This is a genomic window from Idiomarina loihiensis L2TR (assembly GCF_000008465.1).
GTDB classification, from domain to species: Bacteria; Pseudomonadota; Gammaproteobacteria; order Enterobacterales; family Alteromonadaceae; genus Idiomarina; species Idiomarina loihiensis.
On the sequence record NC_006512.1, the window covers coordinates 2361833 to 2477175 of the forward strand.

102 protein-coding genes, 4 tRNA genes and 3 rRNA genes (2 of these 109 running past the window's edge) are annotated in these 115343 nt (G+C 48.0%); 58 read left to right on the top strand and 51 right to left on the bottom strand.

Features of this window, described 5'->3' with window-relative positions:
* From IL_RS11335 to metK, 7 genes are all read right to left on the bottom strand, one after another.
* A protein-coding gene (locus tag IL_RS11335; RefSeq protein WP_016341398.1) for a methyl-accepting chemotaxis protein crosses the window boundary here: on the bottom strand, positions 1 to 683 show its beginning. Its footprint begins 1240 nt before the window's first position; the window shows 683 of its 1923 coding nt (coding positions 1-683); its start codon is at positions 681 to 683; the stop codon falls past the left edge of the window.
* A gap of 118 nt (positions 684 to 801) precedes the next feature.
* Positions 802 to 1524, bottom strand: coding sequence for a DUF481 domain-containing protein (locus tag IL_RS11340; protein WP_011235437.1), 723 nt, complete (start codon positions 1522 to 1524; stop codon positions 802 to 804).
* 100 nt (positions 1525 to 1624) lie between these two features.
* Entirely contained in the window at positions 1625 to 2689 is a 1065-nt protein-coding gene (gene fba / locus IL_RS11345; protein WP_011235438.1) for a class II fructose-bisphosphate aldolase, read from the bottom strand.
* Positions 2690 to 2719: 30 nt separating this feature from the next.
* Positions 2720 to 3901 (bottom strand): phosphoglycerate kinase, encoded by a 1182-nt coding sequence (locus IL_RS11350; RefSeq protein ID WP_011235439.1) that lies wholly within the window; start codon positions 3899 to 3901, stop codon positions 2720 to 2722.
* Between the two features lie 18 nt (positions 3902 to 3919).
* On the bottom strand, positions 3920 to 4945 hold the full coding sequence (epd, locus tag IL_RS11355) for an erythrose-4-phosphate dehydrogenase (RefSeq protein WP_011235440.1): 1026 nt from the start codon (positions 4943 to 4945) through the stop codon (positions 3920 to 3922).
* On the bottom strand, positions 4946 to 6946 hold the full coding sequence (gene tkt / locus IL_RS11360; protein ID WP_011235441.1) for a transketolase: 2001 nt from the start codon (positions 6944 to 6946) through the stop codon (positions 4946 to 4948). It lies immediately after the preceding gene.
* A gap of 91 nt (positions 6947 to 7037) precedes the next feature.
* Positions 7038 to 8183: a methionine adenosyltransferase gene (gene metK / locus IL_RS11365; RefSeq protein WP_011235442.1), complete on the bottom strand. Its 1146-nt coding sequence runs from the start codon at positions 8181 to 8183 to the stop codon at positions 7038 to 7040.
* Between the two features lie 115 nt (positions 8184 to 8298).
* On the opposite strand from metK, the gene IL_RS11370 reads away from it, so the two are divergent.
* From IL_RS11370 to IL_RS11395, 6 genes are read left to right on the top strand one after another with little or no spacing between them, the layout of a single operon-like run.
* Positions 8299 to 9030 (top strand): 16S rRNA (uracil(1498)-N(3))-methyltransferase, encoded by a 732-nt coding sequence (locus IL_RS11370; RefSeq protein WP_011235443.1) that lies wholly within the window; start codon positions 8299 to 8301, stop codon positions 9028 to 9030.
* 10 nt (positions 9031 to 9040) lie between these two features.
* Positions 9041 to 9985: a glutathione synthase gene (gene gshB, locus IL_RS11375; RefSeq protein WP_011235444.1), complete on the top strand. Its 945-nt coding sequence runs from the start codon at positions 9041 to 9043 to the stop codon at positions 9983 to 9985.
* Positions 9986 to 10045: 60 nt separating this feature from the next.
* Complete coding sequence (locus IL_RS11380) at positions 10046 to 10603, top strand: YqgE/AlgH family protein (protein WP_011235445.1); 558 nt, start codon at positions 10046 to 10048, stop codon at positions 10601 to 10603.
* Positions 10600 to 11034 carry a Holliday junction resolvase RuvX gene (ruvX, locus tag IL_RS11385; RefSeq protein WP_011235446.1) on the top strand — a complete coding sequence of 145 codons (435 nt, stop codon included), beginning with the start codon at positions 10600 to 10602 and terminating at the stop codon, positions 11032 to 11034. Before IL_RS11380 ends, ruvX begins: the two co-directional genes overlap by 4 nt.
* A gap of 37 nt (positions 11035 to 11071) precedes the next feature.
* A complete protein-coding gene (locus IL_RS11390) occupies positions 11072 to 11362 on the top strand; it encodes a hypothetical protein (RefSeq protein WP_011235447.1) in 291 nt (96 codons plus the stop codon).
* Between the two features lie 21 nt (positions 11363 to 11383).
* The gene (locus IL_RS11395) at positions 11384 to 12343 is read left to right on the top strand and encodes a hypothetical protein (RefSeq protein ID WP_011235448.1); all 960 of its coding nucleotides are present in this window, start codon (positions 11384 to 11386) and stop codon (positions 12341 to 12343) included.
* On the opposite strand, the gene IL_RS11400 is transcribed toward IL_RS11395, so the two are convergent.
* Positions 12344 to 13729 carry a PhoH family protein gene (locus IL_RS11400; RefSeq protein ID WP_011235449.1) on the bottom strand — a complete coding sequence of 462 codons (1386 nt, stop codon included), beginning with the start codon at positions 13727 to 13729 and terminating at the stop codon, positions 12344 to 12346.
* 149 nt (positions 13730 to 13878) lie between these two features.
* Here IL_RS11400 and rapA point away from each other — a divergent pair, with 149 nt between their 5' ends.
* Genes rapA through IL_RS11415 form a run of 3 tightly spaced genes read left to right on the top strand, consistent with a single transcriptional unit; the run spans position 13879 to position 18025 of the window.
* The gene (rapA, locus tag IL_RS11405) at positions 13879 to 16539 is read left to right on the top strand and encodes an RNA polymerase-associated protein RapA (RefSeq protein WP_011235450.1); all 2661 of its coding nucleotides are present in this window, start codon (positions 13879 to 13881) and stop codon (positions 16537 to 16539) included.
* Positions 16539 to 17195 carry a pseudouridine synthase gene (locus tag IL_RS11410; RefSeq protein ID WP_011235451.1) on the top strand — a complete coding sequence of 219 codons (657 nt, stop codon included), beginning with the start codon at positions 16539 to 16541 and terminating at the stop codon, positions 17193 to 17195. Before rapA ends, IL_RS11410 begins: the two co-directional genes overlap by 1 nt.
* A gap of 44 nt (positions 17196 to 17239) precedes the next feature.
* Positions 17240 to 18025, top strand: coding sequence for a DUF3530 family protein (locus IL_RS11415; RefSeq protein ID WP_011235452.1), 786 nt, complete (start codon positions 17240 to 17242; stop codon positions 18023 to 18025).
* A gap of 39 nt (positions 18026 to 18064) precedes the next feature.
* On the opposite strand, the gene djlA is transcribed toward IL_RS11415, so the two are convergent.
* The 3 genes from djlA to IL_RS11430 are packed head-to-tail and all read right to left on the bottom strand — an operon-like array spanning position 18065 to position 20575.
* Positions 18065 to 18895: a co-chaperone DjlA gene (djlA, locus tag IL_RS11420; protein ID WP_011235453.1), complete on the bottom strand. Its 831-nt coding sequence runs from the start codon at positions 18893 to 18895 to the stop codon at positions 18065 to 18067.
* 1 nt (position 18896) lies between these two features.
* Positions 18897 to 19574 (bottom strand): N-acetylmuramate alpha-1-phosphate uridylyltransferase MurU, encoded by a 678-nt coding sequence (gene murU, locus IL_RS11425; RefSeq protein WP_011235454.1) that lies wholly within the window; start codon positions 19572 to 19574, stop codon positions 18897 to 18899.
* Positions 19571 to 20575, bottom strand: coding sequence for an aminoglycoside phosphotransferase family protein (locus tag IL_RS11430; RefSeq protein ID WP_011235455.1), 1005 nt, complete (start codon positions 20573 to 20575; stop codon positions 19571 to 19573). Before IL_RS11430 ends, murU begins: the two co-directional genes overlap by 4 nt.
* Before the next feature lie 137 nt (positions 20576 to 20712).
* Here IL_RS11430 and IL_RS11435 point away from each other — a divergent pair, with 137 nt between their 5' ends.
* From IL_RS11435 to IL_RS11465, 7 genes are read left to right on the top strand one after another with little or no spacing between them, the layout of a single operon-like run.
* Positions 20713 to 22986: an LPS-assembly protein LptD gene (locus tag IL_RS11435; protein WP_011235456.1), complete on the top strand. Its 2274-nt coding sequence runs from the start codon at positions 20713 to 20715 to the stop codon at positions 22984 to 22986.
* Between the two features lie 11 nt (positions 22987 to 22997).
* Positions 22998 to 24296, top strand: coding sequence for a peptidylprolyl isomerase SurA (gene surA, locus IL_RS11440; RefSeq protein ID WP_011235457.1), 1299 nt, complete (start codon positions 22998 to 23000; stop codon positions 24294 to 24296).
* Positions 24293 to 25285 (top strand): 4-hydroxythreonine-4-phosphate dehydrogenase PdxA, encoded by a 993-nt coding sequence (gene pdxA, locus IL_RS11445; RefSeq protein WP_011235458.1) that lies wholly within the window; start codon positions 24293 to 24295, stop codon positions 25283 to 25285. The genes surA and pdxA overlap by 4 nt, the downstream gene beginning before the upstream one ends.
* Positions 25278 to 26144, top strand: a complete 867-nt coding sequence (rsmA, locus tag IL_RS11450; protein WP_011235459.1) for a 16S rRNA (adenine(1518)-N(6)/adenine(1519)-N(6))-dimethyltransferase RsmA — start codon at positions 25278 to 25280, stop codon at positions 26142 to 26144. Before pdxA ends, rsmA begins: the two co-directional genes overlap by 8 nt.
* Positions 26131 to 26505 carry a Co2+/Mg2+ efflux protein ApaG gene (gene apaG / locus IL_RS11455; RefSeq protein WP_011235460.1) on the top strand — a complete coding sequence of 125 codons (375 nt, stop codon included), beginning with the start codon at positions 26131 to 26133 and terminating at the stop codon, positions 26503 to 26505. The genes rsmA and apaG overlap by 14 nt, the downstream gene beginning before the upstream one ends.
* A gap of 2 nt (positions 26506 to 26507) precedes the next feature.
* Positions 26508 to 27326 (top strand): symmetrical bis(5'-nucleosyl)-tetraphosphatase, encoded by an 819-nt coding sequence (locus IL_RS11460; RefSeq protein ID WP_011235461.1) that lies wholly within the window; start codon positions 26508 to 26510, stop codon positions 27324 to 27326.
* 33 nt (positions 27327 to 27359) lie between these two features.
* Positions 27360 to 29360, top strand: a complete 2001-nt coding sequence (locus IL_RS11465) for a methyl-accepting chemotaxis protein (protein ID WP_011235462.1) — start codon at positions 27360 to 27362, stop codon at positions 29358 to 29360.
* Positions 29361 to 29453: 93 nt separating this feature from the next.
* Here the strand turns inward: IL_RS11465 and tyrS are convergent, their stop codons facing one another.
* Entirely contained in the window at positions 29454 to 30659 is a 1206-nt protein-coding gene (tyrS, locus tag IL_RS11470; protein ID WP_011235463.1) for a tyrosine--tRNA ligase, read from the bottom strand.
* Positions 30660 to 30904: 245 nt separating this feature from the next.
* On the opposite strand from tyrS, the gene IL_RS11475 reads away from it, so the two are divergent.
* Both IL_RS11475 and IL_RS11480 read left to right on the top strand, forming a co-directional pair.
* Positions 30905 to 32188, top strand: coding sequence for an OapA family protein (locus IL_RS11475; RefSeq protein ID WP_370543306.1), 1284 nt, complete (start codon positions 30905 to 30907; stop codon positions 32186 to 32188).
* Positions 32188 to 33297, top strand: a complete 1110-nt coding sequence (locus IL_RS11480; protein ID WP_011235465.1) for an anhydro-N-acetylmuramic acid kinase — start codon at positions 32188 to 32190, stop codon at positions 33295 to 33297. Before IL_RS11475 ends, IL_RS11480 begins: the two co-directional genes overlap by 1 nt.
* A gap of 5 nt (positions 33298 to 33302) precedes the next feature.
* On the opposite strand, the gene pepQ is transcribed toward IL_RS11480, so the two are convergent.
* The 3 genes from pepQ to IL_RS11495 all read right to left on the bottom strand — a co-directional run bounded on the left by pepQ (position 33303) and on the right by IL_RS11495 (position 35857).
* Positions 33303 to 34619 (bottom strand): Xaa-Pro dipeptidase, encoded by a 1317-nt coding sequence (gene pepQ / locus IL_RS11485; RefSeq protein ID WP_011235466.1) that lies wholly within the window; start codon positions 34617 to 34619, stop codon positions 33303 to 33305.
* A gap of 84 nt (positions 34620 to 34703) precedes the next feature.
* Entirely contained in the window at positions 34704 to 35054 is a 351-nt protein-coding gene (gene erpA, locus IL_RS11490; protein ID WP_011235467.1) for an iron-sulfur cluster insertion protein ErpA, read from the bottom strand.
* A 56-nt stretch (positions 35055 to 35110) separates the two neighbouring features.
* Complete coding sequence (locus tag IL_RS11495) at positions 35111 to 35857, bottom strand: DUF6776 family protein (protein WP_011235468.1); 747 nt, start codon at positions 35855 to 35857, stop codon at positions 35111 to 35113.
* Positions 35858 to 35952: 95 nt separating this feature from the next.
* On the opposite strand from IL_RS11495, the gene IL_RS11500 reads away from it, so the two are divergent.
* The 4 genes from IL_RS11500 to hemL all read left to right on the top strand — a co-directional run bounded on the left by IL_RS11500 (position 35953) and on the right by hemL (position 40458).
* Positions 35953 to 37647 (top strand): chloride channel protein, encoded by a 1695-nt coding sequence (locus IL_RS11500; protein WP_011235469.1) that lies wholly within the window; start codon positions 35953 to 35955, stop codon positions 37645 to 37647.
* On the top strand, positions 37644 to 38075 hold the full coding sequence (gene hemJ, locus IL_RS11505) for a protoporphyrinogen oxidase HemJ (RefSeq protein WP_011235470.1): 432 nt from the start codon (positions 37644 to 37646) through the stop codon (positions 38073 to 38075). Before IL_RS11500 ends, hemJ begins: the two co-directional genes overlap by 4 nt.
* 70 nt (positions 38076 to 38145) lie before the next feature.
* Positions 38146 to 39159: an aspartate carbamoyltransferase gene (locus IL_RS11510; RefSeq protein WP_011235471.1), complete on the top strand. Its 1014-nt coding sequence runs from the start codon at positions 38146 to 38148 to the stop codon at positions 39157 to 39159.
* 15 nt (positions 39160 to 39174) lie between these two features.
* A complete protein-coding gene (hemL, locus tag IL_RS11515; protein ID WP_011235472.1) occupies positions 39175 to 40458 on the top strand; it encodes a glutamate-1-semialdehyde 2,1-aminomutase in 1284 nt (427 codons plus the stop codon).
* A gap of 38 nt (positions 40459 to 40496) precedes the next feature.
* Here the strand turns inward: hemL and mrcB are convergent, their stop codons facing one another.
* The 3 genes from mrcB to pepB are packed head-to-tail and all read right to left on the bottom strand — an operon-like array spanning position 40497 to position 46531.
* A complete protein-coding gene (mrcB, locus tag IL_RS11520; RefSeq protein WP_011235473.1) occupies positions 40497 to 42764 on the bottom strand; it encodes a penicillin-binding protein 1B in 2268 nt (755 codons plus the stop codon).
* Positions 42764 to 45226 (bottom strand): ATP-dependent helicase HrpB, encoded by a 2463-nt coding sequence (gene hrpB / locus IL_RS11525; RefSeq protein WP_011235474.1) that lies wholly within the window; start codon positions 45224 to 45226, stop codon positions 42764 to 42766. Before hrpB ends, mrcB begins: the two co-directional genes overlap by 1 nt.
* A gap of 6 nt (positions 45227 to 45232) precedes the next feature.
* On the bottom strand, positions 45233 to 46531 hold the full coding sequence (gene pepB, locus IL_RS11530) for an aminopeptidase PepB (protein ID WP_011235475.1): 1299 nt from the start codon (positions 46529 to 46531) through the stop codon (positions 45233 to 45235).
* 56 nt (positions 46532 to 46587) lie between these two features.
* On the opposite strand from pepB, the gene sfsA reads away from it, so the two are divergent.
* The 7 genes from sfsA (at position 46588) to panC (ending at position 52369) form a co-directional block, all read left to right on the top strand.
* Positions 46588 to 47292: a DNA/RNA nuclease SfsA gene (gene sfsA / locus IL_RS11535; RefSeq protein ID WP_011235476.1), complete on the top strand. Its 705-nt coding sequence runs from the start codon at positions 46588 to 46590 to the stop codon at positions 47290 to 47292.
* A gap of 142 nt (positions 47293 to 47434) precedes the next feature.
* The gene (gene dksA / locus IL_RS11540; protein ID WP_011235477.1) at positions 47435 to 47887 is read left to right on the top strand and encodes an RNA polymerase-binding protein DksA; all 453 of its coding nucleotides are present in this window, start codon (positions 47435 to 47437) and stop codon (positions 47885 to 47887) included.
* A 6-nt stretch (positions 47888 to 47893) separates the two neighbouring features.
* The gene (gene gluQRS, locus IL_RS11545) at positions 47894 to 48745 is read left to right on the top strand and encodes a tRNA glutamyl-Q(34) synthetase GluQRS (protein ID WP_011235478.1); all 852 of its coding nucleotides are present in this window, start codon (positions 47894 to 47896) and stop codon (positions 48743 to 48745) included.
* 150 nt (positions 48746 to 48895) lie between these two features.
* Positions 48896 to 50215: a polynucleotide adenylyltransferase PcnB gene (gene pcnB, locus IL_RS11550; RefSeq protein ID WP_041291761.1), complete on the top strand. Its 1320-nt coding sequence runs from the start codon at positions 48896 to 48898 to the stop codon at positions 50213 to 50215.
* Positions 50202 to 50708, top strand: a complete 507-nt coding sequence (gene folK, locus IL_RS11555; RefSeq protein WP_011235480.1) for a 2-amino-4-hydroxy-6-hydroxymethyldihydropteridine diphosphokinase — start codon at positions 50202 to 50204, stop codon at positions 50706 to 50708. The genes pcnB and folK overlap by 14 nt, the downstream gene beginning before the upstream one ends.
* 18 nt (positions 50709 to 50726) lie before the next feature.
* Positions 50727 to 51527 (top strand): 3-methyl-2-oxobutanoate hydroxymethyltransferase, encoded by an 801-nt coding sequence (panB, locus tag IL_RS11560; protein ID WP_011235481.1) that lies wholly within the window; start codon positions 50727 to 50729, stop codon positions 51525 to 51527.
* Entirely contained in the window at positions 51524 to 52369 is an 846-nt protein-coding gene (panC, locus tag IL_RS11565) for a pantoate--beta-alanine ligase (RefSeq protein ID WP_011235482.1), read from the top strand. Before panB ends, panC begins: the two co-directional genes overlap by 4 nt.
* On the opposite strand, the gene panP is transcribed toward panC, so the two are convergent.
* The 6 genes from panP to mpl are packed head-to-tail and all read right to left on the bottom strand — an operon-like array spanning position 52362 to position 58381.
* Positions 52362 to 54011 carry a pyridoxal-dependent aspartate 1-decarboxylase PanP gene (gene panP / locus IL_RS11570; protein WP_011235483.1) on the bottom strand — a complete coding sequence of 550 codons (1650 nt, stop codon included), beginning with the start codon at positions 54009 to 54011 and terminating at the stop codon, positions 52362 to 52364. The two genes, panC and panP, sit on opposite strands and share 8 nt — an antisense overlap.
* Positions 54012 to 54686, bottom strand: a complete 675-nt coding sequence (gene trmB / locus IL_RS11575; protein WP_011235484.1) for a tRNA (guanine(46)-N(7))-methyltransferase TrmB — start codon at positions 54684 to 54686, stop codon at positions 54012 to 54014.
* A complete protein-coding gene (locus IL_RS11580; RefSeq protein WP_011235485.1) occupies positions 54686 to 55465 on the bottom strand; it encodes an ABC transporter permease in 780 nt (259 codons plus the stop codon). Before IL_RS11580 ends, trmB begins: the two co-directional genes overlap by 1 nt.
* Positions 55462 to 56391: an ABC transporter ATP-binding protein gene (locus IL_RS11585; RefSeq protein ID WP_011235486.1), complete on the bottom strand. Its 930-nt coding sequence runs from the start codon at positions 56389 to 56391 to the stop codon at positions 55462 to 55464. The genes IL_RS11580 and IL_RS11585 overlap by 4 nt, the downstream gene beginning before the upstream one ends.
* Before the next feature lie 8 nt (positions 56392 to 56399).
* Entirely contained in the window at positions 56400 to 57020 is a 621-nt protein-coding gene (locus IL_RS11590) for a flavin prenyltransferase UbiX (RefSeq protein ID WP_011235487.1), read from the bottom strand.
* 23 nt (positions 57021 to 57043) lie between these two features.
* A complete protein-coding gene (mpl, locus tag IL_RS11595) occupies positions 57044 to 58381 on the bottom strand; it encodes a UDP-N-acetylmuramate:L-alanyl-gamma-D-glutamyl-meso-diaminopimelate ligase (protein ID WP_081423228.1) in 1338 nt (445 codons plus the stop codon).
* Between the two features lie 150 nt (positions 58382 to 58531).
* Here mpl and IL_RS11600 point away from each other — a divergent pair, with 150 nt between their 5' ends.
* From IL_RS11600 to IL_RS11620, 5 genes are all read left to right on the top strand, one after another.
* Entirely contained in the window at positions 58532 to 59515 is a 984-nt protein-coding gene (locus IL_RS11600; protein ID WP_011235489.1) for a class 1 fructose-bisphosphatase, read from the top strand.
* A gap of 96 nt (positions 59516 to 59611) precedes the next feature.
* The gene (gene ppa, locus IL_RS11605; protein WP_011235490.1) at positions 59612 to 60142 is read left to right on the top strand and encodes an inorganic diphosphatase; all 531 of its coding nucleotides are present in this window, start codon (positions 59612 to 59614) and stop codon (positions 60140 to 60142) included.
* 27 nt (positions 60143 to 60169) lie between these two features.
* Positions 60170 to 60865: an ABC transporter ATP-binding protein gene (locus IL_RS11610; protein ID WP_011235491.1), complete on the top strand. Its 696-nt coding sequence runs from the start codon at positions 60170 to 60172 to the stop codon at positions 60863 to 60865.
* Complete coding sequence (locus tag IL_RS11615) at positions 60862 to 62139, top strand: ABC transporter permease (protein WP_011235492.1); 1278 nt, start codon at positions 60862 to 60864, stop codon at positions 62137 to 62139. The genes IL_RS11610 and IL_RS11615 overlap by 4 nt, the downstream gene beginning before the upstream one ends.
* The gene (locus IL_RS11620; protein ID WP_011235493.1) at positions 62136 to 62609 is read left to right on the top strand and encodes a DUF3299 domain-containing protein; all 474 of its coding nucleotides are present in this window, start codon (positions 62136 to 62138) and stop codon (positions 62607 to 62609) included. Before IL_RS11615 ends, IL_RS11620 begins: the two co-directional genes overlap by 4 nt.
* Here the strand turns inward: IL_RS11620 and IL_RS11625 are convergent.
* The 11 genes from IL_RS11625 to IL_RS11675 all read right to left on the bottom strand — a co-directional run bounded on the left by IL_RS11625 (position 62606) and on the right by IL_RS11675 (position 76042).
* Entirely contained in the window at positions 62606 to 64819 is a 2214-nt protein-coding gene (locus IL_RS11625) for a bifunctional diguanylate cyclase/phosphodiesterase (protein WP_011235494.1), read from the bottom strand. The genes IL_RS11620 and IL_RS11625 overlap by 4 nt on opposite strands.
* 96 nt (positions 64820 to 64915) lie before the next feature.
* The gene (locus IL_RS11630; RefSeq protein WP_011235495.1) at positions 64916 to 65605 is read right to left on the bottom strand and encodes a TIGR04219 family outer membrane beta-barrel protein; all 690 of its coding nucleotides are present in this window, start codon (positions 65603 to 65605) and stop codon (positions 64916 to 64918) included.
* 27 nt (positions 65606 to 65632) lie between these two features.
* Positions 65633 to 66046 (bottom strand): copper chaperone PCu(A)C, encoded by a 414-nt coding sequence (locus IL_RS11635; protein WP_011235496.1) that lies wholly within the window; start codon positions 66044 to 66046, stop codon positions 65633 to 65635.
* A gap of 46 nt (positions 66047 to 66092) precedes the next feature.
* Positions 66093 to 66410 (bottom strand): hypothetical protein, encoded by a 318-nt coding sequence (locus IL_RS11640; protein ID WP_011235497.1) that lies wholly within the window; start codon positions 66408 to 66410, stop codon positions 66093 to 66095.
* A gap of 171 nt (positions 66411 to 66581) precedes the next feature.
* Positions 66582 to 68981: a TonB-dependent receptor plug domain-containing protein gene (locus IL_RS11645; RefSeq protein WP_011235498.1), complete on the bottom strand. Its 2400-nt coding sequence runs from the start codon at positions 68979 to 68981 to the stop codon at positions 66582 to 66584.
* 429 nt (positions 68982 to 69410) lie between these two features.
* Positions 69411 to 70442 carry an IS110 family transposase gene (locus IL_RS11650; RefSeq protein WP_011233734.1) on the bottom strand — a complete coding sequence of 344 codons (1032 nt, stop codon included), beginning with the start codon at positions 70440 to 70442 and terminating at the stop codon, positions 69411 to 69413.
* Between the two features lie 146 nt (positions 70443 to 70588).
* Positions 70589 to 70704: ribosomal RNA gene (gene rrf / locus IL_RS11655) — 5S ribosomal RNA — on the bottom strand.
* Positions 70705 to 70854: 150 nt separating this feature from the next.
* A 23S ribosomal RNA gene (locus IL_RS11660) occupies positions 70855 to 73744 on the bottom strand.
* Positions 73745 to 73967: 223 nt separating this feature from the next.
* Positions 73968 to 74043 (bottom strand) — tRNA-Ala (locus tag IL_RS11665).
* 259 nt (positions 74044 to 74302) lie between these two features.
* Positions 74303 to 74379: transfer RNA gene (locus IL_RS11670), tRNA-Ile, on the bottom strand.
* 120 nt (positions 74380 to 74499) lie between these two features.
* Positions 74500 to 76042: ribosomal RNA gene (locus IL_RS11675) — 16S ribosomal RNA — on the bottom strand.
* The 16S, 23S and 5S rRNA genes sit together here with 2 tRNA genes alongside, the layout of an rRNA operon.
* A gap of 482 nt (positions 76043 to 76524) precedes the next feature.
* Here IL_RS11675 and trmA point away from each other — a divergent pair.
* Positions 76525 to 77625 carry a tRNA (uridine(54)-C5)-methyltransferase TrmA gene (gene trmA, locus IL_RS11680; protein WP_016341401.1) on the top strand — a complete coding sequence of 367 codons (1101 nt, stop codon included), beginning with the start codon at positions 76525 to 76527 and terminating at the stop codon, positions 77623 to 77625.
* On the opposite strand, the gene IL_RS11685 is transcribed toward trmA, so the two are convergent.
* The 3 genes from IL_RS11685 to efp form a co-directional block, all read right to left on the bottom strand.
* On the bottom strand, positions 77622 to 78026 hold the full coding sequence (locus IL_RS11685) for a MerC domain-containing protein (protein ID WP_011235500.1): 405 nt from the start codon (positions 78024 to 78026) through the stop codon (positions 77622 to 77624). The genes trmA and IL_RS11685 overlap by 4 nt on opposite strands.
* 102 nt (positions 78027 to 78128) lie before the next feature.
* Positions 78129 to 79106, bottom strand: coding sequence for an EF-P lysine aminoacylase EpmA (epmA, locus tag IL_RS11690; RefSeq protein ID WP_011235501.1), 978 nt, complete (start codon positions 79104 to 79106; stop codon positions 78129 to 78131).
* 6 nt (positions 79107 to 79112) lie between these two features.
* Positions 79113 to 79682: an elongation factor P gene (efp, locus tag IL_RS11695; RefSeq protein WP_011235502.1), complete on the bottom strand. Its 570-nt coding sequence runs from the start codon at positions 79680 to 79682 to the stop codon at positions 79113 to 79115.
* A gap of 108 nt (positions 79683 to 79790) precedes the next feature.
* Between efp and epmB the strand changes: the two genes are divergently transcribed.
* Both epmB and priC read left to right on the top strand, forming a co-directional pair.
* Complete coding sequence (gene epmB, locus IL_RS11700) at positions 79791 to 80837, top strand: EF-P beta-lysylation protein EpmB (protein ID WP_011235503.1); 1047 nt, start codon at positions 79791 to 79793, stop codon at positions 80835 to 80837.
* Entirely contained in the window at positions 80834 to 81154 is a 321-nt protein-coding gene (gene priC, locus IL_RS11705) for a primosomal replication protein PriC (RefSeq protein ID WP_011235504.1), read from the top strand. The genes epmB and priC overlap by 4 nt, the downstream gene beginning before the upstream one ends.
* Here the strand turns inward: priC and IL_RS11710 are convergent.
* From IL_RS11710 to IL_RS11720, 3 genes are all read right to left on the bottom strand, one after another.
* On the bottom strand, positions 81135 to 81641 hold the full coding sequence (locus tag IL_RS11710) for a DUF3016 domain-containing protein (protein WP_011235505.1): 507 nt from the start codon (positions 81639 to 81641) through the stop codon (positions 81135 to 81137). The genes priC and IL_RS11710 overlap by 20 nt on opposite strands.
* A 124-nt stretch (positions 81642 to 81765) precedes the next feature.
* Positions 81766 to 83412 (bottom strand): chaperonin GroEL, encoded by a 1647-nt coding sequence (gene groL / locus IL_RS11715; RefSeq protein WP_011235506.1) that lies wholly within the window; start codon positions 83410 to 83412, stop codon positions 81766 to 81768.
* A gap of 57 nt (positions 83413 to 83469) precedes the next feature.
* Positions 83470 to 83760 (bottom strand): co-chaperone GroES, encoded by a 291-nt coding sequence (locus tag IL_RS11720; RefSeq protein WP_011235507.1) that lies wholly within the window; start codon positions 83758 to 83760, stop codon positions 83470 to 83472.
* A gap of 164 nt (positions 83761 to 83924) precedes the next feature.
* Here IL_RS11720 and cutA point away from each other — a divergent pair, with 164 nt between their 5' ends.
* The 12 genes from cutA to IL_RS11780 all read left to right on the top strand — a co-directional run bounded on the left by cutA (position 83925) and on the right by IL_RS11780 (position 96376).
* Complete coding sequence (cutA, locus tag IL_RS11725) at positions 83925 to 84245, top strand: divalent-cation tolerance protein CutA (protein WP_011235508.1); 321 nt, start codon at positions 83925 to 83927, stop codon at positions 84243 to 84245.
* Positions 84242 to 85948, top strand: a complete 1707-nt coding sequence (locus IL_RS11730) for a protein-disulfide reductase DsbD (RefSeq protein WP_011235509.1) — start codon at positions 84242 to 84244, stop codon at positions 85946 to 85948. The genes cutA and IL_RS11730 overlap by 4 nt, the downstream gene beginning before the upstream one ends.
* Before the next feature lie 144 nt (positions 85949 to 86092).
* A complete protein-coding gene (aroQ, locus tag IL_RS11735; RefSeq protein ID WP_011235510.1) occupies positions 86093 to 86551 on the top strand; it encodes a type II 3-dehydroquinate dehydratase in 459 nt (152 codons plus the stop codon).
* 14 nt (positions 86552 to 86565) lie between these two features.
* Entirely contained in the window at positions 86566 to 87021 is a 456-nt protein-coding gene (accB, locus tag IL_RS11740; protein ID WP_011235511.1) for an acetyl-CoA carboxylase biotin carboxyl carrier protein, read from the top strand.
* Between the two features lie 20 nt (positions 87022 to 87041).
* Positions 87042 to 88391: an acetyl-CoA carboxylase biotin carboxylase subunit gene (gene accC, locus IL_RS11745; RefSeq protein WP_011235512.1), complete on the top strand. Its 1350-nt coding sequence runs from the start codon at positions 87042 to 87044 to the stop codon at positions 88389 to 88391.
* A 3-nt stretch (positions 88392 to 88394) separates the two neighbouring features.
* Complete coding sequence (prmA, locus tag IL_RS11750; protein WP_011235513.1) at positions 88395 to 89276, top strand: 50S ribosomal protein L11 methyltransferase; 882 nt, start codon at positions 88395 to 88397, stop codon at positions 89274 to 89276.
* A 124-nt stretch (positions 89277 to 89400) separates the two neighbouring features.
* Positions 89401 to 90372 (top strand): tRNA dihydrouridine synthase DusB, encoded by a 972-nt coding sequence (gene dusB / locus IL_RS11755; protein ID WP_011235514.1) that lies wholly within the window; start codon positions 89401 to 89403, stop codon positions 90370 to 90372.
* Between the two features lie 7 nt (positions 90373 to 90379).
* On the top strand, positions 90380 to 90673 hold the full coding sequence (fis, locus tag IL_RS11760; protein ID WP_011235515.1) for a DNA-binding transcriptional regulator Fis: 294 nt from the start codon (positions 90380 to 90382) through the stop codon (positions 90671 to 90673).
* 78 nt (positions 90674 to 90751) lie between these two features.
* The gene (gene purH, locus IL_RS11765; RefSeq protein WP_011235516.1) at positions 90752 to 92308 is read left to right on the top strand and encodes a bifunctional phosphoribosylaminoimidazolecarboxamide formyltransferase/IMP cyclohydrolase; all 1557 of its coding nucleotides are present in this window, start codon (positions 90752 to 90754) and stop codon (positions 92306 to 92308) included.
* Positions 92309 to 92394: 86 nt separating this feature from the next.
* Complete coding sequence (locus IL_RS11770; RefSeq protein WP_011235517.1) at positions 92395 to 93222, top strand: class I SAM-dependent methyltransferase; 828 nt, start codon at positions 92395 to 92397, stop codon at positions 93220 to 93222.
* An 18-nt stretch (positions 93223 to 93240) separates the two neighbouring features.
* Positions 93241 to 94524, top strand: a complete 1284-nt coding sequence (purD, locus tag IL_RS11775; protein ID WP_011235518.1) for a phosphoribosylamine--glycine ligase — start codon at positions 93241 to 93243, stop codon at positions 94522 to 94524.
* Between the two features lie 73 nt (positions 94525 to 94597).
* On the top strand, positions 94598 to 96376 hold the full coding sequence (locus IL_RS11780) for a bifunctional diguanylate cyclase/phosphodiesterase (RefSeq protein ID WP_011235519.1): 1779 nt from the start codon (positions 94598 to 94600) through the stop codon (positions 96374 to 96376).
* Here the strand turns inward: IL_RS11780 and maoP are convergent.
* Positions 96360 to 96725, bottom strand: a complete 366-nt coding sequence (maoP, locus tag IL_RS11785) for a DUF413 domain-containing protein (protein ID WP_011235520.1) — start codon at positions 96723 to 96725, stop codon at positions 96360 to 96362. The genes IL_RS11780 and maoP overlap by 17 nt on opposite strands.
* 207 nt (positions 96726 to 96932) lie before the next feature.
* Here maoP and IL_RS11790 point away from each other — a divergent pair, with 207 nt between their 5' ends.
* Positions 96933 to 97928, top strand: a complete 996-nt coding sequence (locus IL_RS11790; RefSeq protein WP_011235521.1) for a DUF4382 domain-containing protein — start codon at positions 96933 to 96935, stop codon at positions 97926 to 97928.
* 39 nt (positions 97929 to 97967) lie between these two features.
* On the opposite strand, the gene IL_RS11795 is transcribed toward IL_RS11790, so the two are convergent.
* Entirely contained in the window at positions 97968 to 99191 is a 1224-nt protein-coding gene (locus IL_RS11795) for an Nramp family divalent metal transporter (protein WP_011235522.1), read from the bottom strand.
* 166 nt (positions 99192 to 99357) lie between these two features.
* Here IL_RS11795 and IL_RS11800 point away from each other — a divergent pair, with 166 nt between their 5' ends.
* The 3 genes from IL_RS11800 to IL_RS11810 all read left to right on the top strand — a co-directional run bounded on the left by IL_RS11800 (position 99358) and on the right by IL_RS11810 (position 103340).
* Positions 99358 to 101199, top strand: coding sequence for a GNAT family N-acetyltransferase (locus IL_RS11800; protein WP_011235523.1), 1842 nt, complete (start codon positions 99358 to 99360; stop codon positions 101197 to 101199).
* A 2-nt stretch (positions 101200 to 101201) separates the two neighbouring features.
* A complete protein-coding gene (locus tag IL_RS11805; protein ID WP_011235524.1) occupies positions 101202 to 102119 on the top strand; it encodes a histone deacetylase family protein in 918 nt (305 codons plus the stop codon).
* A 75-nt stretch (positions 102120 to 102194) separates the two neighbouring features.
* Positions 102195 to 103340 carry a dicarboxylate/amino acid:cation symporter gene (locus IL_RS11810; protein WP_011235525.1) on the top strand — a complete coding sequence of 382 codons (1146 nt, stop codon included), beginning with the start codon at positions 102195 to 102197 and terminating at the stop codon, positions 103338 to 103340.
* A 72-nt stretch (positions 103341 to 103412) separates the two neighbouring features.
* On the opposite strand, the gene IL_RS11815 is transcribed toward IL_RS11810, so the two are convergent.
* The 3 genes from IL_RS11815 to orn all read right to left on the bottom strand — a co-directional run bounded on the left by IL_RS11815 (position 103413) and on the right by orn (position 104215).
* A tRNA-Gly gene (locus tag IL_RS11815) sits at positions 103413 to 103488 on the bottom strand.
* Between the two features lie 31 nt (positions 103489 to 103519).
* A tRNA-Gly gene (locus tag IL_RS11820) sits at positions 103520 to 103595 on the bottom strand.
* Between the two features lie 68 nt (positions 103596 to 103663).
* Complete coding sequence (orn, locus tag IL_RS11825; RefSeq protein WP_011235526.1) at positions 103664 to 104215, bottom strand: oligoribonuclease; 552 nt, start codon at positions 104213 to 104215, stop codon at positions 103664 to 103666.
* 69 nt (positions 104216 to 104284) lie between these two features.
* Here orn and rsgA point away from each other — a divergent pair, with 69 nt between their 5' ends.
* From rsgA to IL_RS11840, 3 genes are read left to right on the top strand one after another with little or no spacing between them, the layout of a single operon-like run.
* Positions 104285 to 105328: a small ribosomal subunit biogenesis GTPase RsgA gene (gene rsgA / locus IL_RS11830; protein WP_011235527.1), complete on the top strand. Its 1044-nt coding sequence runs from the start codon at positions 104285 to 104287 to the stop codon at positions 105326 to 105328.
* A gap of 2 nt (positions 105329 to 105330) precedes the next feature.
* Entirely contained in the window at positions 105331 to 106209 is an 879-nt protein-coding gene (gene asd, locus IL_RS11835; protein WP_011235528.1) for an archaetidylserine decarboxylase, read from the top strand.
* Complete coding sequence (locus IL_RS11840; RefSeq protein ID WP_011235529.1) at positions 106206 to 106934, top strand: glycerophosphodiester phosphodiesterase; 729 nt, start codon at positions 106206 to 106208, stop codon at positions 106932 to 106934. Before asd ends, IL_RS11840 begins: the two co-directional genes overlap by 4 nt.
* Before the next feature lie 12 nt (positions 106935 to 106946).
* Here IL_RS11840 and IL_RS11845 read toward each other — a convergent pair whose 3' ends face one another.
* The 4 genes from IL_RS11845 to nudC form a co-directional block, all read right to left on the bottom strand.
* Positions 106947 to 110045, bottom strand: coding sequence for an efflux RND transporter permease subunit (locus tag IL_RS11845; protein WP_011235530.1), 3099 nt, complete (start codon positions 110043 to 110045; stop codon positions 106947 to 106949).
* Positions 110046 to 110048: 3 nt separating this feature from the next.
* Positions 110049 to 111104 carry an efflux RND transporter periplasmic adaptor subunit gene (locus IL_RS11850; RefSeq protein ID WP_011235531.1) on the bottom strand — a complete coding sequence of 352 codons (1056 nt, stop codon included), beginning with the start codon at positions 111102 to 111104 and terminating at the stop codon, positions 110049 to 110051.
* A gap of 108 nt (positions 111105 to 111212) precedes the next feature.
* Positions 111213 to 112289: a uroporphyrinogen decarboxylase gene (gene hemE / locus IL_RS11855; RefSeq protein ID WP_011235532.1), complete on the bottom strand. Its 1077-nt coding sequence runs from the start codon at positions 112287 to 112289 to the stop codon at positions 111213 to 111215.
* A 78-nt stretch (positions 112290 to 112367) separates the two neighbouring features.
* Positions 112368 to 113165, bottom strand: a complete 798-nt coding sequence (gene nudC / locus IL_RS11860) for an NAD(+) diphosphatase (RefSeq protein WP_011235533.1) — start codon at positions 113163 to 113165, stop codon at positions 112368 to 112370.
* A 102-nt stretch (positions 113166 to 113267) separates the two neighbouring features.
* On the opposite strand from nudC, the gene IL_RS11865 reads away from it, so the two are divergent.
* The gene (locus tag IL_RS11865) at positions 113268 to 113744 is read left to right on the top strand and encodes an Rsd/AlgQ family anti-sigma factor (protein WP_011235534.1); all 477 of its coding nucleotides are present in this window, start codon (positions 113268 to 113270) and stop codon (positions 113742 to 113744) included.
* 74 nt (positions 113745 to 113818) lie between these two features.
* Here IL_RS11865 and fkpA read toward each other — a convergent pair whose 3' ends face one another.
* The gene (gene fkpA, locus IL_RS11870; RefSeq protein ID WP_011235535.1) at positions 113819 to 114559 is read right to left on the bottom strand and encodes an FKBP-type peptidyl-prolyl cis-trans isomerase; all 741 of its coding nucleotides are present in this window, start codon (positions 114557 to 114559) and stop codon (positions 113819 to 113821) included.
* Positions 114560 to 114653: 94 nt separating this feature from the next.
* On the opposite strand from fkpA, the gene IL_RS11875 reads away from it, so the two are divergent.
* On the top strand, positions 114654 to 115343 hold the 5' portion of the coding sequence (locus IL_RS11875; RefSeq protein ID WP_011235536.1) for a WD40 repeat domain-containing protein. 306 nt of this gene lie beyond the right edge of the window; only the first 690 of its 996 coding nucleotides appear in the window; its start codon is at positions 114654 to 114656; its stop codon lies off the right edge, out of view.

Consider the following 115343-nt stretch of genomic DNA (forward strand, 5'->3'; position numbering starts at 1 on the left):
CCCAGCTCTTTGGCTTCTCGCGGTACCAGCATCATTGACTGGTCGGGCAGCTCTTCTTTTACACCTAGCTTGGGTAATTGCTGCAGCCGGGCAATTTCTTTTTGCATAGCGGTAAGCACTTGCTCCAGTGCCTGCTCCTCGGCCTCACCATTAGATAAACGTTCCCGCGTATGTACCAGGTCGGCAATTAATAATACTAAGTCGCTACCGATACTTTGGTAACTTTCGGCAGCTGCAGGGTTATTGCTGCTGCCTTTTTGCACGTAGTCAAACAAACGAGATAATTCGTTAAATAAAGACCGCTCGGCATTAACCAGCAAAGCAGCCTCCTGGCCGGAGAGTTTACCTATGGCGCGATAGTCATCAGAAATTCTGCTACGGATATTATCCAGCTGTTCCTGCATAACCGAAGTGGAGGTTAAGTTCAGCGTATCGAGCTGAGCGTTCACTTCATTGACCGAGGCCTCGGCTTGATTCAATAAAAGCGCATTCCCCGATTGCAGATAACCACTGAGCTCGGTTACCACTTCAACCATGAGTTTCTCTTTTATCGATGAATAAATATTCTGCTGTTGTTCAAAGTGCTGTAATTGACTATTAGCCCAAATAAGCACTGACAAAAACACTAACGATAAGCCCAGCAAAGAAAACGACGAAACACGACTAAAGGTTGAAACGCGCATAAATAAGCCCAGTTGGTATCACCCGGACAGCTTAAGACGTTTTTATGACAGCTTAATGAAAAAAGCCGCGACAATTGCCGCGGCTCTGAGGTTTCTCGAGGTATAGAACGCTGTTTTCTTAGAAAGAATAAACCAGTGTAACGGCCGTTTCTGTATCGAGCTTCTCAATACTCTCATCAGCAACATGAGAGTTGTGATTCGCACCCAGAGACACTTTCATAGCCAACGCGCTGTTAATGTTCGCTGACACTGACAGTTCGGCTTTGCTCTTCGTGTTGTCTTCACCAACTTCAGACGACAGTAAAGCACTGAAACGCGAGTTTTCACTGATTTTCCAGTTTAAGCTACCGGCTAAACGCAGAATCATTGAGCCATCGGATTCAACCGGTGGTTCACCTTCAACCTGCACAGGTTTGGTGCGTGAATAACCCGGACCAATTTCGTAATCAGCGTAAATGTCTTCGTCGTAACGATAACGAGCACCATAACCCGTTGCGACAGTAGCTTGATAAGCAAAGCCACTGAATTCATCTTCTTCGTATGAACCGAAGACAAACAATGAATCGCGACTGTCAGGATCAAACTTATAGTTGCTCTGCGCCGAAATAAATATCCGGTCTGCAGTTTCGTTCATTTCACCTGTATCCTGATCTTTCTGCTCAGAGGTGTAATAATCGAATACGCCTTTATGGCGCCAGTTCTGCACGTCCCGCGATGCGGTAAACTTGCCTTTAAGACTTTCTGTTTCAGTGTTACCTGAGGTGTAAAGCAGGCCGAATTCGGCACTGGCTTCCCACTCTTCTACGGTTTCAGTATCAATGTCGTCAGCATCGTCAAACATAAACGTTTGCGCACTTGCTGCGACCGGTAAAAACAAACTAGCGAATAATAAAGAAAGTCGCACACTAACCTCGTATCTGTATCTTTTATAAAGTTCTTAATTACTTAACTATGGCGTCTAATTCGCCGTTTTCGTAACGTTGGAACATTGTTTCTAAATTAATTGGCTTTATTTTACTCGCCATACCCGCGCAGCCAAAGGCTTCGTAGCGCGCGCGACAAATATCTTCCATCGCTTTGGTTGCCGCGGTAAAGAATTTGCGCGGATCAAAGTTTGACGGGTTCTCCGCCAAATGACGACGAATAGCACCGGTTGAAGCCAGGCGTAAATCGGTATCAATGTTCACTTTGCGCACGCCGTGTTTAATACCTTCCTGAATTTGCTCAACTGGCACACCATAAGTTTCCGGAATTTCGCCGCCAAATTCGTTAATAATTTTCAGCCATTCCTGCGGTACAGATGATGAGCCATGCATAACTAAGTGTGTACCCGGAATGCGACGATGAATCTCTTTAATGCGGTCAATGGCTAAAATATCGCCTGTTGGTGGACGAGTAAACTTGTAAGCACCGTGTGACGTACCGCAGGCAATTGCCAGCGCGTCAACGTTGGTGGCTTTAACAAATTCCGCCGCTTCTTCAGGGTCGGTCAGCAGTTGTTCGTGTGACAACTTACCTTCAGCACCAACACCGTCTTCTTCACCAGCTTCACCGGTTTCCAGTGAGCCCAGACAACCCAGCTCACCTTCAACAGAAACACCACAAGCGTGTGCCATTCCTACGGTTTGTCTGGTTACTTTTACATTGTAATCGTACTCTGCAGGCGTTTTGCCATCGTCCAGCAATGAGCCATCCATCATTACCGAGCTAAAGCCCAGTTGGATAGAACGCTGACATACCGCCGGAGAAGTACCGTGATCCTGGTGAACAACCACCGGAATATGGGGCCATTCTTCAACCGCAGCCTGAATTAAGTGGCGCAGGAATGGTGCACCGGCGTACTTACGAGCACCAGCTGAGGCCTGCACGATAACCGGGCTGTCAGTGGCATCGGCGGCTTGCATAATTGCGCGCATTTGCTCTAAGTTGTTGACGTTAAACGCCGGTACGCCGTAATCGTGTTCTGCGGCATGGTCTAGTAACTGTCGTAATGACACCAGGGCCATAAAAATACTCCTTAATTAAAAAACTTGTGTTCAGGCGTCGTTAGCCCGTTCTTGTAAAATAGCAACGGCTGGTAATGTTTTACCTTCGAGGAATTCAAGGAATGCCCCACCACCTGTCGAGATATAACTAATCTTATCAGCGATAGCGTATTGATCAATTGCTGCTAAAGTGTCGCCACCTCCGGCAATTGAAAACGCATCGCTTTGCGCAATCGCTTCGGCTATGGTTTTTGTACCATGCCCAAATTGCTCAAATTCAAAAACACCTACCGGCCCGTTCCAGACAATGGTTCCTGCGTTTTTCAGCATAGCCGCTAATTGCTCTGCGGTGTCAGGGCCAATATCAAAAATCATATCGTCGTCAGCAACAGCATTAACGGCTTTAGTTTCTGCCTTGGCTTCTGCGCTGAACTCTTTACCTGTTACTACATCGACAGGTAATGGAATGTCGCCGCCTTTAGCTTTTGCCTGCGCCATTAAACGGTTAGCTTCGTCGGTTAAGTCCGCTTCGTAAAGCGACTTACCCACATTATGGCCTGCCGCCGCAACAAAAGTGTTCGCAATACCGCCGCCCACAATTAACTGGTCAACAACACCGGACAAGGACTCTAATACCGTCAGTTTTGTCGATACTTTAGAACCACCGACAATAGCCACTAACGGGCGCTTCGGATTTTCCAGTGCTTTGCCTAAAGCTTCTAATTCGCCGGCCAGCAAAGGCCCTGCGCAGGCAACGGGGGCGTATTTAGCCACACCATGAGTGGATGCCTGAGCACGATGTGCGGTACCAAACGCGTCCATTACATAGACATCACATAAGCTGGCTAATTTTTTAGCAAGCTCGTCATTATTCTTCTTTTCGCCAACATTAAAGCGGACATTCTCAAAAACTACCAGTTCTCCGGCCTTTAGTTCAATACCGTCGAGGTAGTCTTTACATAAGCGTACCGGGCAATCCAGCACTTCTTGTAAGTAATCAACAACGGGTTGCAGCGAAAACTCTTCGTCGTACTCGCCTTCAGTTGGACGACCCAGATGAGACATTACCATGACTTTAGCGCCAGCTTTCAACGCTTGCTGAATGCTGGGCAGTGCGGCTTTTAAACGCGCGTCGGAAGTGACTTTTCCGTTTTTAACCGGAACGTTTAAATCTTCCCGAATAAGTACTCGCTTGTTACTTAAATCCAAATCAGTCATAGCAATGACAGACATGCGATATCCTCTCTAAGCTTAATGTTCTGTTTGTTCAGCCATCGTTTTTGCTGTGTCCAGCAAGCGATTCGCAAAACCCCATTCGTTGTCGCACCAGCACAGCAGCTTAACCAGCCGCTTGTGACTAACACGGGTTTGCGTGCCATCAACAATGGATGAATGTGGGTCATGGTTAAAATCTATTGAGACTAAAGGCTCTTCGGTGTAATCCAGTATACCCGCCAGCTGCCGCTCGCTCTGCTCACGTAAAACCTGATTAATTTGCTCAATAGTGGCGTCGCTGTTTAACGTAACGCTTAAATCCATAGCTGTAACATTGGTCGTAGGCACGCGTACGGCTATGGCCTCGAACCGCCCTTCTAAGTGCGGCAGTATTCGTTCAATACCGCGCGCCAAACGGGTATCCACCGGAATAATAGAACGTCCGGCGGCACGAGTCCGTCTCAAGTCAGGATGGTATGCATCAATAACCTGCTGGTCGTGCATAGCCGAGTGAATGGTTGTAATAGCACCGGAGTCTATTCCGAAAGCATCGTCCAGTACTTTAATGACCGGCACAATGCAGTTTGTTGTGCAGGAGCCATTCGACACCACTTTATGGTCAACGGTGAGTTCTTTTTCATTCACGCCATAAATTGCGGTGAAATCGACGTCCGGCTTGCCGGGATGAGAAAACAACACTCGTTTTACGCCTTGCTGCAGATAAAGCTGACCGTCGGCCTGACTGCCAAATACACCGGTACAATCAACAACAAAATCGACCTCATGAGCGCGCCAGTCAATGGCTTCAATCTCGGTCTGATGAGTTAAAGCAATATTGTCTCCGGCAACCGTCAGCGCATCGCCCGACTGTGTTACCTTTTCTCCAAAACGACCGTGGCTTGAGTCGTATTTAAGCAAATGCGCTATCGCTTCCGACGCCGCAGGTTCGTTAATAAGCACTACCTGTACGCTGTCGCGATAGCCGTTTTCGTATAGCGCACGCAAAAAGCTCCGGCCAATGCGGCCGAAACCATTAATCGCAATACGAGCCGGTTCGCTCATTTAAGCTCCCAACAAACGTTTAGCGGCAGCCACGGTGTTTTCTGTAGTAATGCCAAAGTGTTTGTATAAGTCGCCGGCCGGAGCAGATTCACCAAAGGTTGTCATGCCAACGACTTCACCATTAAGCCCAACGTATTTGTACCAGAAGTCGGCAATACCGGCTTCAACGGCAACGCGGCGAGTCACGCTGGATGGCAACACCGACTCTTTGTATTCAGCATCCTGAATATCAAACACATTGGTCGACGGCATAGAAACAACGCGCACCTTGTGCCCCTCTTCAGTCAGTTGCTCAAAGGCGTTAACGGCTAAGTCAACTTCAGAACCTGTCGCAATTAAAATAACGTCCGGCTCGCCGTCACTGTCTTTCAGCACATAACCACCACGGGCAATGTTCGTTAACTGGTCGTCATTGCGCTCTTGCTGCTGCATGCCCTGACGGCTGAACACTAACGCCGAAGGGGTTTTACTGCTTTGTACTGCGGCTCCCCAGGCTACGGCTGTTTCAACCTGGTCGCACGGACGCCAGCACTGTAAATTCGGGGTTTGACGTAAGTTAGCCAGTTGCTCGACCGGCTGGTGCGTCGGCCCGTCTTCACCCAAGCCTATAGAGTCGTGAGTGTAAACAAAAATACTGGGCTGCTTCATAAGCGCAGACATACGCACGGCGTTGCGCGCGTATTCCATAAACATCAGGAAGGTAGCGCCATAGGCTTTAAAGCCGCCGTGCAAAGTAACGCCATTCATTATGGCAGACATGCCAAACTCGCGGACTCCGTAGAACACATAGTTACCACTGGCGTCATCGGCAGTAATACCTTTTGCGTCGTTCCATAAGGTTAAGTTTGAGCCAGCTAAGTCGGCGGAGCCGCCTAGCAGTTCCGGTAGTTTAGGACCGAATTCATTCAGTACGTTCAGTGAGGCTTTACGAGTCGCTACCGCTTCAGGGCTGCTCTGTAACTGCTTCGCGTAATTGTGCACCGTATTCTCAAATCCTTCAGGCAGTTCGCCGTTTAAGCGACGCTTCAGTTCTTTTGCCAGCTGCGGATATTCCTGCTCATACGCAACCCAGCGCTTATTCCAGGAGGACTCAACTGCTGCGCCTTTATCCACCGCAGACCATTTTTGGTAAACATCGGCCGGTACTTCAAAGGCTTGGTGCGGCCAGTTCAATTGCTTACGCGCAGCAACAATTTCGTCGTCACCCAGCGGGGCTCCATGGCAGCTTTCAGAACCTTGTTTGTTCGGTGCGCCATAGCCAATTACCGTTTTGCAGATAATAAGAGTCGGTTTGTCGTCATTCGCACGGGCTTCATCAATCGCACGGGTTATGGCAGCTGAATCGTGTCCATCAACTTTATTAATTACGTGCCAGCCGTAAGACTCAAAACGTTTTGCGGTATCGTCGGTAAACCAACCTTCTACTTCGCCGTCAATGGAAATGCCGTTGTCATCGTAAAAGGCAATGAGCTTACCTAAGCCTAAAGTGCCGGCCAGAGAGCAAACTTCGTGCGAAATGCCTTCCATCAAACAGCCGTCGCCCAGGAAAGTGTAGGTGTGGTGATCAACAATTTCATGGTTGTCGCGGTTAAATTGCGCAGCCAGTACTTTCTCGGCCAGCGCCATACCCACGGCATTTGCAAGTCCCTGGCCCAGCGGCCCGGTAGTGGTTTCAATACCAGGGGTATAGCCGTATTCAGGGTGACCCGGGGTTTTTGAGTCTAACTGACGGAATTGTTTAATGTCTTCAATGCTCAGATCATAACCAGACAGGTGCAATAAGGAGTAAATTAGCATTGACCCGTGTCCGTTCGATAACACAAAACGGTCGCGATCGGCCCAGCCTGGGTTATGAGGGTTATGTTTTAAATAATCACGCCAGAGAACTTCTGCGATATCCGCCATACCCATGGGTGCTCCGGGGTGGCCTGATTTGGCTTTCTGAACCGCATCCATACTAAGCGCACGGATGGCATTGGCGAGATATTGACGTTCTGACATGAAAAACCCCCTGGAAGATGAAGAGCAACTTGCGATGCGCGTATTCTCCACATTTCAGGGGGTACAAGCAAATTTATAGGCAATATTTTGTTTAAATATCAGCCTGTAAATCGGCAGCTTTGTCAGTTTGTTCCCACGGCAGGTTATCCCGGCCAAAATGCCCGTATGCCGCTGTCTGTTTATAGATTGGGCGTTCCAGGTCAAGCATTTTGATTAATCCGTATGGGCGCAAGTCAAAATGACGACGCACCAGCGCAATTAATTGCTCTTCTGAGTGCTTAGACGTACCGAAGGTATCGATGCTAATTGAAGTTGGCTCTGCCACACCAATGGCGTAAGAAATTTGCAGCTCGCAACGTTCAGCCAGACCAGCAGCGACCAGGTTCTTAGCAACATAACGCGCTGCATAAGCGGCACTGCGGTCAACTTTTGACGGGTCTTTACCCGAGAAGGCACCACCGCCATGACGCGCCATACCGCCATAGGTATCGACAATAATCTTACGTCCGGTCAGCCCGCAGTCACCCATAGGGCCGCCAACCACAAAGCGACCGGTTGGGTTAATGTGAAACTGCGTGTCTTTTGAAACCCACTGTTCCGGCAATACAGGCTTGATAATTTCTTCCATCACCGCTTCGCGCAACGTTTCCTGAGTAATGTCTTCTCGGTGCTGAGTAGAGAGCACGACCGTATCAATGGCAACAGGCTTACCGTTTTCATAAACGAAGGTCAGCTGACTTTTTGCGTCCGGACGCAACCAGTCCAGTGTGCCGTTATTGCGTACTTCCGACTGGCGCTGCATAACCCGGTGCGCGTAAGTAATAGGAGCAGGCATTAAAACTGAGGTTTCGTTTGAGGCATAACCAAACATTAAGCCCTGATCACCGGCCCCCTGCTCTTCCGGGTTAGCACGGTCAACGCCCTGATTGATATCACCACTTTGCTTACCAATGGCATTTAAGACAGCACACGAAGCACCATCAAAACCCATATCAGAGTGTCGGTAACCAATATCTTTTACGGTTTGACGCGCCAAGTCTTCAACATCAACCCAGGCCTTTGTCGAAATTTCACCACCAACCAGTACCATGCCGGTTTTCACGTAGGTTTCACAAGCAACACGGGCTTTAGGATCTTTTGCTAAAATTGCGTCTAAAACTGCATCGGATATCTGGTCGGCAATTTTGTCCGGATGCCCTTCGGACACTGACTCTGAGGTAAACAGGTGACGTGACATATGCCCACTATTCCTTAATTTTAATGAAATCGTTTAATACTGGTTGCATAATGTAACCGATCACTCTGTTTTTTTCTACTTCTGGACGTCTAAAAGTCCGAATAAGGCTGACGACATGCGAGTACCGCGGATTTATCACCCCGCCTCTATAAGCTTACAAAATGAAACCGAATTGAGTGCGGATGCTTTCCAGCACCTGATCAAAGTATTGCGTTTGAACGTAGGTGATAGCATTGTTTTATTTAACGGTGACGGCCAGAACTACGAGGCGAAAATTACCTCAGTGCAAAAAAAGTCAGCGCAGTTTGTTGCAACCAGCAGTCAGGCTAACGCATCTGAGTCACCGGTCAATATTCATTTGGCGCAAGTTGTTTCACGCGGCGACCGCATGGACTTTGTACTGCAAAAGTCGGTAGAGCTGGGAGTAACCGAAATTACCCCGCTGTTCAGTGAGCGCTGTGGTGTGAAATTAAGTGGCGACAGGCTGGAAAAGAAACAACTGCAATGGCAGAAAATTGTCCATTCTGCCTGCGAGCAATGTGGCCGTAGCGTGGTTCCACAAGTGAAGCCAGCACAGCAACTCACTGATTTTATTGCAAGCAGCTTTGAAGGGTTGCGCCTGACCTTAGACCCAACCGCCACCCAGCCGTTGTCGTCATTTCAGCAGGCCGAGAAGGGAATACAATTATTGATTGGTCCTGAGGGCGGGTTCACTGATACTGAAGTCAGTGCCGCCGGACAGCTGGGGTTTAAACCCATGCGTTTAGGACCAAGAATATTAAGAACAGAAACCGCCGCGCTTTCAGCGCTAACCGCCGTGCAGTATCAGTTTGGCGACTTAAGCTAAAGGAGTTTACATGAAGAAGTTAGCTATGGTGATGGACCCTATCGCCACCGTTAAAACCGAAAAAGACACCAGTTTTCGTTTATTGCTGGAAGCTCAGGCGCGTGGTTATCAGTGTTTTTATCTGGAAATGGGCGACTTAGTCATTGATAACGGCCAGCCAATGGCCTTTGCGCGGGAAGTTCGTGTTCAAGATCAAAAGACAGACTTTTACAGCTTAAGCGACAATGAATACCGCCCGCTGGAGGATTTTGACGTCATTATGATGCGTAAAGATCCGCCTTTTGACAGCGAGTTTTTATACGCCACACAAATTCTGGAACTGGCCGAACAGCGCGGTAGCCTGGTGGTGAATAAACCGCAAAGCCTGCGCGACTGTAACGAAAAGCTTTTTACTTCGTGGTTCGCAGACTCTATTGCCGACACGCTAGTGAGTTCCAGAGCGGATGTCATTAAAGCTTTCCATAAAAAACACGGTGAAGTGATTTTAAAGCCGCTGGACGGTATGGGCGGCGCTTCAATTTTTAAAGTGGGCGCCGATGGTAGTAACTTAGGCGTTATTATTGAAACTCTGACCGAAAAAGGTCAGCGCTACGCCATGGTGCAAAAGTACTTGCCAGAAATTAAAGACGGCGACAAACGTATTTTAATTATTGATGGTGAGCCTGTGCCTTATTCTTTAGCCCGTATTCCCAGTGCCGGAGAAACTCGCGGAAACCTTGCCGCTGGTGGCAGCGGCCGCGCCCAGCCTTTATCGGACAGTGACTGGGCTCTGGCTCGTAAAGTGGCACCAGAACTGAAAAAGCGTGGGCTCATTATTGTTGGACTGGACGTTATTGGCGACCGCATTACAGAAATTAATGTGACCAGCCCGACTTGCATGCGCGAAATTGAAAACGCCTACGACATCAATATTGCTGAATTGGTCTTTAAGGCAATAGAAGAAAAGTTGAATTGAAATTCAACTATGCGCCCCCATGTTGTAAGTAGAGATTATCGTTAAGGAGTCGGTGAATCGATGAACAGTTTGCAGAACCATTTATTGATAGCAACACCTATGCTGAACGATCCAATGTTTAAACGGACCGTGACCTACATCTGCGAGCACAATGAAGAAGGCGCTATGGGCTTAGTTATTAATCAGCCTGCCGATTTAAGCGTAACCTCGCTGCTGGATAAACTGGAAATTGTTTACCCGGAAAATAACCAGCACTTGCAGGGCAGCGTTTATCAGGGCGGGCCTGTAGGCCGTGAGCGTGGCTTTGTGATCCACCCTCCGCAGGACAATTGGCGCGCCAGTCAGAAGATGAGTGACGATATTATGGTGACCACCTCGCGCGATATTCTGGAAGCTCTTGGATCATCTGCTGCGCCACCACAGTTTCTTCTGACGTTAGGTTACGCAGGCTGGGAAGCCGGACAACTGGAAGAGGAGCTAGGGGAAAATTCCTGGCTGGCAATTCCGGCAGACCCGGAATTGCTGTTCAATACACCACCCTCCGAGCGTTGGCAAAAAGCCACCGAGCAACTGGGGTTTGACGTGTGGCAACTGGGGCCGGATGTAGGACACGCATGAGCACAGTAATAGGCTTTGATTTTGGCACCAAAAGTATTGGCGTTGCGGTGGGCCAGACTATAACAGCAACTGCATCGCCTTTAGCAGCCATTACGGCCAAAGAAGGCATTCCCGACTGGCAACTGATTGAAAAGCTGTTTGCCGAATGGCAACCCGAACAGTTGGTAGTGGGCTTGCCCTTAAATATGGATGGCACCGAACAGCCACTAACCCAAAAGGCCAAAAAGTTTGGTAACCGCTTACATGGGCGCTTCGGTTTACCGGTAGCATTTCAGGACGAACGCCTGACTTCGACCTCGGCACGAGAAAGCCTGTTTGCTGAAGGTGGCTTTCGTAAACTGAAAAAAGGTGCGGTTGATAGTCAGGCTGCATTAATTATTGTTGAAGATTTTATGAACGGTTATTTGCCAAAAAGCGATAATTCGTTATAGTGTCGTCAGTAATAAGTTAAAGCGATAGGAGCTGGCCTTGTTTGGTAATGAAGAACCCTATTCAGTAACAGGTAACACCATTTTACTGAAAGACGAAAATAAAAAACTACTTTTAGTTACTGGTCCTCGTTACCAAAACATATTGGTTTCGCGCGGCTCTGTAGAATTAACGGACATGCCGGCTGAGCGACGCCCGGGTTTCCGGATTGTGACTCTGCAGGAAGTCTTTAAAAAAGACAAAACCTACTTTTTTGTTCGTGCCGGTGGCGTCGAGTATCAAGTTGACCTTAAATTTGAAGACAGCCCTATTACAGAAATGAAGTTCTAGAAATTAACGGGAGTAGCCAGAATGACACATAAACTCTGTGCTGTTGTCTGGTTACTCTTTGTCATCCCCTCTGCCGCGTACAGCCAAAACTTCTTCCAGCTTAACGAAACCGAAAACGATCAACTCGCTTTTTCTTACCAGTGGCGTGATTTCAATGATCGCCAACAGTCATTCAGTTTCCAGGTCGATAAAAAAGAGTTCCTACAGCCGCTGAAGCGTTATCGCGGGTTTAACCGGGAACGCAGTCAACGCGAACTGGCACATCAACTCAACCGTTACATTAAGCAACAACAGTGGCAAGGCATTCAGGCTCGTTTAACCCCGCGCCAGCAGTCCGTTGAGTTGGTTACGGCTAACGCCAGAACAGCACAAAAACAGCAACAACTTAACGACTACAAAAAGCGCTTACGTGACTATTACCATGAGCGCTGGGACGATTATCTTAATGCAAACTTCTACCGCCAGTTGAGTTTGCCTCCGGGTGAGCAGGGTATTATCCCTGATCATCCGGCTATAGCCAGTGAGGTAACTCCAACGCTGAAGCCGTTAATAAAAGCTATTGGTGAGCAGTTAGGTACGAATACACAACGTAATTACATCAACTATGTTGCCAGCTTTATTCAGCAAATACCGTACAACGATTTAAACAGCAAACTGGATAGCCGGGGCGATGGCTTTGTCCCTCCGAATCAATTGCTTTATTACAATCAGGGGGACTGCGACAGCAAAGTCACCTTAATGACATCGGTGATAAAGCAAATTATCGAAACGCCCAAAATGGCCATTATTTATTTGCCTGAGCACGCAGTTTTTGGCATTGCCATTAGTCGGCAGCCCGGAGACACCACCGTTAAACACAAAGGCAATAATTACGTGCTGGTAGACGTAACTGGCCCCGCGGCAATGCCGATGGGCCAGGTTGGTGAAGAGACTAAATTTCAGGTAAAAACTCAGCAATACACGGTGGTGCCGCTAAACTAATTACAGATGCTCTTCCGCAAATTTAGCCAGAGGACTACGCACCACTCCGTTTAAATTGATGGTTGCGCTACCCGGATAGTCTTTAAACCGCTCAACGATGTAAGTCAGCCCCGAGGTTACGGCAGTTAAATAGTAACTATCAATTTGTGCCAGGTTACCCGACACCACTAATTTAGTGTTCTCGCCACAGCGGGTAATAAGCGTTTTTAGCTGAGACGCGGTTAAATTCTGAGCTTCATCCAGAATGACAATAGCGTTCTGTATGCTGCGCCCGCGCATAAAGTTCAGTGACTTAAACTGAATATTGGCCTTTTTCATAATGTAATTGAGGCTCGACTCCATGCTTTCATCCTGCTTATGCAGGGCTTCCAGCGAATCGGTTATGGCCGACAGCCAGGGTGCCATTTTTTCTTCTTCGGTACCGGGCAAGTAACCAATAGACTCGGCAATTTCAGGCGTATTGCGGGTAACGATAATTTTTTCATAAATACCCTGCTCCACCACCATTTGCAATGCCGCTGAAAGGGCGAGAAACGTTTTACCACTACCGGCCGGGCCGGTGAGAGTCACCATATCCATACTGGTATCCAGTAAAGCGTGCAATGCCATAGCCTGATAAATATTCTTCGGGTGAACACCCCAGGCTCCATAAGACATCATCCTTTCTACGCTTAAATCCATCAGCGTTACAGTTTCGCTGTCGTATTCTTCCACCCGCGCCGCAAAATTATTGGTTGAGTCAATAATGTATTCATTAGCAAAAACCTGAGGCAGCAATTCGCGACTCACCGTGTGGTAAGCATCGCGGCCTTCCTGCTGCGTTTGGACTTCACCCACCTGCGACCAGAAGTCACCTTCAAACTTATAAAACCCTTTGGTCAGCAAGCGAATGTCGTCAATAAGCTGGTCGGTGCGATAATCATCAACGTACTTCATACCTGCGCCTTTGGCTTTCAGGCGCATATTGATGTCTTTGGTAACCAGCACCACGCCAGCCGGCGAGCGCTCCCGTTGAATTTCCAGTGCCGCCTGAATAATGCGGTGGTCGTTCTCTGCCAGCGACAACACTGACTCGGTCTGCTCCAGCTGATAGTCGGGAAAAATGGCCAGGGTTCCGTTCGCCGTATGCTCGCCTTGCACCCTGTTTAACGGAACACCAGCAACAATTTCTTCCGGTGTGGCCTCTTTCAAAACCTCCTCGAGCGAGCGAATGGCGACCCGTGCTTCGCGGCTCACATCTCTATTGCGATCTTTTATATTGTCGAGCTCTTCCAGAACCACCATGGGGATAACCACGTTGTGTTCATCGAAGTTGAGAAAAGCGAGAGGGTCGTGCAGAAGAATGTTGGTATCCAGGATAAAGAACTTGCCAGCGTTTGTTGTCATTAGCGCGTACCTTTGCATGTGATTATTCTTTTCTTACAGCTTAGCCTAAAATTCGTGACACAACGGTTACAGAAATAAATTTTTCCTCGGAATTGGCGAGCGAATTAAGTACCATTGCGGCCTTGGTAAATGGCGCGCGGGAGTGTGTAGTGAGCGAGTTTAGAGTTGGACAGCGTTACCTTAGTGAAACTGAAACCGAATTAGGGCTAGGCATGATCACCCAGGCCGAAGGGCGTCACTTAACCGTGATGTTCCCCGCAACCGGTGAAGTGCGACTGTATTCAGCTCAGGAAGCCCCTCTGGCCCGTTATCAACTGCAAGTACAGCAACAGGGCAAACACGCCGATGGCTGGAGCTTCACAATTCAGGAACTGACAGAATCGCAGGGTATTGTGACCTACCATGGTTTACGCGATGACAACCAGGAGTCAGTTGTGGTTCCGGAAACTCAGTTATCACATCAGGTGGACAGTAATCCGGCATTAACCCGTTTACTGGCCGGCCAGGCTGACCGCCTGGATATGTATCAGCTGCGCTGCGAAGCCAGTGAACACCTGGCGCATCATCAGGCCAGTGAGGTTGCCGGTTTATTAGGTGTTCGTACCCATTTGCTGCCGCACCAGTTGTATATTGCCAAAACCGTTGCCGACCGTTACCACCCGCGAGTGCTTTTAGCCGATGAAGTGGGCTTAGGAAAAACCATTGAAGCCGGCATGATCATCAAGCGCCGCCTGAATACCGGCCGCTCGCAGCGGGTCTTAATTGTGGTACCGGAATCTTTAATGCATCAGTGGCTGGTTGAGTTACGCCGCCGCTTTGCGCTGAACTTTACTCTGTTTGATGATGAGCGTTGCGAGCAGGCGGAAGCCGACAGTGAAAATCCGTTTTTAACTGAACAGCACATTATTATCAGTAGCCGCTTTATGCACGAGTCGCGCTGGAGTGAGTCATTACTGAAAGCTGAGTTCGACTTATTAGTTATCGATGAAGCCCACCATTTACAGCCCGAAGCGCCGGAATTTAGCGCGGTTAAAAACCTTTGTGAAGCAGTGCCCGGCTTGTTGCTGTTAACGGCGACCCCTGAACAAGAAGGTGCAGAAGGTCATTTCCAGCGACTGCAGTTACTGGACCCTGACAGGTTCTCCGACTTTGCCAGTTTCCAGCAAGAGCAAACACAGTATAAAGAATTAGCAGAACAGGCCGAGTCTGTTACTGACCCTGCAGAGCTTGATGACCTGCTGGATAAACATGGTACCGGCCGCGTTATGTTCCGTAATCGCCGGGCCGATATTGGCGGTTTTCCTGAACGCCATTTTCATCCGGTAGAGCTGGATGAGTGCGAACCCGATGAAGACATGCCCTGGTGGATGGAAGATCCGCGCATTGACTGGTTATTGAATCACATTAAACAGAACCGCTCGGAAAAAGCACTGCTGATATGCAAAACGGCAGAGCAGGTGCTGGATTTATCCGAAGCCCTGCGGGTATTGGCTGGTGTGCAGGCGGCAACCTTCCATGAAGGCATGACGCTGACCGAACGAGACCGTTCTGCCGCCTTTTTTGCCAGCGAAGAAGACGGTAGCCCTATTCTGCTGTGCTCAGAAATTGGCAGCGAAGGCCGCAATTTTCAGTTTGTACACCAACTTATTTTATTCGACTTGCCGAGCAACCCTGACTTGCTGGAGCAACGCATTGGCCGCTTAGACCGCATTGGTCAGCAGCAGAATATTGATATTTATCTGCCTTACTGCAAAGGTTCAGCGGAGGCCATATTGTTGCCCTGGTACGAGCAGGGTATGAACGCCTTCTCTCAGTGTAATGCGATAGGCCGTAAACTGTACGATGCTTTTGGCACGGACATTGAGCAGGCTGTTGCTGAGCAAGAGCCACTCAGTGACGAGTTGCTGAAGCAGACGAAAGAACTGCATGAAACCTGGCTGGAGCGTAACCGTGAAGGGCAGGATAAGTTGCAGGCACTAAACGCCTGTCGTCCTGAAACCGCTGAAAAAATCATAGAGCAAATTCATAGCGACAGCGATACCGACACCCTGGCCGACTTTATGATTGCCTTCTTTGATCGCTTTGGTGTGAATAACGAAGTTCTGGATGAAGAGCGCTGGTTTATTCGTCCGGGCGAGCATATGCGCGTCGGCAGCCTGCCGGGACTGCCGGATGACGGCATCACCATAACCTTTGACAGAGTCACCGCGCTGAACTTTGAAGATACTGACTTTTTAAGTTGGGATCACCCTATGGTGCAGGCGGCGCTTGAACTGCTGACTGCGGATGACTTTGGCAGCACCTGCGTTGCAGAGCTGAAAAACCCGGCAATTCCGGCCGGCACCTGGTTCCTGGAACTGGACTTCGCCAGCATAGTACCGGCACCTAAAGCCGCAGCATTGCAGGAGTTCTGCCCATTACAAAGTTTACGCCTGCTGTTTAATGGTCAGGGACAAGAGCTGTCCGCTAAAGTGTCACGCGAGCTGCTGGACCAACAATCCAGCTTTATTGATAAGAAAACCGCACGACAGATATTGCGTCAGTTACGCGACCCGGCGCAAAAAATTATTCAGTCCGGCCAGCAACAGGCTCGTGAGTGGCAGCAAAAGCAACTGGATAAGGTAAAGCAAAATGCGCTGGACGCACTGCAACACGAGCGCACACGACTGCTTGAATTACGGAAGAAAAACCCGTCGGTACGCAGCAGTGAAATAGAAGCGATAAATTGGCGCGAAGAGCAAATTACGGCGGCGCTGGAAAGCCCGCAATTATCGCTTCAGGCCGTGCGTATTCTGGTGAATAACCATTAATGACTCTGCTCCATTATCAGCCGCCGACAACGCCATTTCTTCAGGTTATTTATGAGGACAGCCAGTTGTTGGTGGTTGATAAGCAAAGCGGGCTTCTCAGTGTTCCGGGTAAGCGTCCAGAGCATAAAGACTCGGTTTACACCCGCGTACAGCGCGTGCATCCGGAAATAAGGGTGGTTCACCGGCTGGATATGGCAACTTCCGGAGTTCTTTTACTGGCAAAAACCAAAGCCGCACAAAGCCACCTGAACCGGCAATTTCAGAACCGCACAACCCGTAAAAGGTATATTGCACAAGTTTGGGGCAAGCCACCCGCTCTGCAAGGAGAAATAGAGTTGCCGTTGTCCTGCGACTGGCCCAATCGCCCGCGCCAGCACATGGATTTTTTCACCGGTAAACCCAGCACAACCCTCTATCGGGTAACGGCTTTTGACAAGGGCTGCAGCCGCGTCGAGCTGACCCCTCATACCGGCCGTTCTCATCAGCTCAGAGTTCATATGCAGGCCATTGGCTGCCCTATACTTGGAGATAAATTCTATGCACACAGCGATGCTTTTGCTGCTGCTGAGCGTTTATTACTGCATGCGGAATACCTTGGCGTAACCCATCCGCAAACCGAACAACTCATAGAGTTCTCCAGCCCCGTTCAGTTTTAGCAATTTGCACTCAAGCTAGCGCCGCTTCAGCCGATAAAAGCTGCATGAAGCGCTATCTAATAATTCTGCTGGCGGTTGTTTTCATCAGCCCCGCAGTAAGCCAGGACGACCTAGAACGTTATTTGCCGCAAGACCAGATCCATTGGTTGACCGGAGATGACGACGAGCGCTATTTGGCATTGAAAAAGGAATATTTACAGGCCTTTGAACGCGGCCAGATTGTGCTTTTACCCGACTGGCACTACCATCCACTGCAGTCTTTTTATATTCGTCCGGTTTATGAAAACGCCCCGAATTTTGGCTGGACAACCTGGGCTTTAACCCCGCCCGACAACGACATACGCACAGACAATTTGCAGACACCAGCCACGACAACGCATTTTCCTGATGCCGCAGACGAAGAAGTATTTACCCCGCTGGTTAGTGCACTGCAGCAGCGCATGACTCTGCTGCTGGACGAAACCCTGGATCGCCCGGGCTTTTCGGTATGGGTAGTGGAAGGAATTACCGCAGACATAGCCCTGCGTTTGCTGGAGAGTGAGCCCTCGATAATGCCCGATGCCATTGTACTGGTTAATGCCTATGTACCGCAGTTCCAGTATAACCGCGCTCTTGCCGACCGCATCAGTCAGTCACAGTTGCCGGTTCTGGATATTCGCAGCGCAGAGGGTAATCGTTGGGTGGGTGAACATTGGTCGCTACGTAAAAAGCTGGCGAATAAATATCAGCACCCGGCGTACCGCCAGCGACAGCTGGTCAACTCAGGTAACGCTGGGCAACGTGAACTAACCTCCACCATAAAAGGTTGGCTGGAGTTTCACGGCTTTTAATCTTTTCAGATTTATCGCTAGGTTTTAACGCTAGCTGTTTTAACGAATGTCGCGCTTTTCTTTAATTTTCTCATAAGCCGCCTGAATGTCCTGCGCACGCTGCTGAGCCTGCTTCATTACCTCTTCAGGTAAGCCTTTAGAGGCCAGCTTATCGGGATGGTGCCGGGCCATTAACTTACGGTACGCCTTCTTAATTTCAGCATTGCTGTTTTGCGCCGTTACGCCAAGTACTTCATAAGCGTTTTGAATTTCATCCTGGCTGGAGGTTTTACGTTGTTGCTGATGCTGTTGCCGACGATGCTGGTGAAAACGAAACGCCGCTTTTTCCATCATCAACCATTGGTCCAGCTGGAAACGGGTAAAGCCAAGGTGCTTAGCCACGTTAACCAAAACTTCATGCTCTGACTTTTCCAGAATGCCGTCATTTAACGCCAGGCCAATTAACTGCTCCATAAACAACTGAAGAACGTCGCGGTTACCGTAAAAAGAGGCGCTAAAATCCTTCATGACTTGCTGCAAAGGAAACGTCGGTTCTTTGCCCTCGCGAAACGCTTCCTGGGCTTCGCGGGTGGCGTCTGTATTTAAATTCAAACGGCGCATTAGCTCCTGCGCCTGAGAGATGTCGTTAGTGGTAACTTTGCCTTTTGCCTTGGCAACGTGTCCCATTACCGCAAACAGCGTGTAAATAAAATTGGCGTCTCCGGCGGCTTGCTCTGCTCCATACAAAAAGCGCCCCCAGGCACCTTTTTGAGAAAAGTCCTGAGCCATTCCCCGATCAAACCAGTGACCAATAAGCGCACCCAGAATAGCCCCCGGCCATTTCATAAACGCGAAGCCAGCCAATGCGCCAACTACTTTTCCCCAAACCATGTTATTTCTCCAGCCGCTGGTTAAGTTGATGCAGGCGCTCCGGCGTACCTACGTCTGTCCAAAATCCATCCTGATGGCTTGCTGCCAGTTGCTTCTTGTCTATTGCCCTGTCAAAAAAAGGCTTTAATGGTTGCTTCCCATCAGGGTATGGCGCCAGCAGTTCTTTACGATACAGGCCCACACCGGAAAAAGTTTTCGTTTGTTGGCCTTCTTTGACGTCATTAACCAACATCCCATTTTCAATGACAAAATCACCGTCTTGATGATGAACTGGGTTATCCACCATAACTAAATGCCCCAGTTGCTCTTCGTCTAAGCGCGTTGGTAAATCCCAGTAATCCCAGTCTGTCCAGATGTCGCCATTAATAACCCAAAACGGGTCATCTCCGAGTAAAGGCAAAGCTTTAATAATACCGCCTGCGGTTTCAAGTCCGCCTTCCGGTTCCTTCGAAAAAGAAACCTGCAGCCCCCATTGACTGCCATCACCAACAAAATCTTCAATTTGCTCACCATGCCAGGCGTGATTAATAACCACCTCATTAACACCTGCATTTGCCAGCTTTTCCAGGTGGTAACCTAACAATGGTTTTCCCGCCACGGGTAACAAAGGCTTTGGCTGGTTATCCGTTAACGGCCGCATTCGACTGCCCCGCCCGGCAGCTAAAATCATCGCTCTCATAGACTCTCCTTCCAGGCTGGGATAATGCGCTCACGCAACCAGCGATTGTAATTTGAAAGCTGAGAATAGTTAGCACTTACTTGCTGCAAATAACCCAGAGTTCTTGGCACGTCCTGTAAATAGCCGGGCTTGTGATCACGATGCGCCAACCGGGCAAAAATACCCGCCGCTTTGGTGTGACGCTGCAGCCCCATCCAGTCAAACCAGTGTTGCCATTGCTGCGGCTCAACCTGCGCCGCTAAACAGTCAGACTGTATCAGTTGTTGCCTTAACCCTTCACTCAATTCGTTAACCAACTCTTGCGGCCACTCAATATAGCAGTCGCGTAGTAACGACACTGCGTCATAGGTTACCGGTCCCAGTACCGCGTCCTGAAAATCGATAATACCGATACGATCATCGTCCAGCAGCATTAAGTTACGTGAATGAAAGTCCCGGTGAACTCCCACCTGCGGTTGTTGCAATGCGTTATCAATCATTTGCTGACTAAACTGGTTCCAGATTTCATCGTCCCCGGCATGCCAGTCTAAGTTCAGGTGCTGTTTCAGTAACCAGTCTTTAAATAACGACAGTTCGCGCTCCAGCAAAGCCGTATCAAAAGCCGGCAATTCGCCCTGCTCAGTCCGGCGTACCGACATAATATTCGGCAGCGCGGCGAGTGCCTGCTGGTAGTATTGCCTGGCATTACGCGGATGCAGTTTACTCAGCAACAATATCTGGCCAAAATCGGATTGCAGCATAAAACCCTGATCTAAATCTGCCGCAATAATCTCCGGTACCGTCACACCCGCTTCAGAATAGGCTTGTGCAACAGCCAAAAAAGGCTTCATTGGTTCTTTTTCGGGAGGGCAATCGACCGCTATCAGGCTTTCCTGACCATTAGTTGCCCGAAAATAACGACGGAAACTGGCATCACCAGACACAACTTCTAACGTTGGTTGTGAAACGCCTGTCTGGGCTTCACACCAAGCCTGCAGAGCCACTTCTCGTTTGTCTTCCAAAATATCCTCCACCAAATTTGTCGCAAAGCCTTAAAACTAGCAGTGTACCAAATAGCGAAACAAACAAAATTGCTTTATTATACCCTCGCGCTGCAAAACAGAATAAATGCATTTAACAACAACGACGGAAGATTAAATTGCTGCAACGGTTTATTACTTCGCTAATGCTACTGCCCTTTCCCGGCAGCGCGCTAGCGGCTTTACAAAATCAAGACGCACCACAACACATGACTTGTACGGTGGCTCAGCCCACTGAAAGTATGATTGGCGCTGTCCAGTTGCAGAAAACCGAAGCCGGAACTATTGGCGTTGAGTCGCGTAGTGCCGAAATTCTCGCCAATGAAAAAGCATATTTTACCGGTAACGTCATCATTCAGCGTAACGGGCAGTGGTTGTCAACTTCAAAAGCCACTATAGACCAGCAGCGGGGCGAAATTCTCGCTTCAGACGGCATTACTTTTAATGACGGTTATTTAAGCGTTACCGGTGACTCTTTATCGCTGGACTTAAACGATGACCAGGCCAAACTCTACAACAGTGATTACCGCCTGCAAAATCATAACGCGCGGGGCCATGCAGAGTTACTTTCGTTATCCCGGCAGGAAGTTCTATTGCAAGACTCAAGCTTCACCACCTGCCCGGGCGAAACCCCGGCCTGGCAGTTACGCGCAGAGCGCATTGAAATAAATGAAACCAGCGACTTCGGTGAGGCCTGGCATGCCCGGTTTGAGCTATTTGACGTACCGGTACTCTACTTGCCCTATTTTAACTTTCCATTAAGCGACGCGCGTAAAACCGGTTTGCTCTACCCCACGTTTGACTCATCATCAAACAGCGGTTTTGAAGTAGAAGTACCTTACTACTTTAATATTGCGCCCAATATGGATGCGACCATAGCTCCGGTTTACATGTCGGAGCGCGGCACCATGATGAAAGGCGAGTACCGGTATTTGTTTGAGCAAAATGCCGGGCAATTCAATTTAGAGTATTTAGGCAATGACGACACCCGCATTGCGAACAAAAAACGTTACCTTTGGCACGTTCAGCATTCGGCACAAATAAACCAGGACTTGAGTTTCTACCTGGATGCGACCGAAATTAGTGACGACAACTATCTGAATGACTTTGGCAGTGACTTTGCCGGCCGCGCCGACACTCATTTGTATCGCGTCGCCCAGCTTGATTACGATAATGAAAACTGGACCGCGCAATTACGCACCGAAGACTACGAGCTTATTGGTGACTACCGCAGTCCTTATCGCACATTGCCGCAGCTTAGTATCGACTATAATACCGGCGACTTCACTGGCTTCAGCGCCAGCTTATACAACGAGCTAACCTACTTTCAGAATCAGGATCAGACACGCGAATACGCGACCCGGGCACACATAGAGCCGAGCATTCAGTACCGTTTTGAAAAACCGGCTTTTGACACAGAAGCCGAGCTGTCTTACCTCTATACGCGCTACTGGCAGGAAAGCCCGGATGCCAACATTACCGAAGAAGTTACCCGGACACTGCCCCGCGCCCGGGTAAGAGCCCGTTTGCATCTGGAGCGAGCCATTGAACTGGGTGACAGCCAATACCGTCAAACCCTGTCGCCGCAAATTCAGTATTTGTATGTGCCCTATGAAAACCAACAGAACATCGGCATTTACGATACGTCCTTATTGCAGGACGATTATCACGGGCTGTTCCGTAGCCGCCGTTTTTCGGGGTTGGATCGCATCGCCGAGGCTAACCAGATAACGTACGGTGTCAGCAGCAGCTTATTCACTCAGAATGAACGCGAAGTGCTGCGAGCCAGTATTGGGCAAATTTACAATATTAATGACAGTCGTACGCAACTGTTTGCCAGCGATGAAGAAACCACAACCTCCAGTAACAGTGAGTGGGTTGCCGACATTAACTGGGCTGTTGATGAGAACTGGTCAATACGCAGCTCAATTCAATACGATACGGAACTTAACACCACCCGTAAGAGTCAGACCGCGGTAGAGTTCCGTAAAGATGAATCAAACCTGATACAGGTTAGTCATCGCACCGCGACCAACATTCTGAACAACGATATTGAACAAGTTGGAACGCAGGCAGTTTGGTCAGCAAATTCGCGCTGGCAAGTCGCCTCAAATGTCTTTTACGATCTCACACATGATCGTTTAAATGATGCTATGGTGGGCATTCAATACAGCAGTTGCTGCTGGGCCTTACGGGTTAGCGCGTACAGACGCATAAACCGTGATCTTGAGCCGGCTTTTAGTGCGACTCAGATAAACGGCGAAACTCAATTTGACAATGGCATTAGTATACAATTTATTATCAGCGGTTTAGCTTCTGATAGCAGTGGTCTAATTAACATGCTTGAGAAAAGTACGTACGGTTACCGCCGTCCTTTTTATCTCAGTAACTAGTGGTAGGTATAATGAAAAAAATTGCATCGTTTTGTTCAGCAGCTGTGCTGATTGCATCGTCTTTTTTGCTGAATAACACCGTTCAGGCTCAGCAAATACTGGATCGCGTTGTCGTCGTAGTGGATGACGGCGTGGTGCTGCAAAGCCAGATTGACCAACTTATCCAACAAGTTAAGAACGGTCAGAACTTCAACTCGAGTAACGCGCCTTCAGACGAAGTTCTGGAAACTCAGGCTATAGAACGCCTGATTCTGCAGGAAATTCAGTTGCAAATGGCTAACCGCATGGGTATCGAGATTGACGACAACCAGTTAGAGCAAGCCATCAACGAAATAGCAAATAACCAAGACCTTACAACAGCTGAGCTTCGGGAAAACATGGTCAGTAGTGGTATGAGCTGGGCGGCCTACCGCGAAAACATTCGTAACGAGTTGGTTATCCAGCAAGTTCAACGAGCAGCTGTACAACAACGTGTTTCTATCACGCCACAAGAAATTAATAACCTGGTGAAACTCATAGAGAGCAACCAGGAAGTTCAGACAGAGTATCGTTTGGCTCAAATTCTGATTTCCGCTGACTCAAACTCATCACAAGCCGAACTTGAAAAAGCCAAAGAGCGTGCCAACACAGTTTTGAATTTACTGGACAAAGGTAGTGACTTTGCTGATTTGGCGGTACGTTCCTCCTCCGGTTCTGCGGCATTGGATGGCGGTGACCTGGGCTGGATGACAGTTAATGGCATGCCGACCTTGTTTGCGGAAGCTGTAGATGGGAAGTCTGTAGGTGACGTTGTCGGCCCAATCCGCAGTGGTATCGGCTTTCATATTTTGAAAGTACAGGATAAGCGCGGAGAGCAAACAGTCGAAGTACAGGAAGTTAAAGCTCGTCATATTTTAATTAAGCCTTCCGTTATTTTGTCAGACAACAAAGCGAAAGAGATGCTTAATAAATACCGTGAGCAAATTGCCAGTGGCGAAAAGACTTTTGCTGAACTTGCACGTGAACACTCAGCTGACCCTGGCTCGGCCTCTCGTGGCGGCGATTTGGGCTGGGCTCGTCCAAATAAATACGCACCGGAATTCAAACAAAAAGTAGAAAGCATTGAACAAGACACAATAAGTGAACCTTTCAGCACACAGTTTGGCTGGCACATTGTAGAAGTTACCGGCCGCAGAACTCTGGATGCCACTGAAGAAAACAAGCAAGAACGCGCATACCAAATGCTGTTTAGCCGTAAATTCCGCGAAGAGCTTGATAACTGGCAGCAAGAAATTCGCGACCAGGCGTTTATCAGAAGAGTTGCTGAGTGAGTATACCAACTCTTGTATTTACACCGGGTGAGCCCGCAGGTATTGGCCCGGACTTAATTATAAAAATAGCGCAGCAGCCCTGGTCGGCTGCTGTCGTTGTCTGTGCAGATAAAAATTTACTGAAGCAACGCGCCGAGCAATTGAACCTTCCTATTACTCTGCATAGGTATAGAAAAGGTGAAGAACTGCCGCAACATGAACCCGGACACCTTTGGGTAGAACATATTCCAGTATGCGAAGACGTGATTCCCGGCGAGTTATGCACAGCCAACGGTCATTATGTGGTTGATTGCTTAAAAAGAGCCTCTGACGGTAATCTCTCAGGCGAGTTCGATGCCATTGTTACCGGCCCTGTACACAAAGGTGTGATTAATCAAGCCGGCGTGGCGTTTTCAGGACACACTGAATTTTTAGCTCATGAAGCGAACTGCAATGATGTCGTTATGATGTTGGCTACAGAAGGCCTGCGTGTGGCGCTGGTTACGACTCACATTCCACTGGCCTATGTGGCAAAAGCCGTTACCGCGGAGCGTCTGACCAACATTATTACCATACTGCATAACGATCTGACTAAGAAATTCGGCGAGTCGTCGCCCAAAATATTGGTTTGCGGATTAAACCCTCATGCGGGAGAGTCGGGACATTTAGGCAGGGAAGAAATAGACATTATTATTCCGGTTCTGGAACAACTTAAAAAGCAAGGCATGAACTTGCACGGCCCGTATCCCGCAGATACCATTTTTCAGCCAAAGTACCTTGAAGATGCTAGTGCGGTAGTTGCTATGTATCACGATCAGGGTCTTCCGGTGCTAAAATATAAAGGTTTCGGGCAGGCCGTAAACATTACACTCGGGTTACCTTATATCCGGACTTCTGTTGATCACGGTACAGCACTTGAGCTGGCCGGGTCTGGCAAGATTAGCGACGGTAGTTGCCGCCTGGCAATGCAGACCGCTATAGATATGGCAAGAGCAGCGTATTATGAGTAAAAACCAAGGTGGGAATAAACACCAGGGCGGAAGTAAAACCCACTTGGGCCACCGGGCACGTAAACGGTTTGGCCAGAACTTCCTGAATGACGACTATATTATTGAGCAGATTGTTGATGCCATTAACCCTTTGCCCGGTGAAAACCTAATAGAAATTGGCCCGGGTTTAGCGGCATTAACTGAGCCGACGGTAGATCGCAGTGGCCATTTAAAAGTTATCGAAATTGACCGTGACTTAGTTGAAAGGCTTCAGCATCACCCTTTTTTAAGTTCAAAACTGGAAGTGATTCAAGCCGATGCGCTAAGCATAGATTTTAGCCAGTTTGCCGAAGAGGGTCCGGCACGAGTATTCGGCAATCTACCCTATAACATTTCTACACCGCTTATCTTTCATCTGCTGAAGTTTGCCGATGATGTAAAAGATATGCACTTTATGCTGCAAAAAGAAGTGGTTGATCGCTTAGCGGCGGAGCCTGGCTCAAAAAGTTATGGCAGAATCAGCGTTGGTGTGCAGCAAGCCTGCAAGGTCACTCCAGTGGTTGCCGTACCACCGTCGGCATTTACACCACCACCGAAAGTAGAGTCATCGGTGGTTCGGTTAGAACCCTATGCCGAAAGCCCACACCCAGTTAAAGATAAAGCGCAACTGCATAGCTTATGTTTGACAGCGTTTAACCAACGCCGTAAAACAATAAGAAACAACCTTAAACAGTTGGTTCCTGCAGAGCAGATGGAAGCCCTTGGTATTGACCCGGGCGCAAGGCCGGAGACGCTCTCTGTAGACGATTACTGCAGGATATCCGACTGGCTCACTGAACACTCGCTCACAAAACAAGCGGAAAAGAATGACAGTCAGTAAAATTGAAATTGATGTAAAAACGCAATATTTAGCGGCGCAGTCAAACCCTGATGCCGGACAATATGTATTTTCTTACACCATAACCATAACCAATGAGTCCAGCCAGTTAGTGCAGTTGCTTGCCCGCGAATGGCGCATTACCGACGCAGACAATAAAATTACCCGGGTAGCCGGTGACGGTGTAGTCGGACAACAGCCTAAACTGGCTGCCGGTGAATCATTCAGTTATACCAGCGGTACCGTTCTGGCTACGCCTATAGGCACTATGGAAGGGCATTACCTAATGATAGATGAACAGGGCTCGCAGTTTAAAGCACCTATTCCTTCGTTCCGGCTGGCCATCCCTAATATTATTCATTAATTATGAGCAATTACGTTGTCGGTGATATCCAGGGTTGCTTCCGTGAACTTGAAGCTCTGCTTACCCAAGTCAGCTTTAACCCTGCAAACGACTCTTTATGGTGTGTAGGTGATATTGTCGCGCGCGGCCCCAGTTCGCGCGATGCGTTGCGTTTTTTCTATGAGAACAGTAACTCGGTACACAGCGTATTAGGTAATCACGATTTAAACTTAATGGCAGTGTTGCTGGGTTATCGCCAGCCTAACCCAAAAGACAAACTCAATGCGTTATTAGAAGACAGTGATCGCTATGACTGGTTAGAGTGGTTGCGTCACCAACCTTTGATGCATCAGCTAGAAGAGCACAATACGGTAATAACTCACGCTGGTATTTACCCATGGTGGACACTCAAACAAGCCAGTCAATACGCACAGGAAGTGACAAAAGTTCTTACTGGCAATGAGTTTAAAAACTTTATGCAGCAGTTATTTGGCAACTCGCCGGAAAAATGGGACTCAAGTCTGCAAGGTTTTGACCGATACCGTTTTATAGTGAACGCGTTTACCCGAATGCGTTACTGTAATCCGGAAGGTGAACTGGATTTTTCCCAAAAAGATAATCCATATGAACGTTCATCGCAGGATTCGTATAAGCCATGGTTTAACTTTTGGTCAGAATCCGAGAATCGAGTATTATTCGGGCATTGGGCTGCGCTAATGGGCGAAACCCGGCGTCAGGATGTGATAGCGCTGGATACTGGCTGTGTCTGGGGTCAGTATATGACGTTATATAGCGTTGAGAATAAAACCTTCTTTCATGAACCGGCTTTGACCGGAAAGTGACAATAATAATTATGCAGTGCTGAGGAAAGTTTCATGAAAATTACTGTTGCCATGCGAGTTATCGGTGGTTTTGCCATCATTACTTTGCTGTTACTCATCATTAGCTTAAGCTCGTTGTTTAATATCAACAGCATAGGTTCGTCAGTTGATAAACTCAACGATGAGGCGGTTCCGGCACTGAATCAAGTCTCGGCTATTAAAGTCGATATTCTCGAGCTGGGTACAGTTCAGTTAGAAACTTTTTATGATGAAAGTTTAGAACAGGTTGAAGCCCACAAAAAAGAATTCAATGAATCGAACAAATTGCTTTTTGCCTCTCTTGATAAACTTAAAGAACTTATTCAGGGTAACGGTCAAAGCGACGAAATTAGCGCTTTGGAAAAAGACTCGCGCCAATACGTCAATCTGATCGAGCTTTTGTTCAATCAGCACAGCGAGTATCTGCAACTACAAAGTGTTACCGCCTCTCAGTTAGATGAAATTGCATTCAATATCGATGATGCGGCTATTATGCTACTGGATACCATGGATGCCTCTAACAACGAAGTCATCTCTCGTGAAGCCAGTAATATTGAGTCGTCACTGTCCAGCCTTATCACCTTAATGTATGACTTGAACAAAGCTAATAAATTAGACAGCGCTCAAATCATTCGCAGTGAAATCGATATTAATATTGACAGTATCCGCCCTCGTCTTGAAGCTTTAGACAACGAGGCAACTGGTGGCACAGAAGCCATGGTTGATGACGCGATTGGAACAGTTCGTGACGCACTCGACAGCCTTCAGGGCGCAGGTTCCTATCCGGACAATGTCATTCGCCGCCAACAGCTGCGTTTAGATTCTGAAGACTCTCTGGATAAGTCAGAAATTCAACTGAATAAACTGATGGCTGAGGCTGATCGTCTGCAAACTGCGGTTCGTGGAATAGCAGACGGTACTCGTGTTTCAGTAACAGACTCTATCTCTACCAGTAGCTGGCTCAATAGTATCATCACCATTATTTCTATTGCTCTGGCTGTGCTTATTTCATGGTACACCGTACGTAGCATCAGCCGTCCATTGTCACGCGTTAACCACATGCTGAACATTATGGCGGATGGTAACTTAACCGAACGTGTTGACTATAACGCTCAGGACGAATTTGGTGAGCTCGCCTCAAACACCAATAAACTGACCGGTAATTTACGTAAACTTATTGAAGGTATTGCGAACCGCGCCACTCAGCTGGCTACGGCCGCGGAGCAATCTTCCAATGTTTCTGACGAGACAACTAACGCCATTGACGAACAACGCCGTCAGATTGAGCAAGTAGCCACGGCCACTCAGGAAATGAACAGTACGGCCAGCGAAATGGCCGACGGTGCAGAACAGGCCTTACGCGAAATTCAGCACTCTGATGATGAAGCCAAACGTGTTCGTCAAATTTCAGACAAAAACCGTGCGACTATCGAAGGCCTGGCTAGTGAAATTAAAGGCGCCTCGGAAGTTATCGATCAGTTGTCAGAAAACAGCAAAAACATTGGTGGCATTCTGGATGTTATTCGCGGTATTGCCGACCAGACCAACTTGCTTGCACTGAACGCGGCCATTGAAGCGGCACGTGCCGGTGAGCAAGGTCGCGGATTTGCGGTTGTTGCTGATGAAGTTCGCACTCTGGCAAGCCGTACTCAAGAGTCCACCGAAGAAATTCAGGATATGATTGAGAATCTTCAGAATGACTCTCAGCGAGCGGTTACCGTTATGAATAAAGGCCGCGAGCAAGCTGAACTCAGTGTGCAGCAATCCGATGAAGCAGCTCAGGCACTTCAATCTATTACTGAGTCAGTGCATCAGGCGTCTGACAGCAGTAACCATATTGCTAATGCAGCGAAAGAGCAAAGCAGTACTGCGCAGGATATCAGCGAGCGTCTTGAGTCTATTGTTTCCATTGCCGAACAAACGGCTTCTGGTTCCAAACAAACAGCTCAAGCGTCTAACGAAGTCGCTAAACTGGCCGATGAGCTCCAGGACTCAATTAAGAGTTTCAGAGTCTAAAGCAAAAACCTCTGAACTGCAGAAACAAAAAAGGCGCTCTTTAAAGGCGCCTTTTTATATTTCACGGTTTTATTGCCTCAATAATTAACGCTGTTACGCCGTTAAGTTAATTTTAGCGAAGCGACGTTTACCCACCTGATATACTCCAGAGTCCTTTTCTGTGCACAGGTAACGCGAATCACTGAATTTCTCGCCATCCACTTTAACGGCATTTTGTTTTATCATTCGTAACGCTTCCGAGGTGGACTCAACCAAGCCGGCTTCTTTTAGCACATTACCTATTGCCATTCCCTCAGCTCCGACTTGCACCGTCTTTTCCGGAATATCGTCCGGTAAAGCATTTTTCTGGAAACGCTGGATAAAATCCTGTTCGGCTTTCTCAGCGTCGTCTTCCGAGTGAAAGCGAGCGATGATTTCTTTTGCCAGCAAAACTTTCACATCACGTGGGTTTTTGCCGTCGGCTACAGCCGCTTTCAGTTCGTCAATTTCGGTAATGGAACGAAAGCTGAGTAACTGGAAGTAACGCCACATGAGCTCATCTGACACCGACATAATTTTACCAAACATGTCATTTGCCGGTTCCGTAATGCCAATATAGTTATTCAGCGATTTTGACATTTTCTGCACACCGTCCAGCCCTTCCAGTAACGGCGTCATAATGACAGTTTGTGGACGCTGCCCTTCTTCTTTTTGCAGTTCGCGCCCCATGAGCAGGTTGAAGCGCTGGTCGGTTCCGCCCAGCTCAACGTCAGCTTTTAATTCAACCGAATCCCAGCCCTGAACCAATGGGTATAAAAACTCGTGAATAGCTATCGACTGATTGTTCTGGTAGCGTTTTTTAAAATCATCACGTTCTAACATACGGGCTACGGTCTGGCGCGCAGCCAGTTTAATCATATCGGCTGCCCCCATTTTCGACATCCATTCGGAGTTAAAACGGATTTCGGTTTTAGCCGGATCGAGAATTTTAAAAACCTGTTCTTTATAAGTTTCAGCGTTAGCAATAACCTGTTCCGTGGTCAGCGGCTTTCTGGTCACATTCTTACCTGTAGGGTCACCTATCATGCCGGTGAAATCACCTATAAGGAAAACCACTTTATGACCAAAGTCCTGAAATACTCTCAGCTTGTTGATTAAAACAGTGTGTCCCAAGTGTAAATCAGGTGCCGTTGGGTCAAAGCCAGCTTTCACTGTCAGTGGCTTACCACTGGCCAACTTCTCAGCCAGTTCCTGCTCGAGTAAAACTTCTTCGGCACCGCGAGTAATCTCGGCAATAGCTTCCGCCACTTCGGTTTTCATCCTCATCTCCAACTGTAAAAACTCATAAACCAGCCATTTTACGCCATTATTACCGCTGTTTTAAGCTCAATGATCTGGTATTCTTCATTTTTTCGTATTATCCTCGAAACCATAAGGTTATTCCGTGGTCGTAAACAGGTGCGGTAATCCCCGTGTTTGCTAACACATGTTTACTGGATAATCACAATAAAGAAAGTGAAGTGCGCTATAATATGACATTAAAATCTGTCACCAAAATTCAGCGGATGTTTCTGCAACTTCCGCATTCTCATAAAATTCTGATCAGTGCGATCAGCGTTGCCCTCTTGCTATTACTGATCATTCCGTCGGAACCTGCCACGGCATCTAAGAACAGTACTTCAGCAGAGCAGTTGATGCCAGGTAAACGTTACCAGCTCGATTTAGCTTTTGAGCAACCCAGCTCAGATGAAAGTACCGAAAACTCAGAGCTGACATGGCAAACCTATCAGATTAAATCGGGTGACAGCTTAGCTAAAATATTTAGCAAAGTAGGCTTTAGTGCCCAGCAACTGTATCGCGTTACCGAGTCCGGCGATGAAGCCAAATATCTTCGTAAAGTTCACCCTGGCGATTTGCTTCGCTTTGCGACTGACAGTGACGATAACCTGGTGCAGCTAGCGCACCAGATAAACGATACAGAAACGCTTATTATCACTCGTCAAAACGACAGCTTTGTTGCTGAAATCGAAACTAAAAAAGTTGAAGTTCGTACAGAATTCACTCATGCCGTTATTGACTCCAGCTTCTGGAATGCCGGTATCGACTCGGGTTTGACTGACAACCAAATTATGCGCATTGCCAATATTTTTGGCTGGGATATCGACTTTGCCTTAGACTTGCGTAAAAACGACGAATTTAGCGTACTTTATGAAACGCACTATGTAGATGGCGAGTTTGTTGGCTACGGCAAAATTTTAGCGGCAGAGTTTGTAAACCGGGACGAGAACTTCCAGGCCATTCTTCACGATAATGGACAATATTATACGCCGAACGGTCGCGCCATGCGCAAAACCTTCCTGCGTTCACCGGTTAACTTTACCTACATAAGCTCGAGCTTCAACCCTCGCCGCTTACATCCGGTTACCGGAAGAGTGCGCCCGCACAATGGTATAGATTACGCAGCCTCTACTGGCACGCCAGTAATGTCTTCTGGTGATGGTAAAGTTATCGCGGCTGGTTATACCTCGTTGAATGGTAATTATATTTTTGTGCAACACGGCGAACGCTACGTGACTAAGTATTTACACCTTAGCCGTAAGCACGTGAAAACAGGCGACCGTGTTAAACAAGGTCAGGTAATTGGTCGCGTCGGCGCGACAGGCCGGGTAACGGGTCCACACTTACACTACGAATTCCTTGTTGACGGCGTACATCGTAACCCTCGTACGGTGGAATTGCCGGAAGCCAAGTCGCTGGGTGAATCAGAATTACCGGCTTTCCGTCAACACGCGGATCAGGTAATGGCCATACTAAACGACAACAGACGCGTTTACCTGGCGATGCAGTAATGTTTCAGCGTTATATTGGACTGATGTCGGGCACCAGTATGGATGCGGTTGACGCGGCATTGGTCCAGATAGATGCGCAAGGCACGCCCAGACTTGAAGCTCATCACTCTTTGTCTTTCCCCCCGGAATTGCGTACTCGCTTATTGGCTTTAAGCCACACAGACAACTGGCAGGCCGATGAACTGGCCGGTTTAGACATTGCTTTTTCCCAGCTCAGTGCCAAAGTAGTAGAGCGGCTTCTTGAAAAAGTCAGTATCGCAGCAAAAGACATTACCGCCATAGCCAGTCACGGACAAACCGTTCGCCACAAGCCCAACTCAATACCAGCCTACACCTGTCAAATTGGCGACCCTACACGGTTAGCTTTGGGTACGGGTATTGATGTGATTTACGATTTTCGTCGCAAAGACATCGCCGCAGGTGGTCAGGGTGCGCCATTGGTTCCGGCTTTTCATAAGCAAGTTTTTTCCCGCAAGAATCAAAGCATTGCGGTGATTAATTTAGGTGGTATTGCCAATGTCACCTGGCTTGGCCATAACGGCAACATACTGGGCTTCGATACAGGACCTGCCAACACCTTGCTCGACCAATGGGTTCAGCATAATGACTCAAGTAAAAGCTTCGATGAAAATGCTCAGTTTGCGAGAGCAGGCAAACTTCAGCCTGACCTGCTAAAGCGTTTATTGCAGCATCCGTTTTTTGCTAAGCCAGCTCCCAAAAGTACGGGTCGCGAGGAGTTCAACTTAAAATGGCTGCAACGACAATTGACCGGACACAACATTAGCCCGGCTGATGTACAGCGCACTTTGACCGAACTTACCGCTATTAGCATCAAAGATGCACTGACAACCTTGCCACAACAACCCGATACGGCTTATTTTTGTGGTGGCGGCACCCGAAACCCATTATTGATGGAGCGCTTAACTCAACTTTTAGCGCCGATTCAATGCGATACTACAGCGAGTTTAGGCGTTGACCCGCAATGGGTTGAGGCAATCGCTTTTGCCTGGTTAGGCTGGTGTTTCGAGCATAAAAAACCGGGCAACCAGCCTGAAGTTACAGGAGCCAGTCATCCGGTTGTTTTAGGCGCTAAAGTCCTACATCAATAGACTCTTTATTCGGCACCCAGTTCTTTAAACGCATCACGCGTCAGGTTTTCATTGCCATCGGCTCCAACCACGATGCTGTCTTCAATACGTACACCGCCGTATGGACGCAGCTCATCAACTTTCTCCCAGTTAATATCTGCGCTGTCTTTGTGCTCTTCCAGTAGCTGATCGACCACATATAAGCCCGGCTCAATTGTGAAGACGTGGCCAACTTCAATGTCTCGTAATAAGCGTAAAAACGGATGACGCTCACTGCGCTCGTAGCTGTTACCTTTGTCGTCCTTCAGGAAACCGCCAACATCATGTACCTGCAAACCAATAAAGTGGCCTAATCCGTGTGGCATAAAGGCACTGGTGTAACCTTTGTCATAAATGCTTTGTGCATCACCTTTAATAAACTCAAAGTCACTTAAAATTTGCGCGACTTTCAGATGCATCGACACATGCAGGTCGTAATAGCTCACACCGGGCTTAATCTCGCTCAACAGCTCTTGTTGTGCTTTATCCATAGCTTCTACCAGATTCGCGTAGAAACCTTCTTCATAAGCGTATGAGCGGGTTATATCGGAGCAATAACCACGGTAGCGTGCGCCAGCATCTATTAAGAACGAACGGATTTGCTTAGGCGGAACAGTGTCGTATACGTCATAATGCAAAATTGCCGAGTGGCTGTTCAGCGCAACGATACTATTGTAAGGCACCTGTGACTCACGAAAGTCGATAGCGCCAAGGTAAGCATGATGTATTTCCAACTCGCTTTTACCGGCAAAAAAGGCTTCTTTTGCTGCAACATGGGCTTTTGCCGCTAAGCGGTTGGCTTCGCGCAAATTATCCACTTCCCATTGAGTTTTTATTGAGCGGTGAAAGTGCAGATGATCAATCAATGCCTGCGGGTTACGTGCTTTTACTCTCCAGTCACTGACTGGCTGTGCAAAGTCTTCACCAATAAAAGCGGACTGCTCCAAGTCGCTGCCTAAGTCTTCAGTCAGCATGCTTAAGTCGTCGATAATTTTTAAATCAACATGCTGCTGCCATTCTTCTTCCGGCACATTCACTGGAGCATGCCAAAAGTCCCGAGCCTGAAATAAGTAAACCGTAGGACGTTGGCTGCCCTTGCGATAAAAAATAGCGCTTTTGGGGCTTTCTGTGACCGGAACCCAGTATTTAAATAGCGGATTAACCCGGTACGGCGGCGCGTTATCATCGAGAAAATCAACTCGTGGCTGGCCCGAGTAAACCAGTACCGATTCAAAATTGTTGTCCTCTAACGCTTTATCAAAGCGGCTACAAACTGTCTTGATGTGTTCTGCGTACGCGCTCATAAAAAAACCTCACAAAAAATTGTGAGGTTATTCTAGCGGAAAAGCCGAAAACTTTCAGCTGTTCCCGAGGGAAGGAACTAAAGCCTAAACGGAAAAACTCGAACCGCAACCACAGGTTGTTGTGGCATTAGGGTTGTCGACAAAAAAGCGTGAACCCTGCAGTCCTTCTTCGTAGCTGACCACGCCCCCCATTAAATACTGTAAACTCATTGGATCAACCAGCAGGGTGACGCCGTTTTTTTCTATTTCCATATCACCCGGGTTTTTCTTTTCATCAAAGGTAAAACCATATTGGAAGCCCGAACAACCGCCTCCGGTTACGTAAACACGCAACTTCAAGTTTGGGTTTTCTTCTTCAGCAATCAGCTTACCCACTTTGCTTGCCGCTTGTTCAGTGAACTCAATCGGCATTGCCTGCTCTGCTGCACTGCTCATGATTTCTCTACCTTGGTTGAACTCTACTGCTATTTTCTCTTACCTGAGTATTTTGGTCAAGTATCGCCGTCACTACGCACACCGGGGTTGGCATCTCCGCGGCTAATTTCTTTCCAGAAAAAGGTTCGGTCCAGTGTCCCTCTACCACCTTTGGTTAGCTGCACTTTTACTTCAACCCGTTCTGGCACAAGCCCTTCAGGCATAAAGAAGTCGCCTTCGTACAAAGAGAAATAGCGCATAGAAAAGCTCCGTTCATCTTGCGCTATATTGGCAAGTTTCAGTAAGTCATAACGCTCTTTCTTACCATCAATGCGGCCGACCAGTTCAACCGTAACATTCCCCTGAACAAAGTTACGGCGCTGCTCAATTTGCAATACCGCCAGAGAGAAATGGAAATGATTTTCTGAACGGTTCTTAGTAACCGTTAAAGAGTCTATCGTAACGCCGCTTTCCTGTAGCTCCGGCGCCATAATCTTCTGATAAAACGCTAAGTCTCGGCGTAAACCATAATTATCGTTCTGTAACGCACTCAACTCGTCCTGCAAACTTTGGTTTGCCGAGCGCTCAATGTCTAGCTCAACTTGCAGCACATGGCGTTGATACTCCATCTGCTCAATACGCTGATAAAGCTGCTCAAGTTGTTGCGACTGTTTGGAAACTTCTTCTTTCAAGGCTTTTGCATGCCAAACTCCGGCTAGGTAAGCCAGGTAAACAACCAAAACAGCAACACAGATCAACAACACAAATACCGGGAAAGCTCCCCAGCGCTGTTGCCAGTATTTCAGGTTAAAATAGGGCTTCATAACTTCCAGCTCATTTCCATCAAGCGTTTATGCTGATATGTTATTGATAAATATGCAAGCTCATCCCACGGTTTAAGGTAAGGATCTTATTTTAAATGGCCTCTAACTCGGTATTCCGACAGCAACTGCGCAAACAGCTGGCGACCCCGTCGACCACTATCGCCATTTGTTTAATGGGTCTTACCGGCGGTATTCTTGCAGCTCTTATGATTGCCGGATTCCGTTTGGCGATTGAGCAAGGCGCTTATCTTGTCGGCAATGGTAGCTATTGGCAACAGCCTTTACCAACTACTTACCGCTTTTTACTCCCCATTATTGCTGCCGCCATTGTTTATGTTCTGTTTCGGCTATCGGGATCTAAACACGTGCGGATGGGTATCCCCTACGTTATCCATCGTATGAAACAGCATTACGGCATGCTGCCCTGGCGCAGTACCGTGAACCAGTTCTTTGGTGGAATAATTGCTCTGGTTGCAGGTTTCAGTGTTGGCCGCGAAGGGCCAGCAGTTCATTTAGGCGCCGCTGCAGCTACCTGGCTTGGTTTTCATTTCGACGCCCCAAAAAATGCCATACGAACCCTTGCCGCATGCGGTATCGCCGCCGCTATCGCGGCCTCTTTTAATACACCGCTGGCGGCTATGGTTCTGGTAATGGAAGTGGTACTGCGGGAATACAAAGTTCACGTTTTTATACCGGTTATGCTGTCAGCGGTAGCGGGTTCACTTATTACTGAAGAAATTTTCGGAGTCGCCTCAGAGCTGGCCGTACTCTCAGCCCAGGATATTCCGACCACGCAACTGCCGTGGGTGATGCTACTGGGTGTTGTACTGGGTTTTGTCGGGGTTTTGTTCAAAAAACTTATGCTGGATGTCATGGAAACCGTACAAGACATGTCATTGCTTACCCGCTTGCTCTTTGCCGGACTTATTACCGCCATGCTAGCCGTCATCATTCCCAGCAGCTTAGGTCCGGGTCTTACAGCCATTGAGCAGGTGTTGAATCATCAGGGGGAAATGTCGCTGCTGACCACCTTACTCATAGCAAAGCTTTTTGCCTCGGCTATTGCTTTGGGCATGGGTATACCCGGCGGTTTAATTGGTGCCGTGTTCGGTATTGGAGCCATTATTGCTGCGGTATTTGTCGGCGCAGTTAACGGCCTGGATATTCAACAGCCACTGTCTTTCGACAGCTTCATTCTGTTGGGAATGGCAGGCATTTTAGCGGCCTGTATTCACGCACCCATGGCGGCTCTGCTTGCTATTGTCGAGTTGTCTCGCAGTGTGGAAATTATCATTCCCGCTATGTTAGTTATTGTGCCTGCTTACTTGATATCCAGTCAGTTACTGAAGTCAAAGTCCATTTTCATCTCCCAGCTAGAGTTGCAGGGTTTACCTTACCAGCTGGCCCCGGTGCATGTTGCATTACAAAAAACCGGTGTTGAAAACGTTATGGAAACAGACTTCAAATTGCTGCTTGAACCCACTCAGAACGAACTGGTTGACTCACTTGAATCTGCGCAGGCGAAAACCGTTATTGTCATGTCAGTCGATGAAGATAATCAGGCACTTTATCGTCTGGTAACTTATGATATAAACGCCGGGGACAGTCCCAGCCTGAGTTACACTCCTATCAAAGGAGTTCGGGTCACATCGACTCTGGCCGAAGTGTATGATGAAATTGGACCCAAGCGTCGGGGGGCTGTGTACATTTATGAGACCGATGATGGCCAGCCCTGTGGCATTGTTACCTGGGAACTTGTTCGTAAAGCCCTACAGAGAGAACTCGCATGACATGGATACTTTGGGTTAAAGCCCTGCATATTGCTTTTATGGTGGCCTGGTTTGCCGGCATCTTCTACTTACCACGTTTGTTTGTTTATCACGCAATGAACGCCAAGCCTGCCGTGGACGAGCAACTCTGTATAATGGAAAGGCGTTTACTGTATTTCGTCACCCCCTTTGCCATTCTTACCCTCGTTTTCGGTGTGGTGCTTATTTTTGCCTACGGCTCAGCGTGGTTTGCTGCCAGTGGCTGGATGCACACTAAACTGGTACTGGTGTTACTACTTTTTGTGTATCACGGTTACTGTTTCAAACTATTGAAAGACTTTAAAACCGGCACCAACCGCCGCAGCCACCGGTTTTACCGAGTGTTTAACGAGCTCCCGGTACTGGCACTTTTCGCTATTATCATTTTAGCGGTAGTTAAGCCTTATTAGATTCTCTTGTGCCGCATGATTTGCTATAGTGTGCGCCCAGTGACATTCTGCGGCAGAGGCGCACCCAAAGATGAATTTCACCGGCTCCAACATTCTTTCTGTAAATCAGTTCAATCGCGACAGCATTGACTACATATTCTCCGTTGCGGACAAGATGCAACCTTACGCCCGACGTAAAACACGCACTCGAGTTCTTGACGGCGCTATCCTTGGTAATCTTTTCTTCGAACCTTCGACTCGTACCCGGGTAAGCTTCGGCACGGCGTTCAACCTGTTAGGGGGCGAAGTCCGCGAAACCACCGGCATGGAAAGCTCGGCCATTGCAAAGGGTGAATCGCTGTACGACACCGCTCGCGTATTAAGCAGCTACAGCGACGTTATTGCCATGCGCCACCCCAAGTCGGGCTCAGTAAAAGAGTTTGCTGAAGGCAGTCGGGTACCGGTCATTAACGGCGGTGACGGCGCAAACGAGCATCCGACTCAGGCATTGCTGGACCTTTACACTATCCAGAAAGAACTGGCGTACCATCAGCAGAGCATTGATAACATGCACATTTGCATGATTGGCGACTTGAAGTACGGACGTACAGTACATTCACTGTCCACTTTACTCTCTATGTACAAGAACATTAAGTTCACTTTAATTTCGCCACGTGAACTTTCTATGCCGGGCTCCGTATTAGATACGCTGGAAAACGCAGGTCACCGTGTCACTGTTACCGAAAAAGTCGACGGTATTGTCGACGCTGATATTGTCTATCAGACTCGAATTCAGCAAGAACGTTTTGCCAGCCCGGAAGACGCTGATCAGTATCGCGGTAAGTTTCGTTTAAATCAGGACATTTACACTAAACACTACAAACCCAATACGGTCATCATGCATCCTTTGCCGCGGGATTCGCGCGCCGAAGCTAATGAATTGGATAACGACTTAAACCAAAACCCCAACCTGGCTATTTTCCGTCAGGCTGACAACGGAGTTCTCATTCGTATGGCTCTGTTTGCATTAACACTTGGGGTCGTTGATCAGGTTGATAAACACCAATGTGATGTCATCTGGTACAGCGAAAAAAGCCAACAGTAAAGAGGTAGTTACGACATGAGTCGCTCAGAAGAACTATACACTAAAGCACAAATCAGTATCCCTGGCGGCGTTAACTCGCCGGTTCGGGCTTTTAACGGCGTTGGTGGCAGCCCCATCTTCTTTGAGAGTGCTGAAGGCGCTTATATGATTGATGCAGACGGCAAACGTTATATCGATTACGTCGGCTCATGGGGCCCAATGATTTTGGGGCATAACCACCCGGCAGTGTTAGAAGCCACCCTGCAGGCCGCCAAGCGAGGCCTGAGCTTCGGCACACCGACGGAAGTTGAAATCACCATGGCGGAGACTATTCGCAAAATAGTCCCTTCTATTGAAAAAGTGCGTATGGTGAATTCCGGTACTGAAGCCACTATGACTGCCATTCGTCTGGCACGCGGCTATACTGGTCGGGATAAAATTCTGAAGTTTGAAGGTAACTACCACGGTCATGCCGACTCCTTGCTGGTTAAAGCTGGTTCAGGTGCTTTGACTCTGGGCGTTCCTAACTCTCCCGGCATTCCGGAAGACTTTGCGAAACATACCTTAACCGCAACTTACAACGATATTGAATCGGTGAAACAGATTTTCGCTGAAATGGGCGACGAGATTGCCTGCATTATTGTTGAGCCGGTAGCCGGTAACATGAACTGTATTCCACCGGTTGACGGTTTTCTGGAAGGCTTACGCAGCATTTGTGACGACCACGGTTCAGTTCTGATTTTTGACGAAGTTATGACCGGTTTCCGTGTAGCTCCGGGCGGCGCTCAGGATCGCTATAAGATTAAACCAGACCTCACGACTTTAGGTAAAGTGATTGGCGGTGGCATGCCGGTTGGTGCCTTTGGCGGCAAAAAGGAAGTGATGGACTACATTGCGCCGGTGGGCCCCGTGTATCAGGCAGGAACCTTATCTGGTAACCCAGTCGCCATGGCAGCAGGCTTGGCAGCGTTACAGCAGTTATCCACCCCAGGGCTTTACGACCAGCTTTACCAACGCGTTGACACACTGCTTGACGGTTTACAGGAGCGTGCTGACCGGGCTGGCGTGCCAATGACAACAAATCGCGCCGGTTCTATGTTTGGTTTCTTTTTTACTGAAGAGCCCGAAGTAACCACTTACGCTCAGGCCACACAGTGTAATATGGAGCACTTTAAGACGTTTTATCACGCCATGTTAGAGCAAGGCGTGTATCTTGCGCCATCGGCCTTTGAAGGCGGCTTTATGTCGGCAGCGCACAGCGAAGAAGACATTCAAAACACTCTGAATGCCGCTGAAAAAGCCTTTGCTAAGTTAGTCTAACATTGCGGCTGTAGCGCCTGGTATTGGCCCGGGCGCTTTTAACCACCAAATAAACGTTCCCACCAGCTTTTCTCGCGGATAGTGCCTTCACAGGTAATATCCTCGGGGAGCCTGATTTCCTCAGCCGGTAATTTCCGACCATTGTTGCAGTCTTCAGGAATTCTCTGTCCCGTTGTCGGGTGAAAATTTTGCATCTGCAGAGGCTCCGGTACATCTAAAGCCATGCTCAACGGCGGTAAGTAGTCATAAAAATCCGCCACAACTTTGAGAGCGCCGCTACTTCCGGTTAAGCCAACCGGCTGGTTATCATCACGACCTAACCAGACCGTAACCACGTGCTCACCATCTACTGCAACAAACCAGCTGTCGCGATAATCATTCGTTGTACCTGTCTTGCCACCAACTACCTGACCGGCTAAAGCACGTTGCAGACGACTTGCGGTACCCTCAGCCACCACTCCCCGTAAACCATAGCGAGTCAGATAAGACACATTTTTATCGAAAACCACATCTGCTTCAGACTTCTGACGCCGATACAGCACTTCGCCCTGATGGGTGGTGATAGACGACACCGCAGCTAAAGGCTGATAACGGCCATCATTCATAAGCGCACTGTACATTCGTGTCACCGCTACGGGAGACAACGATGCTGATCCTAAAGTCAACGATGGATAGGCTTGTAACGGCGTTGTCACACCCAATTCGCGTAAGTAACTCACTAACTGGTCTATACCCACTTCCATGCCCACCCGAACGGCCGGTAAGTTGCGCGACTGAACCAACGCATCATACAACAGCAAACTACCATCAAACTCTTTATCGTAGTTTTGCGGCTTCCATTCTTTTCCCTTTTTATCCGATAAAGTAATGGGTTCATCTGCAACCGGCGTATGCAGACCAATGTCTGAATCCTGCATCGCGGCTGCGTATATAATAGGCTTCATTAATGAGCCTATTGGCCGCAGTGCCAACAACGCCCGGTTATAACCTATAGCCTGACTTAAGCGGCCACCAGCGAGCGCGCTAATAGTGCCGTTGCGGTAATCAGCAACGACCATTGCCCCTTCTAACTTCTCATCTTCGCCGTCAGCCATAAGCTGTTGTGCTAACGAGCGTTGTACTGCATTTTGTGCATCCACCTGCAAATGCGTGAAGATTTTCAGCCCAGTTTCCTGCCAGTCTTCCGGCAGAATAATACGCTTCATTTCCCGACGTACTAAGTCCATATAATGAGGGTACGGGTGCTCAACCAGACGGCGGCTTTCTTTAACGTCAAGCGCCTGTTCAACCGCAGCAACGTAGTTATCTTTACCGAGTAAATCCTGTTCAAACATGACTTTAAGCACTGTGTCCCTGCGGCTACGGGCACGCTCCGGGTAGCGTCTTGGGTCATAATAAGAAGGCCCCTTTATCATCCCCACCATTAAAGCAATTTCGCTTGGGTTCAGCTCCTGTACCTGCTTACCAAAATAAAACTGACTGGCAAGTCCTATACCGTGAATAGCGTTGCTTCCGTCCTGGCCAAAGTACACTTCGTTCAGGTAGGTCTCTAATATGGTGTTTTTATCAAACCGGTAATCGATAACCAGCGACATCATGGCTTCGTGAAACTTACGCCATAACGTCTGGTCTCGGCTCAGGTAGAGGTTTTTGACCAACTGCTGAGTCAGCGTAGAACCGCCCTGAACCGTCCTGCCTGCTTTCAGGTTGGCAGCCAACGCCCTTAGAATTGACCAGGGCGATACCCCCTGATGATGATAAAAATTTCTGTCTTCAACTTTTAATAGGGTTTCAATGAGTAAGTTAGGCACGACTTCCAGCCCAACTAACAAACGGTCTTCTTTACTTAAGGTACTAATGCGGCCTATTAGCTCAGGTTCCAGGCGAAAGCTTTCCAGCTCTCTGCCACTGGGCCAGCTCTTAATAGACTTAATACGGTCGCCGTGAAAGTTGATTTGCACTCTTTGCGCCATTTGCGGACCATCGGAAAAGTCGAAAGGTCGACGATGCACCATGACATTATTTTTACCCACCGAGTAGTAACCCGACTGCTCGGTATTACTATTACGCTGATAACCGACTCGCTCCAGAATGCCGACTAGCCCTTGCAGCCGCATAGGATGATTGTTTCTCAGCGTTACCTCATCCGCGTAAACCAAAGCAGGGGCCTGATAGCGCTTGTTACTAAAATGACGGGATAAACTGGCATCCAGATAAATGGCATAAAGCCCAATAACGGCGATAAGTACCAGCCCTATCTTAAAGCTTGTCCAGAATAGGTATTGAAACCATCGACTTTTTATCACTACTGCTGCCTTTTGGTTTTAAACGTTGCGGTTGCATTCAGAGGGTCTTCGGGCCACGGATGCTTAGGATAGCGACCGCGCATTTCTTTGCGCACGTCGGCGTAAGCATTTTGCCAGAAACTCGCGAGATCATTGGTTCGCTGTAACAAACGCCCGGCCGGCGACAGAAGATCAACGGTCACAACTTGTCGGTTATCGATAATTTTAGGCGACTCAGAGACACCAAACATTTCCTGTAATTTGACCTCAACCCGGGGGGGGTCGTCCAGATAATTTATAAACACTTTACGTTCTGTCGGAGTTTGCCACCATTCAGGACAAGCCGAATTAAGACGTTGCAGTTCTGAGTAGTCGAAAAAATAACACAAGGCCTCGTATGGATCCCACTGCTGCAATTGTTTTAGTGACCGGAAATTCGTCCAATACGGCGCCGTCCAGCGCTCCAGGCTATTAAGTAATCCTGCATCGCTCATGTCGTAGGCGCTCAGCTCTCCGGCTTGTTGCAACCAGTAGACCCGCCGTTGTAGCTGTTTCGCGCGTTGACTCCAGTTGAGTTTATCCAGTCCTTTATCGCGCAACCACAGGCAGAACGCTTCGGCTTTTTGTTCATTGGAAACCTGTCCACTATTAGTAGTCTGGCTGAGTACCAGGGAGCCCAGTTGAGTACGAGTTATTTGTCGCAGTTGTTGCTGCTCACCTACCCATTCAGCTGTTTGCAAGGTCTGCAAAGGAATGCCTGCTTCTTTCAGTAACGCCTGGGCATCGTCCACAGGTAACAGGCAGCGGCTGCGGCCTATCGTGTCTTGCTCATGAAAGGTGACATCAAAAATAATTGCCCAGGCTGGCTGCTTAAGGCGACTGCTGTCGCCACTGACCCGACCACCACAAGCCAGTTGAAAGTCGCAGCGGCTGACATCGTACTTTGCGACTCGGTCGGGGTAACCCTGCAGTAAGGCAACGGCAAGGCCTTCTGCACTGGCTTCTGCGGTTTCTGCAGCTTCTTTCAGCCCAAAATGGTTTAACCAATAGCGCCAGCGTTGTTGCCACAAAGGCGCCTGGTTTCGTTGTTGATAATGCTGCTGGGTGCGTTCAGACAGATCGGCTGTTTTTATGCTAGTTTGCGGCTCTTCCAGTGTAGCCAGAACACGAGCCATAGCGGCTTGCTGCTCGTTCTTCAGCATTTTGGCTGCATCCGCCACCAGTAAAATTCTGGGATCAAAACCGCCGGACTCCAGCTGACGGGCTTTTGCGGTTAACTGCCCCTGCCTTATTAAGCCGGTACTGGCTAAAAAATCGGTCGCCGCGGCACAATGCCCCGGGTCAGGCTGAGAAAACCAGGCCAGTTGGCTCACCTCACTGCCCCAGCGCAACACATCCAGTACCAGTGCTGATAAATCCTGAGTGGCAACGTCCGGAGGCGCATAATCGGCAAAGCCATGCTCGTCGGAGCGCGCCCACAAACGAAAACATTGCCCCGCCTGCTGACGACCCGCACGCCCGGCACGCTGTGTTGCTGAAGCTTTAGCAATACGTTGCGTCGTTAACTGGCTTAATCCGTATTGAGGCAGGTACTGAGCCCGGCGCTCGCGACCACTGTCGACAACCACATCAATACCGTCCAGAGTTAAGCTGGTTTCGGCAATATTAGTTGCCAGAATAATGCGTTTTTCGTCCGATGCTTTTAATACTTGCCGCTGTTGCTGCAAGGGGATACGCCCATGCAGGGGTAAGATGATTGTGCCCGGCGGCATTCGCTGACTCAGTTCAGTCGCAATCTTTTGTATTTCATAAACGCCCGGCAGGAAAACCAGAACACCTTTTTCGGCAGCAGCAAAGGCTTCGACAACCACTTTGGGTAATTCAGCCAGCCATTGAGTAACATGAGATGCTGGGCGATAGTGATACTCAACCGGATAACTGCGGCCTTCGCTGCGCAAAACCTGCACCTGATCACAGTAATTCTCTAGCCAGAGTTTCAGATTTTCTGCGGGCAAGGTGGCCGACATAATCAGCAGGTTTAAATCCGGACGCAATGGCAGGGCATCAATCACCAGCGCCAGACTTAAGTCACTGTGCAAATTGCGCTCGTGGAATTCATCGAAGATCAGCGTGCCAATGCCGCTAAGTTCAGGATCGTCCTGCAGCCATCGAACCAATACACCTTCCGTAATGATAAGTAACTTAGTTGCCTTACTGCGCTTGCTGTCGCCGCGCACCGTATAGCCGACCTGCTCACCCACCGGTTCTCCCAACTGCTTAGCCAAATAATGAGCAATATTCAGCGCAGCAACACGCCGGGGCTGCAGCATGACAATAAGGCCGTCATCGGCAATACCCTGCTGCAACAGAAATAACGGAAGTTGTGTTGATTTGCCGGCACCGGGCGGTGCCTCAATAACGACACGTGCTGCCGGAAAGGCTTTCGCCAGCTCTGGCAGCACGCTCTCAATTGGCAAGGTCATGCCAAATTAATCACCTTGTACGGTTGCGGCTATGGTGCGCACACCGGCGGCGGTAGCGCCTGTCGCCCACATAGAGGTCGCCGATTTTTGGTAAGCGCCAGCTAAATCGAAGTGCAGCCAGCCTTTGCCGCTGTTCGGCGCAAAGCGCAGTAAAAAGCCTGCGGCGTTGCTTGCACCACCGGCACCACCGCCTTTTTGCGGGCGGCTGTTTGCCGTATCAGCAAAAGCTGACGGACAGTTTTCACTATGCCATGGGGCTAAAGGTAAGCGCCACAATAGCTCATTTTCTTTATCCGCATTAGCCAATGCTTTAGTGGCAGCCACTTCATCCACACTAAACAGCGCGTTGTATTCATTACCAACCGCCATTTGCGCGGCGCCGGTCAGCGTTGCCGCATCAATAATCTGTTTCGCACCAAACTCACCCGCTGCCTGTAAGCCATCGGCCAGCACCAGACGACCTTCGGCATCGGTATTAACAACTTCAACCGTCAGGCCGTTTTTATAGCGAATAATGTCGCCTAATTTGTACGCGCGACCATCAATCATGTTTTCGGCACAGCAAAGAATGAGCTTCACGCGCTTGTTCAGACCCCGGCGTATTGCCAGCGACAATGCACCGGATACGGTAGCTGCACCACCCATGTCGCACTTCATAGCGAGCATGCCTTCGCTCGGCTTAATACTGTAACCACCACTGTCGTAGGTAATACCCTTACCTATTAACGCAGTTTCTACTGGCGCATTCTCATCGCCGGTTGGGTTGTAATCTAATACCAATAAGCCTGGTGCGTGCTGACTGGCACGACCTACGGTGTAAATTCCCATCCAGCCAGCATCTTTCAGCGCTTCACCTTTTATAAATTCCGCACTGATGGCGTCTGGCGCCAGAGCCTTAAAGTGTTCGGTTACACGTTGCGCCAAACTTTCAGGGTAAATTTCTTCCGCTGACAAATTGGTCAGTTCACGGCTGAAACGAGTCGCTTCACGCATGGCATCAAGTTCTTTGACTGCAGGCTCGTCAGTTTTATTCCAGATAACCTGATTGGTCGACAAGGTTGAAGTAAAACCTTGTGACAACGCCCACTGACGCTCCAGGTTCCAGTCACTGCCGGCAGCTTCAATGGTTACTGCTCCGGTGTTGTCCAGAGTCCGGCCTGCTTTCTGAATACGCCGCAAGTTTTCAGCTTCATCTTCAACTAAGATGATTTGTGCTTTGTTGTCACCAAAGACTAAGTTTGATTTTGGATTCCAATAACTTGCGGGGGCTTCCTGAGTTAAATAGATTGCGAGTGCGCTGGACATTCTGTACCTCTCCCGATAATTTGCTGTCTGTTTATACTAGAGTTATGAGGTCTCTGATGCAATTTAACAAGCCCCTGCGCCAGGGAGTTTTGCAAAAAAGATACAAACGTTTTCTCGCCGACATTGATTTTGGTGACAACGAAACGACGACAACCCACTGCCCTAATACCGGAGCCATGACCGGGTGTGCAGAGCCTGGCTTTACAGCCTGGTGCAGTGTTTCCGATAATCCCAAACGTAAATACTCACTGACCTGGGAGCTCGCTCAGAATAACAACGGTGAAATGATTGTAGTCAATACACAGCACGCTAACCGCATGGCCGGAGAATTACTACAAACCAACCTTGTACCTGAATTAAGCCAGTGGCAAGAGCTGAAACCAGAGCAACGCTACGGTAAGGAAAAAAGCCGCATCGACTGGTGGGGCGTAGACCAGCATAACCGTGAATGCTTTATTGAAGTAAAAAGCGTCACTTTAGCGGACGCAAGTCAAGGTTACTTTCCCGACGCAGTCAGCCAACGCGCTCACAAACACCTTAATGAACTGATGCAGGTTGTGGCCGATGGTCATCGCGCAGTGCAGCTTTACATGGTAATGCACGACGGTATCGAACGAGTTTCTCCCGCCGCACATATTGACAGCCAGTATGCTGAGCTGTGTAGAAAAGCAGCGTCAGTCGGAGTCGAGTTTTATGCAGTAAAGTGCCGCGCGTCGGCGAAAGAAATAAAACTGGAGAGACCAGTTCCCGTAAGCCTTTAAAACTCAATGCCTTCACAATTTCACCGCAGAAATTTAATCCGAATGACGTTGCCAACCGTAAACCTTTCTGGTATACGTAGCGTCCTTTTTTTAATGTACTGCTTTTTAAGCACTCTTTTATAGAGAATGTAGGAGATCCATGATGCCTCAAGGCAAGGATAAGAAAACCCATGGCATCCTGGCGATGGCCGGCCTGGAGCCGTATCAGGAAAAACAGGGCGAAGAGTACATGAACGATGCGCAACGTTCGCATTTTCGTCGTATTCTGGAAGAATGGCGTCGTCAATTACGTCAGGAAGTTGATCGCACAGTGCATCATATGAAAGACGAAGCAGCGAACTTCCCTGATCCGGTAGACCGCGCTGCGCAGGAAGAAGAATTCAGTATCGAACTGCGTACACGTGACCGTGAGCGTAAGTTGATTAAGAAGATTGAAAAAACCTTACAAAAGATAGAAGAAGATGATTTTGGCTTTTGCGAATCGTGCGGAATTGAAATTGGTATCCGCCGTTTAGAAGCTCGCCCAACAGCTGACCAGTGCGTCGACTGTAAAACGCTGGCCGAGATGAAAGAGAAGCAAATGACCGGAGCCTAAAGGCTCATGTATCGTGGCCGTTTCGCTCCAACGCCTTCAGGGCCTTTGCACCTGGGATCATTAGTAGCTGCCGTTGGTAGCTACTTAGATGCTAAAGCGCATAGAGGTGAGTGGCTGGTTCGCATTGAAGATGTCGATAAACCGCGAGCCGTGCCCGGAGCGGCCGATACTATTTTAACGCAGTTGGAAGCCCATGGTTTAGAATGGGACGGTTCCGTTTTATACCAAAGCCAGCGCGATTCGGTTTACCAGCATCAGCTCAATCAGCTGGAAAACGCTCAACGTCTTTATCAATGCGACTGCAGTCGCCGGGCTATTCGTGCCCGCAGCGATCACTACGATGGCTACTGTCGTAACCGCCAGCCTCGTTCAACCCCTTACGCCCTGCGCTTCATTAATAATAACCCGGTTGATACATTTAATGACCGCGCACACGGCTTATTAGAAGATCACTCAGCCTCAGTCAGTGAAGACTTCGTACTTAAACGTCGCGACGGATTGTATGCTTACCAGCTGGCTGTGGTCGTTGATGATATTGAACAGGGTATTACCGATATTGTGCGTGGCAGCGACTTGATAACTCCAAGCTTCTGGCAGCTGACTTTATGGCAGTATTTCACCGGAAAGCAGCCGAGAATGATGCACTTACCTCTGATAATGAATGACGATGGACTCAAATTGAGTAAGCAAAACCATGCACCGTCAATTGAGTCCAGCCAGGCAAGAAATAACCTTTTCACAGCGCTGGATTATCTGGGTATTAAACCAGAATCAGAGCTGCGACACAGCCCTGTCAGTGAAATATTGCAACAGGCGTTGCAAAGTTGGTGCAAAAAGTGGCATATAGCAGGTCGTTAACGGTACAATATGCAGACAACAACTGATTCTAAATAAAAACAATGGTAAGGGAGAACCACCATTATTAAGCGAATAAAAGCACTGGCAAAGCGCGCCTTTTCCAGTAAAGCGGCAGAGCCTGAATCCAGCCGGTTACCCAAATTACAAGTTATCTCACGGGACAAACATCCAGTATCCCGCAACGATATCAGTAAAAATGCAATAAAGGTTCTTTACCGCCTGCACAACAGTGGTTTTGAAGCCTATCTGGTTGGCGGCTGCATCCGCGATATTCTTCTGGGGCTTGAACCAAAAGATTTTGATGTCACCACTAATGCCACACCAGAGCAAATTAAGTCCCTATTTCGTAACTGTCGCCTAATTGGTCGTCGCTTCCGCCTGGCCCATGTGGTGTTTGGAAAAGAAGTTATTGAAGTTGCGACTTTCCGCGGCCACCACGGTGCCAGCCCGCAGGAAGAAAATAAGAAAAACCGCACGGCAGACCAGGACGAGCACGGTCAGCTGGTTCGCGATAATGTCTATGGCAGCATAGAAGAAGACGCCGAGCGTCGCGACTTTACCGCCAATGCGCTGTATTACAATATCGCTGACTTCGCCATTTACGATTTTGCCAACGGCGTTGATGACATTAACGCTGGCATTTTGCGGATGATTGGTGACCCGGAAGTGCGCTACCGTGAAGATCCGGTACGCATGCTTCGCGCCGTTCGCTTTGCCACAAAACTGAATATGCAAATGGATAACTCGGTCAGCGGCCCGTTAAAAGAACTTGCGCCGTTACTGATAAACATTCCACCGGCGCGTTTGTTTGACGAATTCCTGAAAATGTTTATGTCGGGTAAAGCAGAAGCTAACTTCCTGATGATGAAAGATTTCGGACTGTTTCAGCAGTTATTCCCAATGCTGAAAGATTACGTCGCTGACGAACAAAGCCCGGCCTACCAAATGATGCTGAAAGCCTTTAAAGACACCGACAGACGCATTGCAGAAGAGCAGCGTGTTACTCCGGCCTATTTAATTGCCGTGTTGTTGTGGTGGCCATTACAGGCTCGGCGCGAACAACTTGAGAACGAAGGTGGCCTGCCACCTATGGACGCATTAAACGTTGCCGCCGCTGATGTTATTCACAGACAGTCGCAACGCGTTTCATTACCCAAACGGTTCAGTCTGCCAGCCAGAGATATCTGGCAGTTACAGCGTCGTTTGAATATCACTAAAGGCGTACGCGCTCAAAAAGTGCTTGAGCATAAACGGTTCCGTGCGGCCTACGACTTTTTATTGTTACGCTCTTATGCGGAAAATAGCGATAAAAAATTAGCCGGGCTGGCAGAGCACTGGAGTAAAGCGCAGGACAACCCGGCGCAATTAAAGTCCTCAAAGCCGGAAGCGGGATCAGGCCGACGCAAACCGCGCCGTCGTCGTGGTCCACGCCGTAAGCCTCAGGAAAATAAAGGTAATGACGCAACATAAAGCCTTTATTGCGCTGGGTAGTAACCTGGGTAAGCCGATGGACAATATTCTGTCGGCTTTAAAGGCGCTGAATAATGATTCTCGCTGGCAACTATTAGCTTATTCCTCTCTTTACGGTAGCAAACCTATGGGCCCGCAAGACCAGCCCGATTACGTTAATGCAGTTTGTTCCGTAAGCACTAGCTTACCGGCGGCCGAGCTTTTGCAAGCCTTACACGATATAGAAGATGCTTTTGGTCGTAAACGAGTCAGGCATTGGGGCGAGCGCACGCTGGACCTGGACCTGCTGCTGTTTGATGAGCAGCAACATCAATCGGACTCTCTCAGGGTTCCTCACCCGGGGTTATATGAACGCAGCTTTGTACTTTATCCTTTGGTCGAAATAGCCGCCGACAAACTTTTGCCTAATGGCAATACCGCAAAACAACAAACAGAGACTCTTACCGAAGAGGGTCTGGACGTGCTAATCTGTCGGTCTGATATAACCATCTAAAACTGCTGAAGGTGCGTCATGGCAACAACCAAAACCAGCATTGCAACGTTACAAAAAATGAAACGGGAAGGAACCAAAATCAGTTCCCTCACCGCCTATGATTCAAGTTTTGCTAAACTCATGACCGAGCAAGGCGTCGACTTTATTCTGGTGGGCGATTCACTGGGTAATGTTGTGCAGGGACGCGACTCAACTGTACCGGTAACTGTCGATGATATGATTTACCACACTCAGTGTGTGCGTCGAGGTGCCAGCAATGCCTTTGTTATAGCAGACATGCCATTTATGACTTACAGCACACCCGAGCAAGCCTATGATGTGGCGGCAGCTTTAATGCAGGCAGGTGCCAACATGGTCAAACTGGAAGGTGGTCACTGGCTGGTTGAAACCATTGAAGGCTTGAAAACCCGGGGCATTCCGGTGTGCGCTCACCTTGGTTTACTGCCGCAATCGGTTAATGTTCTTGGTGGTTATAAAGTACAGGGCAAAGAGCAGCAACAGGCCGACGACACACTGAACCAGGCTTTGGCTCTCGAACAGGCCGGCGCGCAATTACTTGTTCTGGAATGCGTACCCGCGTCTCTGGGTAAACGTATTACCGAGCAGCTATCTATTCCTACTATTGGTATTGGCGCAGGTGCAGACACCGACGGACAAATTTTGGTTATGCACGATATGCTCGGCATGAACAGTGACTATCTGCCTAAATTTGCCAAAGACTTTTTGGCTCAGGGCGGCTCGCTTGCTGATGCATTCCGTTTATATTCGGAACAGGTGCGCTCAGGCGAGTTCCCGACAGCAGAGCATAGCTACAAATGAGAATTTTAAAATCACTTGCTGAGCTTCGCAGATGGCGTCAACAGCAGTCTGAAGTAGCTTTAGTACCGACTATGGGCAACCTGCACGATGGTCACCTGCAGCTGGTTAAAACAGCGTTAGAACGATGCGACAACGTGGTTGTCAGTATTTTTGTCAACCCGATGCAATTCGGTGCAAACGAGGATCTCGACAGTTACCCACGCACGCTGGAGGCCGACTGCCAGGCGCTGGACGCTTTAGGTGTTTCTGCGGTATTTACGCCTCAGGTAAATGATGTCTACCCGCGCGGTCTCGACAAACAGACTCGTATTGAAGTGCCCGGCATCAGTGACATTCTTTGCGGAGCCAGTCGCCCGGGGCATTTCACCGGCGTCGCAACTATTGTTTGTAAACTATTTAATATGGTGCAGCCACAGCTGGCTGTATTTGGCGAAAAAGATTATCAACAGCTTCAGGTTATTCGCTTAATGGTACAAGACCTAAGCCTGCCAGTAGAGGTTCTGGGAACAGCCACACAGCGTGAAACCAGTGGTCTTGCCATGAGCTCGCGTAACGGTTACTTATCCACAGAGCAAAAGCATCAAGCGGCGGAGCTTTATAAAACTCTGGAAGAAACCAAAGCTAAACTGAGTGTAAACACTGACTTTGGTGAGCTGGAAGCTGCAGCAAAAGAAAAGCTGACCCAGGCGGGGTTTGTGCCGGATTATTTCAGTATTCGTAACGCAGCAGATTTGCAGGAAGCGACGCCTGAAGACCACGAATGGGTCATTCTGGCAGCCGCTTTTATGGGCAAAACACGCTTAATTGATAACTTACGAGTTACCAACGCAGCGGCTAAATAAGCATACCCAGTTCGCGCATTTCAGTATGCAGAGCGCCACGCAAACTGGTGGCTTTTGCCGCAATTTTACGCTGTTCGCATAAAACTTCCTGCAGCATCTCATTGGTTGTTAATGGGTTTGCCAACACCACGCGGAAAACCACCGTTGGTTCATGATGATATTGAGCCGGTGTTAACTTAGTCCGGGATACAAATGACTGTCCCGTCTCCCGCTGACGCTTCTGAATATATCGCGTCAGTGCGTTTAAGTGCGGCGTCAAGCGCGCCAGCTGCTCTGGCGTCGCTTTATCCAACACCGTTTTTACTTTGATTGGTACAAAACGATAGGTCAGAATACAAAGTTCAGGCTCAGTAATGACTTCAAAGTCATCCTGCTCAGAAATCAGCTTAGAGAAATAACGTGCTTTATCAATACTGTTATTAATCAGCAGCTCGTAACCACGGCGACCGATAACATGCATGGCCGAAAACACCATCATAGCCATGCCCGCGCGTGAGCCTTCCATGGTATGCGAACCTAAATCTTTCGAGCCCTGACGAATAATATACTCGGCATGGTACTCTATGGACTTAACCAATGCCGGATTCTTAAATAACACCAGCCCAGCGCCCATAGGGACATACATTTGCTTATGCGCATCAATAGTGACACTGTCGGCTCTCTCGATACCGGCCAGTAACGGACGATGCTGTTCAGACAATAACGTCGCACCACCCCACGCGGCGTCTACATGAAAGTGAGCATCCACTTCTTCTGCAACAGTCGCCATTTCGTCGAGCGGATCAATGTGGCCGGTTTCTGTTGTACCAGCGACACCAACCAGCGCAAGCACCTTACCGCCCTCTTTTGCAATTTTTTCGCAGGTTTTTCGTAATTCATCAATACGAATACGGTTATCGCTGTCTGTTGCCACCGACACTAAATTTCGGCGACCAATACCAAGTACATCCGCAGCTTTACTTAATGAATAGTGCCCACGCTCGGACACCACTACAGTTAACTTTGAGTAGCCATAATGCTGAAGACCTGCGGCCAGTCCATCGGCTGAAATGCCCGCGAAATCACCATCTGCCTGTAACAACCGGTTGCGCGCTACCCACAGAGCCGTCATGTTGGCTATGGTTCCGCCCGAGCAAAAAGCTCCCAGCGAGTGCTGAGCGCTGTGCATCCAGCGATTATAAAACGGCGCGTCCTGCTGATACACCAGATGATGCATCATGCCAATAACGTTACGCTCCAGCGGCGTAAAGGCTTTAGAGGTCTCAATTTTAACCAGATTCTGATTCAGCCCCACCATAAGCTTAGCTAAAGGCAGCAGGAAATACGGCAAGGCTGATGTCATATGGCCGATAAAACGCGGCGACGCCGTATGCACCGAATGAGCGACCAGCTTATCCAACAGAAATTCAGTATGGTCGGAAACAAAAGCGGGTTCTTCTGGTATCTGCGACTTATCGAAGTCACGCTCAATTTCCTGCAGCGGCTTTTCGCGGGCAACAATATGTTCCCCCAGAAAACCCATCAGGTTTTCTGAGAGATGCTTTTCGATTTTACCCAGCGTTGAATCAGGAGCCTCGGGTATCGTAAATATGCGATACAGCGATTCCTGATTTACTTCCGCTATGTCTGTTTTAGGGCTCAATCAAGACTCCTTAGATAAATTCGCGTGCAGTTGCCATAAAGCCTGACCGCTGTTCTTATATTTGCGTTCAAAAGGCGTTATTGGCTCAGCGTCATCGGACAACAGTGAGATATCGGCATAATATCCGCTCACCTTAAGTGCCTGCGCCACCTCTAACAAGTATAGGCTCCAATTAGAACGCATATGCAATTCACCGCCAAGCGCAACCACATCTTTCCATACCGGACTACCATGCCAGCGGCGGGCTAAATGAGCCGATTTAGGCCAGGGGTTTGGGTAAAAAATGCAGTGCTGCCGGGGCCGCCATCCGGCTCTGTTCGCCAACCGCCAGAAATCATTCAGGTCGGCTCTTACCACCCAGTACCGCTGACCATTCTCGCTGGTCTGATAATGGCTGTGACGGTCCACCCGATGCGCCGACTTATCAACGCCGATAACCATAGCATCGGAATGAATTTCTGCCAGTTTTGCAGTACTTTCACCCACGCCGCAGCAGGAATCTAGAATAATCGGCCCACCCCAGCTTTCAACCTGCGCGTTGATTTCGTCAAACGCCTGCTGGTTGTGCTCCTGAATAGGTTTCAAAAACTCACTTTCTAAATGGCGACGGACTGCTGCTTCAGTGTCTTCATGCGGTCCATTCTGGTTAGTTGTAACCGGTCTTGCCTGCTGCATCAGGAGCGGATTCCTATGCCTTTATCGAGAATATAGTAAGCCGCCGCAAAGAACAGCACATTGAAGCCCACCAGAACCGCTATGGCAAGACCTATACTCACGTCTGACTGGCCTAAGAAACCATAACGAAAGCCATTAACCATGTACAATACCGGGTTTGCCATAGATACTTTCTGCCAGAATTCCGGCAACAGACTGACCGAGTAAAACACACCGCCTAAGTAGGTTAGCGGCGTCAGTACGAATGTCGGTACGATAGAAATATCGTCAAAGGTTTTGCCGTAAACGGCATTAATTAACCCGCCCAGACAGAAAAGTGTGGAGGTTAAAATGACGGTTAATATGACATAACCAATATGAGCAATTTGGATGTCTTCTACAAAGAAAAAAGACACACAAGTGACAATAACCGCGACGATCAACGCTCTGGCCATACCGCCACCGACATAACCGGCAATAATAACTGCGGTAGGAACAGGGGACACCAGCATCTCTTCGATATTGCGCTGAAACTTAGCACTAAAAAAAGACGACGCGACATTAGAATAGGAGTTAGTAATAACGGACATCATAATAAGGCCCGGAACAATGAACTCCATGTAGCCGACGCCACTCATTTCACCAATTCGTTCGCCCACAATGCTACCGAAAATGACGAAGTACAGCGTCATGGTAATAGCCGGCGGCACCAGAGTTTGTATCCAAATACGAAGAAAGCGGGTGCACTCTTTTATCCAGATGGTTTTTAACGCAATAAAATTAGCTGCGGAATGGCTCATTTGGCTTCCTCCTGCTGACGCCCCTGCTCGACCATAGACACAAACAATTCCTCTAAACGGTTGGCTTTATTACGCATTGACAATACTTTTACTTTTTGGGCAGAAAGCTGCTCGAACACGGCGTTCAGCCCGGCATTTTTATCAACTTCCACTTCCAGTGTCTGCTCATCTGTCCAACGGTGATTAAAGTTCTCTATTTCTGCGCCGTTATGGCCCGGCTCTAAATCTAAGACAAAGGTTTCCCGGCTTAGCTGCGCCAGCAAGCGCTTCATTGACGTGTTTTCAATAATCCGGCCACTATCAATAATACCGATGTTACGGCACAGCGTTTCGGCCTCTTCCAGATAGTGGGTGGTCAGAATAATGGTAATACCCTGCTGGTTAATCTTGGTCAGGTAGTCCCACATAGAGCGGCGCAATTCGATATCAACGCCTGCCGTTGGCTCATCCAGAATCAGTAATTTAGGTTCATGAAGTAATGCGCGGGCTATCATCAAGCGGCGTTTCATGCCTCCAGACAAAGAGCGTGCCGGTTCATTGCGCTTATCCCATAACCCCAACTGTTTCAGGTATTTTTCAGAACGTTCCTTAGCCAGCGAGCGAGGAACACCATAGTAACCCGCCTGATTCACGACAATTTGCTGAACCGTTTCAAACTGATTGAAGTTAAATTCCTGCGGCACCAAACCAATCTGGCGTTTTAAATCGGTGAGCTGCGTGTCTAAGTCGTAACCAAATACCTTCACCTGACCTGAAGTTTTATTTACCAGCGATGAAATAATTCCGATGGTGGTCGACTTCCCGGCTCCATTAGGGCCAAGCAGTGCATAGAAATCACCTTCTTCAACCTCTAAATCAATACCTTTTAAGGCTTCAAAACCACCACGGTATGTTTTGCGTAAGCCTGTAATTTCTAAAGCTTTCATAGACCTCTTTATGACTCCTTTCCATAGCCCCAGCGACTGACTAAACGCTGCTCAAGGCCAAGATGATCCAGCATTCTGGCCACCATAAAATCGATTAAATCATCAATACTTTCTGGTTGATGATAGAAGCCCGGCGCTGCCGGCATTATCGTTACGCCCTGCTGACTTAGTTGCAGCATGTTCTGTAAGTGGATTGTCGAAAGCGGAGACTCCCTCGGAACTAAAATTAATTGTCCGCGCTCCTTCAATACGACATCGGCGGCGCGCTCGATCAACGTATTACTACTGCCATGCGCAATTGACGACAAGGTACTGGTTGAACAAGGGCACACCACCATTTTCGCGGGCGCCGCTGAACCCGAAGCCACCGGCGAAAACCATTCTTCTTTGCCGTAAACTTTGAGTTGCTCAGCACCAACCGAAAAGTGTTCACACAGCATTGCCGCTGCTTTGTCAGGAGCTGCCGGAATTTGCATGCCCTGCTCCGTTGCCAATACGACCCGGGCAGCACTGGAAATTAGCAACATCACCTGTTGATCCTGATCAAGCAAACATTGTAACAAACGCAGCGCGTAAGGGGCACCCGAGGCACCGGTTATCGCAACAGTAATTCTATTGTCGGTTTTCATTGAACGGTTCCTGTGTCATCCAGTTATTGCAAGGCTTTAAGAAAGCGCTGGTGCAAACCATCAAAGCTGCCATTACTCATAATAAGTACGGCGTCTCCGGCTCTGACTTCGGCTAGCAACCCTGCCAGCAAGTCGTCGGTCGACTCAAACACATGCGCCTTGGGCATTTTTTCGGCCAATTGCCATTTTAGCCCTTCGGGCTGCAATACGAATACATTGTCTGCGTCTTCCAATGACTGAACCAAGGTGTCGCTGTGGACGCCCATTTTCATGGTATTTGAGCGCGGTTCAAGTACCGCAATAATGCGACTGTCAGGCTGATGCTGCCGCAAACCGGATACGGTTGTCTTAATCGCGCTGGGGTGGTGAGCAAAATCATCAAAGACTTTTACGCCGCGGTGCTCGCCCAGTAACTCCATACGTCGTTTGGGACTTCTAAAACGGTTTAACGCCTGCGCACTCTGCTCAGCTTTTATGCCAACATGGGCGGCGGCGATAATGGCCATCATGGCATTATTAACGTTATGAGTACCCAATACGTTCCAGCTAACCTGCGCAATACACTTGCTCTGATAATGCACTTCGAACTCCGTACCGTCAGTTTTAAGCAATTTTGTCTGCCAGTCGCCCTGCTCACCCATACGTACCACCGGACTCCAGCAGCCTTGCCCCAGAACTTCATCCAGTGCTTTATCGCCCGCGGGTAGAATCACCTGACCGGTGTCGGGAACAACCCGCAGCAAATGCGCAAACTGCCGTTGAATAGCGGCTAAATCAGGGAAGATGTCTGCATGATCAAATTCCAGATTATTCAGAATTAACGTATCTGGTGCATAATGAACAAACTTGGATCGTTTATCAAAAAACGCCGTATCGTACTCATCGGCTTCAATCACAAAAAAGTTGGAGTCGGTTAAACGTGCACTGACCGGAAAGTTCCCCGGTACACCTCCAATCATAAAACCGGGGTCGAATCCGTTGTCTTCTAAGATCCAGGCCAGCATACTCGCGGTGGTGGTTTTGCCGTGAGTTCCGGCAACCGCCAATACCCAGCGCTGGGTTAATACGTTGTCGTGCAGCCATTGCGCGCCGGACACATACGGAATGCGCTCGCGTAAAACCGCTTCAACTTCGTCGTTACCACGGCTTAACGCGTTACCGATAATCACTATGTCGGGGCGTGGCTTTAAATTGTTATGCGAGTAGCCCTGCATCAATTCAATACCGAGATTTTCCAGTTGCGTGCTCATGGGCGGATAGACCTTAGCATCAGACCCGGTTACCCGATGACCAATTTGCTGCGCAATGGCGGCCACGCCTCCCATAAAAGTTCCGCAAATCCCAACAATATGAATGTGCATGTGCTCTCTAAATCCGTTCGCTTTAAAAATACCGAAAGTGTACCACCGTACTCACTGACAAGCAGGATTTTTACCAAAAAATAAGGTATCATTTGCGCTCTCTGAACAAACATTTGTTAGCACCCAATAACCAGAGCTGCAGGAACTTTCATGAAACGTTTATTACCAACACTGAGAGCGGATCAAACCAGTGAATCGCTTATCTCTGTTATTAACACCATTCAAATTGCAGCCAAGGAAATTTCTTTCCGTCTGCATCAGGGCGCATTAGCCGGTGTATTAGGCTCAACTCTGGACGAAAACATTCAGGGCGAAACGCAAAAGAAGCTCGATGTTGTCGCCAATCAGCTGTTAAAAACTCTGTTGCTTGAGTCACCTAACGTCCATGCTGTTGCTTCTGAAGAAGAAGATTCCATTGTTGAGAGCCCAAACTCAGGCCATTACCTGGTGGCATTTGACCCACTGGACGGCAGCTCTAACATCGACATAAACGGTGGTGTGGGTACTATTTTCTCTATTCTGCGTAAGCCTGAAGGCGAAGAAACCAGCGAGAACATGTTCCTACAACCAGGTAAAGCTCAGGTTGCTGCCGGTTATGTCTTGTATGGTCCTGCAACTATGCTGGTTATGACGACCGGTAAAGCGGTGCGAATTTACACTCTGGATCAGACCGTTGGTGAATTCTTATTGACCCACGAGAAAGCGGAAATCCCGAAAGATACCAAAGAGTTTGCCATTAATATGTCGAACCGTCGTCACTGGGCTGACCCAATCCGCGCTTACATTAGCGACTTGCTGGAAGGCGAAGAAGGTCCGCGCGGCAAGAACTTTAATATGCGCTGGAATGCCGCGATGGTCTCTGATGTACACCGGGTTATTTCGCGTGGTGGTTTATTCACTTACCCCTGGGATGCCCGTAAGCCGGAAAAACCCTTTAAGCTGCGCCTTTTATACGAAGCCGCACCTATGGCAATGCTGGTGGAAAAAGCCGGCGGGAAAGCCACCGACGGTTACAGCCGTTTAATGGAAATTGTGCCAGAACATATTCACCAACGCGTCTCGGTGGTTATGGGGTCTGCCAATGAGGTAGATGTGTGCATGGATTACCATAAGCAACATCCAAAACCCTATTAGACTGATGTCGATATTGCGCGGCTATTGCGTGAGTGGCCCGAGCCGCTATAATCGCGCAGTACCTTTTATTATTTTATTACTACAGCAGGAAGTACTATGAGCTTAGGAAACGTAACGGCTGGCGCAAACATGCCAGAAGAAGTTAACGTCATCATCGAGATTCCGGCAAATGCCGATCCGATTAAATACGAAGTTGATAAAGACACCGGTACATTGTGGGTTGACCGTTTTATGGCAACCGCTATGTTTTATCCGGCGAACTACGGTTTTGTTAACCAGACGCTGTCTTTAGATGGTGACCCGGTAGACGTACTTGTCCCGACTCCGTACCCGCTGCAAGCTGGTTCTGTTATTAAATGCCGCCCGGTTGGCGTGTTAAAAATGACTGACGAGTCAGGTGAAGATGCGAAAGTTATCGCGGTTCCGGTCAGTAAGCTGACTAAAGAGTACGATCACATCAATGACGTTGATGACCTGCCTGAGTTGTTAAAAGCACAAATCACTCACTTCTTCGAGCGTTACAAAGAGCTGGAAAAAGGTAAGTGGGTTAAAGTTGACGGTTGGGGTGATGCCGCTGCAGCAAAAGAAGAAATTGTGTCTTCTTTTGAACGTGCGAAAAAGTCTTAATATAAAGTGGTAAGCAGCACCGACGTAATGAATGCCGTCAATCTAGAAAAACTGAGTTTTTCCTGGGCGGGACAAAAACCAACCCTGGATATTCCTGCCTGGCAGGTAAAACAGGGGGAAACGGTGCTGCTGCGCGGCCCCAGCGGTAGTGGTAAATCAACATTACTATCTCTGTTGGCCGGCATTAATACACCGGAACAGGGCCGGTTAGACCTGTTTGATACTGCATTCTCCAGTCTGTCCGGCAGACAACGAGACCGTTATCGTGCCGACAATATTGGCTATATATTTCAACAATTTAATTTACTGCCCTATTTATCCGCCTTAGACAACGCCTTACTCGCCTGTCAGTTCTCGAAAAAACGCCGACAACGTTTGGCAGAGAAGGGAACATCGGCAGAAGCGACTGCGCTGGAAATGCTCAAACGCTTAGGTTTATCCTCAGAACAAATTCAGCAACAGGCTCATACCCTCAGCGTTGGTCAGCAACAACGAGTAGCAGCTGCCAGAGCCTTACTGGGAGCACCTAAACTGCTGATAGCGGATGAACCAACCTCGGCGCTGGATGCTGAGCACCGGGATACCTTTATTCAATTATTACTCGAGCTGAGTAGCCAAAATAACACCACGGTTATTTTTGTGACTCATGACGCCGCTTTGTCTTCTTATTTTGATAAACACGTCGAGCTTAACGAACTTAATCGGGCGGGGGCTAAATCATGATCCGCCTTGCTATAAAAAGCCTATTGAACCGACGCGCGAGTGTGCTTTTAACTGTTATAGCGATTGCTGTCAGCGTCACCTTATTACTGGCAGTGGAGCGTGTACGTGACCAGGTACAAAGTCATTTTGCCAATACAGTTTCTGGTACTGACTTAATTATTGGCGCCAGAACCGGACAGACACAGTTGTTGCTGTCTTCGGTCTTTCATATTGGCAGCATGACCAACAATATGAGCTGGGAAAGCTTTGCCGAAATTAGCAGCCGCCCTGAAATCAGTTGGGCCGTGCCAATTTCGCTGGGTGACAGTGTCCAGGGGTTGCCAGTTGTAGCGACAACCAATGCGTATTTCGAGCATTTTAAATATGCTGATAAGCAACCTTTAGAGTTTTCACAAGGCCAGCCTTTTGCCTCAAATGAAGACGTTGTATTAGGAGCTGATGCGGCAGAGAAGCTGTCAAAAGCCATTGGTGACGATATCATTATTGCCCACGGCAGTGGCGGCATTAGCTTTAGCGAACACGATGAGCATCCATTGACTGTTACTGGTGTCCTGCAACGGACAGGAACGCCGGTTGATCAAGCGGTGCTGGTAACCTTGCACAGCCTCGAGATGATTCACAGCGGTGGGGCCGGGCACGACGAAGAACATAACCACAACCATGAACACGAACATAACGATGCTCATGCCGACGAGCACGAGCATCATGGCGAAGCCCCGGCTGAAAGCATCAGTGCCGCATTACTTGGCTTAAAGGCCAAGCCTCTGGCTTTGCGCCTACAACGTCAAATCAACACCTATGACAAAGAGCCTTTAACCGCTCTGCTACCGGGAATGACGCTGCAGGAGCTATGGAAAACCTTAAGAGTTTTCGAGCAGGCGTTAACCGCCATCTCGGCTATGGTGGTGCTGATTGGTCTGCTGGGTATGCTGACAATTATGCTTGCCAGTTTAAGGGAACGCCGTCGCGAAATGGCGGTCTTAAGAGCCGTGGGCGCAGGTCCGGGAACAATATTCGGCTTATTACTCAGTGAAGCCCTGCTACTTACCGTGGTCGGCGCTTTCTCTGGCTTACTCTTGCTATATGGCCTGCAATGGTCGTTGGCCGGCGTTATCCAGTCGCAGACAGGGTTAATCTTCACCAGCTCATGGCCCAGCATTAGTGAGTGGTGGCGCATAGTACTCGTGATTGGTGCAGGCTTTATGTTAAGTTTAATTCCCGCATGGCGTGCGTATCGCCAATCTCTTGCAGACGGACTTACGGTGAAAATATGAAGAAGTTATTTGCGGTTGCACTCTTAATGCTAACCCTTCCCGCATTCGCGGCTGCTGAAAAAATTGGCTGGAAGGATCTCATCCCTGAAGGATTTACTCCGCCTCCGGTCAAGCCTCAGTCATATTATGATGCCAATCCGGACGAAGACAAGCAGGTTAGCCTGGACGCGCCTGTAGTTGAATCTCTGGACGGCAAAAAAGTGCGGATTCCTGGCTACGTTGTGCAACTGGAAGGGAACGCTGATAACGTCACTGAATTTTTACTGGTTCCTTATTTTGGTGCGTGCATCCACGTTCCGCCACCACCGCCAAACCAAATTATTCACGTTGAATACCCGGAAGGTGTTCCCTACGAAAACACTTATGATGCTGTTTGGATAGAAGGCACCATTAAGGTAGAACGCAAAGAAGGTGACCTTGCGGTTGTAGGCTATCAGATGAAAGCCGATAGCGTAGAAGTCTATAACTAAGAATAACTCATTTGCTTTTGTAACAAGCAAATTAACTGGTCAGCGGGCATTGGTTTAGCAAAGAAAAAACCTTGCCCCTCAGTGCAGTCCAACCCTAAAAAGTAGTCCAGTTGCGACTGCTCCTCGATACCTTCAGCCAGCACTTTTAAACCTAAACGACGAGCCATGTCGACAATAGTCTCTATGATGATCTTGCCGCTCTTCTCATCTGAATTATTCACGAAGGTTTTGTCTATTTTAATTCGATCTAAGGGCAGCTTTTGTAAGTAACTGAGTGATGAAAAGCCGACACCAAAATCATCAATTGCCACCTGAATTCCTTGCTGCTTCAAACGCCTTAAAATGTCAGCAACCAGATCAGGGTCTTCCATCACAATACTTTCTGTAATTTCCAGCTCAATTCGCGTCGGATCGATTCCCCATTGTTCTATTTGCTTTTCTACCAGCTCAGGAAAGTCACGCTTTCGAAATTGTGGTACTGAAACATTTACCGCCACCCGAAGCTGGGGAAGACCAATTTCATCAAAGGCATTAATTTGACGACAGGCTTCTTCAATAACCCAGGAGCCTATTTCTACAATCAGCCCGGAGTATTCAGCCAAAGGAATGAACTCTGCAGGAGAAATAAAAGAACCGTCGCTTTGAGGCCAGCGCAGAAGTGCTTCTACACCTACAACTTTTTTTGTTTTCAGCTCAACTTGCGGCTGATACCAAACCTGCAGTTTTCTATTGGCAAAATCGGCGCGCAACCTACGAACCAAATGAAGCCGTCGTTGAGTGTCTTGTTCCATCGACGGCTCATAATAGTTATAACGGTCAAAGGAGTTATTTTTAGCATTTTTTAGAGCGATATAAACTTGCTTCAGCAACCCTTTGCCATTAACACTCTCAGGGTTTGTGGCTGAGGCAAAGCCACAAGTTACCCGCAATGGTATGTAGTGCTCGCCGGCTCTAAAAGGTAAGGCAAAAAGCTCACTGAAAGCATTAGGCGTGACAATATTCGCAGGACCGTAAACGCCGAATACGTCGGCAGAAATCCGCGAAACAAAGACTTTATCTCCAAGTTGGTCTGTCAGACGAAGCGCCACAGCACGCAACAATAAATTTCCGACATCCTGACCCAATCCATCGTTAACATCAGAGAAGTGGTCTATGTCGATGACAGCGATCATTTTGTCTTTGTCCGGTTTTTCAGACAGAACTTGAAGACACCGTGTAAACTCTGCCCGATTCGGGATGCCAGTTAAAGGATCAAGATACGCTGCAGTCCGCAGTTCTTCGAATAAATTCGCATTCTCGAAGCCGACCGCAATATTGGCTAAAAAGACTTCCAGCAACTCCTGGTCATACTCAGCGACAGCGTTTTTTGTTTCTATGTAGGCCGCCGCCTGATGCGCCTGGCCATCAATAAAGAAGACCGTAGCGGTGTCGGTATGAATATGACGTTGTTCATTCAGGCATTTTCTGACATTTTTCTCTATTTCGTCAGAGTTAAGAGTGGATAGGCTTTTATTAATACTATTCGCGAAATGTCCGGCAGCTCCGAGTACCAGAATATCATTATCTTTATGAGGCGCTCTGGCACCGACAATCCCTTCGGCGTTTAAGCCAAGCAAGGAAGCAATTTGCGTAACCACCCCTTCAGAAAAGTTAACAATGGAGTGTTTTTCCATTAAGTTGGAAGCCGAGTGAATGATTTTACGCAATCCCCGACGATTTTCATTAATGGTGCAAAGTTGCTGATACGAGCGGACAGCAGAAAATACAGTGGTTAAAAGACGGCTTCTTGTGAGTTCTGTTTTTGTTTTGTAGTCGTTAATATCATAGTTTTTTACAACGCTTTCTTCAGGAGCATAACCCGGTTGCCCTGTTCGCAGCACAATCCGGATCTCATCATTGCCTAACTGCTCCCTAATAGCCTGAGCCACTTTTAAACCGGCGTCATCGGTTTCCATCACAACATCAAGCAATACCATGGCGATGTCGTCATGTTCAGTCAGGCGATCAAGCGCTTCACTGCCACTATAAGCATGGAAGAACTCCAACTGGCGACCACTAATAATAACATCAGCAAGTGCCATTTTAGTGACCGCATGAATTTCCTGATCATCATCGACAATCAGAATTTTCCAGAAACCTTTACTGTACTCTGCCGGAGTTACTTCATCGTCGTCGTGAAGAAACAGTGGTTCATCTTGACTACTGACCATGCGTTGAGGCCATCCATTTATAAGAAGTTACAAACATATAACAATTTAGCTTATATGCTGAACGACCTGCAAGCTTTGAATGGTCTAATTAATCGATTAGAAGTGAACTTCGACTCCAACAAACGGGCCTTTAAAGGTCACATCTGAATAAATATCATCGACATCATCAAGCTCTATCACCGAATGGCGATAACCTGCATTAAGGCTTACATCGACAGCTAAGTTATCAACTAAACGATATTCGATGCCAATTTGCGCATCCTGAACTTTACTGTCTTTCGCGCTAAGCGCACTGGCATCAGCAAAGAAGGTCCAGTCGGTAGCTGGTATTCCAACTCGCGCTGCTACATAGGCTGTAGGCACAACAACGGAAAAGTCCTGGCGGCCAATAGTATCGCTGCCTAGCACCCACAAACTGCCGTCGAAATCCATAGCATTGACGCCAACATCAAATGAAACTAAATCATTATCGAAAATTTCGTAGTAAAAAATGTAATCTCTATGACTAAAGTCATTTTTTCCGTAATCGCTGGTAACTTCCAAACTATTTTCCCGTACTTTAATATTTGGAATAAATGGAACCGGGTGCTCTAATGCGATGTAGTAACTGCTTTGACTTTCATTCTCGAAATTAGGTTCTATTACGTTAGAAGCAAAAGCATACTCGCCTTCACTGTCGGCATCCCAGAATTGTCCACCGGCATAAACACCAAAAACTGTATCAGCCAGCGCACTGGCAGGAGCAACCGCTAATACAACGGCTAACGCTAATGTCTTTTTATACATAACTTTTCCTATTAGATGTCGAGTTCTCTATTTTTTAACTAGAAATTGAACGGTTTGTTTGGAGCCTGACTGAAAATGTAAGGTCAGAGAAAAGCTTTCTTTGGCTTCAAGCGGAGATTTCAAGCCAAATAACATAAAGTGATACCCTCCTGGCTGAAACTTAATTGTTTCACCTGGAGCAATAGAGAGTGATTTAACTTCTTCCATTTTCATCACGTCGCCCGACATTGTGTGTCGATGTATTTCAGCTACTTTAGTGACGTCTGAGCTGATACGGGTAATTTCGACAGGGGCATCCTTCAGATTTTTAAGTGTGGCATAAGCGGCGCCATTTTCGGTTCCAGGGATAGTCGCACGAGCCCAGGCATCGTCAATTTTTAATGTCTCGGCGGCGACTATAACCGGTAACAAACTCAATACAGCAATTATTGTTTTAAACATAGCCTAAGCCTTATTGGATTTAACTTAGGCTTTATATTACACGTGATTAACCCGTTCTAGAAACCTTTGGTTTGCGAAATATAAAGTAAAGAACCAGAACACAAAGAATCAGCGGCCAAAAGAAACCTATTCCACTGAGTATTAGCGCAATAAATGCTGCACCAGCGCCTAAGAGCACGCTACCGAATACCGTAACCACCACAAAAAATACCAGACCGACAAAAAATAAGCTGATCAATAAAGTAACCGACAACTCAATCACCGAGCCAAGAGCCATTCCGAAAACTGAAAATATCTCTTCAGCGAAAAAGAACAGGCCAATAACAGATAAAACTAATAACCAACCAAAGCTGCGATTCGACATGACAATAACTCCAATAGTGAGCAATTTAACTATACTTAGTCTTTTGATTACAACTACCATGCCAACTATTTATCTTATATATTTCAGTTAGTTAAAATTTAAAACCTTAACCTGAAATAAAAAAACCGCCAATAAATGGCGGTTTTTACTAATATTAGCTCTCGGAGACAATTAAAATTTATATTCAACTTCCGAGTAGAAATAGCCACCATTGAAGCCGATAGGCGAGTTAGTTAATGGGTACTTAAAAATACCATTAAACTGATTTCCTTCTGAGCGCTCGTCAGGATACTCGTTGAACAGGTTCTGCGCTCCCACTCTCACAGCCAGAGCATCGTTCCACTGATAATTAACGGTGACGTCTGTTATCCAGTTAGGACCGTACGTCTCGGTTCCACTGCTGTAACCAATGGCGTAGTTACCAAAATAACTGAACTGGACATTACTGGTCCATTTGCCCTTAGTATGGGTTAAACCAATTGACCCTGAATGATCAGGTGTGGAGCGCGTCATACGTATTTGCTCATCACTATCAAACAGAACATCGTCCAGCCCATCTAATAATTGCGGCAGGTTAATAGAGTCAATGTCCGTAGTATTATAACCATAAGCTAACTGCGCTTTAAGGTCGCCGTAGCCGCCAATACCGAAGGTTTTACTGGCTACAATATCTAGCCCTTTGGTTGTCGTATCAACAGCATTAAGGAAAAACCGCGCGTTTTCCGCCGCTGTACCGGCAAGTGCTTCTTCAACAGCCGGAGAATCACCAGGGGCAACATCGCCGGATAAAATTATCCGATCCTCAATTTCGATTTGGAATGCGTCAATGGTGATTGCCAGACCATCATAACCATTCCAGACCATACCCAGGCTAACGCTTTCAGATTCTTCCGGTTGAAGAGCACCAATACCCAGAGCCTGAGTTACCGGACTAATATTATTAAAGGTTCCTGACTGTTCAGGTTCCAGTCCGTTGCCACGATCAACAAACAGGGTAGAGATATTGCTAAAGTACAATTGTTGTACGCTAGGTGCTCTGAAACCTGTATTAATGGCACCACGTACCGCAACTCTGTCGGTTAAATCATAACGACCGGAAAGCTTCCAACTGGTGTTATTGCCAAAGTCTGAGTAATCTTCATATCGAACCGCAGCGCCCCACATAAAGTCGGTTGTGAGCTGATTTTCAGCTTCAACATAAACACCCACATTATCGCGCGACTCATCTACTTCGGAATCAGGAGAAAATCCAGTGAAGCCCTGACTGCCACCGGGTCTATCTTCGTAGCCACCATTAATGTAAGAAGCTTCTTCACCGGCAATAACTTCATAAGAGTTTTCGCGGTAACTAATACCCATAGCCAGAGAAATTTCTGAGTTATTCGCAAATGGGATAAAGCGTTGGGCGTCTAAGGTAACGTTGGATTCACTATTTTCCAGCGTACCTGCATCAAATGAAGTTGGTGTAAGTTCCGGACCTAAAGACGCATTTAATGAGTTCTCAACGTTATACTGAAACTTACTGAAGCCATAGCCACCGCTAAAATCTAACGTCCATTCGCCGACTAACCATTCGTAGCCAGCATAAATTGAGTGATCATTAACGTCAGGGGCTAAAATAGGTAAAAAGCCGTCCGGATACAATTCAGTTAATGTATTACTTTGAAGAGCCCGACGATAAAACGCACCTGATTCAGAAGTGCGATCACTGATCCCACCGAACGCATAAAAATTGCCTTCACCTATAGCGATGTCCATGTTCGCAAACAACGAAGCATTTTCGTATTCTGCGTCACCAACATGAAAGCTCTGTCTGTCAAAGGTCTCTTCTCTTGGATCGGGATCGCCATTTGGTAGTTCTGGATACTGTTGGCGCGGATCGGGGCCAGCACGATTGGTTCTGTTTTTATGATGCAACTCGCCAGACAGAGTTAGTGCACCGTCGCTTCCAATAGCAAACCCGGAGCTGGCAGAAAGTTTCCATTGCTCGCCATCACCTTTATAGGTTTGGCCACCTTGTATACTGGCATTGCCGCCACTGGCATTGTCTTTCAAAACGATATTGATAACACCAGCGATAGCATCTGAACCGTATAAAGCCGCGGCGCCGTCCCGCAAGACTTCAATACGTTTTATTGCCGCCATAGGAATAGCATTCAAATCCACGTTTGAACTGCCTCTTCCTGTTGTTCCGCTTAAATGAACTAAGGCTGACTTGTGACGTCTTTTACCGTTAATGAGTACTAATGTGTGATCCGGAGACAGGCCTCTTAAAGAAGCCGGACGAACTGCATCTGTGCCGTCTGTAACCGATGATGATGGAAAATTAAAGCTAGGTACCGCGTACTGAAGAGCTTTAGCGGTTTCAGTAATTCCTGTCGCGGCTAAGTCCTCTCCACTAATGATGTCCACTGGTGCAGCGCCGTCTGTTGCCGTTCTCATCGATAATCGGGAACCTACAACCTGAATCACTTCTTCTACGTCTTGCGCAGAATCTTGTTGCGCTGACGCAACTGGCGTAATGAAAAATGAGCTCGCCAAAGCAAGCGTAATAGCATTGAAACGTTTCATACTGCTCTCCCTATAATTATTACAGTGAATATAGCAGTAAATTGACAGTTTGGTTCAGTCTGGAAAGCAATTAGGTATAAGCAAACGTTATAGTAGCCTGATGCTCTTGCATCAGGTGGGGTGGTAAAGGAGTAAAGCCTCAGGGAGCTCACCTGACGTGAACGTCATATATGGTCCCCTCCCGTTTTGCAACGGCAACTCGTGGTAAATGTCGGGGCGCTCGCATATATACGGCCTGTTTATGGTGCGCGCTTTGCGCACCTGGCCTGGATGAACTCCGCACGACAACTGGCTTATCAGGCTAACGTACTTTATGTACGGACGTTCAACAGTCTCAGTTGTCGTCGGTTTACCCTATTTTACCATCCTGTTGACGTTTGCAACTCCCGGAAGGAATGAACCTTCGCTGTGCTCTTTTACTGAATGCTGTTAAGCAGCAGTCATCCGGTAATCTTCTTTATTCTTTAACATCGCCCAGATTATCCGGGCGTGCTTGTTAGCCAGTGCCACCGCTGCAACGTTGTTGCCTCTGCGTTTAGCGACATCCTGTGCCCAGAGGCTCAGCCTGTCGTGGCGCTGTTGTGCCACCCGCAGTGCCGAGCGGGCGCCATGCACCAGCAGTGTCCTGAGTTTGGTGTTCCCTTTTTTGGTAATACCGCCTAAACGGTCTTTACCGCCACTGCTGTTTTGCCGTGGTACCAGTCCCAGGTATTCCGACAGGTTGCGGCCGCGTTTAAATTCACTCACATCACCTATCAGTGCCAGCAGCGAGGTCGCTGTTATCGGTCCGATACCCGGCAGGGTCATCAGCCGCTGACTGTCTTCATTCCTTTCGGCCTGTGTCGCTAAGTGCTTATCCAGCGCTTTAACTTCTTCATCCACCGCTCGCAGCATCTGATAGAGCCGGTTGATGAGGTCCCGTGACTGAAGCGTCAGCGCATTGCTGTCGTCTTCCAGTACCTCCGGTACTCTCTGTAATATCGTACCGACTCGCTTCGGTAAAAGAATGCCGTATTCGGCCAGTTGCCCCCGCAACCTATTCGAGAACTGCGTTCTCGTCTGCACGAAGCCTTCCCGCTGATTGACCATCAATGCTAAGTCCTGCTGCTCAATGCTTTTCAGCCTGACCGTCTGACGGTTGGGTCGTGATGCCGCCTCGGCTATTGCCCGGGCGTCATTCGCATCGTTCTTCTCACCCTGCAGGTACGCTTTGACGAAACGCGGTGGCAACGCCACCGTTTTATAACCCAGCTTTTCACATTCGCGGCGCCAGTAATGACTCATGCCGCAGGACTCAACCGCTACTTCACAGTCATCCGTACGGCTCAGCGTCGCCAGCTTCGCTAACACTTTATTGCTGCGCAGTTTTTTATTAAAAACTTCCTGCTCATTTTCATCCAGCGCCAAAACCTGAATAAAATCCTTTGCCAAATCCAGGGCAATTCTGTTTACAATAGCCATTGGTCCTCTCCACTCTGTTCTATAGAAGCTTGAACCTCTATATTGGCACATTGCGATGCCGCTTAGGAGGGAGGGGACCATCTCATCAGGCTACCCAGCAGGCATAAAAAAACCCCAGCCGATTGGGCTGGGGTTATTTATTTGTAGTCTGGCGGTGACCTACTCTCGCATGGGGAGACCCCACACTACCATCGGCGCTGGTGTGTTTCACTTCTGAGTTCGGAATGGATTCAGGTGGTGCCACACCGCTATGGCCGCCAGACATAAACTGTCACAACATGTAAAAACTGACTGCTTTTTTAAGTAAAAGCCACTCTGTTGAATTCACTATCTCACCTGATGTGAACATCAGGCTACTTATTCGGTAAAGTCGCTCGCTTGTGCGTAACGTCCCAAACACCTTGGGTGTTGTATGGTTAAGTCTCACGGGCAATTAGTACGGGTTAGCTCAACGCATTACTACGCTTCCACACCCCGCCTATCAACGTTGTAGTCTCCAACAACCCTTCAGAGCACTCTAAGTGCTAGTGACAGCTTATCTTGAGGCTCGCTTCCCGCTTAGATGCTTTCAGCGGTTATCGATTCCGAACGTAGCTACCGGGCAATGCCACTGGCGTGACAACCCGAACACCAGAGGTTCGTCCACTCCGGTCCTCTCGTACTAGGAGCAGCTCCTCTCAACTCTCAAACGCCCACGGCAGATAGGGACCGAACTGTCTCACGACGTTCTAAACCCAGCTCGCGTACCACTTTAAATGGCGAACAGCCATACCCTTGGGACCGACTTCAGCCCCAGGATGTGATGAGCCGACATCGAGGTGCCAAACACCGCCGTCGATATGAACTCTTGGGCGGTATCAGCCTGTTATCCCCGGAGTACCTTTTATCCGTTGAGCGATGGCCCTTCCATTCAGAACCACCGGATCACTATGACCTACTTTCGTATCTGCTCGACGTGTCTGTCTCGCAGTTAAGCTGGCTTCTGCCATTGCACTAACCGTACGATGTCCGACCGTACTTAGCCAACCTTCGTGCTCCTCCGTTACTCTTTGGGAGGAGACCGCCCCAGTCAAACTACCCACCAGGCACTGTCCACAACCCCGATAAGGGGCCTATGTTAGAACATCAAACATACAAGGGTGGTATTTCAAGGATGGCTCCACGTCAACTAGCGCCAACGCTTCAAAGCCTCCCACCTATCCTACACATGTAGGTTCAATGTTCAGTGCCAAGCTGTAGTAAAGGTTCACGGGGTCTTTCCGTCTAGCCGCGGGTACACAGCATCTTCACTGCGATTTCAATTTCACTGAGTCTCGGGTGGAGACAGCGTGGCCATGGTTACACCATTCGTGCAGGTCGGAACTTACCCGACAAGGAATTTCGCTACCTTAGGACCGTTATAGTTACGGCCGCCGTTTACCGGGGCTTCGATCAAGAGCTTCGTCCGAAAACTAACCCCATCAATTAACCTTCCGGCACCGGGCAGGTGTCACACCGTATACGTCCACTTTCGTGTTAGCACAGTGCTGTGTTTTTAATAAACAGTCCCAGCCACCTGGTCACTGCGACCACCAGCAGCTCATGACGCGAAGTCAATCACCACCAGTGGCGTACCTTCTCCCGAAGTTACGGTACTATTTTGCCTAGTTCCTTCACCCGAGTTCTCTCAAGCGCCTTAGTATTCTCTACCTGACCACCTGTGTCGGTTTGGGGTACGGTCAATGTTCATCTGAAGCTTAGAGGCTTTTCCCGGAAGCATGGCATCAATGACTTCGCACCCGTGGGTACTCGTCTCGTGTCTCGGCCTTAAGGACCCGGATTTACCTAAGTCCTCAGCCTACGCACTTTCACCGGGACTACCAACGCCCGGCTCACCTAGCCTTCTCCGTCCCCCCATCGCAATGAACATCGGTACAGGAATATTGACCTGTTTTCCATCGACTACGCGTTTCCGCCTCGCCTTAGGGGCCGACTTACCCTACCCTGATTAGCATGGGATAGGAAACCTTGGTCTTCCGGCGTGGGAGTTTTTCACTCCCATTATCGTTACTCATGTCAGCATTCGCACTTCTGATATGTCCAGCAGTCCTCTCGAACCACCTTCGCCCACTTACAGAACGCTCCCCTACCCCGCATACCTAAGTATGCAGCCGCAGCTTCGGTGTATGGCTTAGCCCCGTTACATCTTCCGCGCAGGCCGACTCGACTAGTGAGCTATTACGCTTTCTTTAAAGGATGGCTGCTTCTAAGCCAACCTCCTAGCTGTCTCTGCCTTCCCACATCGTTTCCCACTGAGCCATAACTTCGGGACCTTAGCTGGCGGTCTGGGTTGTTTCCCTCTTCACGACGGACGTTAGCACCCGCCGTGTGTCTCCCGGATAGTACTCATTGGTATTCGGAGTTTGCATGGGGTTGGTAAGTCGGGATGACCCCCTAGCCCAAACAGTGCTCTACCCCCAATGGTATTCGTCCGAGGCTCTACCTAAATAGATTTCGGGGAGAACCAGCTATCTCCGGGCTTGATTAGCCTTTCACTCCTAGCCACAAGTCATCCCCTCATTTTTCAACATAAGTGGGTTCGGTCCTCCAATTGATGTTACTCAATCTTCAACCTGCTCATGGTTAGATCGCCCGGTTTCGGGTCTATACCCTGCAACTCAACGCCCAGTTAAGACTCGGTTTCCCTACGGCTTCCCTATACGGTTAACCTTGCTACAGAATATAAGTCGCTGACCCATTATACAAAAGGTACGCAGTCACGGGACGAACCCGCTCCTACTGCTTGTACGTACACGGTTTCAGGTTCTGTTTCACTCCCCTCGCCGGGGTTCTTTTCGCCTTTCCCTCACGGTACTGGTTCACTATCGGTCAGTTGGGAGTATTTAGCCTTGGAGGATGGTCCCCCCATATTCAGTCAGGATATCACGTGTCCCGACCTACTCGGATTTCACTTATCATGCACCTTCACATACCGGGCTCTCACCGTCTGTGGCTCCGCTTCCCATCGGATTCTGTTAGCACAAGTTAAGCTTAAGGGCTGCTTCCCGTTCGCTCGCCGCTACTGGGGAAATCTCGGTTGATTTCTTTTCCTCCGGGTACTTAGATGTTTCAGTTCTCCGGGTTCGCTTCCTGGCACCTATTGATTCAGTGCCGGATACTCTGTGAACAGAGTGGGTTTCCCCATTCGGAAATCCATGACTCAAGTGCCTCTTACTGGCTTATCATGGCTTATCGCAAGTTAGTACGTCCTTCATCGCCTCCAACTGCCTAGGCATCCACCGTGTACGCTTAGTCACTTAACCATACAACCCGAAGGTGTCTGGCATACGTGACCAAGATTGTTTGTTCTCGCTGTACACAAGTTCGATACGCCTCTACCAAATCAGTTTGTTCAAGTAGAGTGGCATTTCTTACTTCTAATATTACAATCAGCTTTTCATGTTGTTAAAGAGCACGTAACACTGAGTTACCGGTAAATATTCTTGTTTAAGAACACTTAACGCTAACGGTTACGAAGAGAAGAAATGGTGGAGCCAAGCGGGATCGAACCGCTGACCTCCTGCGTGCAAGGCAGGCGCTCTCCCAGCTGAGCTATGGCCCCAGAATGCTTGCCTGAAGCTTCGATAGCGGCGTTGCGCGATTCGTTCAATCAGTCACATACCATCGAGGTATGCTCCTTCAATCATTCAACGTGCGCCTTGCTCTCAAAGCTTCATGCTGCGCGTGCTGACATCGGGGAAAACCCTCTTCTCAACATCGCGGCAGCCCTGACAAGGGAATTTCAAGGTTAGGCAAGGCGAGAGGGTGCAAAGCATACATCAGTATGCGAGTACCCGAACAACGCAGCATAACCGCAGAAATGGTGGGTCTGGGCAGACTTGAACTGCCGACCTCACCCTTATCAGGGGTGCGCTCTAACCAGCTGAGCTACAGACCCAGTTTTCTTCTCTGTCTATATCAAGCCTGCAAACTGTGTGGACACTTACTCACACGGATGTGAGGTAGACAAAAAATGCAGGACGCAATTTTTTGTGTACACAAAAGATAAGCTGTTTTGTAAGGAGGTGATCCAGCCGCAGGTTCCCCTACGGCTACCTTGTTACGACTTCACCCCAGTCATGAACCACACCGTGGTGATCGTTCTCCCGAAGGTTAAACTAACCACTTCTGGTGCAGCCCACTCCCATGGTGTGACGGGCGGTGTGTACAAGGCCCGGGAACGTATTCACCGTGGCATTCTGATCCACGATTACTAGCGATTCCGACTTCACGGAGTCGAGTTGCAGACTCCGATCCGGACTACGACGCACTTTATGAGATTCGCTAACCATCGCTGGCTTGCTGCCCTTTGTATGCGCCATTGTAGCACGTGTGTAGCCCATCCCGTAAGGGCCATGATGACTTGACGTCGTCCCCACCTTCCTCCGGTTTATCACCGGCAGTCTCCCCAGAGTTCCCACCTTTACGTGCTGGCAACTAAGGATAAGGGTTGCGCTCGTTGCGGGACTTAACCCAACATCTCACAACACGAGCTGACGACAGCCATGCAGCACCTGTCTCAGTGTTCCCGAAGGCACTAATTCATCTCTGAAAAATTCACTGGATGTCAAGGGATGGTAAGGTTCTTCGCGTTGCATCGAATTAAACCACATGCTCCACCGCTTGTGCGGGCCCCCGTCAATTCATTTGAGTTTTAACCTTGCGGCCGTACTCCCCAGGCGGTCAACTTAGTGCGTTAGCTGCGTTACTCACGTCTTAATGACACGAACAACTAGTTGACATCGTTTACGGCGTGGACTACCAGGGTATCTAATCCTGTTTGCTCCCCACGCTTTCGTACCTCAGCGTCAGTCTCTGACCAGGTGGCCGCCTTCGCCACCGGTATTCCTTCCAATATCTACGCATTTCACCGCTACACTGGAAATTCTACCACCCTCTTCAGGACTCTAGCATGCCAGTTCAAAATGCAATTCCCAGGTTGAGCCCGGGGCTTTCACATCTTGCTTAACACGCCGCCTACGTACGCTTTACGCCCAGTAATTCCGATTAACGCTTGCACCCTCCGTATTACCGCGGCTGCTGGCACGGAGTTAGCCGGTGCTTCTTCTGCGACTAACGTCAATGTGCTGCGCTATTAACACAACACCCTTCCTCGTCGCTGAAAGTGCTTTACAACCCGAAGGCCTTCTTCACACACGCGGCATGGCTGCATCAGGGTTTCCCCCATTGTGCAATATTCCCCACTGCTGCCTCCCGTAGGAGTCTGGGCCGTGTCTCAGTCCCAGTGTGGCTGATCATCCTCTCAGAACAGCTAGGGATCGTCGCCTTGGTGAGCCTTTACCCCACCAACTAGCTAATCCCGCTTGGGCTCATCTTTAGGTGTGAGGCCCGAAGGTCCCCCACTTTGGTCCGTAGACATTATGCGGTATTAGCCACAGTTTCCCGTGGTTGTCCCCCGCCTAAAGGCAAATTCCCAAGTATTACTCACCCGTCCGCCGCTCGTCAGCAGAGAAGCAAGCTTCTCTCTGTTACCGCTCGACTTGCATGTGTTAGGCCTGCCGCCAGCGTTCAATCTGAGCCATGATCAAACTCTTCAATTAAAAGTAGTTCAATCAACTCAATGAATTACGCGTTTTTGCTTGGCTTCTTTCGAAACCTTGCTGAACACTCATTCAAAAGTTGCAATACAAATATTTCGTTTTGCTTAACTTCTGCAAGTGCCCACACAGTTTGCTTGGCTTGATATAATTGTTAAAGAGCGTTTCTCAGCAACCTTGGCTGCGAGAGGTGCGTATTCTACACACCGTGTGTTTTCCGTCAATACTTTTTTGAAAAAAGATTTTTTAGAAAACTTAGGTTTTCGGCGGCTTCGTTGCCTGCCTTGAACGTGGAGCGCATTTTAGAGATTTAACTCGTCCCGTCAAGCGCTTTTAGCACCTTTCTAACTGTTTTTTTACTGACTGCGTAAAGTTTCAGCAAATGTGATCAAATCCAACATAAATAAAGGGCGTTGGCACATAAAGGCATTGATGCGTAAAATAGAAGCCTGACTAATTACTGGCAAATATGGCGTAACCTCATAATGACTTACAAACGAATCGATACATCTGAATACCCACAACAACTCGCACAGAAGGCAGACCGGGTTAGAGAGATGTTTCGTCCTTTTCACCTTAATGAAGTGGAAGTGTTTGAATCGCCCGCCAGTCACTACAGAATGCGTGCTGAGTTTCGAGTTTGGCACGAAGGCGATGACTTATACTACATTATGTTTAACCCTGAGACGCGTGAAAAAATCCGCATGAATGAATTCATACCAGGGAGCCTGCTTATTAATGAACTAATGAAAGAGCTTATTAGTTTATTAAAGCCGAATGATGTTTTACGTCGCAAACTGTTTCAAGTGGATTTCCTGACTACCACCACCGGTGAAGCCATTATCTCTTTACTCTATCATCGCCCTTTAGATGACCAATGGGAACAGGAAGCCATCCAACTTCGCGAAGCGCTGACCTCTATAGCTAAGGTTGAAGTTATAGGAAGAGCTCGTAAGCAAAAACGCGTGTTATATAAAGAAAGCGTCACTGAAGAAGTTAAGGTTGATGGAAAAAGCTATCTGTCTCTACAAACCGAGAACAGCTTCACTCAGCCAAATGCCATTATTAATCAGCAAATGATCAGTTGGGCTAAACGCCACGCGGGCAACAATTCGCATGACTTATTAGAGCTCTACTGCGGCAACGGCAATTTTACCTTACCGCTGGCTGAGAACTTTAATCGCGTTTTAGCTACTGAAATTAGCAAAAGTTCTGTTGCGGCGGCTCGCGAGAACGCAGAATTGAACAATATTAAAAATGTCACCGTTGTTCGTATGTCTGCCGAGGAGTTTAGTGCAGCGTTAAGTGGAGAGCTGGAATCTAAACGAGCGGCTGATGCTGAGATTCACAGTTTTGATTGTCAAACCGTATTGGTTGATCCACCCAGAGCGGGTTTAGATAAAGACACGTTGAAGCTGGTGTCTCAGTATCAAAGAATAATTTATATTTCCTGTAACCCGGAAACTTTGACAGAGAACATTCATGATTTATCCAGTAGCCATAAAGTGACTGCAGCGGCAATGTTCGATCAGTTTCCCTACACAGACCACATTGAAACGGGCGTTGTTCTGGAAAGGAAGAGTTAACCTTGAACGGGCTCTTCAGCCACCGAGGAAAAATTAAGCTTGCGGCTTAAGCGAAGGTTCGAGACATGGGCATAAATAATGAGACCGGCACCAAATAGAATAATGACAGGTTCACCCCAGTGTCCCAGAATATCGCGTTGAGAATAGATAAATGCTCCTAGCAGTAACAATGACAGCAGGTGCCATTTACCGTGCTTCCGCGCACCACTAATAAGAGATAATAGCCCGATAACAACACTGAAGCCTAAAATGGTGTTTTCCAATAGGTCTTCGCCGATAAAGGCTAAACCCGCCATAGCGAGCAACGGCAGAATAACAGGCAGCAATAAGCAATGAATCGCACACAAAGTGGTGACCCAAATTCCTGCTTTATCCAAATTTTTGGATGCTGTTGCTGACATACTAGAAACGACCTTCTGCATAAACCTAAGCTGTAATATTATAACATACGAAAAGAATAGCCAAGGGAGATCAGAAAAAATTGTTTTCTCAGGCGATACTGATCAAGCAGTTTGAATAGAAAAAGGCAGCACTTCGGTTATTGATTTCGCCCCACAGGCAATCATTAGCAGCCGATCGAACCCTAGTGCTACGCCGGAACACGCGGGGAATCCCGACTCTAACGCCGCCAATAAACGAGTATCTTCGGGTTGTGTGGGCAAATTCAGCTGTTTACGTCGTTGATTATCCTGGTCAAAACGCAGGCGTTGCTCAGCTGGATCAGCAAGCTCATTATAACCATTGGCCAATTCCACTCCCTGATAATAAAACTCAAATCTTCTGGAGACACGCGGATTATGCTGGTCAATTTTGGCCAAAGCAGCTTGCGACTTTGGAAACTCGGTGATGCAAATCGGTATCTCCGCAGGAAACTGGCCTTCTATTAATTCCGAAAATGCCACTTGAAGAATGGTATTTTCATCGTCTTCTTTTGACATCCAGTCCGTTAAAGCGGGTTGTTCAATAAGCTCTTGTCTGATGTTTTCAACACCGCAAGTCGTCAAAGGGTCTTCGCCAAGGTAATCAAGAAAACACTGCTGGTAGGTGATGACTTTAGTTTCCGGCGCGTCACAGACTTCAGTCAGCAGCTCTGAAACTTCAGCAATTAGCTGAATATCGTCGTACCCAACCCGGTACCACTCAAGTAAAGTAAATTCCGGATTATGGAAGCGCCCTATTTCGTCATCGCGCACCACATGGCTCAATTGATAAATATCTTTTCCATAGGCTGCAAGAATTCGCTTCATGGCGTATTCGGGAGAGGTCTGCAAATAGAGTGTTCTATTTCCTGAAGCCAGCGGATACTTGAATTCCGTGGTGAGATTATTCAGATGACAATCGGTTACCCCAAACTGGGACAACAAATGCGTATCGACTTCGGTTACCTTCCTTTCATAAAAAAACTGGCGGACTTGTCGCATGAAATCAGCGCGTTTAACAAGCACTGACCAATCTGCTGCTGGCCGCCAGTCGGTCGTCATATCTATTTACTTTTGAACGCGGGAAACGTATTCGCCCGAGCGAGTATCAACTTTGATCACTTCGCCAATTTGTACGAATAACGGAACACGAACAACCGCGCCAGTGCTCAGTGTGGCAGGTTTACCGCCAGTACCGGCAGTATCACCTTTAAGTCCGGGGTCAGTTTCAGTAATTTCCAATTCAACAAAGTTTGGCGGCTGCACATTAATTGGCTTCCCTTCCCACAGAGTCAAAGTACAAACATCTTGTTCGACAAGCCATTTCTCCGCTTCGCCTACCGCTTTCTCGTCGGCAGGAACTTGTTCAAAGGTTTCGTTATTCATAAAGTGCCAGAATTCACCATCGTTATAAAGATAAGACAGTTCCAACTCAATAACATCAGCGCCTTCAACGGATTCGCCCGACTTGAAGGTTTTCTCAACCACTTTACCGCTGATTAATTTGCGAATTTTAACGCGGTTAAAGGCCTGACCTTTACCGGGCTTAACCATTTCATTTTCAACGATCGAGCATGGCTCGCCGTCCTGCATGATTTTTAAACCACCTTTAAATTCACTCGTACTATAATTCGCCATAACAAGACTTTCCTTTGTAAATGCCTGATCATTTGCGCGCAATAATAAAACAAATAGCGACTTTTTTCAGGTAAAATATGGAGTATTTGCAGCAGTCGCGGAGGCGTAGTGCCTGAGCCAGCGTATCCTATCTCTATAAATGATCGTCCTGACTGGCAGTTTGAGCTGAAACAAGCCTATACCCAGCCAGAAGAACTGCTACGCGCACTCAAACTCGATCCCGCATTATTTAGTGAGGATATCAAAGCCCGTAAGCTCTTTGCTATGCGCGTGCCAAAGCCTTTTGTTGCGCAAATGCAAGTCGGAGACTCTAACGATCCATTATTACGTCAGGTGCTCCCTTTGCACAACGAGTTTGAGTCGGAGCCCGGTTACAGCACCGACCCTCTGCAAGAACAGCAAGGCCCCGTAAATGGTCTTCTGCACAAGTATAAAAGCCGAGTATTGTTGATACTGCAAGGCGGTTGCGCAGTCAATTGCCGTTATTGCTTTCGGCGTCACTTTCCTTACGACGAATTAACTTTCAGCAAACGCCAACTAACGGAGACACTGGAGTACATCCGACAACACCCGGAAATTAATGAGGTGATTCTGAGCGGCGGCGACCCTCTAATGGCAAAGGACGAGCGGCTTAAAGGGTTGATTAACGAATTTGAATTATTGCCCCAACTCACCCGTTTACGTATTCATAGCCGGTTGCCAGTCGTGATACCCTCCCGCCTGACGCATAAGCTTAAAGAAGTGCTCAGCAACAGTCGTTTGCAAAGCGTCTTAGTGCTTCATGCGAATCATGCAAATGAGATTTCTCCTGAGTTAGCCGGGGCACTCGATGACTGGCACCACGCGGGTATCCATTTACTGAACCAGAGCGTCTTGCTCAGCGGAGTAAATGATAATTTAACCGCGCTTATTGAGCTTAGTGAAAAGTTATTTAGTGCCCGGGTTATGCCCTACTATTTGCACCAGCTGGACAAAGTTGAAGGCGCCAGCCATTTCGCGGTTAGTGACGAGAAGGCGCAAGCCTTGTGGCAAAAAATGACTCATGAATTACCTGGGTTTCTGGTTCCTCGCCTGGTCAGAGAGGAAGCTGGTGAACTCAGTAAAACCGCTATCATGCCGGACGGCACTAATACATTAACAGAGGAAAAACTATGAGCGATAACCTGGAAAGTGTAGAAAGCAAACTGCAGGATCATCTTCAGCAACTGTATCGTCAAGTTATTGATGCAGACCAGTACCTTGACGATCTGCGTCAACAAGGCAAAGCCAAGTTCCAGGGCGTTTTCGCCGAGCAAACGGTATTTGAAAGCACAGGCAACCGTTTTCAGCCCTACCTTAATGAAATTGCTGCCAACTTTGAAAAATGGCAGCAGGACAAAGAAAACGAGCAGCAGTTGCAGTTACTGGTACAACAATTACAGTTGATGACTGAAACTCTCGCTCGTCTTAAAGCTATTCGTCAGGCTGGTTAACAAAGGTTTCTTCGAACCACTGAGTCAGCATCTGCTTTTCAAAATATAAGTCATCCCGTCTCATCCTTGATGCCAGGCTGTCGTAATTAAACCCCATATTTTTTACGTGAGCCTGGCCTTCCTTTACAGCTTCTCCTGAGTTACTCATTAAACGATAATCAAATTCCATTCTAGGGAAGTCAATTTCCCGAACAATGCGCACGTAATTTGAACTCGAGCGTCCAAATGTCGGTTCAACCCGGCCGGTTAAATCAACGTCTGTTACGGTAATTTCCAGCTTCTGATCTTCAGGAAGCTTTGCCGCCAACTCCTGAAAATGCTCAGTCAGCTTATCCATCACCTTTTTCTGGTACCGATCACGTAAGCCATCGGCCGGTCGAATATCTGTGTAACTATCAACATCTTTCCAGGAAACTTCAGCCGTACCAGCATATGCTGTAAAGCTACAGGCTAATAACGCCGCTCCCACTATACCTTGAACACGCATGCTATCTTCCTCCCATACAATCGCCAAGGGTGTCATCTCTAGGTTAGAACACAAATAATGAAAAAAATTCCATAAAAAAAGGGGAGCCATCAAGGCTCCCCTTTTCAAAAGTGCGTTGGGAGGCTTACATCATGCCGCCCATACCGCCCATTCCACCCATGTCGCCGCCAGGCATGCCGCCTGCGTTGTCATCTTGTGGGATGTCAGCAATCATTGCTTCGGTGGTGATCATCAGTGCGCCAACAGATGCCGCGAACTGAAGTGCCGAACGGGTTACTTTGGTTGGATCCAGAATACCCATTTCCAGCATATCGCCGTAAGTGTCGTTACCGGCATTGTAACCATAGTTACCTTCGCCAGCACGTACGTTGTTAGCAACCACAGAACCTTCGGCGCCAGCGTTCATTGCGATTTGACGCAACGGCGCTTCCATCGCACGCAGGGCTAAACGGATACCAACGTTCTGTTCTTCGTTGTCACCACGCAGTTCTGCCAGTTTGCTCGCAGCGCGAACCAAAGCAACACCACCACCAGGTACCACGCCTTCTTCAACAGCTGCACGAGTTGCATGCAACGCATCTTCAACGCGCGCTTTTTTCTCTTTCATTTCCATTTCAGTAGCAGCGCCGACTTTAATCACCGCAACACCGCCAGCTAACTTAGCCAGACGCTCTTGCAGTTTTTCACGGTCATAGTCAGACGTAGTGTCTTCCATCTGCTGCTTGATTTGGTTAACACGACCGTCGATAGCGGTATCGTCGCCATTACCGTCAACAACAGTGGTGTTGTCTTTAGTAATCACAACGCGCTTCGCAGTACCTAAGTCTTCCAGCTGCGTTTTTTCCAGCTCCATACCAATTTCTTCAGAAACCACAGTACCGCCAGTCAGAACAGCAATGTCCTGCAGCATAGCTTTACGACGGTCGCCAAAGCCTGGTGCTTTAACCGCAGCAACTTTAACGATGCCACGCATATTGTTCACAACCAGAGTTGCCAGCGCTTCGCCTTCAACGTCTTCAGCAATAATCAGCAGAGGTTTACCGGCTTTAGAAACACCTTCTAATACCGGCAGTAACTCGCGGATATTAGAGATTTTCTTATCAATCAGAAGAATGAACGGATTGTCTAATTCAACCGAACCACTTTCCTGGTTGTTAATGAAGTAAGGAGACAAGTAACCACGGTCGAACTGCATACCTTCAACAACGTCCAGCTCGTCAGTCAGTGCCTGACCTTCTTCAACGGTGATAACACCTTCCTGGCCTACTTTGTCCATTGCCTGAGCAATGATTTCGCCAATAGTGTGATCAGCGTTTGCAGAAATAGTCGCTACCTGAGCAATGGCTTTGCTGTCGGCACAAGGCTGAGAAATTTTCTTCAGCTCTTCAACTGCAGCGATAACCGCTTTGTCGATACCGCGCTTAAGATCCATCGGGTTCATGCCTGCGGCTACTGACTTCAAGCCTTCGTTAACAATGGCTTGAGCCAGAACGGTTGCGGTTGTTGTACCGTCACCCGCTTCGTCATTTGCTTTAGACGCCACTTCTTTAACCATCTGCGCGCCCATGTTCTCGAACTTATCTTCCAGCTCGATTTCTTTCGCAACAGACACACCGTCTTTGGTGATAACAGGAGAACCGTAAGACTTATCTAATACAACGTTGCGACCTTTTGGACCCAGCGTCACTTTTACTGAATCAGCAAGAATGTTAACGCCTTTCAGCATTTTTTGACGTGCTGTGTTACCAAATTTGACTTCTTTAGCTGCCATTTTTGCTTTCCTCTTAAATTCGTTTAGTCGGTTGTGCTAGTAAGCGTTTCTGACGTCTTATTCTTCAACAGCCAGAATGTCGCTTTCGCTCATGATTAAGTACTCTTCACCGTCAATTTTCTCGGTTTTAACACCGTAGCCTTCATTGAACAGCACTTTGTCACCAGCTTTTACGTCTAGTGCACGTACCTCACCGTTATCCAGAATGCGGCCTTTGCCTACTGCTACGATTTCACCGCGAGTAGATTTTTCTGCCGCAGAACCAGTCAGAACAATGCCGCCAGCCGATTTCGCTTCGACTTCGGTGCGCTTAATAATGACTCGATCGTGTAAAGGACGAAGTTTCATTGTTGATAACTCCTCAACCTATTGTTGTTAGTGGTTAATACCCCTAAGGGGCGGATAAAAATGTGTGTGCACATTAAATGGGGGAGGAATTTTTGTTATCAAGGGGGAAGCTCAAAAATTTTTATGCTAATTTGCAAAACTGACAGGCGCTATAGGGAGGTTCTATGACTCAGCAACCACAATTAATTTTATGCACCACAGACAGTTCTGACTCGGCTAAACAGCTGGCGCGTTCTCTACTCGAAAAAAAGCTAGTGGCCTGCGTCAACATAGTGCCTAATATGACCTCTATTTACTCCTGGCAGGGCGAATTGCATGAAGACCAGGAGTGGCTTTTACTGATAAAATCGACTGCGGAACGTTTCAGTGACATAAAAAGTACCATCAGTGCTATTCACCCTTACGATTCTCCAGAATTAATAAGCATCAATATTGAAGATGGTTTACCCGATTATCTGACGTGGATACAGGACTCAGTTAAATGATACAAAGATTCATCACATGTCTCGCAGCCTTAACTCTGGTTTTTGCCGTCGTTGCGCCAGCACATAGTGTGCAGTCGAATCCATTCCAGCAGGACAATCAGTTTTTATCGGTAGATCAGGCTTTTGATTTCGACAGCGAAGTTAATGACAGCAAAGTGACGGTCAGTTGGGTTGTCGCTCCCGAGTACTATTTGTATCAACACCGCTTTAAGGTGGTTCCCGAAAATGCATTAGCAGCAGAACCCGAACTCCCGCAAGGCGAGTCTCATAACGATGAGTTTTTTGGCGAGTCAATTGTATACCGCAACTACGTTGAGTGGTCTTTTACACTTAACCCGGAGTTTTCCGGCGACACCATTACCGTTCAGTATCAGGGCTGCGCAGATGCGGGGTTATGTTACCCGCCCACTGAAAAGCAGATTAAACTCTCCAGTACTAGTGAAACCGCCCCCGCCACCGCACCGCCAAACACCGACAGCAGCCTGTTCGGTATAGGTGAACAACATTTAATCATTACATTGTTACTCTTTTTTGCTTTGGGTATTGGCTTAGCTTTTACCCCCTGCGTGTTTCCTATGTACCCCATTTTATCCGGCGTTGTGCTGGGCAACCGTGAACGTAACTGGAAAAACACACTTTGGCTTTCCTTTATATACGTTCAGGGTATGGCCATTACCTATTCTCTATTAGGCCTGGTTGTGGCATCAGCGGGTATGCAGTATCAGGCTTACTTTCAGCATCCGGTGGTGTTAATTGTTCTTGCAGTATTGTTCGCGCTTTTTGCTTTGAGTATGTTCGGAGCTTATACGCTGCAGCTTCCTATTAGCTGGCAGTCAAAACTGCAAAGCTTTAGCGGCCAGCAAAGCGGAGGCAATATCGTTGGCGTCTTTATTATCGGCGCTATTTCCGGCCTGGTAGCATCACCCTGTACCACAGCCCCCTTGTCAGGGGCGTTACTCTTTATTGCGCAATCGGGCGATATGGTAAGCGGCGTCGCTATTCTTTACGCATTAAGCCTGGGTATGGGCGTGCCGCTTATTCTATTCGGCTTAAGTGGCGGCAAGCTTCTGCCCAAAGCCGGCGCGTGGATGAACGTGGTTAAGCAGTTCTTCGGTTGGCTGTTATTGGCAGTTACCTTATTCTTAATTGAGCGCCTTATTCCGACCAGTATTAGCATGTGGCTGTGGATTTTTTACTTTATTCTCGCCGCCGTATCTCTGGCTGTTTCGATAAGCCAGCCGCTTCGGATCACCACGAAAGTTATCACTATTGTACTCTTAGCAGCGGCGGCTACTACAGGCAGTTACTGGCAGGTTAATAAAGCGCAACTGGAACAAAAAAGTCACGGCCTTTTTACTGTTGTTAGTAATGTCAGCGACATACAACAACAAGTAGCAGAAAGTGACCGATGGGTAATGCTAGACCTTTATGCGGACTGGTGCGTGGCCTGCAAGGAATTCGAGCAGTACACCTTTTCAGATGAGCAGGTTCAGGCGCAGTTTCAGGAGTTTAAACTCATTCAGGCCGATGTTACCCGCAATAACGCGCAAGACGTTGAGATTCTGAGTCGCTACAAGGTGCTGGGGCTACCCACCATTCTGTTCTTTGACCCTGAAGGCAACGAACGCCCTGAATACCGGGTTACCGGTTATATGAACGCTGAGGATTTCAAAAAGCATCTGGAAAAGATAGTTTCCGAGTAAACTTGTGCCTAAATGCGCTGATAAGACCAGTAAAGTGCTGCAATCTTGCTTTTTTTCCCTATAATACTGTTGTTATAGGAACCCAAACTGAAAGTTGTGGTCACTTTTAATAGTTTCCGTAACTTCACAGCAAATGGCGGCACAATGGCAGAACGTTTTAAAATATTAGTGCTCAATGGCCCGAATCTAAATTTACTGGGGCAGCGTGAACCAGAGCTTTATGGTAAGCAAAGCCTGGATGATATCGCTGATTCGCTGGGAGCCATTGCTAAACAACACGCAACAGCACTAGATTTCCGTCAGTCCAATGCTGAACACCAGTTAATTGACTGGATCCAGCAAGCCGCCAAAGACTCCGTAGATTATATTGTGATTAATCCGGCAGCCTACGCACACACCAGCGTGGCATTACGCGATGCGTTATTGGCTGTGAAAATCCCTTTTATTGAAGTGCACCTTTCCAATATTTATCGCCGTGAGAGCTTCCGCCACCATTCTTATTTGGCAGACGTGGCTGACGGTGTTATCTGCGGGCTTGGCGCCCGTGGTTATGAATACGCATTACAAGCAGCTTTAACTACATTGAACAATACAGATAACTAAAGGTAGACGTTAGCATGGATATCCGAAAAATTAAGAAACTGATCGAGCTCGTTGAAGAATCTGGCGTAGCAGAACTGGAAATTACCGAGGGCGAAGAGTCAGTTCGGATTAATCGTTACAGTGCGCAGCCTGCACCGATGCAATACGCGCCACAACCGCAACACGCCCCTCAGCAAGCGCCACAATCAGCTCCGGCAAGCCAGCCAGCGGCTGAACCAGCCAGTGAAGAAATTAGCGGCCACGTTGTTCGCTCTCCTATGGTTGGAACCTTCTACGAAGCTCCATCTCCTGATGCAAAGCCTTTCGTTACTGTTGGCTCTCGCGTTAATGCCGGCGAAACACTGTGCATTATTGAAGCAATGAAAATGATGAACCAGATTGAAGCAGACAAATCCGGTGTCGTTAAACAGATTTTAGTAGATAACGAAGAGCCGGTTGAATTTGATCAGCCACTGTTTATCATCGAATAAAGTAACCGCAGGTATTTGTCATGTTAGATAAAGTGGTCATTGCCAACCGTGGCGAAATTGCACTGCGCATACTGCGAGCCTGTAAAGAGCTCGGCATTAAAACAGTGGCAGTTCATTCAACGGTTGATAGAAACCTTAAACACGTTTTACTTGCAGACGAAGCAATTTGCATAGGTAAAGCGCCAGCGAACGAGAGCTACCTGAACATTCCCCGTATTATCAGCGCCGCTGAAATTACGGATGCAGCAGCTATTCACCCGGGTTACGGCTTTCTGGCCGAAAACGCCGATTTTGCTGAACAAGTTGAACAATCTGGCTTCATTTTTGTTGGACCAACGCCGGATCTTATCCGTCTTATGGGCGACAAAGTATCAGCCATTAAGGCAATGAAGAAAACCGGCGTTCCTTGCGTTCCGGGGTCGGATGGCCCTCTGGATGACGACGACGAACGTAATAAGAAGCTTGCTAAGCGCATTGGTTACCCCATTATTATTAAAGCAGCAGGCGGCGGCGGTGGTCGTGGTATGCGGGTTGTACGCGAGGAGAGCGAATTGCTCAGCTCTATCACTATGACTCAGAACGAAGCTCGCGCAGCCTTCGGTAACCCTGTTGTCTATATGGAAAAATTCCTTGAAAACCCTCGCCATGTGGAAATTCAGGTTCTGGCCGATGGACAAGGCAATGCCATTCATTTAGGTGAACGTGACTGCTCGATGCAGCGTCGTCACCAGAAAGTGGTTGAAGAGGCACCTGCGCCGGGTATCACCCCTGAAATGCGTAAATTTATTGGTGAGCGTTGTGCCAAAGCTTGTGTAGAGCTTGGCTACCGTGGCGCTGGTACATTTGAATTCTTGTACGAAAATGGTGAATTCTATTTCATTGAAATGAACACCCGTATTCAGGTTGAGCATCCGGTTACCGAGATGGTCACAGGTATCGACTTGATTAAAGAGCAGTTGCGCATTGCAGCCGGTCGTCAGCTTTCGGTCAGCCAGGAAGATGTTGTCATTCGTGGTCATGCCATTGAATGTCGGATTAACGCCGAAGACCCTGAAACCTTTACACCGTCACCGGGCACTATCACCCGTTTCCACTCTCCGGGTGGCTTTGGTGTGCGTTGGGACTCACACGTTTACGCGGATTACAAAGTTCCGCCGAACTATGACTCGATGATAGGCAAGCTGATTACTTACGGCGAAAACCGTGATATTGCTATTGCCCGTATGCGTAATGCTTTAAATGAATTGATCATCGAAGACATTAAAACCAATATTCCTCTGCAAAAATCAATTATGGCAGATGAAAACTTCCAGCACGGTGGTACCAACATTCACTACCTTGAGAAAAAACTTGGTATAGGCGGGCATTAATTAATGCCCTGGATACAACTCACCCTTTCCTGTAGTGAAGAGCATGCGCCCCAAGTGGGTGACATGCTCATGGCTAACGGCGCTCAGGCGGTAACTTACCGAGACGGCGCCGACACGCCCATTTTTGAACCCCGCCCCGGCGACGTTATATTGTGGGAACACACTCTAGCCACGGGCTTATTTGACGCCGACGCGGACATCAAAGCCATTATTGCCAACCTGAAACAGTCCAACATTTTCGGCAGCGATTTGCAGTACAAAGTCGATGCACTGGAAGACAAAGACTGGGAACGCGAATGGATGGATAACTTCCACCCTATTCAGTTTGGCGAGAATTTATGGATTTGCCCCAGCTGGCGGGAGATACCAAAACCTGAAGCCGTTAATATTTTGCTCGACCCTGGCATGGCTTTTGGTACCGGAACACACCCAACAACCGCTATGTGTCTGCGCTGGATAGACGCCAACCCACCAACCGGCAAAACCGTGGTGGATTTCGGTTGTGGCTCAGGGATATTAGGCATTGCCGCATTACTATTTAAAGCAGAACACGTAGTTGGCATTGATATTGACCAACAGGCGCTGATTGCGACCAAAGATAACGCTGAGCGCAATAAGGTGGGCGATAAATTTAGCCTTTATCTACCCAGCCAACAACCTGAAACCCAGGTGGACTTGGTACTTGCCAATGTCCTCGCCGGCCCTTTACGAGAGCTAGCCGATACCATACTCGGCTTCGTTTCCCCCGGCGGACAACTGGTTTTATCCGGTATACTGGAACGGCAAATAGAAGGGGTTATTGAGGCTTACCAACCGCACATAAAATTCGATACCCCGACTATAGACGGCGACTGGGCAATGCTCAGCGGTACCCGCGTTGGTTAACAAGCGTACGCTTTGTCAATAGTAAAAAATGAAAAAAAGACTCAAATTGCGTAATAAATAGCCTTTTCTTTATTGCGCAAATTCCCTAAAATTCCTCACCCTTTCGCTGAGTAGTTTTTAACCGATGCGGATTGGTCCATATCAACTCGACAATCAGGTCATATTAGCTCCCATGGCTGGAGTTACTGATCAGCCGTTCCGTCAGCTGTGTTACAGCACGGGGGCCGGGCTTACAGTATCAGAGATGCTGTCCAGTAACCCTAAGGTATGGCAGACCGATAAATCCAGGCAACGCATGGATCATTCGGGAGAGCTGGGCATTCGTGCTGTGCAGATAGCGGGCTCGGAACCGGCATTAATGGCCGAAGCAGCGCGCGTGAATGTGAGTATGGGTGCGCAGATTATTGACATAAATATGGGCTGCCCGGCGAAAAAGGTAAATAAGAAGATGGCTGGCTCGGCGCTCATGCAGCATCCCGGGTTAGTAGAAGAGATATTAACAGCTGTGGTTGCAGCTGTTGAGGTTCCGGTAACACTGAAAACCAGAACCGGTTGGGATCCTGAACACAGAAACGGTATTGATATAGCGCAGCTGGCAGAACGTTGCGGTATTCAGTCTCTTGCCATTCATGGTCGTACTCGTGCCTGCATGTACAAAGGCATTGCCGAATACGACACCATTAAGGCAATTAAGAAGGCTGTTTCTATCCCAGTAGTGGCTAACGGCGATATCCGTACACCACTGCAGGCTCAACAGGTTTTAGAGTACACCGGAGCCGACGCCATTATGATTGGTCGCGGCGCGCAGGGTAACCCCTGGCTGTTTAGAGAAATTGCTCATTTTCTTGAAACAGGACAGGAGCTAAGCCCGCCGTCCTTAACCGAAGTGGCTGAGACCGTTATTCATCACGTTGGCAAACTGCACGAATTTTACGGCAGTTACCAGGGTGTCAGAATCGCCCGAAAACACGTTGGTTGGTATTTAAAAGAACAAGCCAGCAATGATGAATTCAGGCAAACATTTAATCGTCTTGAGGATGCCAGCGAGCAACTTAAGGCACTTGAAGATTATTTTGTCACTGTAGAGAAGAGATAAGCGCATTATGTTTGATCAAAACCCTAGTCGTGAGAACGTATCTCCCCTAACCACTATCGGCAATAACGCACAGCCAAAGCCATTGCGTGATTCCGTAAAACAAGCATTGAACAGTTTTCTGCGTCAGCTTGATGGTCAGGATCCTGAAGAACTTTACGAGTTGGTGCTATCTGAAGTAGAAGCACCGTTACTGGAAGAAGTCATGACTTACACCCGGGGTAATCAAACCCGCGCCGCAACCATGTTAGGCATTAACCGCGGCACCTTACGCAAGAAGCTGAAAAAATACGGCATGAATTAAGAAGTTTTTTGGGCGCCTTTTGGCGCCCTTTTTTTATTAACCTCCCCGTAAGTTAACTCAGTATAGAAAGGCAAAACAATGGAAACCCGTCCAATCCAACGCGCTTTAATCAGTGTTTCTGATAAAACCGGTATTGTTGAATTCGCTCAAGCTTTGGCTCAAAAGAACATTGAAATTCTCTCTACTGGCGGTACAGCTAAACTACTCCGTGACTCAGGCATTGCCGTTATTGATGTTTCTGAACATACCGGTCAGGAAGAGATTATGGGCGGGCGGGTAAAGACACTGCACCCTAAGGTTCATGGCGGTATTTTAGGTCGCCGCGATGTCGACCAGGGTGTTATGCAGGAGCAAAACATCGCGCCTATCGATATGGTTGTCGTGAACCTGTATCCCTTTGCTGAAACGGTTGCCAAAGAAGGTTGCTCTCTGGAAGACGCTATTGAGAATATTGATATTGGCGGTCCAACTATGGTTCGTGCAGCAGCGAAAAACCACAAAGACGTGACTATTGTTGTGAATGCCAGTGACTACCAGCGCGTGCTCGCTGAGCTCAATGAGCAAAATGGGGTCAGCCACAGCACTCGCTTTGACTTAGCAGTAGCAGCATTTGAGCACACCGCTCAATATGATGGCATGATTGCAAATTACCTCGGCAAGCAGCTGAGCGAAAACGATTTTGCGCGCACGTTGAACCTGCAGGTATCAAAAAAGCAGGACCTACGCTACGGCGAGAACTCACATCAGGCAGCGGCATTTTACGCAGAGCGCAATGCACCAAAAGGGACAGTTTCCAGCGCGACTCAAATTCAGGGCAAAGCGTTGTCCTTTAACAATATTGCCGATACAGACGCGGCACTTGAGTGCGTAAAAAGCTTTGTTGAACCAGCCTGCGTTATTGTTAAGCACGCAAACCCTTGCGGTGTTGCAATAGGTGAATCTATTTCCGACGCTTATGACCGCGCCTTTAAAACCGACCCAACTTCCGCATTTGGTGGCATTATTGCTTTTAACCGCGAGCTGGATGAAGCAACCGCAACCGCTATTGTTGAGCGTCAGTTTGTGGAAGTTATTATCGCTCCGAGCGTCAGTGAAAGCGCCAAGACAGCTGTTGCCGGCAAAAAGAACCTTCGCTTACTGGAATGCGGTGAATGGTCAGATACGGTTGAACAGCTGGATTATAAGCGCGTCAACGGTGGCTTATTAGTACAGGACACGGATAACCAGGACTTCATTCAGGATGACCTGAAAGTGGTTACAGAAAAACAGCCAACAGATGCGCAAATGACCGACTTATTGTTTTGCTGGAAAGTGGCTAAGTTTGTTAAGTCTAATGCCATTGTTTATGCCAAAGACGGTATGACCGTCGGTGTTGGTGCAGGCCAGATGAGCCGGGTTTATAGTGCCAAAATCGCTGGTATTAAAGCCGCTGATGAAAACCTCAGCGTACCAGGTTCGGTCATGGCGTCGGATGCTTTCTTCCCGTTCCGCGATGGTATAGATGCAGCAGCTGAAGCAGGCATCACCGCTATTATTCAGCCAGGCGGTTCCATTCGCGATGAAGAAATCATTGCTGCCGCCAATGAACACGGTATCGCGATGGTCTTTACCGGCATGAGACATTTCCGTCACTAAGCACCTCTGCTGATAAGTACAGCATTGCGTCAGTAACGTTTGGGGGCTAGTCTTATAGGCTAGTTCTCAACTCTACAGGTGATAGTATGAAAAAAATAATAACTTCTGTTTCCGCCATTGCACTAGCAAGCGTCCTTGGCGCCTGCTCGCCGGCTCCTGAAGCCGACTCTTTGCAAACTGCTGTTGACCATGAATCACGTACTGACAAGTATCAGGCTCGTGACGAGTTCCGCCATCCCCAAGAAACGTTAGAGTTCTTCGAATTAGAGCCAAATATGACGGTCGTTGAAATTTGGCCGGGCGGCGGTTGGTATACCGAAATACTGGCACCTTACCTTGCCGACGAAGGACAGCTTTACGCTGCACATTTTCCTGAAGATTCAGGAAGCGATTATTACCAGCGTTCACTGGAAAAATTCAAAGAAAAATTAACCACCAACCCGGTTTATGGGAATGTAAATTTAACTGAATTTGCCCCGGGTTCTGATAGCGAAATTGCACCGGCAAGAAGTGCCGATAGAGTCCTCACTTTCCGCAACCTTCATAACTGGTATATGCAAGAAGGTGAAGAAGGCGTAGTGCAGGCATTCCGTCAGTTTTATCAAACACTAAAACCCAATGGCATGCTGGGTATCGTTGACCACCGTCTGCCTGAGTCGAAAGAGGCTGAAGCATTCAAAGATTCGGGTTATGTAAAAGAAAGCTGGGTCATAGACTTAGCCGAGCAAGCAGGCTTTGAGTTTGTCGCCAGTGCCGAAATCAACGCAAACCCGAAAGATACAGCCGACCACCCTAAAGGCGTATGGACTTTACCTCCAACCCTAACTCTGGGTGATGAAGATAAAGAAAAATATGAAGCCATTGGTGAAAGCGATCGTTTCACCCTGAAGTTTCGCAAACCCGTTACAGACTAACAGGACAAAGCTAACCTTATGAAAGTATTGGTCGTTGGCGGCGGAGGCCGTGAACACGCTCTGGCGTGGAAAGCAGCACAATCAAACCAAGTTGACTGCGTTTATGTTGCACCCGGTAATGCAGGTACAGAGCGTGAGCCAAACCTGACGAATGTTGCTATTGGTGCTGAGGACATTGAGAGTTTGCTCAATTTTGCTAAAAGCGAAGACATTGAACTGACTATCGTTGGCCCTGAAGCACCGCTCGTTGCCGGTATTGTTGATCGCTTTAACGAAGCCGGACTGGCAGCCTTTGGCCCAACCGCAAAGGCTGCACAGTTAGAAGGCTCTAAAGCCTTCAGCAAAGACTTTTTGCAGCGTCACAACATACCCACCGCCGACTACCAAAACTTTACCGAGGTTGAGCCTGCTAAAGCTTATGTCGCTGAAAAAGGTCTTCCTATTGTCATTAAGGCCGACGGACTTGCCGCTGGCAAAGGCGTTATTATTGCCGAAAGTCAGGAACAGGCAGATGCCGCTATCGACGACATGCTGGCCGGTAACCGTTTCGGCGATGCCGGGCATCGCGTGGTTATCGAAGAGTTTTTACGTGGCGAGGAAGCCTCCTTTATCGTAATGGTTGACGGTAAACATGCCATACCTTTTGCCTCAAGCCAGGACCATAAGGCTCGCGACAACGGCGACAAAGGCCCAAATACTGGTGGTATGGGTGCTTACTCACCGGCTCCGGTGGTTTCTCCGGCCATCCATGACTGGGTTATGCGTCATGTCATTAAGCCCACAGTAGACGGAATGGCTGCAGAAGGAGCACCTTACAAAGGCTTCCTGTACGCGGGTTTAATGATAGCCGAAGATGGCACCTCCAAAGTTCTGGAATACAACTGTCGCTTTGGTGACCCGGAAACTCAACCCATTATGATGCGCCTGAAGTCTGACTTGGTAGAACTTTGCCTCCAGGCAATTGATGGTAAGCTCAATCAGGCGCCTATCAACTTTGACGAACGTGCTGCAGTTGGTGTGGTTATGGCCGCTGGCGGATACCCTGAAAGCTATGCAAAAGGTGACATCATTCACGGCTTGCCGGATCACTCACCTGAAAACCAGAAAGTATTCCACGCCGGTACTAAAATGGATAACGGTAAAGTGGTCACTAGTGGTGGTCGAGTTTTGTGTTGTACGGCTTTGGGTGACACTGTTACAGAAGCACAAAAACTAGCATATCAACTGGTTGATCAAGTGAGCTGGAATAACGTCTATTACCGTACTGATATCGCTCACCGCGCAATAAACCGCGAAGGCTAAATACTTACCTCCTGTCATAGCACTGTCATAAAATAAAACTAAGCTTTTATGTTGTGCTGTAACAGGGGGTTCCATGTCAGGGTCTGATTTAACTAAAGAGCTGCTTAGCCTTATTCAGGACAAACAGCTTTATCCTCTATTCCAGCCCGTTATGGACACTTCCCGTGGAATTGTTATTGGCCACGAAGCTCTTATTCGCGGGCCTAAAGGACATCCACTTGAATTCCCGGATCGCCTATTTTCTCTCGCCAGCCAGGCACAGTTACTGTCTGAACTGGAACTAGCCTGTCGCTCGGCAGCTATGGAAGCGTTTCAAAAAAACGCTATGCAGGGAAAGCTGTTTCTTAACGTAAACCCTAACGTGTTGCAGGACGACAGCCACCCTCATGGCTCAACGTTACGCTTGTCTCAGCAATTCGGCATAGCGCCGGAACAAATCGTTATCGAAATTTCAGAGCGCTATCCAATTGAAGACACCAAGAACTTAAAACACGCCATTATTCACTATCAAAAACTGGGGTTTATGATAGCAATTGATGACTTAGGTGCCGGCTATTCAGGTCTGAAACTCTGGTCAGAATTACGTCCTGACTATGTGAAAATTGATCGATACTTTATTCATTCTATTGAAAAGTCCTCTGTAAAAAGAGAATTTGTACAAAGTATCTTATCGCTAGCCACCAGTTTGCGCACAAAAGTTGTCGTGGAAGGCATTGAAACGCCAGATGAGCTTGAACAACTGCAGGTTATGGGCGTTAATTATTGTCAGGGCTTCCTGCTTGGCAGGCCCGCGCCTTATCCGGTGTTGGAGGTTCCGTCCTCACTACTGTTACCGCATCATCATGTTGCATTAAACTACCAAAGTACTATCGCCAGTGTGGTCGATACCATTCATTGCGTATCAGCTCATACGCGCTCATCTGAAGTACTAGATACCTTTACACAAGACAAAACCTTATCTTCACTGCCCGTTATTCATGAGAAGAAAGTCGCCGGAATTATTCGCAGAGAAAAAATTATGGAGTTCTTTTCCGGTTCCTACGGTCATGCACTTTATGCCAACAAACCGGTTTCTTACATAATGGACGAGCACCCTCTTTCCGTTGACTGGCAAACGTCGCTGGAAGAAGTGAGCCAGCTTATTACCGATAACGACGAAGTCGATATTTATCAGCACATTATTGTGACTAAAAGCGATGTTTACTACGGTGTGGCATCCATTAAAAACCTATTACGCAGAATCACCGAATTAAAAGTTAACAATGCACGACATGCTAACCCCCTAACCCAACTGCCGGGCAACGTTGCCATTAACCAAATTATTGAAGAACAACTTTCCCGAGTGCGATCATTTCACGTCGCCTACTTTGATCTGAACCATTTCAAGCCCTATAACGACATTTATGGGTACGAACAAGGCGACCAAATTATTAAATGGCTGGCGCAGATACTGCAAAAGCAACTATTCAGGCATGGTCATTTCATTGGCCACATTGGCGGGGACGACTTTGTGGCCATTTTCAAAGACATAGATAAAGAACAAACCGAAGAGCAATGTAATAAAATTATCAGAGACTTTGAGCAGGATATTACCCGATTTTATCATCAGGAACACATTGATTTAGGAGGCATAAAAGCGCTATCCCGAAACGGTACGCCGGTTTTCTATCCTTTACTGGGCCTTGCTATAGGAGTTGTTCAGCCTGATCCTTCCGAGTGTTTATCGCATCACGATGTCGCACTGCTGGCCAGTGAAGCCAAAAAAGAAGCGAAACAATCTGACGGCAGCCGTTGCTACATGTGCCACCGCCAAAAACCCAGACGTTTACGCCAAATCAGTCCTCAACAATAAGATCGTCTTCCGTGTCCGAGGCTGAACTGAAAGTGTCATCAGCAAATTTCCCCCGACCATACATACTGGCAACTTTAGGGCGATGAATTCGTGCCTGATACTTGGCCCAAACCTTTTCTACAGTACTTACCGGAGCTTGCTCACCTTTGCACGCGGCCAGTAATTCAATGTCTTCTTTTAACGTCGGCTTAAATTCACCGTTCAGCATGGCTGTAATCAAACAACCATAATGAGTCAATGCATCGCTTTCACGAATTGAAAAGTCGCCAGAGCGTGAAAAGCCATAAGGATAGTTGCGGAAATCGTTAAACGGTTTCTTTAACAGTGATTCACGGGTCATCTTGGTCATGGGTAAGCCCTTCCTACAGACTAAAAACCGAACAAAAGTCTGTCGTTGTATACGACAAAGACGATATAGAGCTAACTCAGAATTTTGTCAATGAAAATTTTTGTAAAATGCCTTTTAACAAATTTTTACAGCATCTATAAATTAGCCTCACGTAATCAAATATGTCACTTTGTTTCAAATTGTTTCGCGAGCATAAGGAAGAGCACTATGAATAAGTTAATGTTAACAACTCTGGCTACCGCTACATTAGGTCTGGCTGCATGCGGAGGATCAGATAGTAATGACACTAACGATTTCGCTCAGTTCTCTTTAGGTATCAGTGACGCCCCTGTCGACAATGCAGAGTCCGTTGTCGCCTGCTTTAACGCCATTGAGCTTACGGGGAATGGCAACTCTCCCCGCACTTTCACAGTTGGTGAAGATATCGAGGCTCCTGAAGAAAATGATCTTTGTACTAATGAGGAAGGCCAGCCCATAGCCAACACCATAGGTATTAACTTATTAGAATTCACCGGCAACGATTCAATGATGTTTCTGGAAGATGCTGAAATAGCAGCCGGGCAATACGGTCAACTAAGACTGGTTATGGCGGATGGCTCATACATTATGACCGACACAAATGGTGACGGCGAAGCCGAGAAGGTGAGTATTCAAGTCCCTTCTAACGAACTTAAACTGGACGGCTTTATTGCCGATGCCGGTGGCAACCTTAACTTTACTGTCGAGTTTGACTTACGCAACTCAATGACAAATCCGGTAGGTCAAAGCCACTATATTCTTAAACCCAGAGGCGTTCGTTTAGTTGATAATTCTGCGGTCGGACACCTGAAAGGAACCGTAGCTGAAGGCGCACTGCTGTTTAACGACACTTGCACCGTGGCACCGGAAAACACAGATGAGCCAGTAGCTTACGTGTATTTATACGAAGGCAGTGATCTCGACGAAGCAACTCTGGCTGATAACGGCGGTTCGGAAGAAAATACGCCGTATGCCAGCACAGCGGTTTACTTTGATGACGTTAATACCTACGACTTTTCGCTTGGGTTTATTGCCGCAGGAGACTACACAGCCGCGCTAACCTGTAACGGTGACGACGACCCTGAAGCCGATGACGAAATTAATTTCCTATTTGCTGAAAATGTCAGTATTGAAGCGTCCAGCGAACCACAAGAACTGGAGTTTGTTGGTGCCGCCAGCGAGTAACCTCAAATTAAAATAAAGCTACAGGGACGTAGCTTTTACCTACCAAAATCCAAAAGCGGAACCAAGACTTCTGCCACTCAGCACTACAGAAATCAGAAAAATAATTGCGGCTAAAATATTTTGCAGCAGTGAGTTGCGATATTTTCCCAACAGAGGACTTTGACAAAGCCACCAGAGAAATCCGACTATTATGGGCAACAAGATGCCATTAGCCACCTGTGCAAACCAGATAACAGTTACGGGCTTAATACCAACGCTGGAAATAATAATGCCAATTACCAGAATCGTGAACCAGATAATCCGAAAAGCTCTGCTGCGTAAATTAACGGACCAGCCCATAATTCCACAAAGCGCATAAGCACTAGCTAAAGGCGCGGTTGTTGCCGACGAAATACCCGCCGCAAACAACCCTATTGCCATTAAATAAGTGGCTCCGTCTCCAAACAATGGTCTTAAAGATTCAGCCAAGTCACCAGCACTCTCTATCTCAACTTGCTGACCAAAAAAGGCCGAAGCAGCTGTAGCCACAATGGCCATAGAAATAAGGCCGCCAAAAGGAATAGAGAGAAAAAGGTCACGCCGCGCGGCTGGCAATTCTTCTGCCGTTTTCCACTTTTTTGAAACACTGGATGCATGCAGGAAAATATTATAAGGAACCACAGTTGTGCCAATTAAAGCCACAACTGTTAAAGTCGCTCCGGTAGGCATGGAAAAACCAAAGGTACCATTGAATACCGCCCCCCAGTCAGGGTCTGTTAATAGAAACGTGCCGATAAAAGCCACGCTCATTAACAGCACCATAACGATAAGAGCTCGTTCTATCACCCGCGCATTACCAGACCAAAGTATTAATAGCGCAATAATACCAATAATAAGCGCCCAGGCATTACTCAGCCAGACATCAAGTACAGGTACCGGTCCAAGCAGTTCGCTGGCACCCAGGCTTGCCCCGGAAAGGTTGCCCCCCTGATAGACACTATTGCCAATAGCAATAGCACTAAAAATGAGCAACAGCGCCAGCCACCGAAGCCAGCCAGAGGTTAAGTTATTACGAATATTCTCGCCCAGACCAGCTTGAGTGACTAACCCAATACGGGCAGACATTTCCTGCAAAATGACACAGGCGACAACGGAAAACAGCAATGCCCACAGCAATGCATAACCAAAATTAGCACCAGCTAGTGAAGCAGTAACTACCGTACCCGGACCAATAAAAGCCGCAGCGACCAGGGCGCCTGGGCCAAAGTTAGACAGTTTCAACATAAGTATTCCTGTGCCCCGGAGACAACAGAAAATTTAATTTTTTGATTAACCCATTTATTGTTTTTATTTTGCATGGGAAGCATGTCCGTTTGACGGTAATTTAACCGCTGAGTCTATCTCACTTTAGAGGATTGCACAAAGCACCTCACTGCGGTAAAACAGTGCTATGACAAAGACAAAATTAGACTGGTCAAAAATACTGAAATCCGGGCAGAGGATCTTTATAGGTTCTCACGCGGCGGTGCCTACGGCCCTTATTGATGACCTGATAGAAAATTCGAAAAACCTGCACGATATTGAAATTGTGCAGTTAATGACGCTGTCTGATAACAAATGGGCAGGTCCGCAGTATCAGCAACTCTTTAAGGTAAACACCTTTTTTATTGGTGGGGATACAGTACGAACTGCGGTTAACGAAGGACGCGCAGATTACACTCCCAGCTTTATTTCCGACATTCCTAATTTATTCAGTAACGGAATTCTGCCGCTGGATGCGGCCTTAATTATGGTCAGCCCCGCCGACAAGTACGGTTACCATTCTATGGGCGTGTCGGTTGATGTGGTTGCCGCGGCAGCTAAGTCTGCCAATACGGTAATAGCGCAGGTTAACCCTAATATGCCGGTTACCTATGGACAGTCGTTTCTGCACACGAACCAGATTCACCATTTTTGGGAACATGCGGCGCCACTACCGGAGCTGCCGCCGCCAAGCCTGGAAAACAATAAAATCATTGAACGTATAGGCCAGTACATTGCTTTGCTGGTTGAAAATGGCGCGACTCTGCAAATTGGTGTGGGTACCATTTGCGCGGCGGCACTGCGTTACCTGAGCAATCACAAAGATCTTGGCATTCACAGTGAGCTTATCACTGACGATGTTATGCACCTTATGCTCAAAGGGGTCATCAACAATCGTAAAAAAACCTTTCACCCGAACAAAATCGTCACCAGTTTTTGTATGGGTTCTAAAGCTCTGTATGACTTTGTTGATCACAACCCCCACGTTGGTTTTTACCCTAGTGAGTACGTTAACTCACCGGCCAATGTCGCCCGCAACGACAAACTCGTGGCTATTAATAGCGCCATTGAAGTGGACTTAACCGGACAGATTGTTTCCGACTCCATAGGACATCAGTTTTATAGCGGTATTGGCGGGCAAGTTGACTTCAGTCGTGGCGCTTCCTTAAGTAAGGGGGGTAAGCCCGTCATTGCTCTGCCGTCAACCACCGAAGACGGCAAAGTATCGCGCATTGTGCCTTTTATTCGTGAAGGAGCCGGAGTGGTCACCACGCGAGGGCACGTGCATTATGTCGTAACCGAATTTGGGGTGGCGTCGCTGCGCGGAAAAAGTATCCGCGAACGCGCATTAGAGCTGATTCGTGTTGCCCACCCTAAATTCCGTAGCCATCTGTTACAGGAAGTACGCAAACACTACTGGGTGCCCAACTATCAGCAACAAACCCCTGTCGATGTGCCTGAACTTGGTGACATCGGTTTTAAAAAGCTAAAAATTAATAATGAGTCTTTCGACTTAAGACCTCTCTATCCATCAGACGAACGACGATTGCAGGAGTTTTTCTACTCTCATACCAAAGAAACTCTGCAGTTACGATACAACGCAGTGCCCACCAACATGACCCGGGAAAAATCCTGTAACTTGGTCAGCGTTGATCAGTCCAGAGACCTGGCCCTTTGTATTGTTCGCCAGAAGGGCTCAGCGGTTCAAATTCAGGCCGTAGGACGTTACTACTTCATTGAGTCTCAAAATAGCTGTGAAGTGGCTTTTGTTACCCGTGAGAAGTATCAGGGGCGGGGCATGGCGGGCATGTTACTGGATGAAATGATCCGTATTGCCAAAGAGCGCAAGCTGGACAGTATGCAGGCCTATGTTCTGGCAGCTAATAAGCCCATGCTCAGCGTGTTCGAGCGCGGAGGCTTTAAGCGCCTACCCAGTGAAGAGCCCGGAGAAGTGCTGCTAAAACTCGAGCTGAACGAGGACGCAGACTAGCTATGTCTATCGTTGTTTTTAGTCATTCAGATTGCCTGGAGCATATTCCGGATGAACAACACCCAGAGTGCCCGGCTCGCATAGCGGCCATTAACGACCAATTGATCCGCTCCGGAATGGACTTTGTTCTGGTCAGAAAAGACGCTTCCGACGCGCCACTTGAGGCTATTTACAGAGCCCATACCAAAGAGCATGTCGATTTTGTTTTCGCGCAAATTCCGGAGTACGACCACGAGTGGATTGATCCGGACACCTTAATAACCGCAGGCAGTAAAGCCGCCGCGCTGAAGGCTGCCGGAGCCGCCATCAATGCAGTCGATGATGTACTGACCACTTACAACAAACAGGCCTTTTGTGCCGTGCGCCCGCCCGGACACCACGCCACCCGCGACAAAGCGATGGGCTTCTGCCTGTTCAATAATGTTGCTATTGCCGCTTACCATGCTCTGGAAACGCACGGGCTTGAACGCGTTGCCATTGTCGACTTTGACGTGCACCACGGCAATGGAACAGAAGACATTGTTCAGAACGATGAGCGTATTTTATTTTGTTCGTCTTTTCAGCAGGCGTTTTACCCCTTTACCGGCGAAGACACCAACGCCGACAATATCCACAACGTTCCCTTACCCGCAGGATGCAAAGGCCCACAATGGCAAGAAGCCGTTAGCCAAAAGTGGTTTAAGGCGTTAGATGACTTTGCTCCACAACTCATACTGATTTCTGCAGGGTTTGACGGCCACGCCGAAGACGACATGTCGCAGTTCTTATTGAAAGAAGAAGACTACCACTGGATAAGCCTCAAACTGAAAGAAATTGCCGATAATCATTGCGACGGCCGTATCGTATCTTGCCTGGAAGGCGGGTATAATCTCAGCGCTTTAGGCCGCAGCGTGGTTGCGCATTTAAAAGGCTTGCTCTAATTAGCTAAGGCTTAAATAGCGCCTAACACAGCAAGCTTCCATTCGTAAAAACATTCATAAAAAGAGTCGAGTATTATGGGATTAATTCTTAAGCTAATTGCGGGTATTGTCGCCGGTATTCTCATTGGGCTATATATGCCCGAGTGGGTCAGCCAACTGTTATTGACCTTTAAAGCTCTGTTCGGTCAGTTGTTATTCTTTACCATCCCATTACTTATTTTGTTCTTCATTACCAGCGGTATTGCCAGCTTACCAAGCAACTCCGGAAAAATGCTCGGTAAAACCTTAGGTATAGCTTATGCCTCTACCGTCATCGCCGGTAGTGTTGCGTTTTTCGCCGCCAGCCTTGTCGTGCCCTGGCTGACCACCGATGCTCAAAGTGTTTCTACCGAAGCCAAAGCCACTATCGAACCTTTTATTGAACTGTCAGTTCCGCCACTTATGGAAGTCATGTCAGCTCTGGTTTTAGCCTTTATATTCGGGTTGGGCATTGCCAGTACTAAAGCTGAAAGTTTGAAAAAACTGTCGGATCAAGGCCGCGACATTATCGAGCTGCTGTTGGTTAAAGTTATTATTCCATTACTGCCGCTGTATATTGCCGGTATCTTTACAGAAATGGCCGTTGCCGGCACGGTGTTTAATACCCTGAAAACATTTGGTGTCATTCTGATACTTGCCGTTGCCCTGCACTGGGTTTACATCACCTCTATGTACATTATGGCGGGTATAAAAACCGGTCGTTCGCCACTGTTTTTAATTAAAAACATGCTGCCAGCCTATTTCACCGCGTTAGGTACTATGTCCAGTGCTGCAACTATTCCTGTTACCTTACAAAGCGTGCGTAAAAACAAAGTCGATAATGACGTAGCCAACTTTACCGTGCCACTTTGCGCTACCGTTCACTTAGCTGGCTCCACCATTACCATTGTTAGCTGTGCGGTCGCGGTTATGGTGCTGCATAATTCTCTGGCCATTCCCGGTTTCTTTACCATGCTGCCGTTTATTTTAATGCTTGGCATTGTCATGTTAGCCGCACCAGGTGTGCCCGGCGGCGCCGTTATGTCGGCAGTTGGCTTATTAGGTTCAATGCTGGGGTTCGGCGAAACTGCTATCGCCTTAATGATAGCCCTGTACATGGCACAAGACAGCTTCGGTACCGCCTGTAATATTACGGGTGATGGTGCTATTGCTATGTTTGTGGATAGTTCGAAAGAGAGTTAGCAAACGAAGGTTCAGAACATTGAGTCGCTGGTGCGTATTAAACCCAATTTAAACGTACTAGCGATTAAAACTTGGAGCGGGAAACGAGATTCGAACTCGCGACCCCAACCTTGGCAAGGTTGTGCTCTACCAGCTGAGCTATTCCCGCGTATTGATACTTCTGGTGGAAAGACTGACGTTGGAGCGGGAAACGAGATTCGAACTCGCGACCCCAACCTTGGCAAGGTTGTGCTCTACCAGCTGAGCTATTCCCGCTTCGTCAGTGCGGCGTGTATTCTACTGATACCACCGATAAGGTCAATAGTTTTCGCGCCGCAATTGGTTTATTTGCTGAAAAAATGCTCTCGATAGTGCTGTAATTCTGCAATAGACTCACGAATATCCGCTAAAGCCTCATGCGCACCTGACTTTTTAAAGCTATTAGCAACTTCCGGGTTCCAGCGTTTGGCCAGCTCTTTTAATGTGCTGACGTCTAAGTTCCGGTAATGGAAAAAAGCTTCCAGTTCAGGCATATGCTTTGCCAGAAAACGGCGATCCTGACAGATACTGTTACCGCACATTGGCGATACGCCAGCGTCAATGTACTGCCTTAAAAACTCAATCGTCTCTGCAGCCGCTTTACGCTCGTCGTGCTGACTCTCCTTTACCCGCTCAACGAGACCTGAGCCGGTGTGCGTTTTCACATTCCAGTCGTCCATTCTGTCCAGGTGCTTTTGCGGCTGATGAACCGCAATAACAGGCCCTTCGGCCAGAGTATTTAACTGGGCATCGGTGACTATGGTAGCCACTTCAATAATATGATTCTCATCAGGCTCCAGACCTGTCATTTCAAGGTCAATCCAAATTAAGCGTTGTTTCTTATTGTCCTCGGTCATTACCCTGCTCTCTCAATACAATTTGTTGTATGATAGCGTCATTTCTAGCACGACAACAGGTTAACGGGCTTGGTAAAACGCAGACGTCTTAATAAAGGTCAGCAACGGCAAGTATCAGTCAATCAGAAAAAACGACTGAAAAACACCGATATAGAATGGACTGACAGCCAGCTTAATGCACCGGAACCCGGTCGCGTTATAAGCCGCTTTGGCCAACATGCCGATATCCGTGACGAGCAGGGAAATACCTATCGCTGCCATATTCGCCGAGTCATCAGTAGTCTGGTCTGTGGCGACAGTGTTTTATGGTCCAGATCTTCGGTTGAGCAACAAGGCATGCAGGGCGTAGTGGTTGCTGTTCAGGAGCGCGACAGCTTGCTTTCGCGCCCCGACTACTACGACGGTCTTAAACCGGTTGCCTCTAATATTGATCAAATCTTTATTATCTCGAGCGTATTGCCAAGCTTCTCCTCTCCGATTATCGATCGCTACTTAGTCGCCTGCGAAGACATTGGCATAGAACCGGTTATTGTCCTGAATAAAGCCGATTTACTGCCGGAAATAGACGAAGACGAGCGCAACCATATCCAGCAGCGCTTAAAAGACTACGAGAGTATTGGCTATAAAGTCCTTAACGTCAGCAGTGCGACTCAGGATGGTCTGGATGCCCTGCAGGACATGCTGAAAGACAGTATTTCTATTGTGGTTGGGCAGTCCGGGGTGGGTAAATCCTCGCTGGTCAATCAACTATTACCTGAGGTGAACGCAGAAACGAATTTAGTGTCCGATAATTCAGGATTAGGGCAGCACACAACCACCGTTGCTACTTGGTATGATTTAAAGCAAGGCGGAGCACTGATTGACTCTCCCGGAATTCGGGAGTTTTCATTATGGCATCTGGAACCCGAGCGAATCGCTCGTTGCTATGTGGACTTTCGCGACTATTTAGGCGGCTGTAAATTCCGTGACTGCAAACATGCAGACGACCCGGGTTGTGCATTACAGGAAGCTGTCAGCAACAATCAATTGCATGACTGGCGTCTTTCTAATTATCATCGCATTATTGAGACTATGAAAACACAAAAGCCCAGTCGGGCAATTCGAGGTAAATAACTGTGGCTAAGACCGATAAAGTCAAAATATTCTTCCAGCATGTCATGCCTAAGCATTTAATTTCCCGCTTAATAGGAAAGTTTGCTGCGGCGCGTGCCGGATGGTTTACTCAGCTGTTTATCCGTTGGTTTATCCGACAGTATAAAATTGATATGAGTGAAGCCATTGAAGAATCGCCAAAAGCTTATAAAACCTTTAATGCGTTTTTTACCCGCCATTTAAAACCTGAGCTCAGACCCTTAGAGGCCAGCGAAAGCGAGCTCGCTCATCCGGTCGATGGTGCTGTCAGCCAATTGGGCGACATTGAAAACGGGCGTATTTTTCAGGCCAAAGGCCACGATTATTCGTTACAGGAATTGCTGGGAGGCAACGAAGAAGACGCGAAACCTTTCGTTGACGGTAAATTCGCGACTATTTATTTGGCGCCGAAAGACTACCATCGTATTCATATGCCCTGCGACGGCGTGCTGAAAAAAATGATTTATGTGCCAGGTGACCTGTACTCCGTTAACCCGTTAACGGCGGCTAATGTCCCTAACCTTTTTGCCCGAAATGAGCGCGTGGTTGCCATTTTTGATACCGAAGTTGGCCCCATGTCATTAGTATTGGTTGGCGCTACAATTGTTGCCAGTATCGGTACTGTATGGTCTGGTACCATAACGCCTCCTACCGGCGGGCGTATTCAAAGTTGGTCATATCCAACCTCGGGGCACTCTGCGATACACCTTAAAAAAGGTGAGGAAATGGGTCACTTTAAACTGGGCTCGACCGTTGTGTTGACCTTTGCTAAAGACGCCATTGAGTTTAACGACGAACTTAAACCTCTGTCAGTGACCCGTATGGGTGAAGTCATGGCAGAAATAAAAGAGAGCGACGATTGATTTTATGGGCTCACCGAGGAGCCAGTTATGAGGCTCCGGAAAACACGCTCGCCGCGTTCTCGCGCGCAATGGACAGCGGAGTGCATGGCATAGAGCTGGATGTTTACGCCATTGACGGTGAGCGTTTTGTCTTTCACGACCGGTATTTAGAACGCCTGACCGCCACCCCGGGCAGATTAAAAGATTTAACCGCAGAGCAAATTCGGCATCTGAAAGTCTTCGGTCAGCAGTCTATACCCACGCTGCGAGAAGCTTTAGCTCATATTAACGGACATTGTCATGTCAACATCGAGCTTAAAGGCGATGTGCCGACCAAAGAGCTGTTACTGGACGTTGATTACGCTCTGCAGAACTCGAATTTTAAGCCCGAGCAACTGCTGGTTTCGTCTTTTAACCACCATTGGTTACAACGCCTTAAAAAGCGTCGTCCCAGCATTAAAATTGGAGCGTTAAGTGCCAGTTGCCCTTTGAGTTATTGCTACTTCGCTGAAGAACTCAAAGCCTTCTCAGCTCATTTCGCTGTCGACTTTGTGACACCTGAGTTAGTCGCAGATGGTCATCGCCGGGGCTTACAAGTTTATGTCTATACTGTGGATGGTCAGCACGACATTGAAGAACTGCACGCAATGGGAGTCGACGGTATTTTTACCAATCACCCTAGTTATGCACACAACGTCGTTGCCGGCCTGACCACTGCCGGCAACGAACCTATTCTGCACTATTAGCACCGCAGACCATCAACTATGATGGTCTGGATACTCTTCCTGTAAAGATTCCAGTTTACGCGTGATAGCCATTGGTGAGCTGGTATTCTTCGCCAGAGCGATATACAGAGCAGGAATAACAAATAACGTCAAAAATGCTGACACTGCAACCCCGGCAAAAATAACCGTACCAATGACCATACGGCTTTCAGCTCCCGGCCCAGAACCGAGGATAAGTGGCACGGAACTCATTAGAGTTGTGAACGCCGTCATCACAATCGGTCGTAAACGCTGTTGCGCAGCTTTAAGCACAGCTTCTTTGAACTCCACTCCTGAATCACGCAACTGATTCGCAAATTCAACAATAAGAATACCATTTTTCGCTGCCAGACCAATGAGCATTACTATGCCTATCTGACTGTATATATTGATGCTCATTCCGGCCAGATACAGCGCCATTAAAGCCCCAACTATAGCCATAGGTACCGCCAGCATAATGACCAACGGATGAATAAAGCTTTCAAACTGCGCAGCCAGAACCAGGAAGGTAATGACCAATGCCAACCCAAAAACAAAGACAATTGAACTACCACTCTCTTTGTACAGTTGAGACTCGCCTTTATAGTCAATTGAAACATCTTCCGGCAGTTTTTCCTGCACCACGCCTTCCAAATAACTCAACGCTTCACCCAGTGAATATCCCTCAGCCAGATTCGCTTCAATGGTGACACTGCGCATACGGTTGTATCGGTTAAGTCGGGCTGAAGTGGCCTGCTCAGTAATGGTTACGAGGTTAGAAAGCGGAATCAATTCGTCACTTTTACGCGAACGTACATAGATATTATCTATGGCGCTGGGGCTACGGTAATCGGCTTTTTCGCCCTCCAGCATCACGTCATACTCTTCACCGCGATCAAGGTAGGTTGTCACTCGTCTTTGGCCTAATACAGACTGCAGGGTGATACCTATATCCTGCACTGAAACTCCTAAATCAGCCGCGCTGGCTTCATCCACCTGAATCAGTAATTGTGGCAAAGTTTCTTTATAGTCACTGTCCAGATCCTGTAAACCCGGGTTGGTAGAAGCTTCCTCAATAACAATGTCACGAAATTCAGCTAAGCGCTCGTAGGTATTCCCCTGCAACACGAATTCGACCGGACGCCCGCCTCCGCCGCTAATACCACTCCGCATAAAAGCGAACGCCTGAACGCCGACAACCGAATCCAACTGAGAGCGCATTTCTTCCATAAGATCAAAACTTGACCAGTCACGCTCGTCAAAAGGAACGGCACCGACGATGGCAATACCGGCGCTACCACCCCAACCGGGAGCACGAACAATCAAACGGTCAATCTTGCCTTCATCAATATAAGGCAAAAGAATCTGTTCTATTTCGTCCATATGTCTGGAGCTGGACTCGAAACTTGCGCCTTCGGCACTGCGCACCTGAATGTAAAAAGTACCGCGGTCTTCAGGTGGTGCGAACTCTTGTGGAATAAAGCTGAATAAACCAAACGCAACAACGCCCGACATAACCACCAACACGATTGCCATCATAGGCCGCTTCACGCTTTTCTCAAGCACGCCACGGTAACCTTGTTCCAGCCAGTTGAAAGTCGCATCAAAAGCCTTACCAAATTTACTGGTACGCTCTTTTTTACTCAGTATTTTAGAGCTCAGCATTGGCGTTAACGTCAGTGCTGCAATACTGGAGAAAGCAACAGCAGCGGCTATGGCAAGGGCAAACTCCGTAAAAAGCTTACCGATATTTCCGTCTAAGAAAGCCAGCGGTACAAATACCGAAATCAGTACCAGAGTTGTCGCAATAACCGCAAAGCCCACTTCTCTGGCTCCACGATAAGCAGCCAGAACCGGAGGCTCTCCCTCTTCTATACGGCGGTATATGTTTTCCAGCACGACAATAGAGTCATCAACCACCAGTCCAATAGCCAGTACCAGCGCCAGCAAGGTTAACAAGTTTATGGAAAAGCCCAGTGCGAATAGCACCATGTAGGACGCAATAATCGCCACAGGCACCGTCAGCGCAGGAACAATAGTTGCCCTTATATTTCCTAAAAACAGGTAAATAACGACAATAACCAGTGCCATCGCCACAGCCAGAGTATTATAAACTTCGTCAACTGAGCCCTGAATAAATATCGACGAGTCATAGCTGGGTGCCAGATACATGGTTTCAGGCAGGGTTTCCTGAATTTTTTTCATTTCCCGGTGAACGTTCTTCACCACATCCAGGGTGTTGCCCTTCGACTGTTTAATGACACCGACACCAACCATGTTAACGCCATTACCCCGGAAGTCGGTTTTGTCATCTTCGGCACCCAGTTCTACCCGGGCCACTTCACCTAACCGGACTAAGTAACCGTCGTCGCCCTGTCGTATCACCAGGTTTTTAAAGTCTTCCGGCGATAAATACGCGCGTGCCATACGAACCGAGAATTCTCTGTCGGTTGACTCAACTTCACCTGCCGGAAGCTCAACGTTTTCTTCTCGCAAACGGCTAACAATATCGGTTACCGTCACCTGCCGTGCCGCCATAGCATCACGGTCCAGCCATACACGCATGGCGTAACGGCGGTCACCACCAATGACTACCCGTGCGACACCGTCGGCAACTGACAGACGGTCTACGATGTATCGCTCCGCGTAGTCAGTTAGCTCTAGTATCGACATGCTCTCGCTGCGAAGGTTATACCAGACAATGGTACTCTCATCGCTTGAGGCCTTTGAAACTTCAGGGGGGTCAGCTTCTTCCGGCAGGTTATCAAGTACCCGGGACACCCGCTCACGAACGTCGTTAGAAGCGGCATCAATGTCGCGAGTCAGATTAAACTCTATACTGATACTGGAGCGCCCGTTGCGGCTGCTAGAGCTAATGTTTTTAATGCCTTCTATGCCACTAATACGGTCTTCGACTAACTGCGTGACCTGAGTTTCTACAACTTCGGCAGAGGCACCGGGGTAGTCTGTATCAATAGTAACTATGGGACGATCAATATCCGGATATTCTCGCAATGGCAGCATGGTAAAAGCCACAATACCGAAGACCACCAGCAGAATATTCAGTACGGTTGCAAAAACCGGACGTTTTACAGAAAGGTCTGACAACAACATAATTTAACCTCCCTGCACAGAAACGGGTACACCGTCACGAAGGCGAACAATACCTTCTATAATAACTTCTTCTCCGGGTTTAAGGCCGCCTGTAATTTCCACAATACCGGGCTTACGTCGACCAATAGTGACTTCTTTTTGGCGCGCGCGATTATCCGGTGTTAACACATACACATATTGTCTGTTTTGAATGGGGATAAGCGCTTTTTCCGGCAACAAAAGAGCTTCATCAATGCTCCGTAGCAAAGTAATTTGCAAAAGCATTCCCGGACGCAGACGTTCATCATCATTGTTAATTTTTGCACGGACTTTTACTGACCGCGTTACCGGGTCCACACGAGAATCAATGCTGGAAATACGCCCAATAAACTGTTCGCCCGGATATGCACGGCTGCGGGCAATCACTTCCTGATCTACGGCAATACTAGCGAAATAACGTTCAGGAACGCTGAAGTCCACTTTAATAGGTTTGATATCATCAAGCGTTGTAAACACATCCCCCGGACTGACCAGAGAACCGGCGCTTATTTCACGAATACCGACACGACCTGAAAATGGCGCATAAATCTTCATTTCTTTTAAAGTTGCTTCCGCAACTTCTAAATCGGCCTGGAGCCCATTTACCCGAACTTGTTGCTCATTAAGTTGTTGTTGTGAGGCTGCATTACCACGACGCAATTCGGTTATGCGTTCCAGCTGTCGTTTTGCTTCGTCTAAACTAAATTTGAGTTGTTGTACACGAGCGACTTCTATACGCGCATTTAACTCAGCCAGCAGTTGTCCCTGCTCAACTAAGTCGCCGCTTTCAAAATAGATTTTTTCAACAACGTCCTGAGTTTGCGCGGTAATACGAACCGTTTCATTGGCCATGGCGGTGCCTAACGCTTCAATAGTATCGCGGAACTCACTAATTTCAGCGGTCTGAGTTTTAACCGGAACCGACTGTTCCTTTCCCTCTTCAACCTTAGTTTCAGGCGGAAACCCAAACAAATACACAGCTGCCGCAGTCAGGACAACGACAACAATAGTAATGGGATTAATCCAGGAACGTTTCGCCATGCTTACCTCTAGGTTCTTTTTACAACGGTTTTAACATGGACTATTGTACGCAAAACACCGCCTAAAGGCGGTGCACTTAACGAGGATTCTGGCGGTTTAATCGCAAATTCAATCGTTTGAATGAAACGCGGGGCTGTATTTGTGAATAGCTTCAATAAAAGCAGCAGCATGCTCCGGATCTACTTCGGGGTGAATTCCATGCCCCAAATTGAACACATGGCCAGTACCTGAACCATAGCTTTGTAATATGCTTTGTACTTCTTCCTCAATCCGCGCTGGTTTCGCATACAGTACGCTAGGGTCCATATTTCCCTGCAGCGCGACTTGCCCACCAACACGAGCTCTGGCATCGGATAAATCGGTGGTCCAATCCACACCCAGCGCATCGGCACCGCTGGCAGCCATAGCTTCCAACCATTGCCCACCATTTTTGGTAAATAAAGTAACCGGCACTTTGCGTCCGTCGGCTTCCCGCGTAAGACCCGCTACAATTTTCTCCATGTAAGCCAGAGAAAATGCTTTGTAGTCACGTGGTGATAAAACTCCCCCCCAGGTATCGAATATCATGACCGACTGCGCACCTGCGGCAATCTGCGCATTTAAATACTGAGTAACGGACTCAGCCAGTACATTCAGCAAGGTATGCATAGCTTCAGGATCAGCAAACATCAGTTGCTTCACCTTGGAGAAGTTTTTGGTGCTGCCACCTTCAACCATGTAGGTCGCCAGTGTCCAGGGACTTCCGGAGAAACCAATAAGTGGCACACTGCCATTCAGTTCGCGACGAATAGCGCGCACAGCATCCATCACGTAACCCAGCTCGTCTTCCATATCGGGCACAGCCAGATTTTTAATAGCGGCCATGCTGCGAACCGGGTCTTTAAATTTTGGACCTTCGCCAGCCTCAAAATATAAACCCAGACCCATAGCATCCGGAATGGTCAAAATATCACTGAAGAGTATGGCAGCATCCAGGTCGAATCGACGTAACGGTTGCATGGTCACTTCACAGGCCAGTTCAGTGTTACGGCATAATGACATAAAGTCGCCAGCCTGACCGCGCACTTCTTTATATTCAGGTAAATAGCGCCCAGCCTGACGCATCATCCAGACGGGTGTGCGATCAACAGGTTGTTTTGCCAATGCACGAAGGTAACGATCATTTTTAAGCGCCGGAGCGGTCATAGCGAATCCAATTATTTATCAACATCAATGCCCGGCATTTTATCAGTCCACAGGCATTGGCTCCATGAAAACTTATGCTTACCTCTTTTGAGATAGGTCAATCAACGTTCTTGCTATGGTCCCTTCCGGCGGAATATCCGGAAGGCTGTCAAAAGCAAACCAGTCGCCTGTCACCAATTCGTGCGGATCAATATGCAATTCGCCTTCTGCCCAGTCTGCAGTGTATCCCATCATTAATGAATGAGGGAAAGACCAGGGCTGGCTTAAATGGTACTGAATGTTCTTAACGCGGATACCTGCTTCCTCATAAACCTCTCGCTCTAATGCCTGCTCCAGACTTTCGCCGGCTTCAACAAACCCTGCCAGTATAGAGTGCAACCCAGGCTTATGCCGCTTACCCTGAGCCAGTAAAATTTTGTCACCTTTGCGAATAGCCACGATAATGCATGGCGACACGCGCGGGTAACAACGGTGCTGACACTGGTTACAATGCATCGCCAGCTCCCATTCAATGGTTTGCATGCGGGCCCCGCAGCGGCCACAAAAACGATGAGTATTCAAAAAATCGCTGAATTGCCGGGCTCTGCCTGCCATCGCAAACTTTTCCATGTCATCCACGGTAAGTAATTGCCGTAAAGGCACGAACTCACCACCAATGAACTGCTCATCCATATAGTCAGCCATGACCAAATAACAGCTGCGCTCCCGCAGTTCTCCTATTTCCACCACCCGGTAGTCATTTAAGTCTGGAAAGCTCAGATCTTGCAGGCAGCCAAAGGGGACTTCTCCGCTTTCATCCAGAAAAAGATGGTCAGAGCTCACCACAAACCACCAGGCAGGTTCATCACCCGCCGGTTTTGAATACAAAGTCGCCATATTAATCCCGCGTATCAAATGCGTTTGGTTTTCTGTAAAATCAGTTGAGTTCTAATGCTTCTGAATTTACATTAGGTACTGAAACTATAGACGGAGAGTATCATGTTAAGCCGTAATGAGCAGGCAAAAAAGCGCTGGGGCGGCGCTCATAAAAGTATCGACCTATGGCTATCCGAGCGCCAGGACTTACTGGTGAATTACTTTAAACTTGCCGCGCTCCCGCCTTATGAAAGCATTCGCTCGGGCTTACCCGACGTCACTGATATCCGTAACTTTTGCGGTCAATTAGTCGACTACGTATCGAGTGGTCATTTTGAAATTTATGACCAAATTGTGCGCGAAGCTTCATCTCAGGGAAACTCAGTTGATGATTTGGCTGATGAGTTATTCCCTTTAATTTCTGACACAACCGAAATAGCGTTAGATTTTAACGATAAGTACGGTGAGATAAGCTCAACTGACCACTGTGAAACCTTCGATAGAGATTTATCGGCACTTGGTGAAGCATTGGAATTAAGAATGGAGTTTGAAGACAAACTTCTCAACCATTTAGACGAGCATAATTTAATAACAGCTTAAGCTGACTTTTATTGAATTTATAAAAACGCCGGCAATTCGCCGGCGTTTTTGTATAGATGAAAACTCAACTGAGCTTATTCGGTATCCGGCTCGTCTTTTTGTACGTTAAGTAATTCAACGGTAAAAATCAGCGTTGAATTTGGTGGGATTTGACCATCACCCAATTCACGATCTCCATATGCAAGTTCAGACGGGATCACAAAACGGTACTTAGCACCTTCCTTCATCAACTGCAGACCTTCAGTCCAGCCCGGAATAACTCGGTTTAGCGGAAAAGATGTAGGCTCGCCACGTTCATAGGAGCTATCAAAAACTTCCCCATTAACCAACGTGCCTTCGTAATGAACTTCTACCATATCGGTTTCGGATGGACTAACACCGTCACCCTCTTTAAGAACTTCATACTGAAGACCAGAATCTGTTGTTTGAACACCTTCTTTTTTCGCGTTCTCGGCTAAATACGCTTTGCCTTCTTCCGCCGCTTTCTTACCCAATACGTTTTGACGTTGCTCCATAACTTCTTTGCGCATAGTGTTCAGGATTTTTTCAGCTTCCTCATCACTTAACTGAGGATCACCTTTAACCGCATCCACAAAGCCAGCAATAACAATATCGCGTTCCAGCATGAAATCCGCTTCTTCCTGACGTTCTAAGTTACGTGCAATAAACCCGCCAACAGAAGAGCCTAGAGCGTAAGCCTGCTTGTCTTTGTCTGTTTTTAATTCCGTATCATTCGCCGGAAATTTTTCTTGTGAGCAGGCCGCCAGTACCAGCGCGATAGCTGAAATAGCTAACGGCTTCATCAGTTGTTTCATCGTTTTCTCCAATTATCGTCTTGCATCCTTTCGGACTATGCCATAATAGTGTTATCTAACAGAACCATACTACACAACCACAAGGAACTTGCCTATGCCTTTTCTTAAGCTCTGCGGTGCGTTTATTTTGCTGGTTGTAATTACCGGTTGCCAACCTGCACCGGAAAAGGTCAAGAAAACGATTCACGCTGAAAACGGCACCTACGCCGCTGATATTTCCGACGACGGAAACTATAGCCTAGTCTCTACAGATGAAACTGGTTTACTGCTGTGGCCACGTTATGCCACCAACGCCAAGTACCAATGGCAGCATAATGAAAACACCGTCTCTCAGATTATAGACGTTGATATTAGCGCCGACGGGGAAGTGGCGGTTGCAGCATCGCGTAAAGAATTCTCCATGTGGGATATTAATAACGGCGAAAATCTGGGGTTCTGGCAAATAGGTTCAGGCGAGATACAAAAGCTGGTGGTCAGTAAAAAAGGTGGAACGGTGGTGCTTGGAAAGCAAGACGGTACACAGGTTGCTTTCAACCCAGTCTCGGGTCGACGTATTGAATTTTATGGGCATACCGAAAGTATTAATGTTCTTGATATTTCGCCCAATGGTTTTTATGTTCTAAGCGGTTCAAACGACCATTCGGCTATTCTGTGGGATACCCGAAGCGGGCAAATTGTGCACCGTTGGCCACTGGAAGGGCGGATCACACAGGTTGCTCTGCACCCTGATGGTCACTTCGCGTTTATCTCAGATGCAATCGATAATTCGATTATTCACTCACTA

What these genes read in the sequence shown, in the direction of transcription:
- IL_RS11340 (WP_011235437.1), bottom strand. Translation starts at nt 1,524, where the DNA reads ATGTTTGACGATGCTGACGACATTGATACTGAAACCGTAGAAGAGTGG.
- fba (WP_011235438.1), bottom strand. Translation starts at nt 2,689, where the DNA reads ATGGCCCTGGTGTCATTACGACAGTTACTAGACCATGCCGCAGAACAC.
- IL_RS11350 (WP_011235439.1), bottom strand. Translation starts at nt 3,901, where the DNA reads ATGTCTGTCATTGCTATGACTGATTTGGATTTAAGTAACAAGCGAGTA.
- epd (WP_011235440.1), bottom strand. Translation starts at nt 4,945, where the DNA reads ATGAGCGAACCGGCTCGTATTGCGATTAATGGTTTCGGCCGCATTGGC.
- tkt (WP_011235441.1), bottom strand. Translation starts at nt 6,946, where the DNA reads ATGTCAGAACGTCAATATCTCGCCAATGCCATCCGTGCGCTTAGTATG.
- metK (WP_011235442.1), bottom strand. Translation starts at nt 8,183, where the DNA reads ATGTCACGTCACCTGTTTACCTCAGAGTCAGTGTCCGAAGGGCATCCG.
- IL_RS11370 (WP_011235443.1), top strand. Translation starts at nt 8,299, where the DNA reads ATGCGAGTACCGCGGATTTATCACCCCGCCTCTATAAGCTTACAAAAT.
- gshB (WP_011235444.1), top strand. Translation starts at nt 9,041, where the DNA reads ATGAAGAAGTTAGCTATGGTGATGGACCCTATCGCCACCGTTAAAACC.
- IL_RS11380 (WP_011235445.1), top strand. Translation starts at nt 10,046, where the DNA reads ATGAACAGTTTGCAGAACCATTTATTGATAGCAACACCTATGCTGAAC.
- ruvX (WP_011235446.1), top strand. Translation starts at nt 10,600, where the DNA reads ATGAGCACAGTAATAGGCTTTGATTTTGGCACCAAAAGTATTGGCGTT.
- IL_RS11395 (WP_011235448.1), top strand. Translation starts at nt 11,384, where the DNA reads ATGACACATAAACTCTGTGCTGTTGTCTGGTTACTCTTTGTCATCCCC.
- IL_RS11400 (WP_011235449.1), bottom strand. Translation starts at nt 13,729, where the DNA reads ATGACAACAAACGCTGGCAAGTTCTTTATCCTGGATACCAACATTCTT.
- IL_RS11410 (WP_011235451.1), top strand. Translation starts at nt 16,539, where the DNA reads ATGACTCTGCTCCATTATCAGCCGCCGACAACGCCATTTCTTCAGGTT.
- IL_RS11415 (WP_011235452.1), top strand. Translation starts at nt 17,240, where the DNA reads ATGAAGCGCTATCTAATAATTCTGCTGGCGGTTGTTTTCATCAGCCCC.
- djlA (WP_011235453.1), bottom strand. Translation starts at nt 18,895, where the DNA reads ATGGTTTGGGGAAAAGTAGTTGGCGCATTGGCTGGCTTCGCGTTTATG.
- murU (WP_011235454.1), bottom strand. Translation starts at nt 19,574, where the DNA reads ATGAGAGCGATGATTTTAGCTGCCGGGCGGGGCAGTCGAATGCGGCCG.
- surA (WP_011235457.1), top strand. Translation starts at nt 22,998, where the DNA reads ATGAAAAAAATTGCATCGTTTTGTTCAGCAGCTGTGCTGATTGCATCG.
- rsmA (WP_011235459.1), top strand. Translation starts at nt 25,278, where the DNA reads ATGAGTAAAAACCAAGGTGGGAATAAACACCAGGGCGGAAGTAAAACC.
- apaG (WP_011235460.1), top strand. Translation starts at nt 26,131, where the DNA reads ATGACAGTCAGTAAAATTGAAATTGATGTAAAAACGCAATATTTAGCG.
- IL_RS11460 (WP_011235461.1), top strand. Translation starts at nt 26,508, where the DNA reads ATGAGCAATTACGTTGTCGGTGATATCCAGGGTTGCTTCCGTGAACTT.
- IL_RS11465 (WP_011235462.1), top strand. Translation starts at nt 27,360, where the DNA reads ATGAAAATTACTGTTGCCATGCGAGTTATCGGTGGTTTTGCCATCATT.
- tyrS (WP_011235463.1), bottom strand. Translation starts at nt 30,659, where the DNA reads ATGAAAACCGAAGTGGCGGAAGCTATTGCCGAGATTACTCGCGGTGCC.
- IL_RS11475 (WP_370543306.1), top strand. Translation starts at nt 30,905, where the DNA reads ATGTTTCTGCAACTTCCGCATTCTCATAAAATTCTGATCAGTGCGATC.
- IL_RS11480 (WP_011235465.1), top strand. Translation starts at nt 32,188, where the DNA reads ATGTTTCAGCGTTATATTGGACTGATGTCGGGCACCAGTATGGATGCG.
- pepQ (WP_011235466.1), bottom strand. Translation starts at nt 34,619, where the DNA reads ATGAGCGCGTACGCAGAACACATCAAGACAGTTTGTAGCCGCTTTGAT.
- erpA (WP_011235467.1), bottom strand. Translation starts at nt 35,054, where the DNA reads ATGAGCAGTGCAGCAGAGCAGGCAATGCCGATTGAGTTCACTGAACAA.
- IL_RS11495 (WP_011235468.1), bottom strand. Translation starts at nt 35,857, where the DNA reads ATGAAGCCCTATTTTAACCTGAAATACTGGCAACAGCGCTGGGGAGCT.
- IL_RS11500 (WP_011235469.1), top strand. Translation starts at nt 35,953, where the DNA reads ATGGCCTCTAACTCGGTATTCCGACAGCAACTGCGCAAACAGCTGGCG.
- hemJ (WP_011235470.1), top strand. Translation starts at nt 37,644, where the DNA reads ATGACATGGATACTTTGGGTTAAAGCCCTGCATATTGCTTTTATGGTG.
- IL_RS11510 (WP_011235471.1), top strand. Translation starts at nt 38,146, where the DNA reads ATGAATTTCACCGGCTCCAACATTCTTTCTGTAAATCAGTTCAATCGC.
- hemL (WP_011235472.1), top strand. Translation starts at nt 39,175, where the DNA reads ATGAGTCGCTCAGAAGAACTATACACTAAAGCACAAATCAGTATCCCT.
- hrpB (WP_011235474.1), bottom strand. Translation starts at nt 45,226, where the DNA reads ATGACCTTGCCAATTGAGAGCGTGCTGCCAGAGCTGGCGAAAGCCTTT.
- pepB (WP_011235475.1), bottom strand. Translation starts at nt 46,531, where the DNA reads ATGTCCAGCGCACTCGCAATCTATTTAACTCAGGAAGCCCCCGCAAGT.
- sfsA (WP_011235476.1), top strand. Translation starts at nt 46,588, where the DNA reads ATGCAATTTAACAAGCCCCTGCGCCAGGGAGTTTTGCAAAAAAGATAC.
- dksA (WP_011235477.1), top strand. Translation starts at nt 47,435, where the DNA reads ATGCCTCAAGGCAAGGATAAGAAAACCCATGGCATCCTGGCGATGGCC.
- gluQRS (WP_011235478.1), top strand. Translation starts at nt 47,894, where the DNA reads ATGTATCGTGGCCGTTTCGCTCCAACGCCTTCAGGGCCTTTGCACCTG.
- folK (WP_011235480.1), top strand. Translation starts at nt 50,202, where the DNA reads ATGACGCAACATAAAGCCTTTATTGCGCTGGGTAGTAACCTGGGTAAG.
- panB (WP_011235481.1), top strand. Translation starts at nt 50,727, where the DNA reads ATGGCAACAACCAAAACCAGCATTGCAACGTTACAAAAAATGAAACGG.
- panC (WP_011235482.1), top strand. Translation starts at nt 51,524, where the DNA reads ATGAGAATTTTAAAATCACTTGCTGAGCTTCGCAGATGGCGTCAACAG.
- trmB (WP_011235484.1), bottom strand. Translation starts at nt 54,686, where the DNA reads ATGCAGCAGGCAAGACCGGTTACAACTAACCAGAATGGACCGCATGAA.
- IL_RS11580 (WP_011235485.1), bottom strand. Translation starts at nt 55,465, where the DNA reads ATGAGCCATTCCGCAGCTAATTTTATTGCGTTAAAAACCATCTGGATA.
- IL_RS11585 (WP_011235486.1), bottom strand. Translation starts at nt 56,391, where the DNA reads ATGAAAGCTTTAGAAATTACAGGCTTACGCAAAACATACCGTGGTGGT.
- IL_RS11590 (WP_011235487.1), bottom strand. Translation starts at nt 57,020, where the DNA reads ATGAAAACCGACAATAGAATTACTGTTGCGATAACCGGTGCCTCGGGT.
- mpl (WP_081423228.1), bottom strand. Translation starts at nt 58,381, where the DNA reads ATGCACATTCATATTGTTGGGATTTGCGGAACTTTTATGGGAGGCGTG.
- IL_RS11600 (WP_011235489.1), top strand. Translation starts at nt 58,532, where the DNA reads ATGAAACGTTTATTACCAACACTGAGAGCGGATCAAACCAGTGAATCG.
- ppa (WP_011235490.1), top strand. Translation starts at nt 59,612, where the DNA reads ATGAGCTTAGGAAACGTAACGGCTGGCGCAAACATGCCAGAAGAAGTT.
- IL_RS11610 (WP_011235491.1), top strand. Translation starts at nt 60,170, where the DNA reads ATGAATGCCGTCAATCTAGAAAAACTGAGTTTTTCCTGGGCGGGACAA.
- IL_RS11615 (WP_011235492.1), top strand. Translation starts at nt 60,862, where the DNA reads ATGATCCGCCTTGCTATAAAAAGCCTATTGAACCGACGCGCGAGTGTG.
- IL_RS11620 (WP_011235493.1), top strand. Translation starts at nt 62,136, where the DNA reads ATGAAGAAGTTATTTGCGGTTGCACTCTTAATGCTAACCCTTCCCGCA.
- IL_RS11625 (WP_011235494.1), bottom strand. Translation starts at nt 64,819, where the DNA reads ATGGTCAGTAGTCAAGATGAACCACTGTTTCTTCACGACGACGATGAA.
- IL_RS11630 (WP_011235495.1), bottom strand. Translation starts at nt 65,605, where the DNA reads ATGTATAAAAAGACATTAGCGTTAGCCGTTGTATTAGCGGTTGCTCCT.
- IL_RS11635 (WP_011235496.1), bottom strand. Translation starts at nt 66,046, where the DNA reads ATGTTTAAAACAATAATTGCTGTATTGAGTTTGTTACCGGTTATAGTC.
- IL_RS11640 (WP_011235497.1), bottom strand. Translation starts at nt 66,410, where the DNA reads ATGTCGAATCGCAGCTTTGGTTGGTTATTAGTTTTATCTGTTATTGGC.
- IL_RS11645 (WP_011235498.1), bottom strand. Translation starts at nt 68,981, where the DNA reads ATGAAACGTTTCAATGCTATTACGCTTGCTTTGGCGAGCTCATTTTTC.
- IL_RS11650 (WP_011233734.1), bottom strand. Translation starts at nt 70,442, where the DNA reads ATGGCTATTGTAAACAGAATTGCCCTGGATTTGGCAAAGGATTTTATT.
- trmA (WP_016341401.1), top strand. Translation starts at nt 76,525, where the DNA reads ATGACTTACAAACGAATCGATACATCTGAATACCCACAACAACTCGCA.
- IL_RS11685 (WP_011235500.1), bottom strand. Translation starts at nt 78,026, where the DNA reads ATGTCAGCAACAGCATCCAAAAATTTGGATAAAGCAGGAATTTGGGTC.
- epmA (WP_011235501.1), bottom strand. Translation starts at nt 79,106, where the DNA reads ATGACGACCGACTGGCGGCCAGCAGCAGATTGGTCAGTGCTTGTTAAA.
- efp (WP_011235502.1), bottom strand. Translation starts at nt 79,682, where the DNA reads ATGGCGAATTATAGTACGAGTGAATTTAAAGGTGGTTTAAAAATCATG.
- priC (WP_011235504.1), top strand. Translation starts at nt 80,834, where the DNA reads ATGAGCGATAACCTGGAAAGTGTAGAAAGCAAACTGCAGGATCATCTT.
- IL_RS11710 (WP_011235505.1), bottom strand. Translation starts at nt 81,641, where the DNA reads ATGCGTGTTCAAGGTATAGTGGGAGCGGCGTTATTAGCCTGTAGCTTT.
- groL (WP_011235506.1), bottom strand. Translation starts at nt 83,412, where the DNA reads ATGGCAGCTAAAGAAGTCAAATTTGGTAACACAGCACGTCAAAAAATG.
- IL_RS11720 (WP_011235507.1), bottom strand. Translation starts at nt 83,760, where the DNA reads ATGAAACTTCGTCCTTTACACGATCGAGTCATTATTAAGCGCACCGAA.
- cutA (WP_011235508.1), top strand. Translation starts at nt 83,925, where the DNA reads ATGACTCAGCAACCACAATTAATTTTATGCACCACAGACAGTTCTGAC.
- IL_RS11730 (WP_011235509.1), top strand. Translation starts at nt 84,242, where the DNA reads ATGATACAAAGATTCATCACATGTCTCGCAGCCTTAACTCTGGTTTTT.
- aroQ (WP_011235510.1), top strand. Translation starts at nt 86,093, where the DNA reads ATGGCAGAACGTTTTAAAATATTAGTGCTCAATGGCCCGAATCTAAAT.
- accB (WP_011235511.1), top strand. Translation starts at nt 86,566, where the DNA reads ATGGATATCCGAAAAATTAAGAAACTGATCGAGCTCGTTGAAGAATCT.
- accC (WP_011235512.1), top strand. Translation starts at nt 87,042, where the DNA reads ATGTTAGATAAAGTGGTCATTGCCAACCGTGGCGAAATTGCACTGCGC.
- prmA (WP_011235513.1), top strand. Translation starts at nt 88,395, where the DNA reads ATGCCCTGGATACAACTCACCCTTTCCTGTAGTGAAGAGCATGCGCCC.
- dusB (WP_011235514.1), top strand. Translation starts at nt 89,401, where the DNA reads ATGCGGATTGGTCCATATCAACTCGACAATCAGGTCATATTAGCTCCC.
- fis (WP_011235515.1), top strand. Translation starts at nt 90,380, where the DNA reads ATGTTTGATCAAAACCCTAGTCGTGAGAACGTATCTCCCCTAACCACT.
- purH (WP_011235516.1), top strand. Translation starts at nt 90,752, where the DNA reads ATGGAAACCCGTCCAATCCAACGCGCTTTAATCAGTGTTTCTGATAAA.
- IL_RS11770 (WP_011235517.1), top strand. Translation starts at nt 92,395, where the DNA reads ATGAAAAAAATAATAACTTCTGTTTCCGCCATTGCACTAGCAAGCGTC.
- purD (WP_011235518.1), top strand. Translation starts at nt 93,241, where the DNA reads ATGAAAGTATTGGTCGTTGGCGGCGGAGGCCGTGAACACGCTCTGGCG.
- IL_RS11780 (WP_011235519.1), top strand. Translation starts at nt 94,598, where the DNA reads ATGTCAGGGTCTGATTTAACTAAAGAGCTGCTTAGCCTTATTCAGGAC.
- maoP (WP_011235520.1), bottom strand. Translation starts at nt 96,725, where the DNA reads ATGACCAAGATGACCCGTGAATCACTGTTAAAGAAACCGTTTAACGAT.
- IL_RS11790 (WP_011235521.1), top strand. Translation starts at nt 96,933, where the DNA reads ATGAATAAGTTAATGTTAACAACTCTGGCTACCGCTACATTAGGTCTG.
- IL_RS11795 (WP_011235522.1), bottom strand. Translation starts at nt 99,191, where the DNA reads ATGTTGAAACTGTCTAACTTTGGCCCAGGCGCCCTGGTCGCTGCGGCT.
- IL_RS11800 (WP_011235523.1), top strand. Translation starts at nt 99,358, where the DNA reads ATGACAAAGACAAAATTAGACTGGTCAAAAATACTGAAATCCGGGCAG.
- IL_RS11805 (WP_011235524.1), top strand. Translation starts at nt 101,202, where the DNA reads ATGTCTATCGTTGTTTTTAGTCATTCAGATTGCCTGGAGCATATTCCG.
- IL_RS11810 (WP_011235525.1), top strand. Translation starts at nt 102,195, where the DNA reads ATGGGATTAATTCTTAAGCTAATTGCGGGTATTGTCGCCGGTATTCTC.
- orn (WP_011235526.1), bottom strand. Translation starts at nt 104,215, where the DNA reads ATGACCGAGGACAATAAGAAACAACGCTTAATTTGGATTGACCTTGAA.
- IL_RS11845 (WP_011235530.1), bottom strand. Translation starts at nt 110,045, where the DNA reads ATGTTGTTGTCAGACCTTTCTGTAAAACGTCCGGTTTTTGCAACCGTA.
- IL_RS11850 (WP_011235531.1), bottom strand. Translation starts at nt 111,104, where the DNA reads ATGGCGAAACGTTCCTGGATTAATCCCATTACTATTGTTGTCGTTGTC.
- hemE (WP_011235532.1), bottom strand. Translation starts at nt 112,289, where the DNA reads ATGACCGCTCCGGCGCTTAAAAATGATCGTTACCTTCGTGCATTGGCA.
- nudC (WP_011235533.1), bottom strand. Translation starts at nt 113,165, where the DNA reads ATGGCGACTTTGTATTCAAAACCGGCGGGTGATGAACCTGCCTGGTGG.
- IL_RS11865 (WP_011235534.1), top strand. Translation starts at nt 113,268, where the DNA reads ATGTTAAGCCGTAATGAGCAGGCAAAAAAGCGCTGGGGCGGCGCTCAT.
- fkpA (WP_011235535.1), bottom strand. Translation starts at nt 114,559, where the DNA reads ATGAAACAACTGATGAAGCCGTTAGCTATTTCAGCTATCGCGCTGGTA.